99 protein-coding genes and 3 pseudogenes (1 of these 102 only partly in view) are annotated in these 115,343 nt (G+C 41.8%); 59 read left to right on the top strand and 43 right to left on the bottom strand.

What is annotated here, in order from left to right; genetic code table 11:
- The 4 genes from V7K62_RS27380 to V7K62_RS27365 all read left to right on the top strand — a co-directional run.
- Positions 1-236: the 3' portion of an AAA-like domain-containing protein gene (locus V7K62_RS27380; RefSeq protein WP_334869716.1), read on the top strand. 1,180 nt of this gene lie to the left of the window's left edge; the window shows 236 of its 1,416 coding nt (coding positions 1,181-1,416); its start codon lies beyond the left edge, outside the window; it ends in the stop codon at positions 234-236.
- 85 nt (positions 237-321) lie between these two features.
- Positions 322-453, top strand: a complete 132-nt coding sequence (locus V7K62_RS27375) for a hypothetical protein (protein ID WP_334869714.1) — start codon at positions 322-324, stop codon at positions 451-453.
- Positions 454-552: 99 nt separating this feature from the next.
- Entirely contained in the window at positions 553-1,638 is a 1,086-nt protein-coding gene (gene ada / locus V7K62_RS27370; RefSeq protein WP_334869712.1) for a bifunctional DNA-binding transcriptional regulator/O6-methylguanine-DNA methyltransferase Ada, read from the top strand.
- Complete coding sequence (locus V7K62_RS27365) at positions 1,622-2,305, top strand: DNA-3-methyladenine glycosylase family protein (protein ID WP_334869710.1); 684 nt, start codon at positions 1,622-1,624, stop codon at positions 2,303-2,305. The genes ada and V7K62_RS27365 overlap by 17 nt, the downstream gene beginning before the upstream one ends.
- On the opposite strand, the gene dapF is transcribed toward V7K62_RS27365, so the two are convergent.
- Positions 2,289-3,128, bottom strand: a complete 840-nt coding sequence (dapF, locus tag V7K62_RS27360) for a diaminopimelate epimerase (protein WP_334869708.1) — start codon at positions 3,126-3,128, stop codon at positions 2,289-2,291. The genes V7K62_RS27365 and dapF overlap by 17 nt on opposite strands.
- A gap of 69 nt (positions 3,129-3,197) precedes the next feature.
- Here dapF and V7K62_RS27355 point away from each other — a divergent pair, with 69 nt between their 5' ends.
- From V7K62_RS27355 to V7K62_RS27335, 5 genes are all read left to right on the top strand, one after another.
- A complete protein-coding gene (locus V7K62_RS27355; protein WP_334869706.1) occupies positions 3,198-3,416 on the top strand; it encodes an Hfq-related RNA-binding protein in 219 nt (72 codons plus the stop codon).
- 83 nt (positions 3,417-3,499) lie between these two features.
- Positions 3,500-3,751 carry a hypothetical protein gene (locus V7K62_RS27350; protein ID WP_334869704.1) on the top strand — a complete coding sequence of 84 codons (252 nt, stop codon included), beginning with the start codon at positions 3,500-3,502 and terminating at the stop codon, positions 3,749-3,751.
- Positions 3,752-4,097: 346 nt separating this feature from the next.
- Positions 4,098-5,078, top strand: a complete 981-nt coding sequence (locus V7K62_RS27345) for an ABC transporter substrate-binding protein (RefSeq protein ID WP_334869702.1) — start codon at positions 4,098-4,100, stop codon at positions 5,076-5,078.
- 9 nt (positions 5,079-5,087) lie between these two features.
- Positions 5,088-6,872, top strand: coding sequence for a diguanylate cyclase domain-containing protein (locus tag V7K62_RS27340; protein WP_334869700.1), 1,785 nt, complete (start codon positions 5,088-5,090; stop codon positions 6,870-6,872).
- A gap of 155 nt (positions 6,873-7,027) precedes the next feature.
- The gene (locus V7K62_RS27335) at positions 7,028-7,924 is read left to right on the top strand and encodes an RNA-guided endonuclease InsQ/TnpB family protein (protein WP_334869852.1); all 897 of its coding nucleotides are present in this window, start codon (positions 7,028-7,030) and stop codon (positions 7,922-7,924) included.
- Positions 7,925-7,989: 65 nt separating this feature from the next.
- On the opposite strand, the gene V7K62_RS27330 is transcribed toward V7K62_RS27335, so the two are convergent.
- On the bottom strand, positions 7,990-10,302 hold the full coding sequence (locus V7K62_RS27330) for a cation:proton antiporter domain-containing protein (protein WP_334869698.1): 2,313 nt from the start codon (positions 10,300-10,302) through the stop codon (positions 7,990-7,992).
- Between the two features lie 110 nt (positions 10,303-10,412).
- On the bottom strand, positions 10,413-11,390 hold the full coding sequence (locus V7K62_RS27325) for an SDR family NAD(P)-dependent oxidoreductase (protein WP_334869696.1): 978 nt from the start codon (positions 11,388-11,390) through the stop codon (positions 10,413-10,415).
- A 713-nt stretch (positions 11,391-12,103) separates the two neighbouring features.
- Here V7K62_RS27325 and V7K62_RS27320 point away from each other — a divergent pair.
- On the top strand, positions 12,104-14,689 hold the full coding sequence (locus V7K62_RS27320; RefSeq protein ID WP_334869694.1) for a GAF domain-containing protein: 2,586 nt from the start codon (positions 12,104-12,106) through the stop codon (positions 14,687-14,689).
- Positions 14,690-15,052: 363 nt separating this feature from the next.
- Here V7K62_RS27320 and V7K62_RS27315 read toward each other — a convergent pair whose 3' ends face one another.
- The 6 genes from V7K62_RS27315 to V7K62_RS27290 all read right to left on the bottom strand — a co-directional run bounded on the left by V7K62_RS27315 (position 15,053) and on the right by V7K62_RS27290 (position 21,686).
- Positions 15,053-16,381 carry an ATP-grasp domain-containing protein gene (locus tag V7K62_RS27315; RefSeq protein WP_334869692.1) on the bottom strand — a complete coding sequence of 443 codons (1,329 nt, stop codon included), beginning with the start codon at positions 16,379-16,381 and terminating at the stop codon, positions 15,053-15,055.
- Positions 16,382-16,539: 158 nt separating this feature from the next.
- A complete protein-coding gene (locus V7K62_RS27310; protein ID WP_334869690.1) occupies positions 16,540-17,919 on the bottom strand; it encodes an ATP-grasp enzyme in 1,380 nt (459 codons plus the stop codon).
- Positions 17,920-18,073: 154 nt separating this feature from the next.
- Positions 18,074-19,102, bottom strand: a complete 1,029-nt coding sequence (locus V7K62_RS27305) for a D-alanine--D-alanine ligase family protein (protein ID WP_334869688.1) — start codon at positions 19,100-19,102, stop codon at positions 18,074-18,076.
- A 120-nt stretch (positions 19,103-19,222) separates the two neighbouring features.
- Entirely contained in the window at positions 19,223-19,411 is a 189-nt protein-coding gene (locus V7K62_RS27300) for a hypothetical protein (RefSeq protein ID WP_334869686.1), read from the bottom strand.
- A gap of 207 nt (positions 19,412-19,618) precedes the next feature.
- Positions 19,619-20,452 carry an O-methyltransferase gene (locus V7K62_RS27295; protein ID WP_334869684.1) on the bottom strand — a complete coding sequence of 278 codons (834 nt, stop codon included), beginning with the start codon at positions 20,450-20,452 and terminating at the stop codon, positions 19,619-19,621.
- A 4-nt stretch (positions 20,453-20,456) separates the two neighbouring features.
- Complete coding sequence (locus tag V7K62_RS27290; protein ID WP_334869681.1) at positions 20,457-21,686, bottom strand: sedoheptulose 7-phosphate cyclase; 1,230 nt, start codon at positions 21,684-21,686, stop codon at positions 20,457-20,459.
- Positions 21,687-23,387: 1,701 nt separating this feature from the next.
- On the opposite strand from V7K62_RS27290, the gene V7K62_RS27285 reads away from it, so the two are divergent.
- From V7K62_RS27285 to V7K62_RS27260, 6 genes are all read left to right on the top strand, one after another.
- A complete protein-coding gene (locus V7K62_RS27285; protein WP_334869679.1) occupies positions 23,388-23,879 on the top strand; it encodes a hypothetical protein in 492 nt (163 codons plus the stop codon).
- A 764-nt stretch (positions 23,880-24,643) separates the two neighbouring features.
- On the top strand, positions 24,644-24,772 hold the full coding sequence (locus V7K62_RS27280; protein ID WP_334869677.1) for a hypothetical protein: 129 nt from the start codon (positions 24,644-24,646) through the stop codon (positions 24,770-24,772).
- Positions 24,773-25,447: 675 nt separating this feature from the next.
- Complete coding sequence (locus V7K62_RS27275; protein WP_334869675.1) at positions 25,448-26,572, top strand: response regulator; 1,125 nt, start codon at positions 25,448-25,450, stop codon at positions 26,570-26,572.
- A gap of 300 nt (positions 26,573-26,872) precedes the next feature.
- On the top strand, positions 26,873-27,031 hold the full coding sequence (locus V7K62_RS27270; protein WP_334869673.1) for a hypothetical protein: 159 nt from the start codon (positions 26,873-26,875) through the stop codon (positions 27,029-27,031).
- 12 nt (positions 27,032-27,043) lie between these two features.
- Positions 27,044-29,674, top strand: coding sequence for a PAS domain S-box protein (locus V7K62_RS27265; RefSeq protein WP_334869671.1), 2,631 nt, complete (start codon positions 27,044-27,046; stop codon positions 29,672-29,674).
- 88 nt (positions 29,675-29,762) lie between these two features.
- A complete protein-coding gene (locus V7K62_RS27260; RefSeq protein WP_334869850.1) occupies positions 29,763-31,565 on the top strand; it encodes a PAS domain-containing sensor histidine kinase in 1,803 nt (600 codons plus the stop codon).
- 155 nt (positions 31,566-31,720) lie between these two features.
- Here the strand turns inward: V7K62_RS27260 and V7K62_RS27255 are convergent, their stop codons facing one another.
- On the bottom strand, positions 31,721-33,586 hold the full coding sequence (locus V7K62_RS27255; protein WP_334869669.1) for an ABC transporter ATP-binding protein: 1,866 nt from the start codon (positions 33,584-33,586) through the stop codon (positions 31,721-31,723).
- A gap of 293 nt (positions 33,587-33,879) precedes the next feature.
- Here V7K62_RS27255 and V7K62_RS27250 point away from each other — a divergent pair, with 293 nt between their 5' ends.
- The 4 genes from V7K62_RS27250 (at position 33,880) to V7K62_RS27235 (ending at position 39,252) form a co-directional block, all read left to right on the top strand.
- Positions 33,880-38,052 carry a DUF3883 domain-containing protein gene (locus V7K62_RS27250; protein ID WP_334869667.1) on the top strand — a complete coding sequence of 1,391 codons (4,173 nt, stop codon included), beginning with the start codon at positions 33,880-33,882 and terminating at the stop codon, positions 38,050-38,052.
- A 269-nt stretch (positions 38,053-38,321) separates the two neighbouring features.
- The gene (locus tag V7K62_RS27245) at positions 38,322-38,606 is read left to right on the top strand and encodes a hypothetical protein (protein ID WP_334869665.1); all 285 of its coding nucleotides are present in this window, start codon (positions 38,322-38,324) and stop codon (positions 38,604-38,606) included.
- A gap of 153 nt (positions 38,607-38,759) precedes the next feature.
- A complete protein-coding gene (locus V7K62_RS27240; protein ID WP_334869663.1) occupies positions 38,760-38,990 on the top strand; it encodes a hypothetical protein in 231 nt (76 codons plus the stop codon).
- On the top strand, positions 38,971-39,252 hold the full coding sequence (locus tag V7K62_RS27235) for a type II toxin-antitoxin system RelE/ParE family toxin (protein ID WP_334869849.1): 282 nt from the start codon (positions 38,971-38,973) through the stop codon (positions 39,250-39,252). The genes V7K62_RS27240 and V7K62_RS27235 overlap by 20 nt, the downstream gene beginning before the upstream one ends.
- Positions 39,253-39,785: 533 nt before the next feature.
- On the opposite strand, the gene V7K62_RS27230 is transcribed toward V7K62_RS27235, so the two are convergent.
- The 3 genes from V7K62_RS27230 to V7K62_RS27220 form a co-directional block, all read right to left on the bottom strand.
- Positions 39,786-40,361, bottom strand: coding sequence for a single-stranded DNA-binding protein (locus V7K62_RS27230; RefSeq protein WP_334869661.1), 576 nt, complete (start codon positions 40,359-40,361; stop codon positions 39,786-39,788).
- A 127-nt stretch (positions 40,362-40,488) separates the two neighbouring features.
- On the bottom strand, positions 40,489-40,650 hold the full coding sequence (locus V7K62_RS27225; RefSeq protein WP_334869659.1) for a hypothetical protein: 162 nt from the start codon (positions 40,648-40,650) through the stop codon (positions 40,489-40,491).
- 3 nt (positions 40,651-40,653) lie between these two features.
- Complete coding sequence (locus tag V7K62_RS27220) at positions 40,654-41,910, bottom strand: FAD-dependent oxidoreductase (RefSeq protein ID WP_334869657.1); 1,257 nt, start codon at positions 41,908-41,910, stop codon at positions 40,654-40,656.
- A gap of 188 nt (positions 41,911-42,098) precedes the next feature.
- Here V7K62_RS27220 and V7K62_RS31670 point away from each other — a divergent pair.
- A pseudogene (locus tag V7K62_RS31670) lies at positions 42,099-42,776 on the top strand (ABC transporter ATP-binding protein); the annotation flags it as partial.
- A complete protein-coding gene (locus V7K62_RS31665) occupies positions 42,774-43,412 on the top strand; it encodes an ABC transporter ATP-binding protein (protein ID WP_442937343.1) in 639 nt (212 codons plus the stop codon). The pseudogene V7K62_RS31670 and the gene V7K62_RS31665, both read left to right, overlap by 3 nt.
- Positions 43,413-43,544: 132 nt before the next feature.
- On the opposite strand, the gene V7K62_RS27210 is transcribed toward V7K62_RS31665, so the two are convergent.
- From V7K62_RS27210 to V7K62_RS27195, 4 genes are all read right to left on the bottom strand, one after another.
- Positions 43,545-44,177, bottom strand: coding sequence for an MAE_28990/MAE_18760 family HEPN-like nuclease (locus tag V7K62_RS27210; protein WP_334869653.1), 633 nt, complete (start codon positions 44,175-44,177; stop codon positions 43,545-43,547).
- Positions 44,170-45,258, bottom strand: coding sequence for a DUF262 domain-containing protein (locus V7K62_RS27205; RefSeq protein ID WP_334869651.1), 1,089 nt, complete (start codon positions 45,256-45,258; stop codon positions 44,170-44,172). Before V7K62_RS27205 ends, V7K62_RS27210 begins: the two co-directional genes overlap by 8 nt.
- A 261-nt stretch (positions 45,259-45,519) precedes the next feature.
- The gene (locus tag V7K62_RS27200; protein ID WP_334869649.1) at positions 45,520-47,397 is read right to left on the bottom strand and encodes a tRNA-guanine transglycosylase; all 1,878 of its coding nucleotides are present in this window, start codon (positions 47,395-47,397) and stop codon (positions 45,520-45,522) included.
- A 111-nt stretch (positions 47,398-47,508) separates the two neighbouring features.
- On the bottom strand, positions 47,509-47,739 hold the full coding sequence (locus tag V7K62_RS27195; RefSeq protein WP_334869647.1) for a DUF433 domain-containing protein: 231 nt from the start codon (positions 47,737-47,739) through the stop codon (positions 47,509-47,511).
- A 141-nt stretch (positions 47,740-47,880) separates the two neighbouring features.
- Between V7K62_RS27195 and V7K62_RS27190 the strand changes: the two genes are divergently transcribed.
- The gene (locus tag V7K62_RS27190) at positions 47,881-48,141 is read left to right on the top strand and encodes a DUF4160 domain-containing protein (protein ID WP_334869645.1); all 261 of its coding nucleotides are present in this window, start codon (positions 47,881-47,883) and stop codon (positions 48,139-48,141) included.
- Positions 48,142-48,147: 6 nt separating this feature from the next.
- On the top strand, positions 48,148-48,426 hold the full coding sequence (locus V7K62_RS27185) for a DUF2442 domain-containing protein (RefSeq protein ID WP_334869643.1): 279 nt from the start codon (positions 48,148-48,150) through the stop codon (positions 48,424-48,426).
- 85 nt (positions 48,427-48,511) lie between these two features.
- Here V7K62_RS27185 and V7K62_RS27180 read toward each other — a convergent pair whose 3' ends face one another.
- The 6 genes from V7K62_RS27180 to V7K62_RS27155 form a co-directional block, all read right to left on the bottom strand.
- Complete coding sequence (locus tag V7K62_RS27180) at positions 48,512-49,264, bottom strand: alpha/beta fold hydrolase (RefSeq protein ID WP_334869641.1); 753 nt, start codon at positions 49,262-49,264, stop codon at positions 48,512-48,514.
- 67 nt (positions 49,265-49,331) lie between these two features.
- On the bottom strand, positions 49,332-49,844 hold the full coding sequence (gene fldA, locus V7K62_RS27175; protein ID WP_334869639.1) for a flavodoxin FldA: 513 nt from the start codon (positions 49,842-49,844) through the stop codon (positions 49,332-49,334).
- A gap of 120 nt (positions 49,845-49,964) precedes the next feature.
- A complete protein-coding gene (locus tag V7K62_RS27170; RefSeq protein WP_334869848.1) occupies positions 49,965-50,630 on the bottom strand; it encodes a photosystem I reaction center subunit XI in 666 nt (221 codons plus the stop codon).
- Between the two features lie 941 nt (positions 50,631-51,571).
- Positions 51,572-54,100 carry a mannose-1-phosphate guanyltransferase gene (locus V7K62_RS27165; RefSeq protein ID WP_334869637.1) on the bottom strand — a complete coding sequence of 843 codons (2,529 nt, stop codon included), beginning with the start codon at positions 54,098-54,100 and terminating at the stop codon, positions 51,572-51,574.
- Between the two features lie 385 nt (positions 54,101-54,485).
- Positions 54,486-56,354, bottom strand: a complete 1,869-nt coding sequence (locus V7K62_RS27160; protein ID WP_334869635.1) for a glycosyltransferase family 39 protein — start codon at positions 56,352-56,354, stop codon at positions 54,486-54,488.
- Between the two features lie 102 nt (positions 56,355-56,456).
- Positions 56,457-57,695 carry a glycosyltransferase gene (locus V7K62_RS27155; protein ID WP_334869633.1) on the bottom strand — a complete coding sequence of 413 codons (1,239 nt, stop codon included), beginning with the start codon at positions 57,693-57,695 and terminating at the stop codon, positions 56,457-56,459.
- A 1,249-nt stretch (positions 57,696-58,944) separates the two neighbouring features.
- Here V7K62_RS27155 and V7K62_RS27150 point away from each other — a divergent pair.
- The 9 genes from V7K62_RS27150 to V7K62_RS27110 all read left to right on the top strand — a co-directional run bounded on the left by V7K62_RS27150 (position 58,945) and on the right by V7K62_RS27110 (position 69,065).
- Complete coding sequence (locus tag V7K62_RS27150) at positions 58,945-59,868, top strand: energy-coupling factor ABC transporter permease (RefSeq protein WP_334869631.1); 924 nt, start codon at positions 58,945-58,947, stop codon at positions 59,866-59,868.
- Positions 59,861-60,514: an energy-coupling factor transporter transmembrane component T family protein gene (locus tag V7K62_RS27145; protein ID WP_334869629.1), complete on the top strand. Its 654-nt coding sequence runs from the start codon at positions 59,861-59,863 to the stop codon at positions 60,512-60,514. The genes V7K62_RS27150 and V7K62_RS27145 overlap by 8 nt, the downstream gene beginning before the upstream one ends.
- Before the next feature lie 52 nt (positions 60,515-60,566).
- Positions 60,567-61,331 (top strand): energy-coupling factor ABC transporter ATP-binding protein, encoded by a 765-nt coding sequence (locus V7K62_RS27140; protein WP_334869627.1) that lies wholly within the window; start codon positions 60,567-60,569, stop codon positions 61,329-61,331.
- Between the two features lie 154 nt (positions 61,332-61,485).
- Positions 61,486-61,965 (top strand): hypothetical protein, encoded by a 480-nt coding sequence (locus V7K62_RS27135; protein ID WP_334869625.1) that lies wholly within the window; start codon positions 61,486-61,488, stop codon positions 61,963-61,965.
- A 752-nt stretch (positions 61,966-62,717) separates the two neighbouring features.
- Positions 62,718-64,610, top strand: coding sequence for an iron uptake porin (locus V7K62_RS27130; protein WP_334869623.1), 1,893 nt, complete (start codon positions 62,718-62,720; stop codon positions 64,608-64,610).
- Positions 64,611-64,760: 150 nt separating this feature from the next.
- Complete coding sequence (locus V7K62_RS27125; protein ID WP_334869621.1) at positions 64,761-66,065, top strand: hypothetical protein; 1,305 nt, start codon at positions 64,761-64,763, stop codon at positions 66,063-66,065.
- Positions 66,066-66,556: 491 nt separating this feature from the next.
- A complete protein-coding gene (locus V7K62_RS27120) occupies positions 66,557-67,219 on the top strand; it encodes a DUF1361 domain-containing protein (protein ID WP_334869619.1) in 663 nt (220 codons plus the stop codon).
- Positions 67,220-67,521: 302 nt separating this feature from the next.
- The gene (locus V7K62_RS27115) at positions 67,522-68,379 is read left to right on the top strand and encodes an AAA family ATPase (RefSeq protein WP_334869616.1); all 858 of its coding nucleotides are present in this window, start codon (positions 67,522-67,524) and stop codon (positions 68,377-68,379) included.
- Positions 68,379-69,065: a DUF4276 family protein gene (locus tag V7K62_RS27110; RefSeq protein ID WP_334869614.1), complete on the top strand. Its 687-nt coding sequence runs from the start codon at positions 68,379-68,381 to the stop codon at positions 69,063-69,065. The genes V7K62_RS27115 and V7K62_RS27110 overlap by 1 nt, the downstream gene beginning before the upstream one ends.
- Here the strand turns inward: V7K62_RS27110 and V7K62_RS27105 are convergent, their stop codons facing one another.
- Entirely contained in the window at positions 69,066-71,414 is a 2,349-nt protein-coding gene (locus tag V7K62_RS27105) for a putative PEP-binding protein (protein WP_334869612.1), read from the bottom strand.
- A gap of 645 nt (positions 71,415-72,059) precedes the next feature.
- On the opposite strand from V7K62_RS27105, the gene V7K62_RS27100 reads away from it, so the two are divergent.
- The gene (locus V7K62_RS27100; protein ID WP_334869610.1) at positions 72,060-72,527 is read left to right on the top strand and encodes an MgtC/SapB family protein; all 468 of its coding nucleotides are present in this window, start codon (positions 72,060-72,062) and stop codon (positions 72,525-72,527) included.
- A gap of 103 nt (positions 72,528-72,630) precedes the next feature.
- Here V7K62_RS27100 and recF read toward each other — a convergent pair whose 3' ends face one another.
- From recF to V7K62_RS27085, 3 genes are all read right to left on the bottom strand, one after another.
- A complete protein-coding gene (gene recF, locus V7K62_RS27095) occupies positions 72,631-73,779 on the bottom strand; it encodes a DNA replication/repair protein RecF (protein ID WP_334869608.1) in 1,149 nt (382 codons plus the stop codon).
- A gap of 256 nt (positions 73,780-74,035) precedes the next feature.
- The gene (locus tag V7K62_RS27090; protein WP_334869606.1) at positions 74,036-76,918 is read right to left on the bottom strand and encodes a cation-translocating P-type ATPase; all 2,883 of its coding nucleotides are present in this window, start codon (positions 76,916-76,918) and stop codon (positions 74,036-74,038) included.
- 34 nt (positions 76,919-76,952) lie between these two features.
- Complete coding sequence (locus V7K62_RS27085; RefSeq protein ID WP_334869603.1) at positions 76,953-77,150, bottom strand: hypothetical protein; 198 nt, start codon at positions 77,148-77,150, stop codon at positions 76,953-76,955.
- Between the two features lie 355 nt (positions 77,151-77,505).
- Between V7K62_RS27085 and V7K62_RS27080 the strand changes: the two genes are divergently transcribed.
- Entirely contained in the window at positions 77,506-79,173 is a 1,668-nt protein-coding gene (locus tag V7K62_RS27080; RefSeq protein WP_334869602.1) for a transglutaminase domain-containing protein, read from the top strand.
- A 250-nt stretch (positions 79,174-79,423) separates the two neighbouring features.
- Here the strand turns inward: V7K62_RS27080 and V7K62_RS27075 are convergent, their stop codons facing one another.
- The 5 genes from V7K62_RS27075 to V7K62_RS27055 form a co-directional block, all read right to left on the bottom strand.
- Positions 79,424-80,122, bottom strand: a complete 699-nt coding sequence (locus V7K62_RS27075; protein ID WP_334869600.1) for a hypothetical protein — start codon at positions 80,120-80,122, stop codon at positions 79,424-79,426.
- 73 nt (positions 80,123-80,195) lie between these two features.
- A complete protein-coding gene (locus tag V7K62_RS27070; RefSeq protein WP_334869598.1) occupies positions 80,196-80,891 on the bottom strand; it encodes a hypothetical protein in 696 nt (231 codons plus the stop codon).
- A gap of 73 nt (positions 80,892-80,964) precedes the next feature.
- Positions 80,965-81,663: a hypothetical protein gene (locus V7K62_RS27065; RefSeq protein WP_334869596.1), complete on the bottom strand. Its 699-nt coding sequence runs from the start codon at positions 81,661-81,663 to the stop codon at positions 80,965-80,967.
- A 188-nt stretch (positions 81,664-81,851) separates the two neighbouring features.
- Positions 81,852-82,523, bottom strand: coding sequence for a hypothetical protein (locus V7K62_RS27060; RefSeq protein WP_334869594.1), 672 nt, complete (start codon positions 82,521-82,523; stop codon positions 81,852-81,854).
- Positions 82,524-82,669: 146 nt separating this feature from the next.
- Positions 82,670-83,524, bottom strand: a complete 855-nt coding sequence (locus tag V7K62_RS27055; protein ID WP_334869592.1) for a PD-(D/E)XK nuclease family protein — start codon at positions 83,522-83,524, stop codon at positions 82,670-82,672.
- A 146-nt stretch (positions 83,525-83,670) separates the two neighbouring features.
- Here V7K62_RS27055 and V7K62_RS27050 point away from each other — a divergent pair, with 146 nt between their 5' ends.
- From V7K62_RS27050 to V7K62_RS27030, 5 genes are all read left to right on the top strand, one after another.
- Positions 83,671-85,086 carry a phosphoglucomutase/phosphomannomutase family protein gene (locus tag V7K62_RS27050; protein WP_334869590.1) on the top strand — a complete coding sequence of 472 codons (1,416 nt, stop codon included), beginning with the start codon at positions 83,671-83,673 and terminating at the stop codon, positions 85,084-85,086.
- 155 nt (positions 85,087-85,241) lie between these two features.
- Positions 85,242-85,517: a LapA family protein gene (locus tag V7K62_RS27045; RefSeq protein ID WP_334869588.1), complete on the top strand. Its 276-nt coding sequence runs from the start codon at positions 85,242-85,244 to the stop codon at positions 85,515-85,517.
- Between the two features lie 83 nt (positions 85,518-85,600).
- Positions 85,601-85,867, top strand: a complete 267-nt coding sequence (locus V7K62_RS27040; RefSeq protein ID WP_334869586.1) for a BrnT family toxin — start codon at positions 85,601-85,603, stop codon at positions 85,865-85,867.
- A 3-nt stretch (positions 85,868-85,870) separates the two neighbouring features.
- Complete coding sequence (locus tag V7K62_RS27035) at positions 85,871-86,128, top strand: BrnA antitoxin family protein (RefSeq protein WP_334869584.1); 258 nt, start codon at positions 85,871-85,873, stop codon at positions 86,126-86,128.
- Positions 86,129-86,173: 45 nt separating this feature from the next.
- Positions 86,174-86,710, top strand: a complete 537-nt coding sequence (locus V7K62_RS27030) for a DUF29 domain-containing protein (RefSeq protein WP_334869582.1) — start codon at positions 86,174-86,176, stop codon at positions 86,708-86,710.
- A 16-nt stretch (positions 86,711-86,726) separates the two neighbouring features.
- Here V7K62_RS27030 and V7K62_RS27025 read toward each other — a convergent pair whose 3' ends face one another.
- The gene (locus V7K62_RS27025; protein WP_334869580.1) at positions 86,727-87,650 is read right to left on the bottom strand and encodes an AraC family transcriptional regulator; all 924 of its coding nucleotides are present in this window, start codon (positions 87,648-87,650) and stop codon (positions 86,727-86,729) included.
- Positions 87,651-87,891: 241 nt separating this feature from the next.
- Here V7K62_RS27025 and V7K62_RS27020 point away from each other — a divergent pair, with 241 nt between their 5' ends.
- The 6 genes from V7K62_RS27020 to V7K62_RS26995 all read left to right on the top strand — a co-directional run bounded on the left by V7K62_RS27020 (position 87,892) and on the right by V7K62_RS26995 (position 91,584).
- Positions 87,892-88,968 carry an alpha/beta hydrolase gene (locus V7K62_RS27020; RefSeq protein WP_334869578.1) on the top strand — a complete coding sequence of 359 codons (1,077 nt, stop codon included), beginning with the start codon at positions 87,892-87,894 and terminating at the stop codon, positions 88,966-88,968.
- A 488-nt stretch (positions 88,969-89,456) separates the two neighbouring features.
- Positions 89,457-90,512 (top strand): hypothetical protein, encoded by a 1,056-nt coding sequence (locus tag V7K62_RS27015; RefSeq protein WP_334869577.1) that lies wholly within the window; start codon positions 89,457-89,459, stop codon positions 90,510-90,512.
- Between the two features lie 30 nt (positions 90,513-90,542).
- Positions 90,543-90,725, top strand: a complete 183-nt coding sequence (locus V7K62_RS27010; RefSeq protein WP_334869575.1) for a hypothetical protein — start codon at positions 90,543-90,545, stop codon at positions 90,723-90,725.
- A gap of 26 nt (positions 90,726-90,751) precedes the next feature.
- Positions 90,752-90,985 (top strand): type II toxin-antitoxin system HicB family antitoxin, encoded by a 234-nt coding sequence (locus V7K62_RS27005; protein ID WP_334869573.1) that lies wholly within the window; start codon positions 90,752-90,754, stop codon positions 90,983-90,985.
- Between the two features lie 64 nt (positions 90,986-91,049).
- On the top strand, positions 91,050-91,337 hold the full coding sequence (locus V7K62_RS27000; protein WP_334869571.1) for a BrnT family toxin: 288 nt from the start codon (positions 91,050-91,052) through the stop codon (positions 91,335-91,337).
- A gap of 10 nt (positions 91,338-91,347) precedes the next feature.
- Complete coding sequence (locus V7K62_RS26995; protein WP_334869569.1) at positions 91,348-91,584, top strand: hypothetical protein; 237 nt, start codon at positions 91,348-91,350, stop codon at positions 91,582-91,584.
- A gap of 194 nt (positions 91,585-91,778) precedes the next feature.
- Here the strand turns inward: V7K62_RS26995 and V7K62_RS26990 are convergent, their stop codons facing one another.
- Together V7K62_RS26990 and V7K62_RS26985 are read right to left on the bottom strand one after the other, a co-directional pair.
- Positions 91,779-92,489, bottom strand: coding sequence for a hypothetical protein (locus V7K62_RS26990; protein ID WP_334869567.1), 711 nt, complete (start codon positions 92,487-92,489; stop codon positions 91,779-91,781).
- Positions 92,490-92,639: 150 nt separating this feature from the next.
- Positions 92,640-93,362 (bottom strand): Uma2 family endonuclease, encoded by a 723-nt coding sequence (locus tag V7K62_RS26985; RefSeq protein ID WP_334869565.1) that lies wholly within the window; start codon positions 93,360-93,362, stop codon positions 92,640-92,642.
- 216 nt (positions 93,363-93,578) lie between these two features.
- On the opposite strand from V7K62_RS26985, the pseudogene V7K62_RS31660 reads away from it, so the two are divergent.
- The 4 genes and pseudogenes from V7K62_RS31660 to V7K62_RS26970 all read left to right on the top strand — a co-directional run.
- A pseudogene (locus V7K62_RS31660) lies at positions 93,579-93,728 on the top strand (IS982 family transposase); the annotation flags it as partial.
- 39 nt (positions 93,729-93,767) lie between these two features.
- A complete protein-coding gene (locus V7K62_RS26980) occupies positions 93,768-94,766 on the top strand; it encodes a sensor histidine kinase (protein WP_442937341.1) in 999 nt (332 codons plus the stop codon).
- 84 nt (positions 94,767-94,850) lie between these two features.
- A pseudogene (locus V7K62_RS26975) lies at positions 94,851-95,861 on the top strand (DUF4351 domain-containing protein).
- A 404-nt stretch (positions 95,862-96,265) separates the two neighbouring features.
- On the top strand, positions 96,266-96,481 hold the full coding sequence (locus V7K62_RS26970) for a hypothetical protein (protein WP_334869563.1): 216 nt from the start codon (positions 96,266-96,268) through the stop codon (positions 96,479-96,481).
- A 478-nt stretch (positions 96,482-96,959) separates the two neighbouring features.
- Here the strand turns inward: V7K62_RS26970 and V7K62_RS26965 are convergent, their stop codons facing one another.
- Entirely contained in the window at positions 96,960-98,537 is a 1,578-nt protein-coding gene (locus V7K62_RS26965; RefSeq protein WP_334869561.1) for an NAD(P)H-quinone oxidoreductase subunit 4, read from the bottom strand.
- A 483-nt stretch (positions 98,538-99,020) separates the two neighbouring features.
- On the opposite strand from V7K62_RS26965, the gene V7K62_RS26960 reads away from it, so the two are divergent.
- Positions 99,021-99,251, top strand: coding sequence for a hypothetical protein (locus V7K62_RS26960; protein WP_194000940.1), 231 nt, complete (start codon positions 99,021-99,023; stop codon positions 99,249-99,251).
- The gene (locus V7K62_RS26955; protein WP_334869559.1) at positions 99,248-99,511 is read left to right on the top strand and encodes a ParE family toxin-like protein; all 264 of its coding nucleotides are present in this window, start codon (positions 99,248-99,250) and stop codon (positions 99,509-99,511) included. The genes V7K62_RS26960 and V7K62_RS26955 overlap by 4 nt, the downstream gene beginning before the upstream one ends.
- A 24-nt stretch (positions 99,512-99,535) precedes the next feature.
- Here V7K62_RS26955 and V7K62_RS26950 read toward each other — a convergent pair whose 3' ends face one another.
- Together V7K62_RS26950 and V7K62_RS26945 are read right to left on the bottom strand one after the other, a co-directional pair.
- A complete protein-coding gene (locus V7K62_RS26950; RefSeq protein WP_334869557.1) occupies positions 99,536-99,751 on the bottom strand; it encodes a hypothetical protein in 216 nt (71 codons plus the stop codon).
- The gene (locus V7K62_RS26945) at positions 99,741-99,968 is read right to left on the bottom strand and encodes a type II toxin-antitoxin system MqsA family antitoxin (protein WP_334869555.1); all 228 of its coding nucleotides are present in this window, start codon (positions 99,966-99,968) and stop codon (positions 99,741-99,743) included. The genes V7K62_RS26950 and V7K62_RS26945 overlap by 11 nt, the downstream gene beginning before the upstream one ends.
- A 292-nt stretch (positions 99,969-100,260) precedes the next feature.
- Between V7K62_RS26945 and V7K62_RS26940 the strand changes: the two genes are divergently transcribed.
- Positions 100,261-100,818: a hypothetical protein gene (locus tag V7K62_RS26940; RefSeq protein ID WP_334869553.1), complete on the top strand. Its 558-nt coding sequence runs from the start codon at positions 100,261-100,263 to the stop codon at positions 100,816-100,818.
- Between the two features lie 243 nt (positions 100,819-101,061).
- On the opposite strand, the gene V7K62_RS26935 is transcribed toward V7K62_RS26940, so the two are convergent.
- From V7K62_RS26935 to V7K62_RS26925, 3 genes are all read right to left on the bottom strand, one after another.
- On the bottom strand, positions 101,062-103,164 hold the full coding sequence (locus V7K62_RS26935; protein ID WP_334869551.1) for an NAD(P)H-quinone oxidoreductase subunit 5: 2,103 nt from the start codon (positions 103,162-103,164) through the stop codon (positions 101,062-101,064).
- A gap of 212 nt (positions 103,165-103,376) precedes the next feature.
- Positions 103,377-103,763 carry a thioredoxin family protein gene (locus V7K62_RS26930; protein ID WP_334869549.1) on the bottom strand — a complete coding sequence of 129 codons (387 nt, stop codon included), beginning with the start codon at positions 103,761-103,763 and terminating at the stop codon, positions 103,377-103,379.
- 866 nt (positions 103,764-104,629) lie between these two features.
- Entirely contained in the window at positions 104,630-105,346 is a 717-nt protein-coding gene (locus V7K62_RS26925; RefSeq protein ID WP_334869547.1) for an NnrU family protein, read from the bottom strand.
- Positions 105,347-105,558: 212 nt separating this feature from the next.
- Here V7K62_RS26925 and V7K62_RS26920 point away from each other — a divergent pair, with 212 nt between their 5' ends.
- From V7K62_RS26920 to V7K62_RS26900, 5 genes are all read left to right on the top strand, one after another.
- The gene (locus tag V7K62_RS26920) at positions 105,559-106,572 is read left to right on the top strand and encodes a LysR family transcriptional regulator (protein ID WP_334869545.1); all 1,014 of its coding nucleotides are present in this window, start codon (positions 105,559-105,561) and stop codon (positions 106,570-106,572) included.
- 311 nt (positions 106,573-106,883) lie between these two features.
- Positions 106,884-108,287 (top strand): serine/threonine-protein kinase, encoded by a 1,404-nt coding sequence (locus tag V7K62_RS26915; protein ID WP_334869543.1) that lies wholly within the window; start codon positions 106,884-106,886, stop codon positions 108,285-108,287.
- A 27-nt stretch (positions 108,288-108,314) separates the two neighbouring features.
- Complete coding sequence (locus tag V7K62_RS26910; RefSeq protein WP_334869541.1) at positions 108,315-109,361, top strand: substrate-binding domain-containing protein; 1,047 nt, start codon at positions 108,315-108,317, stop codon at positions 109,359-109,361.
- Positions 109,362-109,513: 152 nt separating this feature from the next.
- Positions 109,514-110,911 (top strand): ABC transporter substrate-binding protein, encoded by a 1,398-nt coding sequence (locus V7K62_RS26905; protein WP_334869538.1) that lies wholly within the window; start codon positions 109,514-109,516, stop codon positions 110,909-110,911.
- Between the two features lie 298 nt (positions 110,912-111,209).
- Positions 111,210-112,256 carry a PstS family phosphate ABC transporter substrate-binding protein gene (locus V7K62_RS26900; RefSeq protein ID WP_334869536.1) on the top strand — a complete coding sequence of 349 codons (1,047 nt, stop codon included), beginning with the start codon at positions 111,210-111,212 and terminating at the stop codon, positions 112,254-112,256.
- Positions 112,257-112,311: 55 nt separating this feature from the next.
- On the opposite strand, the gene V7K62_RS26895 is transcribed toward V7K62_RS26900, so the two are convergent.
- Positions 112,312-113,031 (bottom strand): Crp/Fnr family transcriptional regulator, encoded by a 720-nt coding sequence (locus V7K62_RS26895; RefSeq protein WP_012412419.1) that lies wholly within the window; start codon positions 113,029-113,031, stop codon positions 112,312-112,314.
- A gap of 492 nt (positions 113,032-113,523) precedes the next feature.
- Between V7K62_RS26895 and V7K62_RS26890 the strand changes: the two genes are divergently transcribed.
- Positions 113,524-114,246 (top strand): DALR anticodon-binding domain-containing protein, encoded by a 723-nt coding sequence (locus V7K62_RS26890; protein WP_334869534.1) that lies wholly within the window; start codon positions 113,524-113,526, stop codon positions 114,244-114,246.
- A 179-nt stretch (positions 114,247-114,425) separates the two neighbouring features.
- Here V7K62_RS26890 and V7K62_RS26885 read toward each other — a convergent pair whose 3' ends face one another.
- The gene (locus V7K62_RS26885) at positions 114,426-115,295 is read right to left on the bottom strand and encodes a Cof-type HAD-IIB family hydrolase (RefSeq protein WP_334869532.1); all 870 of its coding nucleotides are present in this window, start codon (positions 115,293-115,295) and stop codon (positions 114,426-114,428) included.
- Positions 115,296-115,343: the final 48 nt, after the last annotated feature.

Genomic DNA, 115,343 nt, shown 5'->3' with positions numbered 1-115,343 from the left:
GTATTTTCAATCCTGAATGGGTGTCAAGGCAGTTAGACAATTTGCGCCCTTACTCACAGCCATTCAATGCTTGGGTAGCATCGGGCTTTCAAGATCAGTCACGCCTGTTGCGGGGGAATGGGTTACAAGAGGTCTTAAACTGGACTCAGCATAAAAGTCTCAGCGATTTGGACTATCGATTTTTAGCAGCCAGCCAAGAATTGGAACGTCGGGAAGTCGAGCAAAAACTGGAGTAGAACGGCTCAAAGAAACTGAAGCACAGATTGGCAACTGAACAAAAGAGCGCGTGCTGTCAGCGACGACTCCTGATCCGGGGTAAGTGTGGCTCTAGTTACGGCGATCGTTTTGGGGATCACAACACTATATGCCACTCGACAGGCATCGCTGAGTCAGGTACGGGCGATCGCAGTTGCTTGCAATGGTAGTTTTAATTCCAATCAACGCCGACTTTGATCGCAACAATCAGATAGAAAGTAGCTTCTTGATACAGGTAATCTATTCTCATTTAGAACAGATGAATTCCTTAATAAAAATATATTGAAGGAGGCATGAATGCAATTACAACAAACACCAGTATTGGAAGAAACTCTTTGGCAAGCAGTTCTGAATCGAGACTCCGCTTTTGAAGGTAAGTTTTTCTATAGTGTTTGCTCTACGGGTATTTATTGCCGACCGATTTGCCCTAGTCGCAGACCAAATCGCAATCAAGTTTGTTTCTTCCAGTCGGCACAAGATGCTGAAATTGCAGGTTTTCGACCTTGTAAGCGCTGTCAGCCAGAATCTGAAACTGTTCCAAATCCCGCCAAAGCGAAAGTCTTAGCAGCATGTCGATACATTGAAGCACAAAGCGATCGCATTCCAACCCTCTCGGAATTATGTTCGGAAGTTGAAATGAGTCCCAGTTACCTACAAAGAATATTCAAGCAAATAGTTGGCGTATCGCCTTTTCAATATGCAGATGCGCTGCGTAGCCAACGATTGAAACAGCGTTTACACCAAGGAGAGGAAATTGCCCATGCAGTTTACGATACGGGGTATGGTTCAAGTAGTCAACTGTATGAGAAAGCACCTAAACAACTGGGAATGACACCAAAGACTTACCAACAAGCTGGAAAGACAATCAGCATTGTCTATGCGATCGCTCCATGTCCACTAGGATATTTGCTGGTGGCAACAACAGAAAAGGGTATCTGCGCCGTTAAACTAGGTGATGAAGCAGACAAGCTTGAACACATTTTGATCAAGGAATTTCACCAAGCGCACATCGTGCGTGATGATCACACACACAAAAAATGGATACAAGCAATCCTCGATTTTATTGCGGGAGGCGAGGCACATCTTGATTTACCACTTGATGTCCGTGGGACGGCATTTCAGAAACAGGTTTGGGAAGCATTACAAAAAATTCCTTATGGCGAAACGCGTACATACACTGATATCGCCTCTGATATTGCCAAACCCCAGGCAGTCCGCGCGGTGGGTAATGCTTGCGGTGCTAATCCGATCGCGCTGATTGTACCATGTCACCGTGTGCTGCAAAGTGATGGCAGTCTTGGTGGTTATCGCTGGGGAATTGAGCGCAAACAAAAACTGCTGATACAAGAATCGAAATTTATCAAAGATGACTCAAACACCTGAACTAGAATCGCTGACTGAAGAAAGTCTGACCCGTGGTTTGCTGGTGCTTGCCAATCTTGACAGCGATTTGGCTCGGATTTTAGAAACACTGGGATCTCCACCTATATGGTCAAGAGAACCGGGTTTTGCAACGCTTCTGTGCATAATTCTGGAACAACAAGTTTCCGTAGCAGCTGCAAGGGCTGTATTTAACCGTTTATGTGCGGTTGTTGTAACTTTAACGCCAGAAAACTTTCTGATATTAGATGATGCTCAATTAAGAGGGATTGGATTCAGTCGGCAAAAGATTTTATACTGTCGTGGATTGGCGAATGCGATGCCGAAGGCGGGCAAAGCCTACGCAACTGGTCAGCTTGACCTCAGCAAGCTGGAAACAATGGACGAAACTACGATCAGAACTGAGTTAAAGCGTCTCAAAGGTATCGGAGACTGGACAGTTGATATTTACTTGTTAATGGCGCTGCAACGTCCTGATGTCTTTCCTAAAGGTGATTTAGCGATCGCGATCGCTTTCCAAAAACTCAAAAACTTGGCGACGCGTCCAACACCAGCACAACTAGAAGCAATGACACAGCACTGGCGACCGTGGAGAGCCGTTGCTGCAAGGCTTCTATGGCACTACTACTTGAGTAATGCCAATGTTAAATCGGTTACAGTTTCCCAGTAAATACCCGCTCGGCCGGGCCTGTCATGTAAACCCGTTGGTCTACTTCTGACCATTCAATTTGCAAGGGGCCACCAGGTAATTCTATAGTGGCGGCGCGATCGCATTTCCCCGTTAACACACCAGCCACTAAGGAAGCACAAGCACCTGTACCACAAGCTAATGTAATCCCAGCACCCCGTTCCCACACCCGCATTTTCAAATAGTCACGGCGTACCACTTGTATAAATTCGGTATTTATGCGTTGGGGAAAAACTGGGTGATGCTCGAATTTGGGGCCGATGGTTTCTAGCTCAATTGCTGCGACATCTTCCACAAAGGTAATGCAGTGAGGATTTCCCATACTTACACAAGTGACATCCCAAGTTTGCCCTGCCACCTCCAACGGCTGAGAAATAACTTTTTCTTGGGCAGGTGCAAGGGTGGTGGGAATTTCGCTAGCGAGTAACCTGGGTAAACCCATATCCACCTTCACTTGACCATTAGGCAAGATTTGGGGAATCATCACACCAGCTAGGGTATGAATGCGATATAAGTCTTTATTCCGGGATTCCCCTTCTAAGTCTGCTAAAAAGCCAGCTAAACAGCGAATGCCATTACCACACATTTCTGGTTCTGAACCATCAGAATTAAAAATTCGCATAGTGTAATCAGTGCCATTTTCGCCGGGTAATGCAAAAATGACACCATCAGCACCGATACCAAAATGGCGATCGCACAACTTGATGGCTTGCTCTGGAGTCACTACAGGCAAAGATGACGAGCGATTGTCAATCAGAATAAAGTCGTTGCCTAGACCATGATACTTAGTAAATTCGATTGCCATTTCCTTAAGGATGAATTATCAAGGATTAGTTACTCTTTATTTTGCCTTGTAGGTTCATCTTTACTAAAAATGCTTACCGAATTTGACACCACTTTGCCTAGTATTAGACAAGTTCAAAACCTGATTAAACAAACAACGCCAGTAGAGTTAAAGCTGGTGACTCAGGATGTACTCACAGGGAGGGTTTTATGGCAAGATCCACAGTGTATCTGTATTGCTGATGAAAACAGTCAGCAAACCACTGTTTGGAAACATGCGATCGCATACATCAAGCCGAAAACCAGTTAGCAGTCTTTGGTATTAGTTGCCTTTTATAGCGGTTCCCACTCAGATGCGGTACAAAATTATATCGCAATGTGTAGGGGCAATTCATGAATTGCCCCTACGGGTGTACCTCACGTGAACGAGAACCGCTATATTGCTGGGTAGCGCTAATACCAACTCTCAGCAATCTACCTCCATCACCGGCTGATTTGGATGGATATGCGAATGCCTATTATGTAAGGTTACGAAGCTACAAAATACATCAACTCCACTACCAAGAGCAATGCTACGGCTGCGATCGCTTTAACAGCCAGTGTTTTAGAAGAAGAGAAAGCGATCGTTCTTTCAGCCGGGTGTGATGTTTTACGTAAACCTTTTGCATAAAATACTATTTTTGATACACTAGCGAAATATCTGGGTGTCAAATATATATTTGCTGAAAATAATTTTTCAAATTTTGAATATATAGAAGAAAATTCTTTAACATCTGATAATCTGATTCCTATGTGTGAAAAAAGGATTAATCAATTCTATGAGGCTGCTTTAGAAGCAAATAATAATCTTCTCATATAGTTAATTGCGTAAGTTACAAAAACCGTAAGTTTTAAATCCAATTTAAAAATTTTCTCGTCAATTTAAATTGTAAAAGATGGTTTATTTAGTTGAAAAGTTGTTAGTCAATGATTAAAAAATATCAAATATCCTGTGTTTAAACTGCTCAGATACATTAGTATTTTTCTCATTACTGCCTGTTTGCTATTTGCTTGTCATACTTGGATACCAACCGAATTCAAACGCTCTCCCTTGAAAGTGGCATTTGGATCTTTTGTTGGCGAGTATCCAGGCATCATTGCTCAAGAAAAAGGATTCTTCAAAACCCAAGGGGTAGATGTGGAACTAATTTCTAAACGATACACCCAATTGGAAAGAGCAAATTTCAGTGCGGGTAAGTATGATGGGATTACAGCGTCCTTGGGAAGTTTTATCATCTTGAGTGCCACAAATCCTGATATACAAGGCGTGCTTGTTATAGATGAATCAACAGGAGCAGATGTGGTAGTCGCCCAACCACAAATTAAAACCGTCGCTGACTTGAAAGGGAAAAAACTGGGCGCAAATCTAGGCGGTTTTAGCGAAGTTTTCGTGACTGAGATGTTGAAAACTGCCAACTTAACCAGCGATGATGTGAACTTGGTTAAATTAGAGGCTTTAGAAATTCCTCAACGCCTGAAAAATAATGTTATTCAAGCCGGACATACTTGGGAACCCCATCTTTCTGAAGCTATTAAATTAGGGGGACATATCCTATTTACCAGCAAACAAACCCCTGGCTTGATTTTAGATATAATAATCTTTCGCGGTGATACAATCCGCGATCGCCCCGAAGACATTCGTGCATTTGTGCGAGGATGGCTGCAAGCCTCGACCTACTGGAAAGCAAATGTTCAGGAAGGAAACGCTATCATCAGCAAAGCGTTAAAAATTCCTAGCAATACAATCTCTCTGAAGGGAGTAAACCTAACTGATTTAGGTGAAAATCAAAAATTCTTTCAATCTAGCAACCCTAACTCCATCTACAAAACTGCCAAGATATATGCAGACTTTTTTATTCGCTCTGGAAATATGACGCGCATTCCTGAATTCAAAAGTTTGTTTAATTCTTCCTTCTTGAACCCTGCCTCCTAGTTTAAAGCCATGCAGCACTCTCTTTTGGGCGGCATCCGTACAAAGTTGATCGCTTGGTTTCTGATTGTTGCTTTAATTCCGTTGCTGTTATTGGCATTTATCAACAAACACACAACTGAAAAAGCACTAACTGACAACACTCGACAAGCCCTATCTGCGGCGGCTAACGAAACCACTAACAGAATAGATGCTTTTATTGATGGAAATCTCAATTCCGTGCGCGTAGAGGCACTTTTACCAGGTTTGGCACGCTACCTCAGCCTAACTCCAAAACAGCGAGATCACAGCCCCGAAATGCAATTGGCGACAGAAACATTAATCCGTCTTAGTCGCAAAGATATGCTCAATATTCTCTCATACGCTTTGCTCGACTTAAACGGTAAAAATGTATTGGATACACATACACTAGACATTATCAAAGATGAATCAGTTGAAGATTATTTTAAAAACCCACTGCAAACTGGATTATCCTTCGTTTCTAGCATGAAGCGATCGCCGATAATTCCTGACCTTGTTACCCTCTTTTTTAGCAGTCCGGTTCGCAATGCCAAAGGAGATATATTGGGTGTATTGCGTGTTTCATACGATGCTACTGTTGTTCAGCAGTTAGTAACTCGACAAACTGAACGGGCTGGGGCAAAATCCTTTGCTATTCTTTTAGATGAAAATAATATTTATCTGGCACATAGCACTGCACCAAAACTACTTTTTAAATCAATTGTGCCTCTGCCTTTGGATGTTGTAACTCAACTACAACCAGAAGGGCGTTTGCCTAATTCTCCTGTCAAAGAATTGGCAACTAATGAGTTAAAACTTAAGCAAGCATTGGATAATAAACAGTGGTCTTTAATTGCATCTTTAGAAGGAACAGGTAATCAGGTTAATTTGATTGCGATCGCTCGTTTAAAATATAAACCTTGGTCTGTGTTGTTCGCACAGCCCCTTGCTGTTGCCCTAGCACCTGTAGAAAAGCAAATTCATGACGCAATGTTTCTATTTGCAATTATCGCTTCAGTAGTGACAATCATCGCTTTTGCCATTGGGCAACTGCTAACAATGCCAATAATTTACCTTACCAATATAGTTTTCCAGTTTACCGCAGGTAACTTAGATATCCGCGCTAAAATTAGCTCAAAAGATGAAATAGGTCAACTGGCGAAATCGTTTAACAACATGGCATTTCAGTTGAAAACATCTTTTGAAACTTTGGAAAAACGGGTACAAGAGAGAACAGCAGAGTTAGTAATTGCTAAAGAAAAAGCAGAAGATGCAAATCAGAAACTAGAACTACTGGTAAATCTAGATGGTTTGACTCAGGTGGCTAACCATCGCTGCTTCGATGGGCGATTGCAAGCAGAATGGAAACGCCTTGCAGGAGAACAACAACCCCTGTCACTGATTTTATTCGATGTTGATAAATTCAAATCTTACAACGACTACTATGGTCATGTTGAAGGCGATCATTGTCTAATTAGAATAGCGCAAACAGTGCAACAGATGGTTCGTTATCCTGCTGATTTAGTAGCGCGTTACGGAGGAGAAGAATTTTCGGTACTCCTTCCCAATACTGACTTAGTAGGAGCGATCAAAGTAGCACAAAGAATTCAGCAAGCAATTCACGATCAGGCCATTCCTCATACACAGTCTGATATTAGGGATATCGTCACAGTTAGTTTGGGTATTACTTCTATCATACCCACTTACGACATCAAGCCAGATACACTCATCATTTCAGCCGATAAAGCAATGTACAATGCCAAAAAGGAAGGGCGCGATCGCTATTGTACTTATTAGGGAACTCCAAGAAATAAATTATCCAATATTGTGGGGTGGGCAACATGAGCGCCCAGTTGATATGGCTCTCGTGTCGCCCACCCCACAAGAGTTAATTGGATATTTTTTTATTTGTCAGTCCCTTAGATATAGCAATCCCAAATCATTCGTGAAAAATTAGATCCCCGACTTCTTCTAGAAGTCGGGGATCTGGACATCGCGCATTTTCACTAACCCTTCGTGGTTTTTCAATTAAGACCTCGCCCTTAAGGGCGGGGTTTAACAATAAAGATAGTGTCTATTTAGCCAAAATAGGCAATGTGATCCCTATATGGTCAAGACGATTGCCATCACAACCTAGTTCAGTCACAATTATAAAAGACTGCGGTGAGCGTTACTTTTTAAGCTTTGTAGTTGATATCGAACCAGTGAATATTGATGCTAAAAACCAAAGCGTCGGTGTTGATTTGGGGATAAAGACCTTTGCTTTTATGAGTAATGGTACAAAGGCTGAGAGTCCGATCTATTCTAAGCTTGATCGGAAAATTCGGAAATTACAAAAGAAATTAGCACGTCAGCCTAAAGACTCAAAGCACAGGCATAGAACTCGGATTAAAATTGCAAAGCTGCATAATGAAATTGCAGATACTCGCTCATACTTCTTGCACAAATTATCAACCAAAGTCGTTAGTGAAAACGAAACTATCGTTCTGGAAGATTTAAATGTGTCCGGGATGGTGAAAAATCGCAAACTTGCCAGAGCAATCAGTCTTCAGGGATGGCATGAATTTCGGACATTATGCGAGACGAAATCTCAGAAGTTTGGACGTGAGTTTGTTGTTATTAGTCGTTGGGAGCCGACGAGCCAAATTTGTTCGGGATGCGGCTACAGATGGGGCAAGCTTGATTTAAAGATACGCGAGATTAAGTGTCTAAATTGCGGAATTGAACACGAGCGCGACTCTAACGCTGCGAAAAATATAGAAAAAGTCGGGATAGGGCATTGCCACGACTCTAAATGCACGTCGAGACGGAGTAAAACTACAACGGTTGTATCTGTCGATGAAGCGTGAAGAATCCCCGTGCGTTTACGCCGGGGAGTATGTCAAAAACTCTACATTTCTGAATTACGAATTAGTTAATCTTTAAGCGCTTCTACCTCAGTAGCTTGCACCACTGGTATAGAAAGGGGTACTTTATTAGCGATCGCAAATAACTGTTCTAATTGACTCAAACCTGTCAAACCACCACATAACAAAACTTGGTCGCTAATTCGCAAATCCATACCGCCATCAGGATAGCGGATAAACTTCCCATCTCGCCGGATCGCCTGTACTTGTACTCCATATTGCTTGGCGATATCTAAATCTGCAAGAGTTTTACCTAGCGTTGGCGCATCTGCATTAACTGTAACCCACTGACAAGCACTATTTTCTCCGGGAACAGCCGCCTGTCCCTTAGCGAATTCTGCCAAAGCCGCCAGTTCTTCATCTGCTCCCACCATCAGCAAGCGATCGCCTTGTGCCAATTTGGTTTGATTATTGGGATAATCGATTTCATCGCCGTTAGCGCGGCGAATTGCCATCAAACTCGCTCCTGTTAAATAGCGCATATCTGCTTCTTCTAAGGTCATGCCAATTAAGGGCGAATCAGCTGGTAAAGGATACCAACGCTGATTTAAATCGCGGGTTGCTTGGCGCAAATCGCGGGCGACTTCAGTGGCAGAACGCTCTGGCCGCAAATCTAAATAATGATCGTTGCGGATTTGCTGCATTTCTCGTTGGACGACAGCTGGCGACAATAAGCCTAAGCCAGTTAATAAATAGGTTGCCATTTCTAAGCTGGCTTCAAACTCTGGTTGCACAACTTCCCTAGCTCCCAATTGATACAGCACCTCAATATTTTTATCCTGGGTAGCACGGACAACTAAATCTAATTCTGGGCGCAATTCCAAAGCGCGTTTCAAGCAAAGACGAGTACTCATGGGGTCAGGGAGTGCGATCGCCATTCCTTTGGCATGATTCACCCCGGCAGTTTCCAGAACGTGTAAACTCACACAATTACCATAGACATAAGACACCCCAGCCTCACGTAACTGTTGAATTCTACTCTCCGATTGGTCGATTACTACCACAGGTAGGTCGTGTTGCAGCAACAACTTCACCAAATTCTTGCCGACTCGCCCATAGCCGCAGACTACCACATGGTCTTTGAAGGGCAAATCTTCCGACACATCCCGCGCTTCATCTTCTTCTAAGTACGGTTTTAACCAAGGCATTGATTCGGCAAAGTTAAATAAAAATGGCACTAACCGCAGTACAAAAGGAGTCAGCATGAGAGTGACTGCGGTGGTTCCCAAAATTAATAAGTATATTTGTCGGGACACCAGCCCCAAAGACTGCCCTTCACTAGCGAGAACAAAGGAAAATTCCCCAATTTGCGCCAGTCCCAAACCGGCGATGATGGCTGTTTTCAAAGGGTAGCGGAATAGTTTTACTAGGGGCGTGATAATCAAAAATTTACCGACGAAAACTATTGCCACCAATCCCAAAATCAATTCTAGGTTGTTCCACAAAAACACTGGGTCAATTAACATCCCAATGGCGGCAAAAAACAAACTGGCAAAGATATCTCGCAGTGGTTCGACATAAGTCAGGGTTTGATCGGCATACTCCACCTCAGAAATCATCAAACCCGCGACAAATGCCCCCATTTCAATCGACAGTCCCAAATGCTCTGTCAACAGGGCAATGCCCAAACATAGGGCTACAACTCCTAATAAAAATAGTTCTTTGCTTTCAGTACCCGCTAACAGTCGCAACAAAGGCGGTATCAGCCAAATCCCCGCAGCTACTGCCCCAGCCGCAAATAAAGCAATGGAAGCTAGCGCTGTTAGCACGGCGATGCCAATAGTTTCTGCTGGTTGGTTGAGGGCTGGTAAGACTGCTAACATCAGTCCTAGTGCTAAGTCTTGTACTACCAAAATACCCAGCATCACTTGCCCGTGAGGGGTTTCGGTTTCGTTGCGCTCCATCAAGCACTTGAGGACAACCGCTGTGGAAGACAAGGACAGAATACACCCCAAAAACATCCCCTTAGCAGGTAAGGCTCCCCAGGCTCCGCTTAACCCGCATAGCAATACTGTTACCAAAATCGTCAAAGCAATCTGGAGTCCACCTCCACCAAGAGCGATCGCTTTTACTTTCTTGAGTTCCGCAAAGGAAAATTCGACACCCAAGGCGAATAACAAAAAGGCGACTCCGAACTGTGCCAGAGTCTCTACTTGAATCACTTCTTTAATCAGTCCCAGTCCCGTTGGCCCAATGACTATCCCGCCAATCAGATACCCCAGCAGCACGGGTTGTTGCAAAAGTGCCGCTAATAGTCCGCCACAGGCTGCAACGCCTAGAACTAAAACTAAATCAACAATTAACCTAAAATCTTCTTGCACCAGTTTTCAAAGAACTATTAAGACCTATTAATTCAGCATACAAAGTTTTATGATCTCAAACAGCTTGTTTGGTGAAGGTGTGACAGAATTTGGATCTTGGGCATTGCCGATTAAATTTTAGGCGAACCGAGGGCACTCAATAATAGCAGTGACCACGGCATTTTAATATCGGGTATGAGCCATGAATACTTTCTCAGTATGGGCAATGCAGCCGGCAGCACAAAACGCAAAGAGCGTAGCGATGCGGGCTGATGGCCATTTTCATCTACAAGATTATATTTCTTAGCTAGTTCGGCAACAATCTGCACACGTCCTGTACGGCGTATTATATTTGGCTCACCAGCAAGTGCAGCGATCGCTCGTCCAGTTAATAAAGGAGTTTCCCAGTTGTAGCGATCGCTAATTAATGAGTTTTTCAGGTCAGTAGCATTGGTTTGATTCATCTCAGAAGCAAAACGGGAGAAAAGCTCAGTACCAACAATACCTGGCCAAATTGAAACAGAAGCAACATTATGAGGCTTTAACTCAACAGCCATATCAGATGCTAGGCGATCGCTTGCTGCTTTACCAACACCATAAGCTGTATTAAAGATATAAGACATACTACCCCACGAGGAAATGGTGCAAATTAGTCCAGAATTACGCTTAGTCATCATTCGGGCTGCAAAAACACTTGCTACATAGTGGCTACGAAGACCAACGTTGTTACTAGCATCCCAAAGACTTGGTTCACAATCCCAAAAGGGCTGCCCATAAGCGTCTTTTACTGCCTGAACTCCTGAGTAGGCATTATTTACCAGTAGGTCGAGTTGACCATTTTGCTCATCTTGAATGCGATCAAACAGCAAACGCACCTGTTCATCCTCACTGTGGTCTACTTGGACGGGAATGCATACACCACCGACTTCCTCAATGGCTGATTTCGTTTCACCAAGACTCCCTGAAACCCCATCACTAGAAGAGTTGTTGAGGCTGCGACCCGTGACGTATACAGTTGCACCTGCTTCACCAAGACCAATGGCAATTCCCCTACCAATTCCTCGCGTCGCACCTGTTACCAAAGCCACTTTACCTTCGAGGTGTTTCATGATCGCTCATTTGTGCCTAATCTTTTACCGTTAAATATTGATTATTACAATATTCTTTCGTGGCTGTGACAGAAACAACTTCTATTTCTATCGGTTTTTCTTTAGTTCCAAAGTCCTCTTGTCGGTAGCAAAACGTTCTAGAACCCTCTAAATCCCCGGATCAATTGGGGGACTTTGATCCGGTTCCTCCCTTTTGAAGGGGGGCTAGGGGGGATCAATAAATGCCTAAAATCACAGCCAACCACTTTTAAAACAACCTCTAAGCAGGGGACTAGTATTTTTTACCTTTTTCAAACTGGCATATCTGCGAAAGGAGGCGATCGCAGTTGAGCTAGAGCTAAGACCATCTCCGTAGAATTGCTTATAATTTACAGCTATTTTCAGGTAATGCCCCTACAGACACGGCAATGCTTATTGGTGTACCCCTGCAACATATTGGCAAGACTAAAAATCGATACCTGCGGAAAACATTGTCTTATCGTTTAATATGAGGGGTCTGACCCTCTACTTATCATCTGTATCCACCAGTGGGAAGGGTTTCTGGTCAAGCCATTTTTGCTGGTAATCCGTTTTTGCCTTGATATCACAGGATGACGCTGGCTAAACAAGCGATTAAACTATGGATAATGTCGAGTAATTGTTGCTTTTAACACCATCTACATAAACTTAATTGTTAAACCTAAAATCTCATCCTGCTATATAAAATACCACTTATGTCAGCGTATCAAGGAAGTTATGGGGAGACCACCAATTTGATTATTAGTGTTCACAACCAAGAAAACCTCGAATTACAAGCAAATTCTGCTCCTGTGGGCGCTCTTGCCAGAAGACAAGGAACTTTTTCTACGTTTCTTGCTCCCCTGACTCAGGATACTTTTAAACAGGTGGTTAGGGATGTCGAGCAAAAATTACAGATTGTCCATCAAACCCTATCAATGCTGGATTCTCAGGGATTTGAAACTCTTCTGCAAGAAATGTTGCATTCGATTACCTTGAAAACCGGGGAATTACTGGGGGCAGACCGGACGACGATATTTTTATTGGATGAAGAAAAACAAGAACTCTGGTCAATTTTAGCTGAGGCGGAGGGCGGTCGCTCTTTAGAAATTCGCATACCCGCAAATAAAGGCATTGCTGGGGAAGTCGCCACTTTCAAGGAAGTTATTAATATTCCCTTTGATTTTTATAGTGACCCGCGATCGCATTTTGCCCAAGAACAAGAAAAAAGAACTGGCTACCGCACCTACACCATGCTAGCTTTGCCACTCTTAAATGAACATGGGCAATTAGTTGCGGTAGTACAATTACTGAATAAATTAAAATCTGGGCATAATCACGATACTCCACTAGGAGAGCGTATTGATACCAAAGGTTTTACCTGTACTGACGAACAATTATTTCAAGAATTTGCCCCTTCGATTCGCCTAATTTTAGAGTCCTCGCGCTCTTTTTATATCGCCACCCAAAAACAAAGAGCAGTGGCGGCGCTGATGAAGGCGATTAAGTCTCTCTCTCAAAGCAGTCTCGACTTAGAAGACACCCTGAAGCGGGTGATGGATGAAGCCAAGGAACTGATGAATGCCGATCGCAGTACACTATGGTTAATAGACCGCGATCGCCATGAATTGTGGACGAAAATCACCCAGGATGATGGTTCAACTAAAGAGTTGCGAGTCCCCATAGGTATAGGTTTTGCTGGTCTAGTCGCGGCTTCTGGCAAGAAACTCAATATTGCCTTTGACTTGCACGACCATCCTGACTCGGAGACATCCCGAAAATTCGACGAGGAAAATGGCTATCGCACTTGTAGCTTGCTTTGTATGCCAGTATTTAACGGCGATGAACAACTAATTGGCGTTACCCAGCTTGTAAATAAAAAGAAATCTGGTGATTTTCCCCCTTATAATCCAGCTGATTGGCCGAAAGCTCCCGACTGCTTCCAAGCTAGCTTTGACCGCAACGATGAAGAGTTCATGGAAGCTTTTAATATTCAAGCCGGAGTAGCACTACATAATGCCCAATTGTTTGCCACAGTCAAGCAACAAGAACAAATGCAACGGGACATTTTGCGTAGTCTTTCCAATGGAGTGGTTTCCACTGATAAAACTGGATTAATTATCGCCGCCAATGAAAGCGCCAAGCGTTTGCTAGGACTTGAGCCAGAAGACCGTTTAGAAGGTAAACTAGTTACTGATGCGATCGCCCTCAAAGAAGGTGACTTTAGCAAGTGGTATCAGGATGCTTTACACGCAGTTGACTTAAAAGGCCGCCAGCAATATTACCCCGATCGCACACTCATAACCAATAGCATAAAACCGCACAGTATTAATTTATCAATTAACACAATTGCCGATGCTAGCGACCAAGAGCAAATCCGTGGGGCGCTGGTGGTAATGGAAGATATCAGTGATGAGAAGCGGCTCAAGAGTACAATGTACCGCTACATGACCCAGGAATTAGCCGAAGAATTGCTGAAATTGGATGACGCTAAACTAGGAGGCGCTCGTAAAGAAGTTTCGATTTTATTTTCCGATATTCGCGGCTACACCACTTTAACCGAAACCTTGGAAGCAGAAGAAGTGGTAAGTATGCTCAATGAATATTTTGAATCAATGGTGGAGGCAGTTTTTAAACATAAAGGCACCCTTGATAAATACATCGGCGACGCCATCATGGCTGTATTTGGTTCTCCCCTACCATTAGAAGAACATGCTTGGATGGCAGTGCAAACATCCTTAGAAATGCGCGTTCGTCTGCACGAATTTAATCAACGTCGCCACGCAGCTAATAAGCCCAAAATCAAGATCGGCATTGGCATCAATTCTGATACCGTGATTAGTGGGAATATTGGCTCTAGTAAACGAATGGAATTTACCGCCATTGGCGATGGCGTTAATCTTGGCTCCCGATTAGAAAGTGTCAGTAAACAGTATGGTTGCGATATTATTATTAGCCATAACACTTTTAAACCATGCCAAGATAATATTTGGGCTAGGGAACTAGATTACATTCGTGTCAAGGGCAGAAATGAGCCAGTAGCCATATATGAATTACTCGGTTTGCGTTCCAATCCGATTGAAAGCGAAAAATTGCAAGTGATTGAACATTATCAGAAAGGGCGTGAGTATTACCTCAAGCGGGAGTTTTATCTTGCAAGAGCTGAGTTTGCTAATGTTTTGGCAGCAGACAATCAGGACAAAGCTGCGATGTTGCATCTGTTGCGTTGTCAGCATTGGTTACAATCACCCCCAACAGAATCAGATTGGGATGAAGGAGTCTGGACATTTCTGGAAAAATAACTGCTCAACTGCCCGACCGACTTTTCGGTTGGGGCTTGTAACTAGGAAACATCTTTTGTAAGGGCACAGCATTACTCATTGGTGTCAACTTAAGCTGAAAGCAAGTCTACAACTAACTTTTAGATTGCCTCGTTCCCAGTCTCCGACTGGGAATGCATTCATTGAGTCTCTGACTCAATCTATAACTGGAGGCAGAGCCTCTAATCAGCCATTCCCAGTCGGAGACTGGGAACGAGAAAATGCTCTGCATGGGAACGAGAAAAGAATGGGAAATCGAACTTTTTTCGACTTGTGTGTGCACCGTAGCCCCAAAGCATCGGGGAGGGGTTGGGGGTGGGGTGTTAGGGACTTTTGCAAGAGGTATTACTCTATAAGCTCGCCCATATTAAAATCTATTCTTATCCAACCTTTGAGTCTTCGTAAATTGTCGAGAATGAGTAAGGGAATTTGCCAGTGATGTACCATCAGGAAGGGTAAGGGATCACTCACCTCAAAAATTGCTTCTTTCCCCCGCCTGATGTTTCTTACCCAACTTTGCAGTTGCTTAAACGATCTAATCTCATTCAGCCGCCAAACTTCGTGATACAGCCAATAGGTTGGCTTACTATCAGCAAGAGGCTGCAAAGATTCAGCCAGAGGGTCTTTACCAAGATAGGCATCCGCTACTCCTGGATGGTTGTAAAACATCGTAATGGCGGTGTGAGTACGGGGGTTACACTCAATCGCGTAAACAGTTCCGTCTTCTGCCTGGATGAAGTCAAACGAAAGTTGCCCGGTTTTTCCCAGTTCTTTGGTAAAATGACTCGCCCATTGCATAATTTCTCGCTGATCAACGTTTTCGTAGTTGACTTGAAAGGCGGATGACTCACAGCAGCAGTACATTCTTGACTCTCCATCTCGCGCGGTAGTGTGAGTGCAGTATTCCTTTCCAGGGATGAATTCCTGCATAATCCAGGGGTTCTCCTCACTGATCGGCAGACTCTTGACAAATGCTGCTGTTTGTGAATTTGTATCGCAAGGTAGCTTGGTGAGATTCAAGCGACGCACTTGATCGTAGGGGATGCTTTTAAGAATGTATTTGCACTTCTCCTGAGAAAAGTCGAAGTTGAGGACTTGTTCGGGATCGGTAATTTTGAAGGATTTGGGGACAGATAAACCGAACGATCGCGCTGTTTCGGCAAAGGCAAACTTATCATCCAGGATCTTCGTGATCTCAGCATCGAAGTGGAAGAACTCTACACAGTCTGGTAATGGTGGCTGGCCTCGATCGTAGTGAATGACGGAAAAAATCGCTACCGGGATAAAAAAGTCGATCTTTTCTGTTTTGGCGATCGCGTGTAGGGTTTCAATGTAGCCTTCTAAGTCTTTACTGGGATCGGGAACGGTATAAAAGCCTGCAACTGAGTTGGAATATTTATTACCACTTAACCAGTATTTCTCAATATCAATTATAATCACCCGATGCCCAGCCGCATGAAATGAACGCGCTAGCTGAAGGGTTTTAGTCATTCTGGCGCCAGCAATCAAGATATTTTTGGAATTGGGATTGACAACAATTGACTTACTGAATGGTTGCTTAAGAAAGTTCCCCAGTAGCGATGTTAAAACAACGATACAGTTTAAGGGAAATGCGATCGCCAGTAATACAAGAGTGCCCAAGTTTTGGAACACTACAAAAATATGCTTTCTCATAGTTAGTTAGAATTTTGAGATGATAGTGGAATCAGTGGCTGGTGCATAGGAAGAGGTTAAAGAGACAAGGAGATGCGATCCTGCCCCTGCTTCCTTTTTAAGGATTTAATTCATTAAGTCTCCAAAGTTCGTGAGCAAGCCAATAAATAGGCTGATTATCACTCAGGGGTTGCAGAGATAGAGGTTTTATATTTTACGTCTTCTCCAAACTGTATGAGTTTCCCAATGCAAAAATCAATCCTCACCCAAGTTCTTAAGGAGCGCAAACTATCGAGTAATAGTAAAGGAATGTACCAGTGATGTACCATTAAGAACGGTAGAGGGTCGTTTACTTCAAAGATTGCATCCTTTCCTTGCCAAATATTTTTAAACCACTTTTGCAACTGCTTTAACGATCTAATTTCATTAAGTCGCCAAAGTTCGTGATAAAGCCAATAAATAGGCTTACTATTACTCAGAGGTTGCAGAGGTTCAGCTGGAGGCTCTTTACTAAAATAGGCAGCCGCTAAACCTGGATGGTTATAATACATTGTAATCGCCGAGTGAGTACGGGCGTTGCACTCGATCGCATAAATCGTTCCATCTTCCGCCTGAATGAAGTCAAAAGAAATTTGTCCAGTCAGTTGTAGTTCTTTGACAAAATGACTCACCCACTCTTTAATTTCTGGGTGATCGACGTTTTCGTAATTGACTTGAAAAGCAGATGATTTGCAGCAGCAGTGTACCGTTAATTCACCATTTCTCACTGTGCTGTGAGTACAGTATTCTGTTCCAGGAATAAATTCTTGCAATACCCAAGGCTTATCTTTACTAATTGGCTTGCTTTGGACATGAAGCGCCATTTTTGCTTGAGAATCCATTGGTAGCTTAGTTAGATCCAAGCGTAAAACAGAGTCATAGACAATACTTTTGAGAATGTACTTGCGTTTTTCGTTGGTAAAGTCGAATTTAAGAACTTGTTCGGAATCTGTAATTAAGAAGGTTTTCGCGACAGATAGCGAGAGTGAGCGTGCAATTTCTGCAAAGGTAAACTTGTTATCCAGCATACTCATTGTATCAGCATCGAAGTGGAAATTCTCACAATAGCCTGATAACACTGGCTTGCGCTCCGAGTCAAAGTAGCTGGCAGCAAAAATGCCTACCGGGACAAAAAAGTCTATGTTTTCCTTTTTGGCGATCGCCCGCACGGCTTGAGTATAGCCTTCTAAGTCTTCTTGTGAGTCAGGAACTGTGTAAAAGCCAGCCACAGAGTTAGAAAATCGATAACCACTGAACCAGTATTTTTCGAGATCGAATAAAATGACTCGATGCCCTGCCGCGTGAAATGAACGCGCTAGCTGAAGGGTTTTGGTCATTTTACCACCACCGATCAAGATATTTTTCGGATTCTCGTTTAAAACCACAAGATTAGCATCCGATCGGCTGAAAAAATTCCACAGCAGCAATGTAAGTACGACAGTGCAGTTAAAGGGAAATGCGATCGCCAGTAATGCAAGAGTGCCCAAGTTTTGGAAGATTGCAAAAATCTGCTTTCTCATAGTTGTAATTGTGACATGATAGTGGAATCTCTGGCTGGTGGCGAGTCAGAGGTTAAGGCAACAAGGAAGATGCGCTCCTTCCCTTACTTGTCGCTAGCGAAGACCTTGTGCTATTCCAAGTCACAAGAAAGCTAAAAAGGTGATTTGCCGGACATCAGATTATGTCCAACGCTTCATTGATTGCCGTCATAAATAACTCATTTAAAGGAATTCCCGCTGCGTTCGCTGTACAGGCAATCACCGCGTTGTGGTCAAAAATACAAAACAACCCGGCTTCTAAGAACCAAGGTTGTCCCTGTGGGTCGATCCGGAAGTCAAATAAACTATAATGACGACAGCCCAAAGCCAAATGACACTTCTTAACTTCTTGCTGAACCTTTTGGGTGATCGGGTCATTAATATCTACAATCCAACCTGGAACATAATTTTTAGCAGTTGAAGCCAAGTCGCCCTCGATTGGTATTTTGAATTTGTCAGTATAGCTGCGGATGGGTCTTACTTGGGGGTCTATCTGATACTCTTCAAGGGGTAAACCGATTAGTTCCCCATCTTTGACAATAGCGCCGCATCTGACTTCTCGACCAGCTTCAATGAATGTTTCTACGATTACCTCCGAAGCAAATTCAAATGCTTTCTTCAAGGCAGCGTCATACTCACTCTTTTCTTTGACTAAGGACACCCCTAAAGAGTTGTCGGCATTTGCGGGTTTGATGACTACTGGAGGTGTAATTGTCGGCACGTCTCCTTCTCGAAGCAATTCTCCAGAAGGGACTTTCACCCCTGCTGCTGCGACAATTGCTTTAGTTCTGGCTTTGTGGGCCGTGAGTGCCATAACATCTGGAGTATTGCCTATATAAGGGATCTTTAGCAAGTCGAATAGTGCCCGGTAGTCAGTCATTCCAGGGAGACAAAACATTTGTGGCAACATAAGGTCAATGTTTTGCGCTGTTATAAACTGTATGGCATCTGATAGAGGCATCGGTTTAGCGATAGCAATATCTTCTAGACTGAGAGAGGAAGGAAATCGCCATTGGCCATCAAGTGTGATGTATGCAATCAGAAAGTCATAGAGCGATGGATTTGCCGTAGCTACCAGACAGCTTTGGGCGTAATTACGTGACAACTCACAATAAAAATGATTGTATGCAGATCCAACTAAATGAAGGATACGAAGTACTGGCATGATTCATCTTCCTAAGTACCGTTGTATTTTTATATAACAACTACGATTGCAAAAATTGCTTGAGAAGAGATGAGGAAGCAAGCGGAAATTATTCCTTCTTAGGGACTTACAAGAAATAAATTATCCAAAGAAACGTAGACGCATTGGCGAAGCCTCTCGCAGAGAAGCGGCTTGCCGCAGGCTACCACTCCAGATGCAGAGAACACAGAGAGAATTTTTGCGTCGGTTTTGGGATATTTTTTTATTTGTCAGTCCCTTATCTTCTTCATCGCTTTCAAGTCTGAGCCAAGGCTCAGACTTGAATGGCACTAAGTTAAGATACAGCCCTTGCCCTAACTGGTTCCCAGCCTAGAGGCTGGGAACCCATCCTGGGAGGGCTGCCGCCTCCTCTTTCTTGACGAGAGGCAGCAGCCCTCTCGGAATACATTCCCAGTCTTAAGACTGGGAACGAGGCGACACAAGCCTTTGGGCTTTTCTTAGTGCTATTCGGCTCAGACTTCTCGGCTCATCTCTCGATTACACAACGCGTCTAATCAGGGTTATACCATCTCGAATCGGTAAGAGAACTTGCTCTACACGAGGATCGGCAGCGACAACACGATTGAACTGAGCGATCGCTTCACCGTTGGCGGTGCGTTGTTCCGGTGGTAGGTAAACTTGTCCCTGCAACAAAGTGTTATCCACACAGATTAAACCGTCGGCAGTCAGTAAGTTACTATCCAAAATGGTCTGGAAGTACTCTACATACTCTTTTTTATCCGCATCAATGAAGATCAGATCAAATACTTCATTTCTGGCAGCCAGCTTATGTAGTGTCTCTAGAGCAGGTGCCACTTCCACAACGATTTTGTCACCGTCAGGAGACTCACTAAAGCAAGCTTGAGCAAATTGAGCAACATAAGGATCTACTTCGCAACCGATAAGTTGCCCATCACTTGGTAATGCTTCTGCCATCGCTAAGGCTGAATACCCTGTGAACATTCCTACTTCTAGAATGCGCTTTGCCTTGGTGATATGAACAAACATTTTCAATGTCTGTCCTTCCAGATGTCCTGAGAGCATCTCCTGCTCTAGTTGACGCACTGTTTCACCATCGCTGAAGCGCTTGCTCCAGTCTTCAATGCTTGTTTTTTGCGCCAATGCTGTCAAGTAGCTCGATTCCGAGGTGGTGTAATCATCCAAGTAGGGATCTAAACCCGCCGCTAATTGAACTCCCTGCCGCAAAGAATCTAATATCTCTACGGGAATGTTGTTCTCTTCGGCTAATTTGAGGGTTTGCTGTAGCTGGGCTACTAAGATGCTATGTGGGGTTATCGGTCTAGCTATTTCTCGTCCTACAACACTCGTCATATTTTCACACCCCTACTAGCTTGGCTTCTTGATTTTCAATGTATGCGTCAACACCTTTTCCGCCACGAGGATATTTAGCACAAAGACGTTTGTGTTCAGCTAGGGCAGCATCAAGTTCTTCACGAGTCAAATCGTTGGCAAAGAAGCACTCACCAATCGGACAAGGCATGGCTGCACGTAGCTTACCATCTCGTGTCAAGCTTATAGACTGAGTAGCATACCAGAGCAAATCTCCATCTAGTAGAGGATGATCGAGTGATAAACCGATACGACTCATCAAGTCTAGGATGCGATCGCGCTCTCCTGTGGGAATATAGCCCCGTTGTGCTGCAATGGTTGCAGATAAAGCCATATCTATATTGACCGCATGACCATGATATAGGGGTATCTGAGGTGCTAATTCTAGGGTAGGACTCCAAGTATGACCGTAAGCAATGACGCGATCGAGGTCTATTTCATGCAAGTTAGGAGTCTCTAACTCCAACATGGTTTTGATTGCTTCGTAGTTGACTTTATGGGCAATCTCTTTAATTTCCGGTGTCGCATTCACATGTCCAAAGTGAGTGGAAAGTAGTTCTTCGCCATATTCGTATAGCAGTTCAAAGACTTCCGAGTTAGAAACTACCGCAATTTTCACCAACTCTGCCATCCCATTACGAACTTGAGCTGTTGGCAAGGTTTTCAAAAATGAGAAATCCAGGATGACTTTCAAAGGTGCATGATATGCTCCCAAGCGATTTTTTTCCTTACGATGATTAACTGCTACCTTAATCGCTACACCTGCATCGATTAAACCAATCAATGTGGTAGGAATGCGGATATAGTTGCTCTTACGACGGTAAGAAGCACAAGCAAACCCAGCCACATCAGTAACTAGACCACCACCAACTACTAAGACTGGTTCTTTACGAACTAAGCCAAAATCGGAAAAAGCATCAACAATTTTTTCAAACGTTGCCAGGGTTTTAGCTGGCTCTGTAATGATGATCGGAAATACTGTCAGTTCAATGTCATAGTGTCTAAAATATGACCTGATCTGATCGCCATAAAGCTCATGAACATTGGCATCAATTACAGTCAAACAGCGACCAAATTTTGCGTAGCTATCTGCAATTTCTCTGTTTTCAATATCAAATGCACCATTCACATAGACAAGACTAAAATCGATTTTTTCGTAACCTTGCACGTGAAACGCAGCTTCTGTAGCTTCAAATGATGCTTGAACTTTATTCATCTGTGTTGACCTTATTCCAATTAAAAAATTGTGAGATTTCGGTAATAATTGCGATTTACCCGAATGTATGCCAGCAAGCAACTATGCTTTTTACCCTTTCAGATAAAAGACAATACAAAATAAGCTTTCAATAAAAAGCTAACGCTGATTACTGACTGGCAATGTTTTTAAACAACACCATTCATTTGAGTAAATTTTGTCGGTGGGTTAACCTTTAATTCGGCGTAACCTCAAACTAGTCAACTAGACCCACTTGCAATATATTGGCATAATACTTGCCTACTTCTTCTGTGGATTGTTGACTTTAAATTTGGGAAATTCATCTGAATTCAGATTTATTCCACTATATCTAAATATAGTGGCTTTCCAACTGTACGATTCCGCAAAAATTCTAGCCGAGACAACTGATTGTATAGTTGATCTCCAAGCTTCAATTTGAGATTAGAACCCTGATTAATCGTTAGTCCGCTGTTTTTTAGCATTAATATCAAACCTTACATTACTAAACTCGCTACATTCTATTTGCTTCAGAATAACAGTGAAATTTTAGGAAGCTTATCTGAATTTTTATTAACTCCACTATGTTTGTCTCTAGCAATTTTCCGACTGTTAGACTTTGCAAAACTCATATTTTAGTAAACTACTCATATTGTCTATATCCAGGCTGACATTTGATATTACAGGCATGATTAATCCTCATCTCGCTGTTTTTTGCATTAGTCTCAAAGCATAAAATGGCTAAAAACCAAGATGACTCACTGCATTATATTCCGAATGACCGTAGAATATCTCTTTCATTCAGTCAATTTACTGCTCAGTATTAAACATGCCTACCTCAGCAACTCCTGAAAATTCAGAATTTAAATATATCTGACTTACTTGTAACAAAAATTTAACTTTTTTAAGGAATGGTTGTGTGTGTTAAAAGTTTCTAAGTTTGCTTAAATTGCCTTCTTAGTCCTAATTTAAGCTAAAATAGCTTAAATTAGCAAATGATTTACTAGTTGGTAACTGAAAACCACAACATAAATCATAACATTAGAATAATACAAATCATAACATCTGTAAATATATTTAAGTCAATCCACCATACGAAGTGTACTGGATAAGCAGGTAGTTACAAAAAAATATGCCTAAAGATAGATATTTTATACGGCAAGATATCTTATGCCGCAGCTATATCTATAGAGACATCTGGTGAATTTAATTATGTGTTGCCCGAAATCCGTCGCTTTTGTCGGTTCTAGATGCACCCAGATGCAATGTTTCACTTTTGCGGGCATGGTTCACGGGTAGAAGATTGCAGTATATTAATTCCCATAGATAGCGAACTACTGCCAAGATATGCGATCGCAGGTGGTACAGTCTAAGACATTATGGAACACATGTTTATATGATGTCTGCGTTGAAAACAGACAACGTTAATGTTGTAGTGGATAGCTGTAATTCTGGCGGTGGTAAACGGGGGAATTTGCGAGTGCGATCGCTTAGGGACTTTCGATATAAAAATTGAGTATTTTTAACAGGCAAAATTTATTGAAATTACTTTTTAAATAATCTTAATATTTCTCAACCTAGGTTAAAAAATCTTGGGATTTAGTTCATAATTAATAGCGATCGCTTTGTAAAGGTTAGTTGATATTAGTTGTCAAACTGCTGGTGAAGTTACAAACTAAGAAATACAACACACGCAATTATTTTATGACTGCTATTTCTAACCTGGAATTCAAACGACCAATTTGGCAAACCGCGATCGTATTGACCTTGGGCTTTTGGCTCAGTGCTAGTTTAGTTTTAGACTGGGTAATTATGCCTAGCCTTTATCTTTCTGGAATGATGAGCCAAGCTGGTTTTACTACAGCAGGTTATACGATTTTTTGGAATTTCAATCGGATGGAATTATTATCAGCTGCTGTTGTATTGACTGGGGCATTAGCTTTGAGCAAAACCCAATATCACTGGCGTATTGGCAGTATTCTTTTATCAGCATTGCTGCTAACCATAGCTATGCTTGACACCTATTTCTTAACTCCGCAGATGTGCGCCATCGGAGTTCAACTCAACCTATTTGAAGCTGCTGCTGCTATTCCATCCACAATGAATTTATTACACGGTAGTTATTGGCTATTGGAAGTAGTTAAGCTACTGGCATGTGGCACACTTTTAAGCTGGTACTGGCGGGAGCAAGTTTAAGTAGATGGAGAAGTATAACGGTGAGAATGTCCACTTTTAAATCTCAGGCCAAAGACGCAAATAATCTATTTGCGTCTTTTTGCTACATATATCTTATGGGTTAATGAATGCGATATCTACAACGGGCTACGCCTATGAGGATGTTTTAAAAGTGGTCGGCTGTAATTTTAGGCACTTGTTGATCCCCCCAACCCCCCGATAAATTGGGGGGAAAGTCTCTAAAAGTCCCCCAATTTATCGGGGGATTTAGGGGGATCTAAAATGTTTTGCTACCGACTGGAGGACTTTTAAAACATCCTCTATGCATACAATTTGGGATTGATATTTGTGACTTTTAAAACTTGGGATTTTTCGGGTAAATTGCTATCAGAAAATGATTCATTTTCTACAAGTGTAATTTAATAAGCAGACATAATTATCTTTTACTGAACATTTTCAGCTTTCCCGGACATCCGAACAAATAAATATTTATGACAATTGTCTGGAAGATGATATCAATTAGTTTTCATGTTTACTTTACTGATTTATCATGAAGTTTATATATTTCTGCTAACTTTTTTTGAAAATTATAGTAACCTAAGTTTTAGTGAGTACGTTACTTGTTATCTACCATCTAGCTGAAAATAGCTATTTTGCAGGTATGTACTACTAATCAGGAATTTCGCTGTAAGTTCTTGAATTTGTCACTCCAAATTGTGCAGGGTGACTATTTAGTCCCACACAACATTAGAACCCGTTTCCAGTACTTATGAAGAGATTCCCTTGTGCTGATTTGGTCGCCTGTGCATCTCACCACACACCATCATGGCGACAATTATCAGCAAACTCATCCTTGGCCGGAGGTTTACCATTCTTGTTGTGCAAGTGATAATTTTGCCGAATCCCCACACTAAGGGTTACTCTACAATCACAAACTTAAGTAAGACATTGAACTTTTGAAATGCTTAGTTTTTAATAATACTTTTTCTTTTGTGAAGTTCCCCTCAAGAATAAACTTCTTGGAAAAGTACCCGACGACTTGCGTCACGGCTACAAAACATACGTTGTCAGCGCGGACTTAATGCCTAAAAGCCTTGATAGTGAGCTATTTTCGTCTACAGTACAGTAGATTGTTGCCGCTCCAGACTTTAGCATTAGGGGGAAAAAAACTTTTGCAAGAGAACGAAAGTATCTAGAATTTTAGGCTACCAAATACGGATAGCAATGATACTTTTGTGACTGATGGGCGAGAGCCAATGGTGTTTGTGTGGCACTTGAGTTACTGTTAGATTGGCTAGATTAGCTAAAGATACAGAAAACCAATCTAATTTTTGAAATACTATATCCTGACAACTAGTCGGGCAATTTTGCTATTGGTCAGTAGCATGAATTGGTTTAGTTGTAACTCGTGGATTATAGCTTAACAGAGATTGGTTAATTAAGAGTTGGGGGGTGTGGAATCTCTGTACTAACTCAATTGTGACCGCTATATTTATCTGACAGTGCTTCCAAGAAAGTCACGGTGAATTCCGACAAGGTAATTCACTAATTTTGCCTGCAAATGTTAATTTTATTCCAGAGCTATCCCAATGAAGACACTTCCGATTAGTAGATACAGATTTTTCCAAAAGCTCCAGCCCCTATCTTTGTTGAAAAAAATCACCGGGAAGTCGGTTACTGGTTGTTTGCAGGTGTTTAGCACATCAGGCTCTTGGTCAATATATGTGGACGAGGGTAAACTAATTTATGCCTGCTACTCAGAGAAAATGTTTGAGCCGCTTTATAGAAATTTGCAATGCCTGAGTCAGGAAATTTCTACTCTCCCTCACGGCATCAAAGACCAGTTGCGGGCGATATTTGAAACTGGTATTGAAAATCAAGCAATACCAAATCCAGATTATCTGGCTATTTGCTGGTTAGTCAATCAGAAATATATCAGTCCCTCTCAAGCAGCAATGTTGATAGAGCAATTGGCGCTAGAAGTTCTGGAGTCATTTCTGAACTTAGAAGAGGGGAGTTATGAATTTATTCCTGAGAGCTTTCTGGATGATATGCCAAAGTTTTGTTATCTAAATCTCCGTTTATTAGTTGAACAATGTCAAGCACCCCGAAGCGTTGGCCAAGGCTCTGTCTGTGACACGCTGCGCGAACGTAGACAAGCGGCTTATCGTCAAACATCGCCAAGTTATCAATCGCATCCTTCACAATTTTTCCAAATAAATGAGCTACAACCTAAAGCCAAAACTACGCCAAAGTTGCCTAAAATAAACGGCTATAAACCAGCTGCTTCCTCTATTAATACTAATGAACACAGGGGTCAGCAAATCATCCAACCACCTGCTGACAAACAAATCTACACAATTTTTTGCATTGATGATAGTCCTACGGTATTGAATGCTATTAAAAGTTATTTAGATGAGCAAACCTTTTCTGTTATCGGAGTCACTGATTCTTTAAAAGCTTTAATGCAGATTATCCGCATAAAACCCAACATAATTTTCTTGGATATTTCGATGCCTAATTTAGATGGATATGAACTCTGCTCTTTGCTGCGTAAACACTCATATTTTAAAAATACACCTGTGATTATGGTGTCAGAAAAAGTAGGATTTCTAGAGAGAGCTAAAGCTAAGATGGTCAGAGCATCGGGCTATTTAACTAAGCCTTTTACACAAGGAGATTTACTAAAAGTCATTTTTCAACATATTGTTTAATTTCCTAATATAAAAAATAACTCCACTTAGGCAACCTATTCTTTTGGAGTTTCAGGTTGAGTATTATCTGGATCGTTACTATTATAATTCTAGAATATTGTCTGATTGAATTGAAATTAATTAATTGTTATCCATAACCCTTGGAGAAATGTAGCACTGCGACATCTTTACATTCTCTTGGCATTGCTCTGCTCTGCCTTTAAAAAAGCTACGAATTTATGCAAAACTGTACTTAGTGTTCAAAAAAGGATTGAAACCTTTGCCTGAAAGTGAATCAGTACTCCTGAACTGATTCGCTTTTTGACAAATGGTTCACCCGATTGGGTGAATGCGATCGCAGCATCCAGAACTACTCTGAAAGTAGAGCCACTTTTTTTTGCTGGAGTGCGATGTCTACGACGGGCTATGACGCTCGATGACTCGCTACCGCTTCGCTATCGGCGTCGCCCCGACAGCTAAAAAACTTTTACAATGGCTATGATTACCTTGAATATTATGCCAATTGCTTATATATCAAAGGGTCTAAGAGTGGATGAAATTGTAAAATCACCGCATAAACCAGATTTTCCACCAGAGAAGATCCCTCTGTTGGAAACAGTTGCTGCCAATTTACCGGGGATGATTTTCCAAATTCTGCAACGGCAGGATGGTTCTGTATTTATCCCTTATATTAGTTCTGGTTGTAAATATTTGTATGAATTAGAACCAGAAGCTGTACAGGCAGACTTTCAGGTGTTATACAAACTGATTCATCCACAGGATATAAAAGCTTTTACAGAATCTATTGCTGTTTGTCGCAATACTCTTACACCTTGGCATTGGGAAGGTCGGATTGTTACGCCTAGTGGCAAACTTAAGTGGATTCAAGGTACTTCGCAACCCGAATTACAAGAAGATGGCGATTTTCTTTGGCATGGCTTGGTTATGGATATTACAGACCGAAAACAAGCCCAAGAAAAATTGCAAGAGAGTGAGGCACGGTATAAAGCAATTTTGGATGCTATCCCCGATTTGATGTTTCGCATCAGCTGCGATGGCGAGTATCTAGATTTGAAAAGTGAGGGAGCAAATATCACTCTTTCGAGAGAAGAAATAGTGGGAAGAAATTTGCAAGAGTTATTGCCGAGTGATGTTGCGGCCATTAGCCAAGTAGCGATCGCTAAAACTTTAGATTCGGGAATTTTGCAAACTTGTGAATATCAATTACCAACGCCTTTGGGAGTTAGAGATTATGAGGCACGGTTGGTAGTGAGTGGCGCAGATGAGGTACTAGCAATTGTCCGAGACATCACAGATCGTAAACAAGGAGAAGTCGCCTTACAAAATCTTGCCCAAAAATTTGCTAAAGCTTTTAGTTGCAGCCCCGATTCAATTACCATTAGCACGCTACAAGAAGGACGCTTTATCGAAGTTAACGACAGTTTTGTGAATCTTTCAGGTTATGGGCGAGATCAGGCAATTGGTAAAACTTCTTTTGAGTTAAATCTTTGGGTAGACGATCGCGATCGCCTAAACTTAGTGCAAGAGTTGCAAAGCACGGGAGTCGCTCGTAACTTAGAAATTGATTTTCGGCAAAAATCTGGTGAGATAATTACCACGCTGCTTTCAGCCGAAGTCATTGATTTGAATGGTATTCCTGCCATTTTAGCAGTGCATCACGACATTACAGAACGCAAACAGGTAGAAGCGCAATTACGCCTTTGTGCCCAACGCGATCGCTTGTTGGCAGAAACCCTAGTGCGAATTCGGTCTTCGCTTAATTTAGAGCAAATTCTTCAAACCACCGTGACGGAAGTTAGGCAATTTCTGCAAGCAGATCGGGTTTTCATTGGTTTAAATAATACCGTCAAAACTCTTGCTGAATCAGTAGATCCCAAGTATCCATCAATCTCAGGTTGGTCTACTAACGATGAAGCTTATCTCCAAGAATTAAGAAACTTACTCAAAGATAATGTTGTGGGTGTCATTGAAGATATAACCCAAGTAACATTCTCTCCCAAAGTAAAAGCGCACTTTCAAAAATTCCAAACGAGAGCGACTTTGGCTGTACCAATTATGCTAAATAATGAATTATTTGGTGCGTTAATTGCTAATCAATGTTCCGGGCCACGTGATTGGCAACCAATAGAAATTGATTTGTTACAGCAAATGTCAGAACAGGTAGCGATCGCGATTCAGCAAAGCCAGATATGCCAAAAGCTAGCAGAACTCAACACTAATTTAGAACAGCAAGTACAAGAACGGACAGCACAGTTGCAGCAGAAAATGCAAGAAGTTGAAAAATTGCATCGTGTCAAAGATGTTGTTTTGCACACAGTTGCCCACGATTTACGAACTTCGGTGATGGGTAACTTGATGGTGTTAAAGAATTTGTTAAATCAGGGGCTGGGGACTGGGGAAGCAGGGGAGCAGGGGGCAGGGGGCAAGGGGGAGAATAAAAAATTACCTCTTTCCCCTCTTTCCCCTCAGCTCCCTGCTCCCTATCCCTCTGCCTCTTCCCAATCCCCAATTTCAATATCTCGCTCAATCATCGAGCGGATGATTCAGGGCAACGATCGCCAATTGACGATGATTAACTCATTGCTAGAAATTAATTCCTGTGAAAAACAGGGTATTGAGATCAAACTCGAACCTGTACAATTTAGCACCCTACTGGCAGGAACATTTGCCCAGTTGGAACCCATACTGACACAAAATCAAGCGACTCTGAAGAACTCGCTTCCCGCAGACTTACCGTTAGTAATAGCAGATGGGATGCGATTGCAGAAAGTTTTGGCGAATTTAATCACACATCGCTTGCAAAATAATCCACCAGGATTAAATTTTACCCTGAGTGCCAGCGTTGAGGCGGGAATGATTCGCACTCAGATTCTAGATGACGGTGTGGTAATGAGTAAAGTAGAGTGCGATCGCCTCTTCGATCTCCATGTCCGCGATCCCCAAGACTGTTGTTCTACAAGCATTGGCTTAAAAATGTATCTTTGTCGGAAAGTTATTAAGGCGCATGGCGGCGAAATCGGTGTTATTAGTCACCGCAAGCGCGGGTTAACTTTCTGGTTTACATTACCTTTGGCAACTCCATCCGCAACAAATCGCCCATAAATCACCAAAAAATGAGAGGGTGTTATAGATAGCAATGTTGAGTAAAGGAAACACCCTCGACGGTATGGGCAAAGTTGCTCGGATGCTAATGACTACTCCATTTACAACAGTGCAAAGCTGGTGGAGAAAAACCTTTTCTACACCAACAACAAATGAAATCACTACTCTTTACAGAGCTTGGCGTAACCGTTTTTTGTGGCAGAGATTACGTTTATGGTTATGGCTGGCATTGATCTGTCTGTTGTCTTTTACTTTGCGAGACATTTATGGCCTGTTTTTTCCTTTTGCAGAGTTGCAGCAGCTGCCAGAAGTACTTAGAACTCAGCGCCTGGTAATTAATGTTTCAATGCTTGCAAGTATAATTATTTGCTTTGCCTTACATAAAACTAAATTAGGTCGTCATCGTCCAGATTTATTATTTTTGGGGTCTTCTTGGTCAATTAGTTTAGCGTCGCAGTTGTTTGCAACTATCAGAGGTTTCGCACTACCCGATACCGTCGGATGGTCGCTGCTGTTCTTGAGCCAAGCTGTGTTGATGCCCGTCTGTTGGATTCTTCACTTGCTGACTCAAGTGAGTGTGCTGATTTACTATTTTGGTGTAAATACGGCACTTGGGCTAAAAACACCAATCCCCGAACACCCAGAAATATATAATGTAACGTTCATTTTATACATTTTTTGGTTTTGTACTATATGTGATATCGGTGTTTATCTGTACGATCGCCTGCAATGTTCTGAATTTTACGCCCGTCAAGAACTGGAATCTGCCTACCAAAAACTCAAGGTTGCAGAAGCTAAATATCGCAGCATTTTTGAAAACGCCGTTGAAGGGATTTTTCAAAGCAGTCCCGATGGACGTTACATTACGGCAAATCCTGCTTTAGCCAGGATTTATGGCTACTCCTTAGCGCCGGAGATGACAGCAAATTTCACTGATATTCAACAATTGTACGTTGATCCGAACCGTCGGGCAGAATTTGTACGCCTGATGGAAAAGTATGGCAGCGTTTCCGAGTTCGAGTCGCAAATTTATCGCCAAGACGGGAGTATTGTCTGGATTTCAGAAAAAGCCTACGCAGTCCGTGACGAACATCTTAAACTGCTTTACTACGAAGGTTTGATTGAAGACATTACCCAGCGCAAGCAAACTGAAGAAGAACTACGAGTATTTTTCCATGCAGTTTCCCACGACTTACGCAACCCAGTGCTGGGTACTTTAATGGTGCTGAAGAATTTGCTCAATAGCGGGGGATCGGGGACTGGGAATCAAGGACAAGGGGGAATTATTGAAGAAGTCTCTTCCCAATCCCTAATCCCTGTTTCACGGTCAATTTTAGAGCGGATGATTCAAAGTAGCGATCGCCAACTGAACTTAATTAATTCGTTGATGGAAGCTCATCTCAGCGAATTACAAGGTGTTATTTTACAGCGTCAAGCCGTACAATTACTGACAGTTGTCGAAGCTGCGATCGCTGATTTAGAGCCATTGCTGACACAAAATCAAGCAACTTTGACAAATCTGGTATCCGCAGATTTGCCATTAGTGAATGCTGATCCAACGCAACTATGGCGAGTTTTTTCTAACTTAATCGTCAACGCTCTGAAACATAATCCCCCAGAATTGCTTTTGACAATCAATGCTACCCGTAAGGATGACATGATTTATTGTACTGTTAGTGATAATGGCGTGGGAATTAGTCAACAACAAAGCGATCGGCTTTTTGACCTTTACTTTCGGGGTACAAGTATCGGCAATTCTGTAGGTTTGGGATTAGGGTTGTATCTATGTAAGCAAATGATCCATGCTCATGGCGGCGAAATTGGTGTGAACAGTGCATTGGATGCAGGTGCAACATTTTGGTTTACATTGCCAGTTATAGCAAAGTGCTGAGTATAAGCCCAGTTATTTCAAGGCTTTGAGCAATCAACACTGTCCTAACATATCTGACTACAGCTATATGTAATGTCCGGGTAATTAGTTACGTTCCCACAGTCATTGCACCCCACACGCCAGTTGCTTGCCGGGTGTATGACGAATCACTCTTTTTATAAAGCCCTCAGATGACGACTTCGCACCCGTTCAGGACTACCAGTAGGAATCGCCGCAATTAATTTTTGCGTGTATTCCTGTTTGGGTTCTTGGTAAATACTTTCGGCTGTCCCTTCTTCAACAATTTGACCGCGATTCATCACTAAAATGCGATCGCTCATAAATTTCACTACACTTAAATCGTGAGAAATAAAAATATAAGTAAGCTGAAAGTCTGACTGTAATTCTTTGAGAAGATTTAATACCTGCGCCTGTACTGAAACATCCAGCGCTGAAACTGATTCATCACAGATAATAAATTTAGGGTTTAACGCCAAAGAACGGGCTATGCAAATCCGTTGGCGTTGACCACCAGAAAACTGATGCGGATAGCGGTTAACGGCATCTGCACTCAACCCCACCCGTTCTAAAAGTTCCACTACTCGCTGGCGTCGTTGTTGCTTGCTTTTGCCAACGGCGTGAATTACCAAAGGTTCCATCACCGCGTCCCCAACCTTCATCCGGGGGTCAAGGGAACTGAAAGGATTTTGGAAGACTATTTGCATTTCCCGCCGCAGTTTTTGCAACGCTTCTCCTTTGAGGCTAGTAATATCTTGTTTCTCAAAGATAATCTGACCACTCATCGGTTCAATTAATCGCAGCAAGGTTCTGCCAAGGGTGGTTTTGCCGCAACCAGATTCTCCCACCAAACCGAGTGTTTCCCCTGGTTTGACATCAAAAGAAACGCCATTAACTGCCATATTGTAGCGTTTTGTACCACCAAACACCCCCCGCACCGGAAAACCAACTTTCAGATTGCGGATTTGCAGCAGGGGTTCCAATTCATTAAAGTTTGCCAATCTTGCAGTAATCTCTTCAGTAGTGATTTCTGTAGGTTGTGCGGGTTCTTTCGCTTGAATTACTACTTGTCCCGTTGGTGTCTCTTCTGCACTCATGTAGTCGGAAACGGTGAGTAATTTTTGAGGACGGCGGTCAAGTGAGGGGCGGCAAGCGATCAAACCTTTAGTATATGGATGCTGGGGACTGCTGAAAATTTCCTCAGAAGCACCAGATTCGACAACTTTACCTCTATACATCACCGCTACTTCGTCAGCAATTTCCGAAATTAGCCCCAAGTCGTGGGTGATGAAAATCATTGCCATGTCACGGCTTTGTTGCAATTCTCGGATTAACTCCAAAATTGTTGCTTGCACCGTCACATCTAAGGCTGTGGTTGGTTCATCGGCAATTAAGATTAATGGGTTGCAAGAAATTGCCATTGCAATCATCACCCGTTGCAACTGACCCCCAGAAAGTTGATGAGGGTAGCGTTCCAGCATCGCTTCTTTGTTTTGTTTAACCAACTGTGGTAACTTTGATGGATCTAGTTTCGATGAGGTTTCGGTATACTGCTGTTGGATCTCCTCATCGCTAGGTAAAAGTTTAACTTCTTGCAGACCTGCGATCGCAATTTGTCGGGCTTGGGCTGCTGACACATTTTGATGCCGCATAATCGCTTCTATTAGCTGAAACCCGATGTTATAAACCGGATTGAGGGAACTCATCGGTTCTTGAAAAATCATGGCAATATCGCCACCCCGATGTAGCTGCATTTGCTCAGAAGGCAATTTTACCAAATCGATGGCGTTAGCATTCTCCTGCGGACGAAACCAGATTTCACCGCCAGTAACTATACCCGGAGTTTGCAACAAACCCATCACAGCAAGGGCTGTCACTGATTTACCACTTCCCGACTCTCCTACTATTCCTAGAGTCTCGCCTCGATGCAGCGCAAAGGAAATACCATCCAAAGCTCTGTTAATGTTGCCATCACCGGGAAATTCAACTTGGAGATTGCGAACCTCTAGGACAGTTTCTCTCATAGGAGTTGGGTAGGTATTATAACTTAAATTATTTGGATTTTAACAATAGTTTTGATGGTATGTGTTGGTAAATTTGGTTTTTACACTCTTTGGCAGTTTTTCACATACTTCCACAATATACACGCATTTGCGATGTATCACTGCTCGTGATTTAGGGAAATTGCGATCGGTTGATGGTATCCTCTCTTTTCAGAGTTACAGTTAGTATTTAAGTTGAGAGATTACACGAGTTTATCTCCACCCCAAGGTAAATTTTGAATTTTGTATCAGAAATTAGATAAAAGAGTCAATAAATGGTTAAGCCCAAACAGATTATTGAAGATATCCGTAAAAACACTTATGGCATTGGTTTACAAACTGACCAAGCCGCTCAAGGAGTTATTGACAACATCAGAAGAAGTCTGAACAGCGCACTTGAACGACTTTCAGTAGACCTTTATTCTAAAGAAACTCATTTTGTTTTAGAACTTATTCAAAATGCAGATGATAACCAGTATCAAAGTGGAGTAATTCCTACACTAAACTTGACAATAGAACCGCAAAAAATTATTGTTCAAAACAATGAGCTTGGATTTAGTGAGGATAATGTCAGAGCCATCTGTAATGTAGGACGTAGTACAAAAACTAAGGTAGAAGGATACATTGGTGAAAAAGGAATAGGATTTAAATCTGTATTCCGTATCAGTAATGAACCTCAAATCTTTTCCAATGGATTTCAGTTCCATTTTAAGCGCCAAGATAATGAGAATCAACTGGGATTTGTTACTCCTTACTGGATTGAAGCAATTCCTAAATATGTTGATTCAACTTTAACCAATATTATTTTACCACTTCGAGAATCAGCTAAAGATGAGTTAGGTAAGTTAGGTGAAGTTGAACATACATTAATTCTCTTTCTCCGCCAACTTAAAACTGTCACAATCGAGAATAGAGTTAATAATGAATCTCACCAAATCACACGCTTAGATAAGGATGGGAAGATAGAAATACAAGAAAATAAAGAATTTGGATTAGAAAAACATTGCTATAGATTGGTTAAAAAAGGTTTAATTGTACCCGAATATATTCAAGAATCTAAAAGAGAAAATGTCAAATCTACTGAGCTAATTGTTGCGTTTAAATTGAAAGAGGATGATTCAGCAGATGCAAGATTAGAACAAAAAATTTTTGCTTTTCTTCCCACTCGTAGCTACGGATTTAAGTTTCTGATTCAAGCTGATTTTTTAGTTCCAGCTAACCGGGAAGATATTCATAAAGATACACAATGGAATAAATGGATCAGAGATAACATTGCAACTACATTTTTACTAGCTGTAGAGGAATTTAAACAAGATAGTAATCTGCAAAAAACCTATTATAACTATATTCCACTAAATAGCGAAATTAAGGATGAGTTTTTTATTCCTGTAGTTAGCGAGATTCACAATAAACTAAAAGCTAGTAAATGTATTTTAACTGAATCAGAAAAATGGCAAATTCCTTCTCATGTTGTGCAGGTAGATGAGCCAATTAGAAAGTTAATTTCTAATGCTGATTTGCAACAACTACTCAACAAAGAGTATATCCACCCTGAAGTTAAGGCTAAAACCTCCATTCTGGAATCTCTTGGAGTTAAAAAATTTAGCTTTGATGATTTATTGCAGTGTTTACAAAACAATCAATGGTTACAAAAACAGAGTGATGATTGGTTGATAAATCTCTATATTTATTTAAAGAATTGTAATTTAAATGATTACTCTGAATTACCAAGAATTAAGAACTTGAAGATTATTCGCTTAGAAAATAACCAATTAGCTTCAATTGCTGAGACATCAATATTTTTTCCATTTAATAATGTTGGAGAATATAGTTTTGAACTGGAATTTATTAAAAGAACGCTTTTAGAGCCAAATTATAAGACTGCTGTAATAGAATTTCTCAAAAAATTGGGTGTTCAGAATGCTTCCTGTTATGAAATTATAGATAATCATATCTTACCCCTTTATAAAGGAGATAGTTGGAAAAGTAAAGTCAATCAGCTTTTAGGATATATTTGTTACATTAAAGACAATTTATCAGAATACGAAAAAGAGTTTAATAAAATAAAAAATCCTTATTCTTACTCGTATTCCAAAGAAGATCCTCTAAAAAGCTTGAAAGAATCGCTATTGATAAAAACAGATAAAAATGACTATTCTCGCCCAGTAAATGTTTACCTTCCTGCTAGTTATGGGAATCCAAATGAATTGGAAACATTATTATCAGGAATACAAGATGTTCGGTTTCTATCCCCAGAGTATATTCAAGATTTAATGCAAATTAAAAATCCTAGCGAAAAAGCAGAAAAAATTAGAGGGTGGAGAGAGTTTTTTATTAAGCTAGGAGTACATACTGTACCAAAAATAGATGTCAAAATACAAACTGCACGTGGACGGTCTAATCAAAAAAAATATTATTTAAAGGAATACCCTATTTATACTTCACTTCACATATTAAGAATCTTAGAAGCTAGAAATGTAGAAAAAAATCAGAAATTGGCTAAATTTTTGGATAGCAATTGGGACTATTATAAGCAATATAAATCTTGGCAACATTATGCTTATGCTAATGGTGGTTTTTATTCCGACAGTCCTAATGATGCAGACTGGTTTACCGCAATTAAAACAGCAGCTTGGCTTCCCACTACGAAAGGAAAATTAGCTAATGCTTCTGAAGTTTTTCTGGATAAAACAGAAACAGGCGCAATACTAGGAGATAGCGTTCCATACTTAGCCATTACTCTCAATAATCCAGATTTTATTAAGGACTTAGGAATAAAAGAAAAAATAACTGATTCCAAAGATTATGCTGATTTATTGCTGGCATTATCTCATAAAAAAGAGCTTGATGAAAAAGATGAGGAATTTGTTCTTAAAATTTATCAGGAATTGAATAAAGTTGGTATAAATTTAAAAGATTGGTGGAAACCCTTTATCATTGAGAGAATATTTTGGACAAATAAAAAAACATTCTGCACAGCTAGTAAAGTTTTGATAAATGATAATGATGAGGTTTATGAATTGTTTAAAGATAATCCTCAAATAGCTTTTCTCAAACTCCCTTCAAACTACTATCCTAAACTTCAACACTTCATCAAAGCGACTGGTATTCGCTATCTATCTCAGATTATTAAAATTGAGTTAGCAATTGGAGAAGTACCAAAAGTCGAGGAAGAAAGCCTAACTGAGCAGATTAAAGCTTTGATTCCTTACGTATTACGTTATCTTTACAAAATAGAATACCAAATTTACCAACAGCTTAAAACCAATCACACTCTAATACAACTCAAAAATTTAGTGTGTTATAGGGTGGAAAACCTGCAAATTAAATATCTTCTTGATCAGCAATCAGCTTATACTCAGAGAAGTGCTTTCTTGGATAATGGAAATCTCTACATTCAATCCAATAGCTTGTCAGATATGGATTATTTAGCCTTGGAAATTTCTCAATTATTTGGTAATCCAAAGGGGTTAGATGATTTCTTGATTTCGTTGTTTGAGAAAAGAAAATTAGGCAAAATTGACACCTTAATGAAAGTGAAAAATATTCCACCACTCCCTAATGAAGAAAAGCAGTGGTTTGAAAGCTCAAATATTTATCTAGGAGAAACTAACTTTATAGAAATAGCAGCAGAAAATGATAAACAAATTGAATTTACAGCTAACAAAGATCAAAAACTAGAACCAGATAACCGTTCCGTTAAATCAGACTTAATAACTATATATCCCAAAGATGAAGTATTTGATGATGCTCAATGGCAGCCTGAGTGTGAACCTAGAGAAATTATAGAACTTAAGACTATTCAATTGACAAATGCAAAAATTACATCTCAAGAATATCCTAGCACTGGAAAAGTTACTGAATCTATCATCACTCCATCTTTTGCTGAGTTAATCGAAGACGAAAGTATTTCAGATAAGACTACTTTTAGTAATAGCCAATCTGAATCAGCGCCACAAAAAATTATTCAATTAATTACAGAACTACGAATAATAGATAGAGATGAGCCAAATGAAAAGCCTAAAGCAAGCGGTATCTGGGGTGAGAAATTTGCTGTTGAATATTTAAGGCGAAAGTTCAGTGCTAAGTATCCCGAAGGAAAGTTAGAGGAAAATAAATACGGATTTTCTATCAAAATTAATAGTCAAGTACTAGTTGAAGTTCAGTGGCTAAATGAAGTTCAAGAAACAAAAGGATATGATATAAAATTAGTTGAAAATGGGCAGGAAGATTATATAGAGGTTAAGTCTAGTAAACCTGGTGCTAAGAAGTTGATAAAGCTATCAGGGAGTCAATGGAAATTGGCTTATGACTTGGGAGAAAACTTTCATATATATCGGGTTTATGATGCTGGAACTCAACAAGCTACACTTATTGATATTTCAAATCCCAACCAACTTTTCTCTGAAGGTAGTCTCCGTATAGATTCTGTTTCTCTTCGGATATAGAGCATATCTACCAGCAAGGATATGTCAAGGATAACTATATAAAAGGCAGATTTAAGCATGATTCAGACTATACTTCCAATCGTACTTACACAGCAAGAAAGAAAATTTGAAATAATCTGATGCAAGGTGATGAGTAAAAATTGCCCTGGCGATCGATCGCTAATCGTTTTGTAGAAATTGTCTAATCGTAATCCTTGTTGCTAAGTATATAATACTTCCAATTTGGACAGCGCGAGATAATCTAGAAATAGAGTCGTAAGATAAATATTATGCAAGCTTACAAACTTAAGGCAAAAATTGATTCAGCAGGTAACTTAGTGATTACCGAACCAGTGAATTTACCCCCCGGAGATGTGGAAGTGATTGTCTTGCAAGCTATTGATAAGCTTGACAATATTACAGTCCCAGCAAGTGAACCGCAGACAGAGACACCTAAAAGACGAACTAAAATCAATGCTTTGCAAAACTGGTTTGAGAAAACTCAGCCAGCACCTCCTGATTTTGATCCAGATCAAGCCAAATGGGAATATTTAAAGGATAAACATAACCTGTGAAAGTCTTGCTTGACACCAACATGATCGTGAGATATGCGCCTAATAATATATCATATTTTGGCGGAAATTGGCTAAATGTAAGATGCTGAGGCAATGGAAATAGAGATTAAAATAGAGTTAGTAAAGGTAGGATTTACTTGATTAGGAGGTTCTATGATGACTTTACAAGAAATTATTAATTCTATTGAAAATTTGCCCACAGAAGATCGAGAGTATTTATTTGAGTTTCTTCGCCAGCAACGAATTGAGAATCGGCGGGTTGAAATTTTGGCTAATGCTCAGGAAGTGATGCAGGCTTTTAAGGATGGGACAGCTCATAGGGGAAGCGTTGATGATTTGATCGCTGATTTACTAGGAGATGATGATGGAAGTTGTCTGGAGTAGTGGATTTAAGCGGTCTTTTAGGAAGATCACAAAGAAAAACCCGCAATTAAAGAATCAAATTGTTAAGGTATTAAGGCTTTTGGCAGATGATCCATTTACACCGTCTTTGAAGCCTCATAAGTTAACAGGAAATTTAGCGGGTTTGTGGTCTTGTTCTGTTGCTTATGATTGTAGAATTATTTTTAATTTATCTGAGGATGAGAAGTTGTTAGAAATGGTTATTTTATTGATTGATGTTGGCAGCCATGATGAAGTTTATTAAATTGTCAAATAGAGGCTGAAGCTTGGAATTTAGAGATTAAAATAGAGTTAGGAAATGTAGGATTTACTTGATTAGGAGGTTCTATGATGACTTTACAAGAAATTATTAATTCTATTGAAAGTTTGCCCACAGAAGAACGGGACTGAATTTGTCTAAGAGGATGTTTGAAAAGTATTTGGCTGTGATTTTAGGCACTTTGATCCCCCCTAACCCCCCTTAAAAAAGGGGGGCAACCTCTCTCAAAGTCCCCCTTCTTTAAGGGGAGCCACTGCGCCCTTGCGGTTTCCCGACTTGAAGCACGTGGCGTGGATTTAGGGGGATCTCAAAGTATTTGCTACCAAGAAGAGGACTTTTCAAACATCCTCTAAGGCGACATAAACTCGATCGCTAAACTAAGCGATGTCTCACGACAAGACGCAAAGCGTCAACGCAGACAAAAAAAATAGCACATCCTCAAGGATGGCTATTTGTAGAAATTATTAATTTGGCTTTTTGCTAAGTATGTAAGCAAATTAAATACACACTAAACAACTTTAGAAGGGAATATCATCTGGATCTGGTTCTTCCTGTTTCACTGCTGGATAAGTGGTGCGCTCATAATTTGTGGGTTGAGGTACGGGTTCGTAACTTGTCGCTTGGGTGGTAACGCCAACAGGATTTGTCGCCGGGGTAGGTGCTGGACGTGGTGACTCGTAACTGGGAACGTCTTTCTGTGGAGGACGAGATGCTGAAGGTGTTTGTGGTGGAGACGTTTCAGTAAATGATGGAGTTACGGTTGCTGAAGGCAATGGATCAGTATTAAAACTACCTCCAACAGATTGAATTTGTTGCACCGTCAATTCAGCGCGTTTTTCTTTAAAACCTTCTTGACGCTCAACAGTATTCATGGTTAAACGTCCTACCAAGATGACGCGATCGCCTTGGTGGTAGTTTTGCTGAATTTCTGTCGCTAAATTCCCCCAACCGACAACTTTCAGGGTGGCTGGCGGATCTTCTGGTTTCAGGGAATTGGGAAACTGCACCAGCATTTCCGTAACTCCCAGATTATCGGCTGTATAGCGCAGTTGCGGCTCGTTAATAATTTCCGCCATCAAAACGCAGCTGTTCATTAAAATTACTCCTGACTGCAAAAAGTGCTGATTGAAAAAGAGGGGGTTTTTCTATGTAGTGCCAATTAATATCTAGATATGTTTAATTGTTTGCATTTTTTAATAATGCCTGAGTTTTTAGTCCTTTCTAGCATAAAAGCCAAGCGTAGGCGTAGCCCGTCGTAGACATCGCTTTGAACAGCATTGAGTATGCCGATCGCCACCTTCGCTTGACTAAATGAGCATTTAATTCTGTATGGAGTAGTATGATTGTACCACCCATTCCTGAAATAGAAAAAATTATTGGCAAAAATTAAGTCTTGATGTGAGATCGAAAAACACCGAAGGCGATCAACCTTGCTGGAAGGTCGCGCAAGATGGGTAAGCGCAAAAATGCAGGTGGTACAAAGGTGCTATTTGAGGTGAGAACCGGGGCAAATACCCGCTTTTGGATAAAAGTTTGAAAGGCCTGAATGATGCGTGTGGGCAACTCCCGTTGACGTTGTACTTTTGCTAAGTCGCTAAGTTGTAGTTGTCGGTTCTTGAGCGGTTTGCTGAGTACATTCGCCGCGACTACAGCATCTTGAATCGCGTAGTTAATGCCAACTCCACCAACTGGAGACATTATATGAGCTGCATCACCGATGAGTAGCATTCCCGGATGATACCAGCGTTTTACAAGGCTGGACTCGACTGAGAGAAAAGCTATTTGTGACCAATCATCTAAATTTTGGATGCGTTGCTGGAATTCTGGCACCACTTCGACTACAGATTTTTTTAATTCCTCCAAACCCGCAGCCCGTAGTTGTTGATAGCCTCCTTTAGGAATGACATAGGCAACTTGCCACTCATCGCCACGGTCAAGCATGGCGATAATTTTACCTTGACCAAAGCGCCCCATTCCCCCCTCTGGGTCTTCTGGCTGACGCGGTAAGCGAAACCAGAGGATATCCATTGGCGGCGAGGTTTCGATGGATTCAAACTCACCCAGGTGGCGCAAACGTGAGTGGCGACCGTCTGCACCCACTGTCAGTATTGCCCGGATTTCATGCCAGCCACCGCCTCCCCGATAGCGGACACCTTGAATCACGCCATTTTCCGCAATTAATTCCTGTACATTCGCACCCATCACCAGTTGGAAACTAGGATATTTTTGGGCTTCTTGGGTGATGAACTCCAGGAATTTCACCTGGGGAAGCATCGTAATGTAGGGGTAGCGGGTTTTCAAATGACTAAAATCTGCCAAAGTGACAGTATCTTGAGGAGTTTGAAACCTAATTTGGCGCATTTTGGTATGGGGGAGTTCTAGCAAGCGATCGCTAAGTCCCAATTCCTCCATAATTTCCATCACCGATGGATGAATCGTATCGCCGCGAAAATCGCGATCAAAGTCTTTGTGTGCTTCCAGCAGCATCACAGAAATGCCTTGACGCGCTAACAACAGCGCCAAAACTGCTCCTGCCGGGCCTCCACCCACAATGCAACAATCTGTGGTTTGTCCGTCTACAATGTCATGGACAGGGTTAACGCTTGGGTCTTGGGAAAGATTTTTAGGTACATCGGTAGTCATAACAACACCTCCTGACAGCCCTAAGATTCAGAATAGTTTGCTTTTGATGATGCAAGCTGTTTTTTTAACTTTTCGTATTTACTTTGAACGTGTATTATGATGGGCGCTAAACTGTCATTAGTCATTGGTTATTAGTGATTTTCCCCCAATGCCCAATGCCCCATGCCCAATGACAATAATTAACAGTTGTGTCCCAAGTTGTTTTAGAAAACGTTTATAAAAGTTTTTCCTCGCGTAAAGGGGAAAGTGTTACCTCGCAAACCCAATCTCCCCTCACGCCTGGGGATAAAACTGATGCAGTGCAAGAGCGTGCGGGAAGTGTCAATGTTTTGCGGCGGATTAACCTAACGATCGCAGATGGCGAGTTTATGGTGCTGGTGGGGCCTTCTGGTTGTGGTAAAAGCACTCTGCTGCGGTTAATCGCTGGTTTGGAAGTGATGACTGGAGGTAATATCTGGGTAGGCGATCGCTTGATCAATGACCTACCACCCAAGGAACGCGACATCGCAATGGTGTTTCAAAATTACGCCCTTTATCCTCACATGACGGTGTATGATAACATCGCTTTTGGGTTACGCCGCCGTTTTGGGAGAGCAGGGGAAGCAGGGGGAGAAAATACTCCCTCATCTCCATATCTTCGGACGTGGGCAGAAAATCTTTTTGTGGGGGCGACCAGAAAGTTACCTAAAGGATTGCGCTACACTTCTGACAGAGAACGGGCGGTGGATGAACAGGTGCGTAGTGTTGCTCAACTGTTGCAAATCGAAACATTGCTGAATCGCTTACCCAAACAGCTTTCTGGGGGACAAAGACAACGGGTTGCATTGGGACGAGCGATCGCGCGTGACCCCCAAGTATTTTTAATGGATGAGCCGCTTTCTAACTTAGATGCCAAACTACGGGCAGAAACCCGCGCCCAAATTGTCAAATTGCAGCGCCAATTGGGAACAACGACAATTTACGTTACCCATGATCAAACTGAAGCGATGACAATGGGCGATCGCATTGCAATTATGTCTGAGGGTAAAATTCAACAAGTTGCTTCTCCTCTAGAACTTTACAACCGCCCTACCAATCTTTTTGTAGCAGAGTTCATTGGTTCACCACCGATGAATTTTATTCCTGTAGAATTTCATGCCCCACAGTTGATTACTCATTCCCACTTTCGTTTCACCCTCCCAGAAGTCTGGGGAAAAGCCTTACAAAAATATGATCAGAAAACTCTAATTTTAGGCATTCGTCCAGAACACTTGAACTTGAGTATGCCTGCCACCAAAAATCTACCAGTGCAAGTAGATTTGGTAGAAAATCTCGGCAACGATTCCTTTCTCGCTGTTAAGATTGCCGAACCGGGATCTCAACCTGCCACTACAGCCAATTACCTACAAGTACGAATACCACCAGACCGATTTGTACAACCTGGTGAGCAACTTTGGTTATCGCTAACTCCAGAAAAAATTCACTTCTTTGACCCGGAAACCGAGTTAGCGATATTTCCCTAAAATTAATCTTGGGAATTACCAAAGGATTGATGTGATCTTGGCAGGTAATTTTGCTAGCGATCACATCTCAAATAAGTCCTTATACTCCCTTCAAATCTTTTATTCTCATTTAGATTAATAGTTGAGTCTTACCTACGGACTTCGCAGGTATAGTTTATTATCTAAGCAGTCAACAATAGATATGGCTAACTCATGCATTACCTCTAAAGCTGCATCTTCATATTTTTGATACTCTTTTAGGTCTTTAATTATCATTTTTTGACCATGAGCAATATCATTTCTTCTACGGACTAATGTCCTAAGCTCGATTTGATATTGTTCAACAAGCGTACAATCAAGACAAACTTGCAATGAGTTTTCCCTAAATATATTAGGGTAAAGATTTGATTCAGTTTCTAATTTTATTTGAAAATCTATATTTTCTTCTAATAAGCTTTTCAAGCCTGTTTGAGTAAATTTCCAAAGATTTTCTAAAGATAAGTCTCCTTTTAGCTCCTTAAATTGCTTTTGCAGTGAAAGTCTAGCTATTTCATCTTTACACTCTTTTCTCTTTACACCTGAGTTTTTAAGTTCATCAAGGTATAAATCCCATGCGAACTTGCAGAAGCCTTCATAATGTGCATAAAGTAGTGCCCACATCGCACGTAAAAGTACTTGGTGCATAACAGAACCATTAGTTGCTTTAATTACCTGTGACTTCAATGACGCAAGTTCTGCCTGTCTCCAATCTAAATCATCTTCCAGTTGTTTATCCCAATTACTCATTTACCAATTCCAATAGAGCATTTTTAATAGTATTAATTCTACCTAAAAGAGAAGCTCTTTTATTAGCTCCTGAACCTGTATAGTTTCTAAATAATTCACTTTGAACTGTATCAATTACTTTCTGTTTTACTACATTAGTTGGCACATTACGGATTTGATCCAGTGCATTCAAAGTACCTACTGTAATAGCTTCATAATAGGCAGGAGCAAGACCTCCAATTGGGTTATTTCCCCTATATTTCACAAATGCCTCTTCTCCTAAAGAATTACTTAGAAATGTAAAGAGTCTATCAAATTGTTCCTCTTCATTTTCATAGTCAAAATCTATTTGTTTTAGTATTATGTTTTCCAAGTAATTATCAAGCCAATCCCGAACACTACCTTTAAACAAATTTTGAGCATTCTTAGTAGCAAGAAATCTCAAAATAAGTTCTTCATCACCTTTCTTCTCTTTCTCAACTGGTGCTAGGGTTTGTGTGCAGTTAATAAAAGCAGGATGAGAAGCTTTTTTTTGTATGAAAGTATAGAAGTTAATGCCGTCATCTCCTACCATTCTGGCAGAACAATTGCGTATCTCTTGAGGATCTAAAATTTCTCCACCCGTATTTAAACGTTTAAACATTGCATATCTCAAAAAAGACTTACTTTGCCTTTTGATAACAACTGTTCTAACTGATGAGCGTTTAATTGTCAGCCTAAGCCTAATGGGCAAGTCTTCAAACTTTTTTCCATCTAAATCTTTAACTAAATCACAGCCTTGGAGAACTAAAGATTCTAAGTTTAACACTGATGGATTAATAAATTGAATAACTGAACTGACTCGTTGCAAACCATCAATCAGCTCTAGTACACCATCAGTTCTCTCTATAACGAAAATTTGAGGTATGGGTAGCTCTAGGAGAATAGATTCAATTAGGCGTGATTTTTGTGCATCTGACCACCTGAAGAGACGTTGGTATTCTGGTTGAATTACAAGCTCTTTGTTAGAGTATAAATTCACAATTTCTCCGAAGCTTAAGTCTAAAGATTCAGTACGGACTTCACCAATTTTCTCATCTATAATATCTTCAAGGGTAGTCATAAATTTTCAACCTTTTACTAAATCACTAGCTGGTTAATCAAAAGCATAACTTTAAACTATTGGGACATCATATACTTGCCGAATAGCGTCAGCAAAGAGAGTATATACTGACTCAACATATTTAGTCATAACTTAATTTATAAAGCCCGTTACACAAAACAGTACAGCATTTGCAGCGTTCAGCCTAGCAAAGAGTCTTACAAGTAAGATCCGAAAAGCATAATAGGACATGGAGATGCTGCAACATAAAGCTAACATCTCCTATTTTGGAATCAGTTCAGGATTACTCAGGTATAAATTCACTTTTTCTACCAATTCTGCTACATTTTCCTTACGGAAAAACTCGGTCATTCTACGGCTTTTAGGTTTAACAGGAAGCACTTGAAAATTAGATACCTCCTGTGCTGCTTGCTCTAAAATGGTTCGATATGCTTTGCTAGTGGCATAACCAATACAAACATGATAATGGTCACTGTGACGCTTCAAATAACCTACTAGGCGCTCCGTGACTAAAGAAATTTGTGCTTTATCAAGCGGGTCTAAACGAAAGTCATATCCCATAACAGCTTCATAAGCCTCATATTTTTCTGGAACTGGGCCATATAATCCTGATAGTGTAACCTTATCTACTGATGTTGTTACATCACCCAAAGCTTTCTCTATTCGTTCCGTAATGAAGCGATGGGAGCGAGATTTAGAATAGGGCTTTTCTCCAGAACAAGGAATTATCAGCAGTATATGCTTACCAGAGAGCGGTGCATAGCCATTGTTCAAAACATTAAAGTCATCAGGTTTATATTTCAGAGAAATAACCTGTTCATTCTTTTTGAACTCTTGTTTTTTAGAAACTGATATTAGTGTACGTGACAGCCTAATTTTTAACTCAATATCCTCAGAAGCGATCGCATCTATTGCAGGTTGAAGATGCTTCAGCTTTTTTATGTGTTCAATAAGATATTCCTGTAAATAATCTGCTTCTATAGCCTCTCTAGTTTGATCAACAATACGAAAATCCATTTCTAGGTTATGTAAAGCAATGTCGGCATAATATTTGCTTTTATAATGACCATTATGAACTGGTTTACCACTAACTTCGGATATCAATGCATCTTGGATATGTTCTAAATTTGCTTGTTGACAAACACGGCAATTACAAGTCAATTCTTCCATTTCCAATACTGGCTGTGGTCTCATTGTTTCACGATTAATGTAGCTCAAGCTCCTCGTTTCCTGAACATAACTGCTAGAGTCAAAGCTATCCACTCCTAAATAAGCTAATATCGGAATTAAACTACCAGTTATACCAAATACATGAATAGGTGTTATATTTTTTTTATGAGCAGGAATGCTATCTTGTAAGCCCTTAATCAAATCAACAATTATCGTAGTTTTATGAGCGCCTCGTAGTGGCACTAATGAGCCAACTGCTAATCCAAAATTATAATACTTTAACTCCTCTTTTTCAGCCTCATCGAATACCTGTCTGACATAATTGCTCATGCTATCTCTATCTTGACCATGAGCAGCAACATAAAGAAAAGGTTTCCAGTGAGATGGTTTTTGTAGTAATCGAGCAGCAGCAATAGCATTGTCTAAGCTTTTTTGCATACGTTCTTTTGCTTCAGACGCTGCTAGTTTTGGAGGTAAAGGATAGTCTAATGTAGCGATGATGTCTCCACCAAAGTTCTCTTGTAACTTCAATATAGACTGGAAACCTTGTCCATCTTCCATAGACAGACCATAGGCAGATAAATCTATACTATTATTCCAAAGAAGTTTGAAACCACCAGAATCAAGAAATATTGGAGCAGTATATTCCACAGGAAGACAGACATCCTCAAGATAACGCCGTTTAATGCCCAGATTTCGCCAAGTTGCCAACGCGTTTTGCTTCTTCGGGATGAAATCTAAGAAGTGAAGTACCTGAGACATCACTGGCAAATTGCGACGCAAAAGACCATTAGAATGATCTGCTTGTAAAATGTACTTCCACAAACCTCCACCATTTGCTGTTGTCCCAGTGATTAAAGATACTACTGGAAACAAAAGAGGAGTACGAAAATTTTGTCCGTTGTAACTGAGTCTGCCTACACGACCATTTTGCGAGACTTTTTCAACTACATATTCTAAATATGTCATGAAGTTGCTTCTTCTTCGAGAAAGCAAAAATATAGAACAGATTATGATTCTGTCCTATGGTAAGTGAGCAAAAACATTTATTTGACCATAGTTAATATAGCAGCAAAATTTTCATGCACTTCTAAGAGGGACTTCAATCTCTTCAGCCCGCCATACAGCATAGGCAAGTGCCTCATAGATGTCGGCTTCTTCGAGGTAGGGATATGCTTTGAGAATGTCGCTATTACTGTGTCCAGATGCCATTAACCCGACGACAGTACCAACGGTGACACGCATTCCCCGAATGCAGGGTTTGCCACCCATCACTTCAGGATTACGAGTAATTCTGGTGAGATTTTGCATAGCTGTTGCAGAGTGGGGGTGAGGTTAGTGGATTGATAAACCAAAAATAACTGCGTCAATCTTTTTTATTATCGAACCTTTACCACCTTTCAGGCTAACTGATTGCTAATCTTAAAATAGATTCCGAAGGGAGAATAAAGTATGCCAGAAATTAGTCGTTTTTTCGGGATGATCATCACTATGTATTACAATGACCATCCGCCCCCACATTTTCACGTAAGATACAATCAACAAAAAGCCATTATTAGCATTGAAACCTTAGAAATTTTAGAAGGTAAACTTAGCTCTAGAGCTTTTAAACTGATATCAGAATGGGCGACTTTACATCAAAGCGAATTGATGGAAAACTGGGAACGAGCTAGAAACAATCAAATCCTCAATAACGTCTTACCATTGGAGTAGTAAAATATGTTAAAAGATATTATTGCAGTAGAAGCAAGAGAAAATTATCAACTATATATCCGTTTTGAAGACGAGATGGAAGGAATAGTTGATATTAGTAAGCTGATCAAATTTACAGGTGTTTTTAAACCTTTGCAAGATAAAAAATACTTTGCTCAGGTTGAACTAAACCACGAAGTAGGAACAATCCAATGGCAATCAGGAGCCGACCTCGATCCAGATGTTCTCTATGCAGTGATTAGCAATCAGCCTATTCCTAACTATAAGTTAAGTCGTAGTACATGACAGCAAAAATCTTTAATTAGCGATCGCTCCACCACTGCCAAATGCGATCGCACTCTTGTATCTCACTGAATGCTTAATCATTTTACTAATTTGTAGAAGTGGTCAATGATAGTGCAGATGCTTCCAGTAAATGCGGATGGTGGTGTTGCCAAAAATTCAAAATCTCTTCGCCAACCTCTTGAGGATAGAAGTAGTGAAAAAAATGATACCCTTGTGGACATTCCCAGAGCTTATCTTCTGGCTTCAACCAATTCAACCAGTCATGCAATGCAGGTGGGTTGACTACCGGATCGCTCTTACTACCACATACCATCATTGGCATAGAAACTCCACCCTTGGGTAAATAAACCAACTTAAATAAAGAGTGTGACGAGGGAGATTGTTCTAAATCTTTATCTAAGGCAGCTACTAACTTCTTAGTAGTGTGAGGCGGTTGATTTCCAAAAAGACTACGAACGCTGCTTGCTAAAACTAGTTCGCGGCTGATGCTAAAAAGTTGTCGTTGAAAGTAATAGTGAGCGTGCCAATTGTTTGCAGGTTGAGCTGCTACAGCCAGCAGAGTGAGCGATCGCACTCTTTGGGGAAATCGCCGGGCAAAGGTTAAGGCGATCGCACCACCCATCCCATGACCTGCTAGATGCACGGGGCGATCGCGCCATTCTAAAAAGTCATATAGCAACTCCACAGCTTGATCTATGGAACTGACTTCATCTTTGGTTTGCTGGTATTCCCACTGGGCGACGCTTATATACCCAGATAAATATTCAAGTAATGGTTTATCAAAACGCTGCAAAACAGGACTGGCACTTAACCACAAAACATCAAATGAATCAGACATAAATACCTATAACTTCTAAATTATCAATTCTAGTAGGGGCGTACAGCTAGCTGTGCGCCCCTAATCTCTACAAACCAAATTCTGTCTTCAACTGAGCTACCCAAGTTTTAATTCGCTGATCTGTGAGATCGGATTGACTACCTTCATCAAGTGCCAGTCCCACAAACTTGCCATTTTTCAAAGCTCTAGATTGATCAAAGTCATATCCTTCAGTTGGCCAATAGCCAACAGTTTTACCGCCTCTCTGGGAAATTTTTTCTTCCAGAATTCCCATTGCATCCTGAAAGTTATCGCTATAGCCATATTGGTCTCCATCACCAAAATAGGCAACCAGCTTACCACTAAAATTTATGTCATCCAGATCGGAAAAAAAGCTTTCCCAATCGCTCTGAAGTTTACCAATATCCCAAGTGGGAGAACCAATAATCAGCAATTCATACTCATCAAAAGTGGTAGTATCCGCCTCGTAAATGAGATGTAATGTTACAAGATCACCACCAAACTCATCCCGAATTTTTTCAGCATCAGATTCAGTGTTGCCAGTTTGAGTACCGTAAAACAGACCAATTTTTTTCGACATATTCTCACCTGATATATGGATTTGCGATTCTTCTTCCCTGCGGGACGCTGCGCGATCGCAATAATTTACGCAAGGATATTTATTTGCTTTGTACGTAAGCTTTAGACAAGTTCATGCAACTCAAAAAAACAAACTGCTATTGGTTAACACCAAGAAGGCAAACAAAGCTCCTCCACAGCTACCTACCGTCCACCCAGCATTGAATTCACTCCAAGACTTAGCTGTTTTCATGTTTTCTGGTAGCTCCCCTTGGGGAGGTTTGCCCCCTTGGAACGATACGCTGCCGTACAGCCACAGACAAATCGATAAAATCAACAGCAGACCGATTGTCGCCAGTAAACCGGCTCCCAGACCCAGCAATACTAGATGAATACCCAGAATAGTAGTCATTTTATTAGCATCTTCCCAGCGATAGCCAAAGAAGGAAAATCGCTCTTCTAAGATGGCGGGGCCACGTAGGGCATGAAAGATGCCACCAAGTCCCAGGAAGGCGGAGCTAATTAGGTGCAATACTCCAATGACGAAGTAGGGATAGGTATCTAGTATTTGTCCACCACTTCCTACACCCCAGCCGAGGGTTGCTAAATGGGGCAATAGAATCAACCCCTGTTCGTACATTGGTTGCGCTCGGTTAAAGTGGGCAAGTTCAAAAAGGGTTGTTGCACCAGCCCAGAGAACAATTAACCCTGCATGAGCAACGTGAGCGCCCAAAAGTCGCCCTGAGAGGTTGGTTAATCGGGCGTTCCCTGCCCACCAGGGAATGAACTCCGGTGTTTGAACAGCCATCCTTGTCATGACATTACCTCCTGAGAAGTTTGCAAATAGCTGAGATATATTATGGCTTAATGAATATCTATATCAATAAGCTTGAAGATATACTATCAGACTTATTGCGAATCTTTATTCTTTAACATGAGTAAACTTTTGTAAAGTATTTCAGGAAACAAACTGAAAACTAGATGAGACACCAAGAATTAAGCTGTTACGTATACAACTTGCATTATGAGGGCGGGCAAGATGCCCACCCCACAATCATATTGAAAAAATATTAGTGCAAATTAAAGGCGCAACAGCTTATCCGAGATTAATCGGGCAGAAGCCCCCACCGACTCGAACAGAAGCGGTGAGATGAATGCCCGAACAAAAAGGATTTCTAATTTACCCTCCATCTACTCAAACTAAGTGCCTTACGATATCCTCACAAAATGTTACTGATAATTACTGGTTACAAAAAATACTTCGGTCAAGCAAGGTTGAGAGAGTAAGTTTTGTGTGTATTTATGAAATTAATCCAAATACTAAAAATAGCTGTAATTCCTGTTTTGACTGTACTGAGCTTGTTGTCTGCATCAAACAAAGTACTAGCTGACTATTTAACTAGTCAGGGGTCAGGAGGTTATTACCGTTATGAATTATGGTCTACCGATGATAATAGTCATTACTACTTGAAAATTTGGCAAAATGAAGCAAGTCCAACAAGTAAGTCATACTCTACCACTAGTAGTTTTACCTCTACTAGGGAAGCTTTAATTTATTTTGATTGCAATTACGCTGAGAGAAATTTACCAGAATGTCCTAGATAATAATTTGTAATCCCTCTCAGGATAATTCGTTATTGGTAATGGCGCTCTCTACAAGACACTGCGCGTAGCTGACTTCTAGGAGTACGCAGACTCGCTAACGTAATTCGTAATTGAATTCTTTAATTACGAATTACGAATTACGAATTACGCTTCGGCGGGTTGATATTCTTGTTGTCTTTCCACAAACGCCTGAACACGGGTGCGGTAGTTTCTCACAGTCTCATCTACCCATTCGCGATCGTTGCTATTTGCATACAAATGCACCAGTGGTTCGCTGGCATCTGGTAAAACTAACAGCCAACTGTCATCATAGGGTTGACAAATTTTCACTCCATCGATGAGTTCTAAGTTTTGGGCTGGGTGAGTTTCCACCAAGTAACGCATCAAAGCACCCTTGGCTGTCCACGGGCAGCGGATTGTATAAGTTTTGTGAATTACACGGGGCAATTCCGCTCGCGCAGAAGCAAGCGATCGCTCCTGTATAGTCAACATCTCAATTATCTTCGCAATGCAGAACATGGAATCAAATCCTGGATGCAATTGCGGGAAAATAAAACCAGTCTCTCCACTACCTCCTAATACCACATTCGGGGTTTTTTGACAAGCCTCCATTAAAGCTGTAGGGTTGGCTTTAGTGCGAATCACTCTGCCATCATGGCGACGGGCGACTTGTTCAATAGCACTGGAAGCATGAACTGGTACTACTACAGTTCCTCTGGGGTTAGCCGTCAGAATCATGTCTACCATCAGTGCTGTTAAAGTTTCCCCACGAATTGGGTAGCCTGATTCATCAACTAAAATTAGCTGTTCTCCATTAGCTGATACTTGCACGCCAAAGTTAGCTTTCAATGCCTCCACTACATGACCTAACTGAGTCAGCAATCCTTCGCGGTCAGTGATTGACATCGCCGTTTTATTGACACTGGCATTCAGCACCACTGCATCAGCGCCAAATTTATCCAACATTTGGGGTAAAACTGCCCCCGACACCGCATAAACATAGTCAATCACCACTTTTGCCCGACTGTTGCGGAGTGTATCGACATGCAAAAGTTTCTCAAAAGCAGTGCAGTAACGGTCGATGACTTGGCTGGGGTAAGACACATCGCCAATTTCATGAATTAGCGCCCGCCGCATATCCTCCTTAAAGTAAGCCCCTTCAATTTTCTTTTCCAGGGCTTTGGAGATATTAATCCCCTTAGCATCCATGAATTCAATCAGAATGTAGTCAGGGCGATCGGGGTGTACCCGGACGTGGATACCACCGACTACCGACATTGTGGGTATAACTGTGCGGGCGATGGGGATAGCTGTGGCATCGAGGTTTTGAATATCAACACCTACTGACATTAAACCAGCAATCAGCGATCGCGTCACCATCCGAGAGACATTACGCTGGTCACGGGAAACCGTTACTTTAGAACCAGGTTTCAAGGTAGAACCGTAAGCAGATCCCAATTTCACAGCGAATTCTGGGGTGATGTCGATATTAGCTAATCCTTGGACACCACGTTGCCCAAATAAATTTCGTTGGGCAGTGTTCCCCCAAATCAAGTTAATGTTTAAAATTGCCCCTGACTCAATCTTTTTACTGGGCCAAACGCGCACACCAGGGCTAATTTGCGCTTCTTCTCCCACCGTAGAAAGCGAACCTACAACCGCAGCTTCTAATACTTGAGCGCGGCGATCTACACGAGTGCCACGGGAAATCACGCAGGCAGAAAGAGCTACTTCCTCGCCAATGAATGCCCCATTCCACACTATCGGACGTTTGAGATTAGCATCAGCGCCAATAGTGACATTATCCCCAATTACAGTTCCTGCCTCAATTTGTACTCTTGCCCCAATGCGGCAATTGTCACCAATCACTACTGGGGCTTCAATCACAGCCGTCTGGTCAATGTAAGTATTTTGGCCTACCCATAACTCATGGGAAACTTCTTTGTAGGCAAAATCTAGTTGCACTTTCCGATCTAACGCGTCATACTGAGCCTCGCGATAAGCATCTAAGTGACCAACATCACACCAGTAACCTTGAGCAATGTAACCATACATTGGCTCATCTTTTGCTAGTAGTAAGGGGAATAAGTCTTTGGAAAAGTCACATTCAACGTTTGCTGGCAGATATTCTAAAACTTCTGGTTCGAGAATGTAAGTACCAGTGTTGACGGTATCAGAAAAAATTTCACTACTAGAGGGTTTTTCTAAAAATCGCCGAATCCGGGCTTCCTCATCGGTAATCACCACTCCAAATTCAATCGGGTTGGGAACCCTGGTTAAAATCAAAGTAGCTTTTGACTTATTTTTTTTGTGAAATGCGATCGCTGCCGTCAGGTCAAAATCTGTTATGCTATCACCGCTAATCACTAAAAAAGTTTCATCAAGAAGTTCGGCAATGTTTTTCACACAGCCAGCTGTACCCAAAGGCTGATCTTCTTCGACGGCATAAGTCATCTGGACACCAAAATCGCTGCCATCTTGAAAATAGTCTCGCAAGACATCAGGTAAATAATGCAATGTCGCAATAACTTCTGTAATTTGATGTCGTTTGAGGAGATTGATAATATGTTCGGCAATTGGTCGATTTAGAATCGGCACCATCGGTTTGGGCAAATCGCAAGTTAACGGGCGAAGCCGCGTTCCCGAACCGCCTGCCATCAGTACTGCACGCATAAATAAATCCTCCTTAAATAGTTACAGCCTTCGCTGCTTCAAGATCCATGAGATATATTTTGTTCTTCTTTCTCTAGTCTGCTATGGATATTGATATTTGAGGAACTTCCACAAGATGCATATACATTGGGGCATGGGGGATTAGCAGGTTTGAGTTTCTAAGAGGATGTTTTAAAAGTGGTAAAAGTGGTCGGCTGTAATTTTAGGCACTTGTTGATCCCCCCAACCCCCCGATAAATTGGGGGGAAAGTCTCTAAAAGTCCCCCAATTTATCGGGGGATTTAGGGGGATCTAAAATGTTTTGCTACCGACTGGAGGACTTTTAAAACATCCTCTAAGGTGGATGCTTCAAGTTCTAACTTCCCCTGAGTCCCCAGTCCCCAACTTATTGACAATGATAAAGTTGATATTCGTAGCCGTCTACGCTTGGCAAAGATTGAGTATCAGATATAACGCATGTTTTGACGGCTTCGGCGACGGGTGCGTGAAAGTTTACCAGCCACAAGTCAAAAGGTCGTGGTAATTTATTTAAAGTATTTTCCAGAGCTATGGTGGAAGTATTCGGGTCTTGGACTTGATGAGCAAGGAGAAATAGAGGATTTTGGGGTGAATTGGCAAGTTTCATCTCTCTCGCTACCCCCATCATTTCCCCAGTGTGGATATAAGTTTTGTGGGTAGTGGCAATCAGTACTTGTACTGGAGATATTTGTTGGATTAGTTGCACAAACAGGTCAGGGCGATAATATTTTTGATAGCCGAGATTGCATATGACTGTAACTGCACTGGCAAATCCCATTAACCAAATTAAGATCACGGCTTTTTTCCCGTTTATTCCCCATCTGCCTATGCTTTGTGCGCCATTTGTTCCTGGTTCTCTTGCCATCAATTCCTTGGGAGGATGCCAACAAACTGCGAGACTTGCCCCTAGTAAAACAACGATCGCGGGAAAGTAAACAAAATTATATCTAGCACCTCTGGTCAGATCGATTCCCAAAAAGTAGGTAAAGATAAAGAATAAAGCGATCGCGCTGATGGCGACTCCGATAAACACCTGGATCATAATCCGGTTTTCTGGGTGCTGTAGTTGAATCTTGATCCCACGCAACAAAATTGGTACTGCCCAAATAAAGAAAGTCAGCATTACCACTCCAGAAGGAATCACAACCAAAGCTTGAGAAGATTCAACTGGTAACAGGCAAATCATTGCAATCAATGTTCCTAAAGCCTGAAAAATTGGGCTTAACCAATCTAGTCCAACGCGCGAACCTCGAATCCACTCGGTCAAAACACCACGATTTTTATTCTCTAATAAGATTGGTATCCAAATTAAACCCGCTACACAAGTACCGATAGCAACGGCATAGATCCGCCGCCAGAGAGGAGAGAAGAGGAGAGAAAATTTGCTGCTAGTTTGCAATTGAAGCCAAGCAAGAAAAATCAAAACTACGGCTTCTGTGCAGAGGGTGAGGATGAAGAAATAATGAGTCGCAATACCTAAAGCATTAATTTCTACCCAGAGAAGTGCTATCCAGATGGGTAAAGGTGTGCGGTTTTGAATATGACGTGTGGCAATTACTAAGCAGGTGAGGGAACCAATTACCCATAAGATTGCCAAAGTGTAATGACGCGCTTCTTGTGCTAAAAATACGCCGTAGGGTGATATTGCCATCATGGCAGCAGTCAAGTGTCCCACTAATGGCGAACGAAATGCTACTCTACCTAATACGTAAACACACGGGATGGAGGCGGCACCGATGATAGCTGGTAGCAATCGCGCCCCAAACAGCGAGACTAATCCTCCTTCGCTGGGGAATAATTTCATCCACAGGTAAGCCAGCACAAAATATAGTGGTGGATGACTATCTTGTGTAGCTAAGTTATGAACCACATCACCAATACTAGCCACTGGGTTTAGTTGCAGTGGTTGTAATAGGATATCAGGTGCGATCGCTTGATCTAGGGGTACTGATAAAAAAGTATTCCCCAAGCTAAACACCAAGGTGGAAAATTCGTCAGTCCAAGGAGGCTTTGCAGTCAAGTTGGCTAGGCGCAAGCTGATGCCGACGATCAACCAGATTAAGATCAGCAAAGAGTGAACCCAGAAAGGAGGGAGGCGAGTCTGCCAATTATGCCAATACTTGTGTTGTAAGCCAGAGGTTGTATCTGCTAGAGACAGGAAATGGGTAGCATAGACGGGTAGCAACGAGATAATTTTTTTGTAAAAATAAAATGCACCTTGGAAAAGAACTCTCATTGCGAGGCCTCACACAAATGGATTTGTAGATTTGACGTTTGGGATTTAAGTTCGTTCTAAAATCTAAAAACAAAAATCAAAATCTCAAATCCGTTGTTGTGATTATTTCACGTCTGTGACGCGCCAGCTAAGTTTCAAATTAATCCAGAAATTCCAGATGGTAGCAACTGCGATCGCTATCAACTTAGCTAAATACTGATTTATTTCCAAGACATTATAGAGAAAGTTAATTATTAGAGCTTGTAATATAACTCCTGCCAAACAGACTGCACTGAACTTCAAGAATCGCTTGAAACGTTGATGCAAAGCACGTTGCCTCTGAGAAATATCACTAAAAGTCCATAAATCATTCCAGAGGAAATTATTTATGATTGCCACTCCCGCCGAAAGAATTGTACTGCGAGTTAAACCTAAATGAATTACAGTACGCAGCAAGTGAAACACCGTTAAATCTACAAACACACCACTAAAGCCAACAAACCCAAAACGGACAAATCTACCGATGGGGAAATTGACTTTTCTACTCAATCGTCCTACTCGCCCGGTGGAAAGCCGCAATCGCACTAAGTGGTGGATGTAATCTATATATTGCTTCCATGTCACCTTACTCTCACCCTGTTTGCGTTCGCAAAACACATACCCAACCTCGGCAACTTGGTCTACTTTTCCCCGGCCAATTACTTCTAGGAGAATTTTGTATCCGACTGGATTGAGTGTTGCACCTGCGATCGCACTCCGGCGTACCATAAAATAACCACTCATGGGGTCGGAAACTCTGCCCAGCACCCCCGGTAAGATCACCAAGCCTAACAACTGAGCGCCACGAGACAAGAAACGCCTAACAACACTCCAGCTACTAACACCGCCTCCTTCTACATGACGGCTAGCTACTGCCAAATCTGCTCCCTGCTCAATACTACTCAACAATTGTATTAGTACCTCTGGTGGATGCTGCAAATCTCCATCAATCACCCCCAACACACTCCCCCTAGCTGCTTGCCACCCACGAATCACCGCTGAGGATAGCCCCCGTTCCTGTTGGCGTCGCATCACCCGCAACTGGGGGTATTCTGTCGTCAAGGATTGCGCTATCTCCCAAGTTCGGTCTGGGCTATCATCATCTACCACTATTAGTTCATATTTTCCTGCAATAGCTTCATCCAATAACTGACTCAATATGCTGACTACATTCTTGATGTTGTCACGTTCTTTATAAGTAGGAATTACTAGAGAAAGATGAATAGATTCATCACCTGTACCCACGGAGTTGGGGGGCAACTCTGAAATCTTTAGTGGGCCAGTTGATACTGTTAATAGCGAGTTGGATGAGTTTGTTTTCATATTCCAAATTGCAGAATGAGGGTGTGTAAAGTCCGTGGAAAATAGAGCCAAACATCTGCTGACTTTATTGATTGAACCTAGTTAATCAAAAATTGAGGAATACTTTTGTTACACTTAAGTAAGTATATGGGAAAATTTACAAGTATTTCATTGCCAGTGAAACGGAGTGTAACTAAGCAATCACAAGGACTTTGACGGTTTTACATTTTGTTACATAGTTAGATTAATTCGTGCCTACCTACTTAGTTGCTTTGAAAGTTTAGTAATTCCCGCACTTCCATTCACAATATTTTCCCAAATTTCATCTAAATTTCACATTTCAGCACTTTTTTTATGATAATTTCTGATAAATTACGTATTTTGTCGAAAAATATTATACTACTAAGCAAACTAAGTCAGCAAACATACAGTGCATGGAGCAGATTTTTATAATTTTTTAATACTACTACGGAGAATATTAATTTAATCTGGAGTATTATAAATTTGGGTGATCGGATTATGCATTCTATCAGTTATAACAGTGATCAACAAATAATTAGTCAGGAGATAATTATTTTGTTAATAGCTGTTATAAATAGATAGGAATAAAGTGCAAATGCTGATTACATAAGCTTGTTATACCCGGAAAAATTTACTTGTTGATTTAATAAGTCTGGAATTAATAAATTATCACCAGATAAATAAAAATAAAAATAATTTTTTGAGAAATAGTTATAGCTATTTCTCAACTGTCAGAGCAGCGATAGATTCCTGCTTTATTTTTGAAAAAACGACCGACTCCATAAGTTAATATCATCTCCACTTGATTACTTAGTTAAACATAAAGAACCCCAAAGAGCCAAAGCTATGCCTCGTCTCCCCTATAGGAGTAATTTCATCAACCAAACGGGACTAGTACCGCAAGGCGGAATTAAAAATTAAAAATTAAAAATGAATACAGGGTAAGGGTTTCATTGATTTGGAATGGGTGGTTTATTGACGCCGTGTTGTACCAAAACATATACAGTCCGCTTTGGCAAGATTTTTCCAGGTTTAGGGATATAAAAAATCAAGTTAACAAAAATTAACAGCTTCCGAAATAAGTATACTATTTAGTAGACCCTGGATCGTAAATATGTCAAAAGTAACATGACAAAATCCCCCAATAGGGCATTGCAAAAAAGAGAAAAACTTTCTTTGTTATTAAATTGATGGCGTTGTTTTATTGCTTGTTTTGAGTAAATGAACCTCTAAGAATACAGGGTAGGTTATGCATATTCCTGATGGATTTGTTTCTATTCCGGTGGCAGGGGCTACTGGTTTAGCGAGTGCGGCAGCGCTGTTTGTTGCCTTCGGGCGATCGCAAGAAGCTTTTGGTATTCGTCGTGCGCCGATATTGGGACTAACCACTGCCTTCATTTTTGCCGCCCAGATGATCAATTTTCCGGTAGCAGGAGGTACTAGTGGTCACTTGTTGGGGGGAACCTTAGCTGCGATCGTTTTGGGCAGTCCTTGGGCAGGAACATTGTGTCTCGCCACAGTTTTAATTATTCAAGCCGTGCTATTTGCTGATGGTGGCATTACAGCCTTGGGAGCAAACATTTTCAACATGGCAGTAGTTGGGGTTTGGGTTGGCTGGGTTTTAACCGAAACCTTGCAAAGGCTGTTGGGGGGGTCTAAAGGGCGCTTACCCTTGGCTGCTGGTATAGCAGCTGGTGTGAGTGTGGTGGTAGCTGCGATCGTTTGTGCCATTGAATTAGCCCTCTCAGGAACTGCACCCGTAGCGATAGTTTTACCAGCCATGACTGGTGTGCATATTTTGATTGGCATCGGCGAAGGGCTGATTACTGGGAGTGTGCTGACTTATCTGGCCACAGCCAGACCAGATTTGTTGCCAGGGGAACAGCACAAGTTTCGCGGCTGGTCAGTGCCCATTGTCACCATTTTTTTGATTGCGGGAGTGCTGTCACTCTTTGCCTCAGCCTGGCCCGATGGTTTGGAGAAAGTTGCCCAAAACACGGGCTTCATCAACTTAGGCGAGAAAGTACGGATAATTGTGCCGACTCCCTTAGCTAACTATGGAATTGAGGGTTTGGGGCCAATTGGCACTAGTATCGCTGGACTGGTGGGAGCTGCGGTTTGCTTTGCTGTTGCCTTTGGAATTGCCAAGGTAGTGAAACCGAAGAATGCTTAAACTTTCCTTACCGCTACGCTTGCAACTGTCTCTAGTGATTGTGGTGGGAGCCGCTTTATTAAAGCATCATGCTTGGTATGGACTAAGTGTATATGGCGCGATCGCACTTTTATGGGCTTGCTTCTTGCGCGTACCAATTCGCCAATTGGGAGGATTACTCGGTACAGAATTGATTTTTTTGTCATTGCTAGCATTGCCCTTGGGATGGGAACGAGCCAGTTTTTTGCTAGTTCGTTCGCTAGTTTGTCTGGTTACTATGAATAGTTTTTTGTTAACCTTACCGCCCCACAGTTTCGGCATTGCCCTCAAAAGCTTACCTGTGCCAGCACCTTTAAAGGAAAACTTGTTATTAGCTGGGCAATATATGGAAATTTTGCTCTCAGAAGTGACGCGGATGCAGCGCAGCGCTCAATTACGCGGTTTGACTGGAACTACGGGATGGTTGCGCTATGCTAGTGCTGCCATGATTGGAGCTTTGTATCTCCGTAGTCTAGATAGGGCAGAGCGAGTCTACGCGGCAATGGTAGCTCGTGGTTACAACGGACAATTGCCTATAGATTCTACCCTCAGACCAAAAGAACGTTTTGCCCTATTAGTAGCTTGGGCGATCGCTGCTGTTGTTACCCTAACTTCTTACAAAATTTAACCCACTCCCTGACGCAGTTGATCACGGCTACTTAAATATTGAGTTGTAAATTTTGAAATCATTAACTTCTAATCCCCAAACATCAACCCATAACCCCCATACAGCTGTCGTCGAGGTTGAGAACCTGGTGTATGCATATTCCCGCCAGGAGCCAGTATTACAGGAAATATCTTTTACCTTGAACAAAGGCGATCGCGTGGCATTGATGGGAGCAACAGGTTCTGGAAAAAGCACCTTGCTGGAGAACCTGATCGGCTTAAAACAACCGCAAACAGGGAAAATTACAATTAATGGCATCCCCGTAGAACCGCAAACTTTACCGCAAGTGCGTCGTCAAATTGGCTTTAGCTTCCAAGATGCCAACGACCAACTATTTATGCCCACCATCTTGGAAGATGTTACCTTTGGGCCACGTAACTATGGAATCAAAGCAGCAGAGGCTAGCGATCGCGCCCGACAGTTATTAGCTGATTTTGGTCTAGAAGCCTACGCCAATCGTTCCGCCCACGAACTCTCTGGTGGACAAAGACGCCTAGCCGCCCTAGCCTCGATTTTAGCCCTAGAACCGACAATTCTAATTTTGGATGAGCCGACTAACGGTCTTGATCCAGCATGGCGGCGTCATTTGGCGCAAGTGTTGTTAAAGTTACCCGTGCAGGTGATACTAATTGCCTCTCATGACCTACATTGGCTAGGCAGAGTTACTCAACGTGCTTTGGTACTGTCTGCCGGTCGCATTCAAATAGACAGCGATATTCAACCACTTTTGCAAGATGGTGCTACTTTAGACCAGTTGGGTTTGCCGATAGATTGGTGATTTCGGATCAGGGGGAGTGAAGAAGGGAATAGGGTACAGATTATTCCCTATCACCCGTTACCTGTGATCCTTCCCCTAATCCCAATGCCCAAATACCTCTTTTACTCGTAATATTGGATACTATATTGTGAGTTTTATTGCTGTTGGGGTGTTAATGTCTGTTTTACATAAATATACTGTTCTTGCTCCTGTTAGCCTAAGTATTGCTTTGTTGGTTACTAGTTGCAGCGAAAATAAAGTTTCCCAGTGCCAGCGACTGATTAAAGTTGTGAATGCTGGAACTTCTCTAATTGATACAAATAAAGGAACACAAGTGATAACCAGCATACAGTTATCTAAAGATTTAGAATTTGTGACTAAATCGATTAGAGAACTGAATTTAACAGATCCGAAGCTGAAAGAATTTCAAAGCGGTTTTGTGAAGATTTTTCAAAATCTCAGTCAAGCGATCGCTAAGGCAGGTAGGGCGCTTGGTGTAACCAAGACAGCAGAAGCGTCCGTATCTGGTAGAGAAAAAATCCAAAAGGCTAGAACCGAAATTGACTCAACACTGACAACAGCAGCTATAACTGTTGGCAAACAGTCAGATACCTTAGTCAATCAGATGAATAAGTATTGTAGCCAGCCAGAATAATCTATCTGGGGCATTGCGATTAGGCCAGAGGTGACAGGTGATAGGGAATAATCTGTAATTTGTAGGACTTACGCACTGTACAAATTAATCATGGTATGTATTCACGAAAATAGGTCGTTTCAGGTCTTTATTAATTGTTCTTTGACGATCGGTAAACCCGCGCTGTACTGGGCACAGCAATGCTCATTGGTGTCAACTTAAGGTGAAAGCCTGCCTATAACCAGCTTTTAGAGATTGTCTCGTTCCCTCGTTAAGAGTCTCTGACTGGGAATGCTGTCCTAGAGGCTCCGCCTCCCTTGCTGGCGGCAGAGCCGCAGCATTTCCAGCCCAGAGGCTGGAAACGAGGTTTTAAAAGGGTTTTGGCTTAAGTTGACACCAATGAGCTTTTTCTGTGCCCCTACGACAGATGTGGTTTTTCAAGCCCTTCATGCTTTGTATTTTGCGTCAATGCGTAAGTCCTACCCCAATACGGTTCGGTTAAGGTGCATAGGTTTTAAAGATCCCCCTTAGTCCCCCTTAAAAAGGGGGAAATAGAGCGATTTTTAGTCCCCCCTTTTTAAGGGGGGTTGGGGGGGATCGTGTCTTATCCGAACCGTATTGAGTCCTACCCTGTAAGCTATTCCCTTCTTCATTGACACCGTGATGCCTCTCAGATAAAAAGTAACTTTTATCACTTCTTTATTCAAAAGTTTCCTGATATACACCAACTTTATCTGTCAAAAGAAGTGTTGGTGCAAGTCAAATGAAATACCATGAGTGATATTAGTCTACTGATGGCGAGTCTGCTAGCAACAGCGCCAATATCTGTGTTAAATTTACCAAAGCAGTCCGTAATTCTCTCAGAAAAGCCGGTGCAGCAGTCAACACAGGAAAATTTATCTCAAGTTTTCTCACCTGCTGAAATTACACCACCTGAATTTGTGCAACCAGATATCACCACCTCATCAGCTATAAAAAATAAGTACGAAAATATACTTAGAAAAAGTAGAGGAAAAATTAAATTCATCAGTTCCTCTAAATTAGCTGAATTAAAAGATACTCAACCTGTAACAGAAGTTGCCCAGAACCAGGAAAACAAAGAAGAATTCTCTCTATCTCCCCATCCCCCAGACTCAGACAACCAAATGTCTCAAGTCACCTCAGTATCGCAACTCCAGGATGTGCAACCCGCAGACTGGGCTTTTAGTGCAATGCAGTCTTTAGTAGAACGCTATGGCTGCATTGCTGGATACGCTGATGGGACTTATCTGGGGAATCGTAGCATTAGCCGTTATGAATTTGCAGTTGGTTTAAATGCTTGTTTGGAGAAGATTAACGATGCGATGCCTGCTCTGGGCTACGCCGACGCTAACAATAAAATTAATACTGTTAATAATGAAGATTTAATCTTGCTGCAAAGGTTACAAGGCGAATTCAAAGCAGAGTTGCAGCAATTACAGCAGCATGTAGAGGCTGTGGAAAACCGCACTAGTGAATTACAAGCTAATCAGTTTTCCACAACTACCAGATTATTTGGTCAAGCCATTTTTAGCGTCCAGGGAACCAACAGCCCCGATGTCGATTTGTTTCCTAGAGATGGAATACCTGAACGCCAGGGAAAAACCAATCTGACTTTTACAAGTAGCGCCCAACTAACCTTAGCAACTTCATTTACAGGGCGAGATTTGCTGTTAACTGGACTGTCTGCGGGTAATTTGGGTTCTAATGCATCGTTGTTATCTACCAATATGGGACGGTTGGGTTTCGAGTCAAATACAGACAACAATCTAGTTATTAGTGACTTATCTTATCGATTTCTTCTCTCAGATAACTTGGGAATTGTCGTCGGGACGGCGGGAGTCAACCCAATCAACACCTTTCGCGGTATTAGCCCTTTAGAAGGTTCTAGCGACGGTGCAATATCTCTATTTGGTCAGCGTAACCCGATTTTAAGTATTGGTAACGGCACTGGTGGTATAGGCTTTGACTGGCAGATTAGCGATCGCATCAGTTTGCAAGGCGTTTATAGTGCGGAAATACCCAGTTTTTCTGGCAATATCAACCAGGGCGGACTATTTGGCGGTAGATATACTGCTGGCGGTCAGTTAAGTTTAGCACCCACCAATAACATCGATGTCGGCGTACATTATCTCTATTCCCACTCTCCAGATGGCTTACTGGGAAGTGGTATTGGCGATTCTCAACTGATTTCACCTTTTGCAGGTGCGACAGCTTTCAATACCCAAGCAATTGGCGCTACCGTTGCTTGGCGAGTTAACCCTAACTTGCAATTGGGGGGTTGGGGTGGCTTTACTTCTTCCAAACCATTCAACCTTTCTGGAAGTGTAGAAACCACCAATTGGATGGTATTCGCGGCTTTTCCTAATTTGCTGCGTTCTGGGAATTTAGGGGGCGTTCTCGTCGGACAACCGCCCAAAATTACTTCGAGTACTTTACCCGAAGGCTTCAATTTTCCCAACTTTTCTGATGGCGGGACAGCAGGGGGACGTAGTGACACATCAATTCACGTAGAAGTTTTTTACCGCGCCCAACTGAGTGACAATATTGCCTTGACTCCAGGCTTGTTTGTCATTTTCAATCCCGATCACAATGCTGCTAACGATGCATTAATAGTTGGGACATTAAGAGCAACTTTCCGGTTTTAATTTTGTACTGATGTAGATGTAATAAAATACGCTATTTTCATACTGATTTATTCAGTATTAGATGCTTTCATTATCCAGTGAGAGCAAGGCAAACTCATGCAGAAACATAGACGTATTTTTTTTACAGGTGATTAAAGGAGCAAATTTTTCATGAAATTAGATTCATCAACTCATAGCACTTGCAAAAATGTTGGCAACAGATGGATTTACACAACCCAGATGCAAAAGGCAATTCCCAATCCAAAATCTAAGTTGTGCTGGAAGCGCACCAAAGATGCGACCCAAAATCTAAAATTGTATAAGTTGGGTTGTGCAGTTCTTAGCAGCAGCAGTTTAGCCGCATTCTTCATCGGTTTAGGTGGAACAAGTGCTTTCGCTCAAATCACAATTCAAAGCACTGGTACATTATCAGGGACTATCCAACTTCCTAGCATTAATCCCAATTTCAATCAAAGCACTACTCGTGTTGATACAGACGATGCGGGGACTTACTCTCGGAACTTAGGTACTAAAAACAATCCTAACTACGTTCCTGTATACAAGTCAGGCTATGTGAAGGTGGAAACACGTAAGGATGGTAGTCTGCATTATTTTGTTGACTTTAAAGGCATTCCGATTGTCTCCTTTAATGGTGTTCTGACTTCGCCGATTCTCTCTGATGGTGAGTTGACACCTTATAAATACCAGGGAAAATTGGCAGGAACGATATTTCAAGGAGTAGTTCAGGATGAATTTAATCTCACAAAAGCTTTATACACTGGTACTGTCACCGATCCAAACACGGGAAACCAGTATCAGGGTACTTTTGAAGTGAGTGGATATGGAGTCCGATATAGCGATCGCAATGGTGGTGCAACCCCCACAGTCTTTGATTTCAAATCCGATCTTCCAGGTTCGCCAAAGGTGACATCTTTGGAAATGACTAACTCTCCCCTGGCGAGAATAACAATCAAAGTACCTGCAACTGCAACTCTCATAACTCCCACACCAGTTGGTGGTGGTAGCACAGCCACTCCGACACCTGTAGTTAGTGGTGGTAGCACAGCCACTCCGACACCTGTAGTTAGTGGTGGTAGCACACCCACTCCGACACCTGTAATTAGTGGTGGTAATACACCCAATCCCCCGCCAGTAATTAGTGGTGGTAATACACCCAATCCCCCGCCAGTAATTGACGGTGGTAGCACAGCCACTCCTACACCTGTAGTTAGTGGTGGTAGTGCGATCGCTTCCTCGACACCGACAACGTACACATCTGGATCTAATTCTCCATCACTTTCTACTACACCTAATATGGAATTGAGTAACGGTAATTCCCTAGAGGTAAATCAAGTAGTTGTCAACCCTGCAACCCTTGCTCAAGCTGCTTGTTCACAGGATTCTGCTAAAAGTTGTACAATACCCACCTCACCGAAACAAGCGATCGGGCCCCGTAGTCGGGTGCTACTGCGTTAGTTAGGGACTTTCAAATAAAAATATCCAACTACTTTTTGTCGGGTGGGCGTCTCGCCCACCCGACAAAAAGGCTGACTTGACAAAAATTTTGGGTGCTTCTGGAACTCTAGCAGGGCAAGATGAAATCAATATAATAGTCACTACATGGGCAACATAGCGATAAAAAAAGTCCACCATAAGTTATTCGCGGCGTTTTGTTGCTCAGATTACCTTTCGGTGGTAGATTTTACCCTGATGATTTTCTGGCTATACTAGTGGCTTAAGCCGATTGATTGATAAATTTCAGCTTCCAGCATGAAACACACAAAAACTCTAAATTTTGGATATATATCAGTATGTATTTACTTTTAAATGACACAAAAATATTGTTTGATGTTGGAGGAAATTAATTTTCTTGGGGACTACAAAAACTCGATCAATCAATCACTGAGCTTAACACTAACACTACAGAGTGAACCTACATCAATCAAACATCTTCCGAGTAAGCACCTATGAAAGAAGAATTGATAGCCAGAGTCATGCAGGTCTTGCGAATTAATATGAGTTGGATGACTTGGAATTTGTTTCTGGCTTTTATACCTTTGGCTTTGAGTGTGTGGCTATTTCGCATGAAACGCGGTGGCACTTGGCTTTGGTGGCTGGGATTCTTAATTTTCTATGCTTTCTTACCAAATGCACCGTATTTGTTGACCGATGTAATTCACTTGATAGATGATATCCGCACGATTCAATCGGTGTGGATAATTACTTTAGTACTTATTCCTGTGTATTTGCTAGTAATTCTCGGTGGATTTGAAGCTTATGTAATATCGTTAATTAATTGGGGTCACTATTTACATCGCATCGGCAAAAGCCAATGGATTTGGCGCTTTGAGTTGATTACACATTTTCTCTGTGCTATTGGTGTCTATTGGGGGCGATTTTTGCGTTTCAACAGTTGGGATTTTATTACTCAACCCGATGCCGTAATTACCAAAGGTGTTGAAGAAATTCTCGGTAAACAGCCATTGGTGATTATTGCGATCAGTTTTGTGATCCTTGTCGGGCTGTACTGGATTATGAAACGAGTGACTTTGGGTTTAGTCAGGCAACCAAAAAATGCATATCCTATCAAGACACAATCAACCGATCCTGACACTCCCAACGCTGGATGAGTTTGTGGGTGTTAGCCAAGAGGAGCAAATACACATTTACGGATTCAGGAGACTGACTTTTGAACAGGCTGCAACGATTAACCTTTAACGGATTCAAGTCTATTAAGGCGATGGATCTTGAGTTGCGTCCCTTAAATATCTTGATTGGAGCAAACGGAGCAGGCAAAAGTAATCTTATCTCGTTCTTCAAGATGCTTAATGAGATGATGGCTGGACGCTTCCAACAATATATCGGTATGTCGGGGCGTGCTCAGTCCCTCTTGCACTTTGGACCCAAGATAACTCCTCAGATCGAAGCAAAATTGGAGTTTGAAGTCGAAAACGGGGTGGATACCTATCATCTGCGATTATTCCATGCAGCCGGTGATACGCTGATCTTCGCCGATGAGACATTGAGCTTTCTGCAAAAGGGTTGGACATCCCCAAGGATTGACCAGTTGGGTGCAGGGCATCAGGAAACAAAAATTAGTCAAGCAGCAGAGGAAGGTAAACAAACAGCCAGGACGCTCAAATACTTGCTTGATCGTTGCCGTGTATATCACTTTCACGATACATCTTCTACGGCGGGAGTGCGGCAATCCTGTTACGTTGGCGATAACCGATGGCTCATGCCTGATGCCGGAAATTTAGCTGCATTACTTCTGAAATTCCGCGAAGAAAATATTTCAACTTATCAACGTATCATCGGAACAATCCGTTTAATTGCACCATTTTTCGATGACTTTGTTCTTGAGCGAGATGCATCTAGTCGTGTCATTCTGAACTGGCAAGAAAAGGATTCAGATAGCGTATTTGGACCCCATCAATTTTCAGATGGCACTTTACGCGCTATATGTCTTGTAACACTGCTCTTACAGCCAGAGGATGAACTACCAGAACTCATCGTTGTTGATGAGCCAGAACTAGGTCTTCACCCCTATGCTCTAAATGTTGTGGCTGCCTTGTTTAGCAAGGCTTCGCTCCATACGCAAATCCTCATCAGCACCCAATCTAGTTCTTTTTTGGATAATTTTGATCCTGAAGATGTGATTGCGGTAAACCGAGAGGGTAAGGAGTCGCAATTTAAGCGGCTAAATCCCTCAGAATTGGAACCTTGGCTCGACGAGTACAGTTTGGGAGAAGTTTGGGAGAAAAATATCGCCGGGGGAGGACCACATTGATGATACGCCTCTACCTATTTGCTGAAGGACAGACCGAGCAGACATTCGCCGATAACATCCTAAAACTATATCTTGCTCAATATAGTGTTTTTATGGACAAGATTATGCTGATTGCCCATGCCAGAAAAAAAGGTTATGTGCATCGCGGTGGCGGTCGAAAGTACGAGCCTATGAAGGATGACATTCTGCGCCTTCTCAAGCAGGAGAAAGGCTCTAAGGTGTTTTTTACTACTATGATTGATTTGTATGCTATTGCTCCTGATTTTCCGGGATTGGCTGAGTCCGAGAGTTTGCGCCAAAATCCTCTACAACGGGTCGAATTTCTAGAGCAACGCTTTGCAGAAGATATCAGTGATTACCGATTCATCCCGTACATTCAGTTACATGAATACGAGGCATATCTTTTTGCTGATCCAACCTGCTTTGAATACTTTTATGCTCATCGCACAAAGGAGATTGAGGCTCTTAAGGCGATCGCTAATCAATATGAAACACCTGAGTTGATCAACGACGGACAGCAGACAGCTCCCAGTAAACGCATCATCGCTCAGTTTCCTGATTATGGAGGAGCAAAGCGTGCTTTTGGAGCACAGTTGGCTGAACGGATTGGACTGCAAGTAATTCGGAGCAGGTGTCCCCACTTCAACACATGGCTATCACGCCTAGAATCATTGAATCACTCCTAACTAATCAAGTTTTCGGCGTGCTGCTGCTAAAATTATGCGTTGTTCAGCACGAGCGATCGCTTGATATGTTCGCTCGACTGCTTCCGGTTCCACGGAAATAGAAGTAATACCCCATTCCACTAACTTATCGATGATTTCTGGATAAAGGGCTGGTGCTTGACCGCAGATTGAACAAGGTATACCGGCACTTTCAGCCATCTGGATGAGTTGAGCGATCGCACTCATAACTGCTGGATGACGTTCATTAAATACTTTTGCTAGCTGTCCTTGTTCTCGATCTACTCCTAGCAATAATTGGGTCAGGTCATTTGTACCAATAGAAATTCCGGCGACACCTGCTTTAACATATTCTGGCAATAAAAACAGGACACTTGGCACTTCTGCCATCATCCACAATTGAAACTGAGTCACCTCGGTTAAAAAAGCTTGCTCAACTTTGCGACGGCAAAAGACAAATTCTTCTACAGTCCGTACAAAGGGCAATAGTAGATTGACATTGCTGTAGCCAGCTTGCTGTACACTCGCCAAAGCTTTCAATTCCAATTCAAATACTGCGGGATTTCGTAAATAGCTAAAGGTGCCGCGTTCACCTAACATCGATTGTGGCGAAGATTGTAAACTATTACTCAATGATGGTAAATCCTGCGATCGCCAATCTAAAGAACGATAAAAAACTGGTCTTGGTGCAAAGGCACGAGCAAACTGCATAATATGCTCAGACCATAGCTCTAACAATTCTGCCTGACGCCCGCTTAAAATCCAACTATTGGGATGTTGCCCGTTCAATATATTTAATGCCATCAATTCTGAGCGCAACAATCCTACCCCATCCACAGGCAGGCTTTGCACTTGTTCTATTAAAGTGAACTGACTTAAGTTAACCAGCAATTGGGTAGCAATCATAGGTAGATGAGACGTAACAGAAGGCTGGGGCGCTTTCGGGTTGGGGTGATGGGAAGAAAGAAGATTTTCTTCTCTCCCTCTGTTCATCTCCTCTTTTAAGTCTCCTTTGATGCGATAAACTTCTCCTCTGTCGCCATCAAGCAGCAGTCGTTCGCCATTTTGGATTAAAGTTGTGGCAGATGTTGCATTGACTACTGCTGCAACACCTAATTCTCTAGCTAGAATTGCGGCGTGACTGGTTAATCCCCCTTGTTCTGTGATAATACCAGCAACTTGTTGCAGTAATGGCAACCAATCAGGTGTAATCGTTGGTATTACTAAAATCACTCCCTTGGGTAGTTGTTCGGGTTGATGTTGGGGATTAATAATTACCAGGGCAGTCGCCACAACCCGTCCCCCTGCTGCCCCTAGTCCTCGAATGAAGTGTAGGTGGGGAATTACAGATTGCGAAGGACTAACTTGTGTGATGTAGACCTTGCCTGATGTCGTTTGCCCGGCGATAGTCCATTTAATCGTAAAGGTTTTACCTAGTTCACTTACCAGTTGAGTTCCCAGAGCAATTATTTTTTGTAAATATTCTTCTTGTAAAGAGTACTGTTTTTGTTGGGCTTGTGGAAGTTGATAGGTAATCAGACAAGTGTGATCTGGTGTTAGCACTGAGTTCGGCACGGGTTGCGAAAAAACTCCAGACGCTGCATCATCAACACCATAAGCCAGCATTTTATTGCCCAGTTGTTGCTCAAGCACAACCCCAGTTTCCGGTTGAATGTAGTAGACATCTGGCTGTACTTCGCCAAGAGCTATCGCTATTCCTAATCCCCAAGTAGCTTCAATTTCCCACCCAGAGGGGTTGGCTGTGAGCAAGCCGCTGGCGATCGCATTCTCAACAGGTTGCACCAAAACTGCGAGATTAATTTGTTGCAGATTTATTCCTGAGTTCTGCCAATATAATAAACTTCGGGCCCGAAATATTTGACTCCAGGTACGCTTTAATGCCAATGCGATCGCTTCGGGTTCGCACTGGCAATATACCGACTCCAGCAAACCCGATATATTCTTCATACCTGGAGTTGCAGTCGATACTGCCAAAGTTGGCCGAAGAATCAAACAGCTAGTTTGCCATTCTCTAGTTGCTTGGAAAATTGTACTCACCCACTCCTGGGTTACAGTTGCAGCCAGAATTTCTTGGCGCAAGCGACTAGCCACCTGCTGAAGTTGACGCCAATTCGTGACATCCAGGTGTAGCGAAGAATCGGGTAAGTCAGCCACTAATGATTCTGAACTATTGAGATTTTCGAGAAATTTTGCGAAAATTTCTGCTGAAACTACAAAACCAGGCATCACCGGATAGCCACGCTGGATAATTTTGCTCAAGTAAAACGCTTTGTCACCTACTTTGGCGCGATCTTGTAGTTTAATTTGGTCTAGCCAGTAGAGTTTATCCACTCAATTTGTTATTTGTCTATTTGTAGCCATAGCCATTTCTTCGTGGTATGTTATCAGGTTAATCCACTGACTCCTGAATCAGTGCTAAGTCCCTCTGCTTAGAGTGAATTAAAAAGTACTCAGGACTTATGTACTTGGTAAGAGTAACGCCCTTTGTGGTAACAGAGCCTGTCGAAGTGTGGGCGAAATCCTTTTCTCAGGAGAAGGCTGACGTTGTGAACATCAGCCGATTTGCTCGAGTTGTACATGGCGGTATCATATTTAATTATTGAGTGTATGGGTTAAATCTAGCAATTTAAGGTAGAATTTTATGGTTCAGTTATTTTAAATAGCCAAAAAACTATTTAATAAACTTAAAATTCATGTAGCTTGCCCAAATTACCATCGTTGCCATAATTTAACAATGCAAATCTCCATTTATTGAGCAGAATAATATCTTATTGAAAAAAATCCTAACAATCTAAAATATTAATTCGCAGTTTCAAACCATTCCTAAATTGATATAATCCAAATATGAGATAGGCTATTGCACTACACCCATTGGATTAAACTCCATTAATAAAACATTAGAATAGTTTTGTAATATTTTTATAAAAATATTACGATTCAACTTAGTATATAGAATTATCCATATCAGATTAAAGATTGCCAAACACTTACTACCTTGCACCTAATGATTGGCTGAATATCAGCTTCCGGCTATGTATTGCATTGCTTATTGGAGCCACCATTGGCTTAGAACGCCAAATTAGGCGTAAACCAGCCGGTTTAAGAACTCATATACTGGTGAGTTTAGGTTCAGCCTTATTTACCTTGATAATCATCCAAACAGGAGGACTGCAAGCTAGTCCTGATGCACTTAGCCGCGTAATTCAGGGGATTGCAGCTGGTGTAGGATTTCTCGGTGCTGGAGAAATTGTGCGCCAATCTTCCCAAGAATCACAGCAACTTGAAATTCACGGACTCACCTCAGCAGCGGCTATTTGGGTTTCGTCTGCATTGGGAATTGCTGCTGGCTGTGGTTTGTGGCAATTAGGATTCATTGGTGCTTTACTAACTTTTTTGATTCTCAACGTTTTTAAAAGGTTAGAAAAACATCAAAATAATTCATAATTACAGACAAAGCAACTTGATTTATCAAGAGATAAATAAAAATGTCTGGGGCATCGATTCTCAGCTAGATGTAAATTTAAATTTCTCACAAATAAAAACAAAGTTACTGTCGGATTATTTCGCCTGCTTTCACAAAAAGAATTTGGGAGGACTTCAACCACTGGGAATCAAAAGAACCCAAGTGAGTGGTAGTAATCAGGGTTTGAAAGCGGTCTTGAATGGCATCAAGCAATTGATTTTGGCGAGATAAATCTAGTTCGGCCAGAACATCATCAAGTAATAGTAATGGTGGCTCTTTGACGACTTCTTCAATTAATTGTAATTCGGCTAATTTTAAAGCTAGAACCAGTGTTCTTTGTTGACCTTGAGAACCGTATTGACGAGCGGGTGTCTGGTTAATAGTCAATTCTATTTCGTCGCGATGGGGGCCGACAAGGCTAGTGCCTTGGTGCATTTGGGCAACGGCTCGCTGCTGAATTTTTGCTAAAAAAGCTTGCTGTACTTCTTCTGGCTGGTTATCCTCTACAGGAATATTAGGTACGTACTTAATTTGCAGAACTTCTGTACTGCCGCTAATACTGGCGTGCCAAGCACTAGCAATCGGAGCTAATCTTTGGATGGCGCGATCGCGTCGTCTAATTACCCTGGTTCCTGTGGTCGCTAACTGTGCATCCCAAACCGCCAGTTCTGTTAGCCCGTGCTGAGTGTCTAGTGCTGTTAGCGGATAGGTAGGGTTTAGCCCGTCTTGAGTTTTTTTTAAAAAAGCATTGCGCTGGCGTAACACATGATTATACTGCTGCAAAATGTGAGCATAAACTGGTTCAAGTTGAATTAATAGTGTATCTAACCAGTTGCGGCGACCTTCGGGGCCGCCGCGTACTAGTTCTAAATCCAGGCTGGAAAATTGGACTGCATTGAGAACGCCGAGAAAATCCATTTGACGGCGGATCGACTCGCCATTGAGAGCAACGCTACGGCGACCATTGCGGCGCAGGGTTAAGGTAAGTTCACTAAGTCCTGTTTGTCGCTCAAGGGTGGCATTAATTTGGGCTATGGCTTCCCCTTCTTGAACCAAATCGCGATCGCGGGTCATTCGGTGCGATCGCAATGTCGCCAGCAACTCCACTGCCTCCAACAAATTTGACTTCCCCTGAGCGTTATTACCGACCAAAATTGTTTTGGCAGCAGTAAATTCAACCTTTTGGTCTTGATAATTGCGAAATTGTCGGAGGTTTAGAGTTTTCAGGTACATAAGTCAATTTTGGATTTTAAATTTTAGATTTTGGATTGAAGATAATAGAACTAACCTTTTCAAGGTGGGTAAAAATTTTCGTTAAGAAATTGCTCTTTAATCTCTTTACTCTGTGTTCTCTGCGCCTCTGTGGTTAAATAAATTACTGTTAAACCGCAGAGAGCGCTGAGAGAAAAAAGGGATTTTACGAGTCAACTTGAAAGGGCTAGTTCTAGATAAATCTAAAATCTAAAATCTAAAATCTAAAATTTCCTTTTCACACAGCGCTCTTGCCCATAATCCGCAAAAATATCTTCTCCGCTTCAATCCACACGAACATTAAGGCACTGAAGCCAATACAAACCCCCAATTCCTCTAGAGTCAGGTAGTGAGTACCAAAGAAATCTCGCAGGGGTGGGACGTAAACTAGCATCAACTGCAAAATCGTGGTGACGACAACAGCTGCTAATACAAAGATATTGGAGAAGGGATTCATCTCGATGGTCAGTCGATTGTTGGAGCGAATGGCGATCGCATGACCCATTTGGGCAATACACAAGGTAGTAAATACCATTGTTTTCCAAGTATCGCGATCGCCCTTATACCCAGCAGCATGGGTATGTTGAAAAGCCCACCACATCAAGGCAATGGTGATAATGGCAAATATTATCCCAATGCGAATCATGTAAGAACCTAATCCCCTAGCAAAAATACTTTCGCGGGGACTAAAAGGCGGACGTTGCATCACATCCGGTTCTGGAGGTTCCACAGCTAATGCCAAGGCTGGTAAACCGTCTGTCACCAAATTCATCCAGAGAATTTGTAAGGGGGTAAGGGGAACGCCTCCCAAACCAATTAAAGGTGCGGCGGCAATTGTGAGAACTTCACCAATGTTACTGCCGAGGATGTATTTAATAAAGCGGCGGATATTGGTGTAAACAACTCTCCCCTCCTTGGTGGCGCTGACAATGGTGGCGAAGTTGTCATCAAGTAACACCATGTCACTGGCTTCTTTACTGACATCAGTACCAGTAATGCCCATTGCAATCCCGATATCAGCTTGTTTGAGGGCTGGAGCATCGTTGACACCATCGCCTGTCATCGCGACAAATCTGCCCCGGCGTTGCAGTGCTTGGACAATTCGCAGTTTATGTTCTGGGGAAACTCTGGCATAGATACTCACCAGGTCAACGTTTTCCTCTAATTCCTGGTCACTCATTCGCTGCAATTCTTGACCTGTAAGGACGCGTACACCGGAGGGGTTGCCGAAGGCATCGCCTTCTTGGGCAATTCCCAAATCAGTCGCGATCGCTCGTGCTGTCAATTGATGGTCGCCAGTAATCATCACTGGGCGAATGCCTGCATCCCGACACTCTTGGACTGCGGCTCTGACTTCTGGGCGTGGCGCATCTAGCATTCCCACCAATCCCAGCCATACCAAGTCTTGCTCAGATGTTTCATCTGAACCTTCCGGTGGGATTTCCGTAAGGGGTTTGTAGGCAAAACCTAGTACCCGTAAACCTTTACTCGCCATTAGGTCATTTTCTGCCAAAATTTTCTGGCGTTGTTCTTCGGTTAAAGTAACCGTGTCATTACCCAAATGAATCTGAGTGGAACGTGCCAAGGTTAACTCTGGAGAACCTTTGGTAAACATTAAGTAAGGTTCAGATTGGAGAAAACCGGCGATCGCTGGGTCAATACCCCTCGAAGACGTTTCACCTGTGGCGACTTGTTGCACCTGAGCAATCACGCTCATCCGCTTACGTTCCGAGGAGAAGGGAAACTCCGCAACGCGAGGTAACTTACTGTTCCACTGGTCTTTTTCGATTCCGGCTTTTCCCGCCAGGGTGATTAATGCCCCTTCTGTCGGATCTCCCAAAATTGCCCATTCACCTTGTTCTTTTTGCAACACCGAATCATTACAAACAGCACAGGCGACTGATAACGCTGAGATTTCTGGAGATTCCTCTAGGGAAATTTTTTGACCATTTAACTGAAAGTCCCCTGTGGGAGCATAACCTTCCCCGGTGACGCGAAAAGTTTTGTGATTGGTGGAAATCGATTGCACCACCATTTTATTTTGAGTCAGGGTGCCGGTTTTATCAGAACAGATGGTAGTTACAGAACCCAATGTTTCCACTGCTGGCAGTTTGCGAATCAAGGCGTTTTGGCGCACCATTCGCTGGGTTCCTAGTGCCAAGGTGACGGTAATTACAGCGGGTAAACCTTCTGGCACTACAGCAACCGCCATACTCAAGGAAACTTCCAAGAGTTCTTGAATGTTTTTAAAACCTCCGTCCTTGATCACACCGCCGATCACGACGATCGCCACAAGAATCAAAGAACCCGTAACCAGGACATTACCCAGTTGAGTCATCCGCCGCTGTAAAGGGGTAGGTTCACTTTCTACCGCCTGCAACATCGCAGCAATTTTACCCAGTTCTGTAGTCATTCCGGTGTTAGTCACCAGAACCTTGCCGCGTCCTTGAACTACTTCAGTTCCTTGAAAGACGACATTTAAGCGATCGCCTAATGATGTTTCCTCTGGCAATTTTAGTGATGACTGTTTATTCACCGCTTCGGCTTCACCAGTCAATGCCGACTCACGCACTTGTAAATTCGACTGTTCGATCAAGCGTCCATCTGCGGCTATCTGCATCCCAGCTTCCAGCAGCATTACATCCCCTGGGACTAATTCCTTGGCTGCTATCTCCACCTGTCTAGCGTCGCGGATCACCCGCACTAAGGGAGAAGTCATTTTTTTCAAGGCTGCCAGGGCTTTTTCGGCACGGCTTTCTTGCACGTAGCCGAGTATGCCATTGAGAATGACGATTGCTAAGATCGCGATCGTATCTTTAAATGGCACTTCACCGGGCTTCAAGGTGCCCGTTCGCCAACCCCAGAGGTCTATCAACCCAGAAATCAAAGCTACGCCAATCAGCATCAACAACATAATGTTCTTGAACTGATCCAGCAGAATTTCCCAAGTACTACGGCCAGCAGTTTCTTCAAGTTCGTTGGGGCCGTATTTTTGTAATCTCTGTTGAATTTCTTGGGGTGTTAAGCCGCTGTTTGCGTTACTATCGAGCAGGTCTAGCGCTTTATCAACTTCTAAACTATGCCAAACGGCGGCACCTTCAGGCAGAGAATTAGCAGACATCGTGTAGGTCACAGCAAATGGTTACAAAATTCGATCATAATTTAGTGATGGCAGGAAAACCATCTTCTAAAGTTACATTAAGGCGATCGCTCAGTAGACCTCTTGCAAAAGTCCATAACACCCCACCCCCAACCCCTGGAGCGTTTGCTTTACTCAAATGCGGGGTGGGGTTCTTTATTTTTGATTTATGCAAGAGGTCTAGTTGGATGAATGTATATGTAATTCTTAACATTTGGAAATTCCTCCTTTTTTAACATAGTATTATTTCTCACGAAAGAGTTTATCGGAACGCATTGTACCGATAATTGTGAGTAATAGAGCTTTGAAGCTTTGTTACAGAGCAGCTGCCACAATTAATTTTAGGCTGGCATTGCTTTCATTTTCATCTAGTCAATAGCCAGGATGCATGGCACGATTGCATTTCTCCATTTTTAATTTTGTGGAAAGTTGAGCCAGTCGCTTGTGTATTTCCCCGCTCAAGCGAACTGGCGTGCCAGTAGGGTTTCCTGACCTAGCAAACTTTTCAAGACGAATTTTGAATTTTGAATTGCTTAGGCGTGCTAAACCATTGAATAAATATGCTTAATATGAGTTTTGCACCCCCCACAACCGCAAGCCAGATGTTTGGGCAAAAAACAATTCGACCGCTGACTGCTGCTACCCTGTGTGGCATTACTTTCATTAAAGATAGACTGATTGCCATTGACAGTATTAAAGGGCATCTACTGGAGATTGATCCCACTTCTGACAACAGCAAAATTCTCAATCCCCATCAAGTTCAAGAATTTACCGATGTCACTGGTCTAGCAGCGTGGGACGATACCCTGTGGGTAAGCCGAGAAAATAGTGTTTACTTATGCAAGCTCAATGCCTTGGGTCTGGAACATTTTGTAACATTGCCTTATCCGGCTGACGGCGTTGCTGTTTGGCAAACAACAGTTTATGTCAGTTGCCAAAGGCTGGGCTACATTTTGGTTTTTGACAGCGAAACGCGAAAAGAGATTACCAGATTTTATGCCCCTGGAGTTGGGGTGGAAAATTTGGCTGTCAACCAAGAAATGCTGTGGATTTGCGATCGCATCGAACAATCAGTTTACGCGATGGACAGAGCCACGGGAGAACTGCAATTCAGTGTCCTGACACCCTTTGAATCTCCTACAGGCATCGCAATCCATAAAAATGCCGAAACAGGTAAAGAGAGTATTTACGTCGCTTATGCCTCAGAGGAGCCTTATATCCGGGATAACCCCAATGCCGATCCCAGTCATGAGCTAACATTCCGCGATCGCACTTTTATTCACCCACTGTATTATCATTACCAGCCAGATAAACGTTACGCCCTCTCTAACGGCTATCTGATTGAAATGTCTTATGCTGAGGAAATTGCACCCTTAGACGAGGTTTATTTACCTGATGTGGAATGGCGCATCGCCCTACCATCGGAAACTGAGCGTCAAAAGGTGAAACACGTTGAACCCATTGGCATACCTTTTACCGAAGAAGTGGTACAGGGGCAACGTGTAGCAGTCTTTAAATTTGATTCTCTTGCTCCAGGAGAACGGCATATATTTGGCTGGAAAGCACTTTTGGAAGTTCGAGGCATTAAGTATCGCATCACACCCAGAGATGTAGAAGATATACCAGAACTGTCCCCAGAATTGCAAACACGCTACCTAGTGGACGACGACGATTTAGCAATGGATACTACCATTGTTCGCCGTGCCGCCAGAGAAGCGATTGGTTCTGAAACCAATGTGCTGCGGAAAATGCACAGCATCCGCAATTATGTCTACGATCAGTTATCCTACGGTATTAAACCTTACATTGACACGCCAGATACAGTTTTAGAGCGGGGCGTTGGTTCCTGTGGCGAATATGTCGGTGTTTTACTTGCCCTATCCCGTTTAAATGACATCCCCTGTCGCACCGTAGGCAGGTACAAATGTCCTCCCCATAGTGACTTACTAGGAGTGCCGCTACAACCCGACTTTAATCATGTTTGGCTGGAGTTCTACGTCCCTAATTTTGGCTGGTTGCCAATGGAATCAAATCCTGACGATGTTGCTGAAGGTGGCCCTTATCCAACGCGCTTTTTTATGGGCTTATGCTGGTATCACATTGAAATTGGCAAAGGTATCACCTTTGAAACCGTCACAAGCAAAGGTTCGCGGCTAACCAAAGAAGATATTCCCATCGGTGATTTGGCGATAAATCATATCCGGTTCACAATTCTTAAAGAATTGCCAGACTTTTGAATTAGGGCATTGAGCATCCTGGAAAGGCGCTGAGAAAGCGAGTAGTGGCGTGGCAAGGCTAAAATGTTGCAAAAAAAATGTAGGTTGGGTGGAGGCTTTGCGTAACCCAACATCCTGATATATGTTGGGTTACGCTCCGCTCCACCCAACCTACGTCTACTACGTCTACGTTTAATGCACTATTTTAAGCTTGCCACGGCAGTAGGGTGTGTTATGCCGTAGGCTACTAACGCACCTTAATACTCTCTGATTAACCACAATTTTCGTCTACATCTACACTCTTATTCCTATTCAAGTATTCTTCAAACAATTCAAAAAATTTCTGTAGTGCCTCATGCTCGTCTACAGAATAGAAAAGAATTATTTTAGACCATGACTGACCTGAGTTAATTCCATATTTGCCTTCAATCCATGATTGAAACCCCTCAAATTCCCTTTCTGGCTCAGTTGGGAGTATGCCAACTTCTCTTCGAGCCAGACTATATCCTCGCAAAAGCATATCTAGTTCAGTGATTGGACTAGTTCTTAAGTATATACCCGGTCTTTTCTTTATGCCCTTTAGAATCTCGTTGTAAATATCAAATTGACGAAACTTAGAATCATCTTTAGTAGGGCCAGCTTTTTCTTCACTTTCTTGAATCTTGGAATCATCTTTGTGTTTTAGAAACTTCTCATATTCTTCAAAAAATCTGTAGAAGGCATTTCTCTCAGTCCGATAAAGAAACAGAATTATCTCAGACCATGGTTGTGAAACTGTAGTTTTTACTCTTTCTTGCATCCACTCGTCAAATCCTTCCATTGGGTAGCCTTGTGGATTTAATCCGAAGTGATTTATTCGACTTAAATACCACCCCCTTACAAAGGAATCAAGGTGAGTAATTGATGGCTTATCTATATACATGACTGGATTTTCTTTAATCTCTTGGAGAAGTCTACATAGATTCATCATATTGATTACTTCAATTCAATTTAGTAAGTATGGTGTGTTATGCCGTAGGCTAACGCACCTTAATACTCTCTGATTAACCACAATTTTCGTCTACATCTACACTCTTATTCCTATTCAAGTATTCTTCAAACAATTCAAAAAATTTCTGTAGTGCCTCATGCTCGTCTACAGAATAGAAAAGAATTATTTTAGACCATGACTGACCTGAGTTAATTCCATATTTGCCTTCAATCCATGATTGAAAACCTTCAAATTCCCTTTCTGGCTCAGCTGGGAGTACGCCCACTTCTTTTCGAGCCAGACTGTATCCCCGCAAAACCATATCAAGTCTAGTAATTGAACTTCTGCCTAAATACATTCCTGGTCTTTTCTTTATATTACTTAGAATCTCGTTGTAAATATCAAACCGAGGAAAACTCATATCCTCACTAAGCCTTGAAATGTTTTCATTTTCTTGACTTTTTGAAATATTTTTCTGCTTTAAGAACTGCTCAAATTCTTCAAAGAACCTATTAAAAGCAGCTTGTTCACTTCCAGAGCCAAAGAGAATTATCCCAGCCCAAGATTGAGTCAAATTAGTTTTTGCTCTTTCTTGTATCCACTCTTGAAACCCTTCCATTCCACAAGAGTCTATTGTAGTAAATCCTAGTGTGATTAGACCATCTATATACCCAGTTAAGAATGAATCAAGACAAGTAATTGATGGCTTGTCTATGTATATAACTGGATTCTCTTTAATCTTTTGGAGAAGTATAGTGAGATTATTCATGCTGATTACTCTAATTTAATTTAGCTAGTAGGGTGCATTCTTTATGAGGGTACGGCATCTTAATACTCTCTGTTTAACCACAATTTTCGTCTATTTCTAAATTCTTGTTCCTATTCAAGTATTCTTCAAACAATTCAAAAAATTTCTGTAGTGCCTCATGCTCATCTACAGAATAGAAAAGAATTATTTTAGACCATGACTGACCTGAGTTAATTCCATATTTTTCTTCAACCCATAACTGAAAACCTTCAAATTCTCTTTCTGGCTCAGTTGGAGGTACGCTAACTTCTTTTCGAGCCAGACTATATCCTCGCAAAAGCATATCTAGTATAGTAATTGGTGAATTAGCTCCTAAATACATTGCTGGTCTTTTCTTTATATTACTTAGAATCTCGTTGTAAATATCAAACTGAGGAAAACTCATATCCTCACTAAGCCTTGAAATATCTTCATTTTTTTGAATTTTTGAATTATTTTTCTGCTTTAAGAACTGCTCAAATTCTTCAAAAAACCTATTAAAAGCAATTTTTTCACTTCCAGAACCAAAGAGAATTATCTCAGCCCAAGATTGACTCACATTAGTTTTTGCTCTTTCTTGTATCCACTCTTGAAACCCTTCCATTCCACAAGAGTCTATTGTAGTAAATCCTAGTGTGATTAGACCATCTATATACCCAGTTAAGAATGAATCAAGACAAGTAATTGATGGCTTGTCTATGTACATAACGGGATTTTCTTTAATCTTTTGGAGAAGCGTATAAAAATCATTCATGCCAGCAACCTCTACTTTGGTGAAGATTTAGTAATTAGACTTCTTGCATAAATCAAAAAAAGAACCCCACCCCGCCTTTAACTTACGTCAAATTCTCCCCTCCCCGCCTGCGGGTAGGGGCTGGGGGTGGGGTGTTAGGGACTTTTGTAAGAGGTCTATTGAACAACCACATTGTGCTTTTATTAAGGTCAATCTTTCCTATCACGAGGAGATGAATTATCTGGCAGTGTATCAGCACGAACCACATCGCTAATCCATTCTCCCTCAATATTATTGTTAGAACAATTTGCATAATCATCCCATGTCATAGTGTCGCCAGTTGAGTATTCATAAACGACTCCACGAGTTTGATTATTACCATCTCCATCATTTAAACGAATCCACGTTACATAATCACCAGATGGAGGATAACCACCACCAAATTCACGACCTGGAGATTTATTAGCTAAACTTCTAATTGCCCCTGGCGCAGGTCGCCAACTCCGAAAGTGATGAGTTACAAATTTGTCAGGATAACCAGACCTCCTGTAATGTACTGTTTGGTGAAATTTGTAATTATAAAGAACTGAAGATTGACCTTGTGGCCCACAAACTAAATTAAGTGGATAAAAAGAACAATATCTCTCCTGAGCTTTATTTGGAACCTGCTCATTTTGAGCTTTAGTTGTGCTAATTGCAGCCTTTGCAATAGAACCTAATTCCAAGCCAGCAGCGGCACATTCAGGTTGAACAGCACAAGCGTCTGGAGACAACAGCAATGCATAAACAGGTTGGGGTAAAATCCCCTTAAATATTAGAAGTAAAAGAAACGTCCAAATTCCTACTAATCTAAATAAAGATTTATTTGTGGTTAATCGCACTAGTCTTAACTCCTTACAACCAAAGATAAAAATCGGTGTATCTTAACAACTAGGTTGTCTGATAGGAGAAGAGAATCAGGTCAGTAAAAATACGAGTATTTATTAGATTATTTTGAAAATTGAATCAATAAAAATAGGTAAACCAATTAGCTATTAACTCTTAAACTGGGCAATGGATATGATTGATGCTGCTTAAAATCGGCAAACTCACAGATGGAGTTGAATGGGCAAAAGCGGCAGTGAGAGCCAGGATTAGGAGGGAAGATTTTACTGAAATTAGTAGTTTTTTCCTGATATTTTTGCAAATCGTGCTGGTGCTTGTGGGCAATATTCGCTAACTCAAATTTCAAAGATTCTAATTCGCTGTTGTTAATACTAATTAACTCTGACTTCTTACATATTTCTAAATTATAAAATGATGCAACAGCTTCTCGTCCAGGGTAAAGATAACGAGCAGCTAACAAGTAAACTAATGCCTGTCGTCGGTCGAAAGCCGATTTACCAGTTTTGAAATCCAAAATATGTAAAGTGCTATCAGAGTCAATAAAAACGCAGTCCATAGCCGCGTATAAGCGAAAGCAATAATCTTCTTGTTCAACTACTATCGGTTTGGGAAAGCCTTCATCACCCGGAGTTAATTGGATAATATCTTTATCCAAAAGTAACGGCGCATCATGATATTTTTGCAAAATTTGCAGCACGCGTTGCTGGACTTGAACGCTTGAGTTGCCTAATTTAAGTAGCTGTGCAACTCTTTCTACACCATCTGCTTGCTTCAACAGATACCTGTGATGATGAAACTCATAAACGCCTTTTTGAGCTAGTATGCCAATCCGTTGGGGTGCGGTGGCTTGCCCTAAAAGCGCTTTGACTTGTGGTTCGTGTTGCCGCGCTTTGATAAACCCCCGTCTCATCTGGCAATGCCAGCGTTCTTGCCCGGTCGCTGGGGCAACTAGAGACCAAAGGTGATAACTGGCAAAAGGTCGATCGGGGGTTGACATTGCTCAGAAACAGTGAGAGAAAATACGGTGGGGAGAAGTTTAAGCTAAGACTTGCTTAGAAAAGAACTTCGGAGGATACTTGCTGCTACACACGCTTTGCGGGAAGCTTTTATAGTACTGATAATGTACGGGAGCAAGTGGCAAAAATGTCTAGCAAGATAAAATTTGGTACCGATGGATGGCGAGGGATTATTGCCGATGACTTTACTTTTCCCAACGTGCGGAAAGTAACAAGGGCAATCGCCACTTACTTAGAAACAGCCTACACAAAAGATAGACCAGTACTTATTGCCTACGATACTCGCTTTTTAGCTGACCAGTTTGCCCAAACTGCGGCCCAAGTACTAGCAGACTTGGGTTGGACTGTGAAAATTACTGACCGGGATTGTCCCACACCAGTAATTGCCTACAACGCCCGTCACCTAAATTCCGCAGGGGCGTTAATGTTTACTGCTAGTCATAATCCAGCACCTTACTGTGGAATTAAATATATACCCGATTATGCTGGGCCTGCCACTCCAGAGATTACTGATACTATTGTGGCAAATATAGAAGGTGCATCGGATGAGTTGCCTGGGAGCAACCCATCAGGTTCAATTTCAATTTTCGATCCGAAACCAGATTACCTGCAATTTATCTACACTCTACTTGATGTAGAAAAGATCAGAAGCGCTAATTTAAAGGTAAAGTACGATGCTTTGTATTCTACCTCTCGTGGCTATTTAGATGAAGTTTTGCAACATAGTGGCGTTCAATTAGAAAGTTTCCACGATTGGAGGGATGTGTTATTTGGGGGCGGGATGCCAGAACCCAAAGGAGAACAATTAGTTGAGTTAGTGGAAGCAGTAATCCGCGATCAAGCTGATTTGGGCTTGGCGACAGATGGAGATAGCGATCGCTTTGGTATCGTTGATGAACAAGGAACCGTCCTTACTCCTAATACTGTGCTGCTAGTTCTAGCACGTCATTTAATCAAAAACAAAGGTAAAACCGGCGCTATAGTCCGCACTGTAGCTACAACCCACCTGCTGGATAATTTTGCTGCTAAAAATGGGCTGCAAATTTACGAAACACCAGTTGGTTTTAAATACATCGGCGAAAAAATGCGCGAAACTGCCGTGTTAATCGGTGGAGAAGAATCAGGCGGTTTAAGTATTATCGGGCATATTCCCGAAAAAGACGGGGTTTTAGCCGATATGCTAGTGGCAGAAGCGATCGCCTATGAAGGGAAACCGCTGAGTCAACTTGTCAAAGAAGCGATCGCAGAAGCCGATGGTCCACTTTACAACAACCGTCTAGATTTGCACCTCACAGAGGCGCACAAAACCGCTGTCATCGACTCCTTTACCAAAAATCCACCTACAGAGGTAGCAGGAATTAAAGTCAAGGAAGTGGGGCGTAAAGATGGTATTAAGCTGTATTTAGAAGAAGGTAGCTGGGTTTTACTGCGTCCTTCTGGTACAGAACCACTGGTGCGCGTCTATCTAGAAACCAACACTCCCGAAAAACTTACCCAAATCGCGCAAGAGTTAGAGAGTGTCATTGCTAAATTAGAGGCATAAGAAGTAGGAGTTAGGAGTTAAGAGTTAAGAGTTATAAATTAATAATTCTTAACTTCTCACTCCTATTAACAGTTATAAGTTATGAGTTCTAAATTAATAACTCCTAACTTCTAACTTCTCACTTCTAACTTCTAACTCCTAACTTCGCTCAAAGTATGAAAATCGCTCCTTTTTTGACATCTCTAGTTGTAGCGGTTTGGGTAATAGCGATCGCAATTATTTCAGTCCAAAATGCCACACCTGTATCGTTAAAATTCTTAACATTTCAATCGATTCAGATACCAATGGGTTTAGTGCTGGCTTTTAGTGCTGGTGTAGGGTTAATTGGTATGGCACTGCTGCAACCTCTGTGGGGACTTGCTGGTATTGGGCAGCGTAATTCTCGATTGGAAGACGATGCCGAATTTTTTGTTGACGATGAAGATTTTTGAGGGTTGAAAAAAACATACAGAAATACACCAGTTAAGTACTCTTCATCTGCTAGTATGCACAAATGTGCATATAATAGATTTGGATGGCGTATCAGTGGGATAGGGATAAGGCAGCAGCTAATTTTCGCAAGCATGGCGTTGACTTTGCTGATGCTGTAACCGTATTTTCTAACGATTTAGCAATTACCATCAGAGATGAACCTTTTGATGAAGACAGGTTTATCACTATTGGAATAGATGCTTTTAGTCGAGTTTTAGTAGTTGTGTATACATGGCGCGATGATGAGATTCGATTGATTTCAGCCCGGAAAGCTACGCGCTATGAACTAAAGCAGTATGAGGAGGGATAAGTGATGGAAGCTGAGTATGATTTTAGCCAAGGTAAGCGGGGAGCGATTGAATCAACACCAACAGGCAAAACTCGAATTACAATTCGCCTAGATGATGAAGTACTAGCATGGTTTCGTGACCAAGTTCACGCAGCAGGTGGGGGAAATTACCAAACTTTGATTAACGATGCCTTGCATGAATACATTCAGCAGCGTCGTGAACCCTTAGAAGAGATATTACGGCGAGTATTGCGAGAGGAACTTGAGCGAATCGGAAAATGAGGATATTTTGGCTTGCCTAAGCTATGCGGCTGATAAAAAACGGCTATGAGTGGAAATTATACAGCAGATTTTAATTTGTGGATTGAACAGACAGCCCAACTATTGCGATCGCATCGCTGGCAAGAAGTTGATGTAGAATATCTGATTGAAGAGGTTGAATGCTTGGGCAAAAGCGAACGCCGGGGTATTGCCAGTCAACTAATTCGCTTGCTGTTGCATCTGCTCAAGTGGCAATATCAATCCCAGCGTCGCTCAGATAGTTGGCTGGATTCCATTACTGATTCTCGTACCCAAATTGACTTAGCCATACTCGATAGTCTTAGTCTCAAGAGTTATCCTACAGAGCAACTTGAGGAAAGCTATCAAAGGGCACGTCGCCAAGCAGCCAAGCAAACGGGCATACTTGTATCCGTGTTTGCAGAAAAGTGCCCATATTCTTTAGAATTAGTGTTAGATGAAGACTGGCTACCGTTGGTAAATTGTGGCTATTTGGACTTCTCTAAGGCCAAGAAAAATAACCCTTCATTATACCAGAAAATATTTATGCAAGAGTTCTTTTGTATTAGTCCTTTGCACCAATAAAGCTGTCCAATTCTTATTACCCTAAATTGCTTCGCAGCTTGGCGATGTCACGATGCGGGGGAATACCAAATAGTTTTTTATATTCCCGGCTGAAATAAGACGCGTCATCGTAACCGACGCGAAAGCTGGCGCTCGCCACGTCCATCTTTTCGCCGAGCATCAGACGGCGTGCTTCCTGAAGCCGTATTTGTTTCTGGAACTGCAAGGGACTCATTGCCGTAACAGACTTGAAATGAGAGTGAAAGCCTGACACGCTCATGCCGAGTTCGCGGGCTGTATCTTCGATTTTCAACGGCCGATCAATGTTCTCGCGGATTTGCTTGACTACCCTGGAGATGCGCTGCGCGTCGCCTTCCGTAGTGATAAGCTGACCCAGGCGTGCGCTCTGTTTTCCCTTTAAAAGCCGGTAGATGATCTCGCGGATGATGAGCGGCGCAAGAAACTTCATTTCGTCCGGCGTGTCAAATAGTTTCACCAATTTGACGACTGCATCGAGTAAATCGGCATCAACCGGGCTGACATCCATCGCCTTGACTCCGGTATCGCTTTTTTTTGTTTCGATGCCGGATTCAATCATCACCGCAGCAACAAGTGCCGGATCGAGGTCTATCCGAAGATTCAAATAAGGTTTTTCCTCGGAGGCTTCAACGACATTACTCATAATCGGCAAATCAAGCGTCGAGATCAAGTAATGACCGGAATCATAGTGAAATAATTCATCGTTCAAAAGCACATCCTTGCTGCCCTGCGCGATGACGCAGAAGGCGGGCTTTAATACGGATATCTGGCTCTCGGTCGGTTTCGACGATTGATATATGAAAATGCCCGGAAACACTTCCAAAAGGCTGTTTTCGAGAGCGAGACGAATCATTCTTTCGATCAGATATTCCCGATTGATCTGCATCTTTCGCTTTTCAAATTCTGCTTCTTTTTGGTTCATAAATTCATTTTAAATGCTTTGTTTCTCTTCAGCAGATGACGCGGCAGATTTTTGGAGAATTGTCCGGTTTTTTTCGATAAACGTCCTTACGCTATCCGTTTTCACGCCCGTATAATTGAACTCATACAGCAAATGGTAGAAACGTTGCTGATAAAAAGCAGATTAATATTTGGAGAAATTTAAGATTAATAGAGCAACAATTTAAATCGGTAAATCTAATAATGAAAAGGAGAAAAATTATATGAAACATATATTAATTTTAGGGATGATGACTCTTATGATCAGCGGGCAGCCTTACACACAAGCAGAACAAAAAGAACAATCAAAAACAACAAAAGAAATGGAACAAATAACACCAAAGGGATATACAACTTTTAAGGTAAGCGACAACGTTAAGATGTATAAGGTTACTTTTAAAAACCAATACAAAATGAATGTTGCGGGACATCTATTTATTCCCAATAATTTAGATCAAAGTAAAAAACATTCGGCGATCGTTGTTGGGCATCCTATGGGAGCTGTAAAAGAACAAAGTGCCAACGTGTATGCTGCAAATATGGCTGAACGAGGGTTTGTGACTTTATCTCTTGACTTGTCTTTCTGGGGTGAGAGTCAGGGCGAACCACGCAACGCTGTTGCGCCTGATATTTATTCTGAAGATTTCAGTGCAGCAGTTGACTTTCTTGGCACCGGTCCATTTGTTGACAGAAACCGAATCGGAATAATTGGAATTTGTGGTAGCGGAAGCTTTGTTATCAGTGCCGCTAAGATTGATCCGCGAATGAAAGCGATCGCAACTGTCAGCATGTACGATATGGGAGCAGCCAACCGAAATGCACTTAACCATTCGCTGACCCTTGAGCAGAGAAAGAAAATCCAGGAGGAGGCTGCAAAGCAACGTTATGTAGAGTTTACCGATGGTGAAACCAAATACACGGGTGGCACTGTACATAGGTTAGATGAAAACACACACCCTATCCAGCGTGAGTTTTATGATTTCTACCGTACACCGAGAGGTGAATACACGCCTAAAGGAGGATCGCCGGAACTCACAACGCACCCGACGCTAAGTAGTAACGTTAAGTTTATGAATTTTTATCCGTTTAATGATATAGAAACGATTTCCCCTCGTCCTATGCTTTTCATTACGGGTGATAAGGCTCACTCAAGAGAGTTTAGTGAGGATGCCTACAAACGTGCAGCCGAACCCAAAGAATTGTATATCATTCCGAAAGCAGGACACGTTGATTTATATGACAGAGTTGAGTTAATTCCCTTTGATAAACTCACGTCATTTTTTACCGAACATTTAAAGTAACGTGAGTTTGGGATAAGAACCGAAGACTTATTGAAGAAACCGTCGTTGTATCTCAAACGACGGTTTATTTTCAAGTAATTTCAACAATAATTGAAATATTTGGTTCTCCCGAATCAGCGTTGTACCGTGACCTAAATTAATATCAAAAATATCAAAAGCGATCGCGATTCATTCCGGCTGCGATCGCTATCTATCTGAAACGTAATGTTTCCTTTGCTCATCGTGCCATCAAATCAAGCTGTTTGTATAGTGTGTCATTGCAATACAATGCAAGGCTGCACAACGTAAACTAAATATTGAATATTAAATGAGTTCTTTGTTAAAGTCTATTACGAATTATTACAACAATAATGTTAACGTTTGTGAATTTTTAATCGATTTATCCTGCGGTTAGCTGTAAGGCGATACTTTGAGAATATTGGTGGGTATCCTGAAATTGAGTCGTGATTCTCTTCAATCACTTTATACACATCAGTGGAGTACCCAAAATGTCCAATACAAATATCTTTCCTGTCAATATTCTACAAGTAACAGGCAGAACAGTTGTTACATGCAATGAAGTAAACGAGCGAACGATGAAAGAGGTTGGGCTTACTGAAGCTGACTTAGAGGAATTTGTTCGCACAAATGTAGAGATTTTATTTCCTGAAGGGGAAGAAACCTTGCTCATTATCGGTCAGCAAGTACGTAACAGGCTATCAGGTCGCGCTGACTTAGTTGCACTTGATAAGAAAGGAAATATCGTTCTAATTGAGTTAAAACGCGATAGAGATGATATCACACAACGTAAAGAGCCTTTTGAGTTTCAAGCAATTCGATACGCGGCTAATTATGCTTTAATCAAGACACAGCAAGATATTGTTCGACAATTGTTTGCACCATACATTGAGCGCCATCGAGATGAGGCTAAGTTTCAGCAAGCATTATCAAGTGGTCTAACAGCTTCTGAACTTGCAACTCGCATCCTAGCTAAATTTTTACAAGATAATCAGGCTCAAGGGACACTCAACCGAGATCAGCGAATTCTTCTAATTGCAGCTTCATTTGACGGACAAACTTTATCAGCCTGTGCTTGGTTGGCTAAAAATAATATTGATGTTCGATGCATAATAATTTCCCCAATGCAGTATGACCAACAGTACTTCTTCAAGGTTGAGCAGATAATACCACCTCCAGCACTAGAGAAATATTACGTTGAAATTGCAGAACCGGCAATAAGTAGTATTTCAACTATATCTATTACAGAAATACAACCGAGGCAAGTATTACCTCGCATGAATGAACTTCTTAATTGGGGGCTTGTTTCTGTAGGTGATCGTCTCTATATTCGATATTATGATTCAGACAGTGCAGAAATTATCGACCATGCCTATGTCAAATATCAAGACCAAAAAATGAAATACAATGATTGGGGTCAGAAGCTTACTGGATGGTCTTCTATTAATATCTATGAGTGGACAATTCATGAAGCCACGAATAAAACATTAGATACATTAAGGCGGGAGAAGTTAGAGGAGTTGTCACAAGATGTCTCTGTAGCTTAATCCCTCATTGTTAAATCAGCATCTTTTTCCTTGCAGTATGGTCGCTCATTACCTGAACTTCAGTTGAAGTTAGGATACTCAGAAATATATGTATATTTAGCAACTACTTACTTATGCGATCGCGCCTGTGGGAGGCTAAAATTTCAATGCAATGGACAAGCGATGTCTACGACGGGCTATGCCTACGCACTCGGCTTGACGCTAGAATATTAGTCGCAATCTTGTGGAGATGATTAGCGATGAAAATTAAAGCAGTTATCTGGCAAGAAGACGGTGTGTGGTGTGGTTCTGTACCTGCGCTATCAGGATGTCACACTTGGGGAGACAGCTACGAACATTTGTTAGAAATGCTGCAAGATGCGATTCAAGGTTGGTTGGAAGTTGCTAGCCAACGCGAAGATAAGCTTGATTTAGCATCATTCTCGTTACAGTACGCAGCTTCAATTTTCCCTGAAAGTGAAGAGACAGTTTAGTGACATTTTATCCCGGTGATATAGTCACAGTTGATTTTCCCGGTGTCACTGGTATATTGAGTCCATGAAGTTTGAGTGGGATGAGCGTAAAAACCAAAGCAACATCACAAAGCATGGTTTAGACTTTGCTGATGCTTTCCGCGTGTTTAATCTACCCATGCTTGTCTACCTAGATGAACGAGAAGACTATGGAGAGGAGCGGTATCTCTGTATTGGAGTACTTGATGGTCGAATTGTAGTAGTTATTTACACTGAGCCAGGTGAAGAACTGGTTCGGATCATCTCATTAAGAAAGGCACTGTCTCACGAACGAAAACGCTATGAACAATACCTCAAGAACGGATTGGGCTAGAGTCGATGCAATGAGTGACGAAGACATCGACACCTCAGATATTCCACCCTTGTCAGAAGAATTTTTTGCTAAAGCACAATTGCGAATGCCTAAGTCATCTGTAACAATAACAGTTAAGGTAGATCCTGAAACTTTTGCTTGGTTCAAAGAGCAGGGAGAGACTGCCGAACAGCAGATGGCTGTAGCATTAAAGATTTACGCAGAAGCACACAAAGCTTATCCAGGATCTGAGGCGAAGTCAACCTAAATTTAACAATAACCTCAGTGCAACTGACAAGCGATGTCTACAACGGACTACTCGGCGTCGCAATTATCTAAAATTAATATAGCAATCCTAAATCATTCGTGAAAAGTTAGATCCCCGACTTCTCAAAGAATTCGGGGATCTGGACACCGATAATTTTCACAAATTAGATAGGATTACTTACTATACAACAGCAGCTAAGTTGGGCTGCTTTGGGCTAGTTGTAGCTTCAGGTAATCAATGAAATCCAGAATTTCTGTATCAGTGAGTTGTAGGCGCGATCGCTTGCCATATTTCTGCTGCAAATACTTCGTTCCCTGCTCTGGAGTCCAATGTAATTGAGCTAAATATGTATCACTTTGAGCTATTAAAACTGCATGAATTTCTGATGCTGTTGTATTAGCAGATATTTGGATTTCATCTTGATGTAAATTTTGAATACAATTAATTTTTAAACTTACTTTTTGTCCTAAAGCTTGCCAGTCAATTTCCCTGTGTCCATTCCAACTAACACCTATAGAACGATAAGTGACTGGATTATAAATTGCACAAAATACAATTGTTCTCTCTCCAGGACTGACTGCGATCGTAAGTGGATGATGCAATTGTTCAGAAGTCAAGGCATCAAGTGAAAGCAACAAACTTTTAGAAAAGTAAGATTCACTTCCTGAGCGGATAACATAAGGTTTCTCTGCCAAAATATGCAAATCAATTTTTTCTGTTTCTCCATGTGAAGTTTCCACTTTTTTATTAACTTCTATCCCTGTTATCACCCCAGTCAAGGCTCTCTCATAAATTGGGATTTGTCTTGTATCGTCGGATAGCATATACCAGCAGTGATCGGCTTCTTTGCTGACAAAAACATATTGAGGTTTTGGGACTGCTCCAAATCCTAATTTAACTTCCATATTTTTGATGCAGGTTTTGGTAAATATATTTATTGAGCAACCAGCCTTGATGATTTCTACCGTCAAGCGATGAGTTACTTTATAGATATAATTCCCTAGCCAGGAAGCTAATTAACATTAAAGCAGCGAAAATTACAAAAGTTGGTGAATCTATGACAAAGTTTCTGGATCAACACCAAGCCCCTTCAACCTTTCCACTAACATTTTCACTTGTTGTTCTACTTCCACACGTCGCTGTTCTTCAAAAGTTGTGCGTTCTTCCGCTTCCCTGATGCGTTCTTCTGGTGTCAGCAATTTTTGCCCTTCTTCGTCATACCAGTACAGCCACTCCCGCACTATACCTTGATAAATTCCCCGTTCTCGCCCAATTCCTAAACCAATCTCTGGTAGCCAAGCGGGATTTCCTGACATTAAAATATATTCCCCATCAACTAAGCGATATACTTCCAAAGGTGACTTTTTACGCCGAAGGGGACTATACACAACGTAGTACAAAACTCCTAATTCTTTGGCATAAAATTCTTTCTTGGTGCTATATTCTTCCCGATATATTTGGGAGACAACTTCTAGCGCTAAAATTGGCTGCTTCTTTTCTTCCCACAGCACATAACTTAAGCGCAAGTCCTCATCAATGACGCGTTTAACTCCTAAGCTGAGAAACCCATCAGGGACAATGGCTGGTTTGTCTGGGTGATAATAAATACCCATATCAACACCAAAGAACCAATCCCAGCGATCGCACCAAACCAAAGCTAGTGTCGTTTTCAGCAAGCCGGGAATTAAATTTTGGAGTTCATTATCCACAGCGGTATCATCTGAGTCGGGTAGTTCTTCGGAAGATGGCAAACAATGCAGCGGATTGTAGTTTAACATGAGCGGTTTTGCCAAATCTGATTTTAGATAGATTGTAAGTAATCTATTGATGTGCGATCGCATTGCAAGAATGAATGAAAAGCCACTTTTAGCGACCGCCTTCTGTCTCTCTTGTCAGTAATTAAATATTTACAAGTGTAAAATCTTTACATTAAATTCGTGGATTTTCGGTACTGACTACTAGAGTGTCTAACTGACAATAGCAAAAAAGGGCAGAACATTGTTCAAATAGAACATTCCAGAAGTCGCAGAGTATTCAATTTCATGGTGAATTTGGTAGCTGGGCTGATTACCTATACCTACCAGGAGAAAAAGTCTTCTCTCAACCTTGACTCAGAAAATGTGGCGCAGCTGGAACTTAGCTAATTTTCAGCCTTATTTGTGAGTTGTACCTAAGTATCATATATGTCACCACAGATCCATTCACGAGTTTTAATCAAAAACTTCCTAACGGTTTTTTTGCCGTTGTCAGCCTTCCAGTTAGCGATCGCCATTGACCAGGCCCAATTGTATAATCAAAGCCGCGCTGCTACTGTTGCTGCTACGACTCAGGCAGAACAACTCAACCAAGTTTTGCACAATCTCAAACAGACTCAAGCTCAACTGATTCAGACCGAAAAAATGTCGAGTTTAGGTCAATTAGTGGCTGGTGTAGCTCATGAAATCAATAACCCAGTTAACTTTATCTACGGCAATCTGACCCATGTAAGTGAATATACGCTGGGCTTATTGAAACTGGTAAAACTTTATCAGAAGTCTAATACTCATTCAACACCTAAAGTACAAGATCATATAGAAGCGCTCGACCTTGACTTTATGGCTGAGGATCTACCTAAAATATTAGTTTCAATGAAAATGGGAGCTAATCGCATTCGTGAAATAGTTCTATCCTTGCGGAATTTTTCTCGACTTGACGAAGCAGACATGAAGCCTGTCAACATTCATGAAGGTATTGATAGCACACTACTGATTTTACAAAATCGCTTCAAAAAAACGTCGGAAATTGCCGGAATTGAAATAGTAAAAGAATATGGTGATATTCCCTTAGTGGAGTGCTATGCCGGACAACTCAATCAGGTGTTTATGAATCTCATCAGTAATGCTCTTGACGCCCTGGATAGTTATAACAGTCAGCGAATTCCTGAGAATATAAAAGCTAACCCCAGCCAGATTGTAATTCGTACTGAGTTACGCAACTCCGATCGCATAACTATACAAATTGCAGATAATGGCCCAGGCATGACCGAAGTAGTTAAGCAACGATTATTTGACCCTTTCTTTACTACAAAAGCCGCAGGTAAAGGCACAGGATTAGGACTGGCAATTAGCGCTCAGATTGTCATAGAAAAACACAACGGAGCTATTTGGTGTATTTCGGAACCACGACAAGGAGCAGAATTTTAGGTCGAGATTCCGATTAAGCAAAGTTCTAAACTAGTCACTGCAAGTACTGCTACTCTATCCAGAATTTGATGCTACTATGGGCAAATGACAAATGACATAATCAATGTTAGCGATGTCTACGACGGGCTACGCCTACGCGCTGATTTTGATAGCCCTTGGAAAGAAATTATAGAAGCTTATTTTCCCCAAGCAATGCATTTCTTTTTTCTAGAAACTTCTGCATTAATTGATTGGGAACGTCCATACCAATTTCTAGATAAAGAATTTCAATCAACTTGCTCGTGAAGCCGAACAGGGTAAGCGATATGCCGATCAATTAGTCAAGGTTTGGCAAACCCAAGGGGAAGAACTTTGGTTATTAGTCCATGTTGAAATTCTTTTCACAAAGAAGATAACTTTCCCAAGCGGATGTTTACCTACAACTTTCGCATATTTGACCGCTTTGATCGACCAGCAATTAGCCTTGCAATTCTCTGCGATCCAAACCGCGAATGGCGACCAAGCAATTACAGTTACAATTATCCCAATACTCGCTTAACTTTTGAATTTGGCAGTATTAAACTTTTAGATTACGAAAATCGCTTTCACGAGTTAGAAAATAGCGATAATCCATTTGCAACTGTCGTCATGGCGCATTTGAAAACGCAGCAGACACGCTCATCACCCGAACAACGCAAAATATGGAAATTTAGTTTAATTCGTAGGCTATATGATTTGGGTTTAGAAGAGCAGGATATTCGTAATCTGTATCGATTTATCGATTGGGTTATGATATTACCAAAGGCATTGGAAAATCAGTTTTGGGAAGAGTTTAAACAATTTGAGCAGGAGCGGACTATGAGATATGTAACTACAGGTGAGCGCATCGGCTACGAGCGCGGAAAACAAGAAGGTAAACAAGAAGGTGAACAAGAAGGTGAACAACGACTTATTTTAAAATTACTACAAAGACGAGTGGGAGAATTATCACCAGAATTGCAAAAACGCATCCAATCTCTTTCTTTAAATCAATTAGAAACCCTTGGTGAAGCTTTGTTATATTTTACTGCTATGGAAGATTTACTTAACTGGTTGCAAACAAATCAATCAGCTTAAAATATATTTTTATGAAAATTGTAAAAAATACATCTACTCGCTTACCACATAGAGGATTTTTTGGACTCAGTTCGATGAGTTTTTTTACTTTATAGCAGTTCTCAGTTTAGTGAGGTACAAGAACCCCACCCCCAACCCCCTCCCCGCTCTTCGAGAGGGGGCTATGATGTAACTCATGTCATTAGGAAACGCTATACCGAATCAGCATTGACTTGGACAAAGAGTTTTAACCTTAACCCCGAAGAGAAAAAAGAGAAAAGTTTAATGAATTATTTAGGATTGCTATATATTTTGATTAGCCAAGTTCATTTTGCAAATCCCTCCAAAAAAGCTTAAAAAGTAGGGCTGTTTAATTTGATAGAAAATTCTTACCCAAGTTGGCTTTATCAAGAGCTTATTAATAATTGCTTACCTTGGCAGTCAGGCAAAAATATGAGCTTGGAGATTTTAATGAACAATATACATTACATGATTCTTATTGGATAGCTATTTTCTATAACATTGGATATGAACAAGCCATAACTTTAGCTATTGACTGGGATTCTGTTTGGTTGCCTGATGAAATAAAAAAAAGTATTACCCTTGGTGAACCCTATATTTTCATCCGATTAAGTAGGTAGGCACAAATAAACCTAACTATCTAACGAAAAGTAAAAGCGGTGAAAACCTTGCGATTGCTTGTCTACGACACGCTACGCGAACACTCCACTTCGTTACGTACCCTGCGGGAACGCCAAGGGCGAACGCAATGACATAGTTATAAATTTTCTCACCTACCTAGTTAACGGGTGTTGAACAGATAAGTACGGCTAATTATATTGACATTGGAAATATTTCTAGAATCATCGGGAATTGCGAATTTGAAGAGATAAATGGCAAGAAGTTTTTGGCTATTGATGATGTGTTTGGAGGACAAATTAATATTGTCTACAGAGGTGAGGAAACCTTCTTGGCATTAGAGAAAAATAGAAGTATTTTGAAGATTTAAACTAGAAAATTGATTAAGCGATCGCCTCCAAGCAATGTACATCAAAAAAGGGCAGGTACACAACCCGCCCTCAAACTAAAAAATATTTAAACTAAACTAGCGATCCCAACTTAATTAGCGATTTGGGGCGCACTCAAAGAAACCTTTAGTGTTTCGTCTTTTTGCTGTGCTAATGTCGGCACGGAATCACGCAATCTTGCCGTCAATTGTACAGTTGTAGCGTCATACATCTGAGTCAGCAATTTTGGATAGAAACCAATACCAATAATTGGAATTAACAAACAGGCAATGATAAATACTTCACGGGGTTCGGCATCTATCAAAGCTTGGTGAGAAACTAATTCTTCGTTCTCTTTACCGTAGAAAATTTCTCGCAACATCGACAGCAGATAAATCGGAGTTAAAATCACTCCCACTGCCATCAAGAACACCACGATCACTTTGAAGGTAGAGCTATAAGCATCGCTAGTAGCAAAGCCCACAAATACCATCAATTCTGCCACGAAACCGCTCATCCCTGGCAATGCTAAAGAAGCCATTGAACAGGTGGTGAACATGGCGAAAATCTTTGGCATTCTCTTAGCGATACCGCCCATTTCATCCAACATCAGGGTGTGTGTGCGATCGTAAGTTGCGCCAACCAGGAAGAACAAACTTGCCCCAATTAACCCGTGAGAAACCATTTGCAATACTGCCCCACTCAATCCCAAATCGGTGAAGGAGGCGATACCAATCATCACAAAGCCCATGTGAGAAATTGAGGAGTAGGCAATTTTTCGCTTCAGGTTGCGTTGGGCAAAGGATGTCAAGGCAGCGTAGATGATATTAACTACCCCCAAAACTACCAATACTGGCGCAAAATAAGCGTGGGCATCAGGGAGCATTTGGGCATTCATCCGAATTAAGGCGTAACCGCCCATTTTCAGGAGAATACCTGCCAATAACATGTGTACAGGGGCTGTAGCTTCACCGTGGGCATCAGGTAGCCAAGTGTGCAAGGGAATAATCGGCAACTTGACGCCGTAAGCAATCAGGAAGCCAGCATAGAGGGCAAGTTGGAAATTCAGGGCGAAATCCTTGAGGGCGAGCGATCGCATGTCGAATGTCACCGTATCGCCGTAAAATCCCATTGTCAGGGCAGACAGTAAAATAAACAGCGAACCGCCAGCGGTGTATAAAATAAATTTGGTCGCTGCATATTGCCGCCTTTTGCCTCCCCAAATCGACAGCAGAAAGTATATCGGTACTAGTTCCAGTTCCCACACCAGGAAAAACAACAGCATATCCTGGACAGCGAACACGGCAATCTGACCGCCATACATTGCCAAAATCAAGAAGTAAAATAGCTTGGGCTTGAAGGTAATAGGCCAAGCTGCTAAAATCGCCAGCGTGGTAATGAATCCAGTCAAAATGATTAGGGGCATGGACAAGCCATCTGCCCCTACTGACCAATTCAAACCCAGTTGTGGTACCCAGGGGTAACTCTCCACCAACTGCAAATCTGGATTGGAAAAATCATACCCAGTATAAAAAGCGTAAACAATTAGTGCAAAATCTATCAGCCCTACGATGAGGGAGTACCAGCGCACTGTTTTGCCTTCTTTGTCAGGGATGATGGGAAGAAGTAGAGACGCGGCTATCGGTAACAGAATAATCGTCGTCAGCCACGGAAAATTAGCTGTATTCATCACAATTTGTCTGCTATCAAAATCATGTTTGGCAAAAAGTCACTAGTTATTAACTAACAGCTTTTTGGGGATTTAGTCTTCCTCGTTAGGTTGATTTAATTAAATTGGCAATCCCCGATTTTTTCTCTTGGGAGTCTCTTTTGACACTTGGCGGTGCGGAATGTGGGTTGGGATACTCCCAGTCAAGTCAAAAGTTTACCCTAAAAAAGCCGCTAAAATTATAGTTTAGTGGTGCGATGTCTACGACAAGCCGCTCCGCGTCTACGCGTAGCCTCGCGCATCGCTAAAAATACACGATGCTGTTTGGTGGTTGTTGAAAAAAACGATTTGGTGCAAAAAAGGATGACAGGATAACTAACCATAATGATAATCGCACAAATTGAAAGCCATTTTCCCCGCTTTAGAGCTTTGGGACTACAGTGGGCGATTTGATTGAGTTTTTTAGTAAAATAGACAGGGAAAGTTGATAAGGGAAATTCTATTATGTCATCTCCAGCGATCGCTACTGTAATTAAGATGATGGAATCTTTATCTGAAGATGTCCAAGAAAGAGTTGCAGAACATCTCCGAGAGTACCTGGAAGATTTGCAAGATGAATTGAAATGGAATAAATCATTTAAGAAAACTCAACAACAACTGATTGCATCTGCCCAATCTGCTAAAAGAGAGATTGCAGAAGGACTTGCAAAACCAATGAACTATGAAAATTTATGAAGTCTGCAACCCTTCCTTGTTTTTGGGATAAATATCAGTCCCTTGACAAGCAAGTTAGACAGAGTGCAAGAAAAGCTTATCACTTATGGAGAGAAAATCCTTTTCATCCGTCTTTGCATTTCAAATGTATAAATAACGATGAGAATATTTGGTCTGTCAGAATAACTCGCAATTATCGAGCAATTGGGGTTTTGGAGGGTGACACAGTTACATGGTTCTGGATAGGTAGTCATGACGATTATGAGAGCTTTTTTTCATAACGCGATCGCTCTTTTATTTAACACTTATAATAAAATTTCTAGGTAATTTAGACCTTCACCTCTGACAAAGGTGCAAAAACCTGTGAGGTTAACGGCACTATCAACAAAGCGGAAGTCAATTTCCATAACTTGTCTTAGCTTTTTAATAGAGAAAGCGCGATCACAAAGCTTAACCTTAAGCGATCGCGTAGTCAAACTTATTGCTAAAGCAAAAACGCCAATAAGAACATTAAGCGGCATATCTAATGATCTCTAATTCTGCTCCATTATTAATTGCTGACTCTGCTTTTTTTAAAACCTGTTCGGTAACTGCATCACTTAAATAATATTCACCGCAGTTATCACAAATTTCTGCTGGAACTTTTTTTAAAACAATAATACATTGATCTCTTTCTAATGTCACAGTTACTAAACCCGCTTTAGTAACTCCATGCTGACAAATTACGCATTTCATCATCTTTGTCTCCTAATTGTAAAACCATCTAACCAAATTTCTACTCATTTATGCAAAGTCGGATCGGGCAGATGTGAGCTAGGGTTTAATTTTGTACCATTTTAGATATTCAAAATTCATGCAAACATACTTGGCTATGGGATATTTTCTCTCTAACGCAAAAGGCAAATAAACCGAACCATAGCCTTTTTTTAAATCTTGTTGATGTAAAATTTTTACAATTTGTAAATGAATCTTTAGCTTTTCTGCGATACTTTCAGGTATCATGGATTTGGAGTGAGCTTAAGCAATTGCTATGACGAAGAAGTGGATTCTGTATAGTAAAGAAGATAGGCAAGTTAAATGGCCTACTTGCATTAATAATTTGTCTCCTGTTAAAAATAAACATCCACTAGAGGGAGAATCGTTCGCCGAACTAAGAGAGGCACTCACTTGGATGGATACATTCGATGAAATGATCCTTTCAATTCGGTCAGTTTCAATTCTAGGAAAATGTAGTACGGCAAAATACTTAGAATGTCCAAACATACCTGATCATCATAGAGAAAATGTTAGGCTTTATGGAGGGCATCGATCAAAGTATTTCGATGATATTGGACAGTATTACTGGGTAGATTTTGATATTATTACTTCAGATAAATTGACAATGCAATTACGAATGGTTGTCAATGAAGGTGACGCTGATTGTAATGATGGTCAGTGGGGAGAAGTTTGGCAGCGCAATACGGGAAAGCCTGTTGCACAAATATTGAGTACTGGTGACATGGATACGACAGTGCAAACCAGTTCAAGTGAATTGGACAAGCTTGTGGATTTTATAATCGAAATCGTAGTGTTTTACTCTTGGCGTTGATATCGATATAATCAAAGTCTCCGGTCTAACATAACCTCTGATACAGATGAGAATTTGCTACTATCAAGGCAAGTTATTTTCTCATACAGTACTTCTTATCTTACTGGAAGTAAACATCATAAAACTTCTTGTTAATTCTAAACAATCTCAGACATTGAATTACTGAACTATCAGCAAAAAAAAAGAGTCTAAATTAGACTCTTAAAAAACTTAGGGGCGGACAGTCGCCCACCCCGATGAAAATCAGGTAACACCAAAGACAATCACTAAGCCCAAAACCGCCCCAAATACGATCAAGGCGTAGAATTGAGCGCGACCGTTTTCTAGGTACTTCAGACCTTCACCACTAACAAGGGTGAAAAAGCCTGTGAGGTTAACAGCACCATCAACAACGCGGAAATCAACTTCCATAACTTGTCTAGCTAGGCGACGCAAGCCGACAACAAAAACCCGATGGTAAATGTCATCAAAGTACCACTTGTTGAGGGATAACTCGTAAAGTGGTTGGATTTTAGCAGCGATCGCAGCCGGGTCAATCTTATGGCGCAAATACATCAGCGAAGCCAGGGTAATCGCAATCAAAGAAATTCCGACTGAGGCACCCGCCATAATGTAGAATTCCGTCGGATTGAACTCGGAAGCCTTTTCTAGAACTTCGGTGAGAGTTTCGCTAGGAGGAAAGATAAACTCTTCAAAATAATTGGCGTAGGGAGTTCCCACCAAACCAATGAAAATCGAAGGCACAGCCAAAAATACTAATGGCAGAGTCATTGTCCACGGCGATTCGTGGGGCGAGTCGCTGTGATGCCCGTGAGAGTCATGGGAGTCATGATGCTCACTAGTTGCCGCCAATTCTCCTTTCTTCATTGCCCCAGGTCCAAAATTCGGGGCTAGTTCTTCTGACTCTAATTCCAGGACAATTGTCGCCGCAGCACTCTTGAGTTTTTGTTTGATTTTCTCGTCAGTACCCCGGAATTTGCCTTCAAATGTCATGAAATACATTCTAAACATATAGAAAGCAGTAATCCCGGCAGTTAGCCAGCCGATGAACCAGAGAAGTGGATTAGCCTCAAAAGCCTTCCCTAGAATTTCATCTTTTGACCAGAAGCCAGCAAAGGGCGGGATACCAGAAATTGCCAAGCAACCAATCAAAAAGGTAGTTGCTGTGACGGGCATATACTTCCGCAGTCCGCCCATCAAGCGCATATCTTGAGCTAAGGCGGGGTCGTGTCCAACCACACCTTCCATACCATGAATTACTGAACCTGAACCCAAGAACAGCATCGCCTTGAAATAGGCGTGGGTCATCAGGTGGAATAGTCCAGCACTGTAGGAACCTATTCCCATTGCCATCACCATATAACCGAGTTGGGAAATGGTGGAGTAAGCCAAGCCCTTTTTGATGTCGTTTTGGGTAATGGCAATGGTTGCCCCCAAAAACGCCGTAAACGCCCCAGTAAAGGCAATGACATTCATTGCGACTGGAACGTCTTCAAATACTGGGTACATCCGGGCAATTAGGAAAACACCCGCTGCCACCATCGTTGCCGCGTGAATCAAGGCAGAAATGGGGGTGGGGCCTTCCATCGCATCTGGTAGCCAGACATGGAGAGGGAATTGGGCTGATTTAGCAACTGGCCCTAAGAAAACTAAAATCGCAAACAGGACAGCGAGAAAATTGCTGATAGAACCTGATTCTACGAGTTGGGCGAGGCGATCGCCCATGATATTAAAATCAAAGCTTCCCGTTGCCCAGTACAGCCCCAAAATGCCGAGTAATAGACCAAAGTCGCCCACGCGGTTGGTGACAAATGCTTTTTGCGCGGCATCGGCTGCTGATTTGCGATCGTACCAAAAGCCGACCAGCAAGTAGGAACACATCCCGACCAGTTCCCAGAATATATAAATCTGTACTAGGTTGGGGCTGACCACCAGACCTAACATTGAGGAGCCAAACAAACTGAGATAGGCGTAAAACCTCACGTAACCGGGATCGTGAGCCATATAGCCATCGGTGTAAACCATGACTAAGCAGGCTACCGTTGTGACAATCACCAGCATTAGGGCTGTCAGGTGGTCAATAGTGTAGCCCATGCTCAGGTGAAAATTACCCGCTGCCGCCCACTCAAAGGTGCGGATATAAGGCGCGTGTCCTTGAATTTGACTCCATAACAAGGCAAACGACAGCCCCATAGCTGCTGCCATCATGGAGATAATCACCACAGCGTTAAGCTGCCGTAGGCGGTTTGTCACCTGATTCAACGAGATTAACCCTAGACCGACCAGCATCGCCCCAAAAAGAGGGAACACCGGAATCAGCCAGGCATACTGATAGATTACTTCCATCACTGACGCCTACTTTTAGAATTCTTGATTAGCGTGTCGAAACTGTTAATAATTGTGACACACACCCTTTAGGATAAAATAACCCACCCAAGGCTGATTGGGTGGGGTATTAAGCATGGTTTTAGATTTGGTCACTTGTCATTGGTCATTAGTCATTAGTCATTTGTCATTAGCCCCATGCCCAATGCCCAATGCCCCATGCCCAATATCCATCAAGCTGACCGATACTCTAAGTCCACTGTTTTTGAACTTTTGTAGATTTTGGGGTAATTGCTGTAACTGGCTTTAATCTCTTCTAAAGCTAGACGTAAATCTTCTCTGCTGCGAAAGCATTCCAAGCGATGGCGAATAGTGCCATTTTCAATCAATAGTAAAGTGGGTAGTGATTTTAGCCTATAAGTAGTAGACAATTTAAAATTTTGATCGGCGTTAACCCCAACTAATTTAATTTCATCCCCGCACAGGGCTTGAAATTGTAACAGCAGTGGGTGGATAACTCGACACAAGCCACACCAAGGTGCTTCAAAATTAACTAAAACAGGAATAGGAGATTCTAAAACTTCTTGAGTAAATGTCCGCTCAGTAACCGACAACACCATGACGCCTCTTGGATTATAAGGTTTTTATATCAAACTAGCTATCAGTACGAATTGAGTAGTGCTGAGTTCCGAGTTCTGGATGCTGAGTAGAAGTCCATAACTGAAGTTAGGGGATTGAATGAGGAACTCGTTTATTTTTCTTTTAGAGTAAAGCGGGGATTGGGACTAATTGCCAAGCAATGAATACTAAGTTGCTTGCTTTTACTCAGGACTCAGGACTCAGGAACTCAGGACTACTTGGGTGGAGGATTGGCAAGTCAGTAACTGCCGATAGATGCTTTCAGAACAGAAATTTCAGCACACAGATTCAGGAGGCAGGAGTAACCCACGTTTAAAAGTGTGAGATTGAAGCAAGAATGCTTTGTATCTCGTGCTACACGTCTTGATACAATTCTTTTTTTTAAACTGGGTTTTATAACCAGAACTAAAGTTTTCATTCATAATTCTTTCCTTCTGCCTCCTGCCTGACGCTCTCTACGAGACGCTCTTGCTAGCTTGCAACTCTTACAGAGTACGCGGACTCGCTAACGCTGCGCTATCTGCCTTCTGCCTTCTCTTAATAATTAGGCAAAAATTGAGCGAGTTAATGTGTCTCTGACAAAAAAGCCACCGTAGAAGTCGCGTTGGATTTTTTTGGATGTTAAACTCCTGATTGCCGTGGCCGCTTGGGGATTTGACTGAATCTGCCACTTTCTCCCAAGGAAAGGCAACTGACCAACGACTACCAACCATATAAAATCTCAAGCTGACTAAACGCACCCTCACTGATAGATGTTTGAATTTATCCTACATTGATTTGGGGCAATTGATAAGCTGAAATTCTCATCTATTTCAGATTTCCTGATGACACTGGGGATCATCTAAATTTACCATGATATCCTACTAGTTGCTTCCAGTAACAGAGGGTGTGACCACCAAAGCAAAGCTATAAAAATGATAACTCCCAAATAGGCAGGGCGGAAAAATTCCTGCCATAAGAGAGATTGACGCCCGTCAATAATTGCTTTAAAGGGAATAATTGAAGTTCGCTGTTTGGCAATTTCAAAGGCTTCTCCATAACGATGCGCGAGACGGCGATCCCCATGCCAAACACCAAACAAGTGATGCAACACCAATCCAATGGAAGTCACAAGGGTAAAGGTAGTGCCCAGCCAGAGAGTATGGGCAATACACCAAATTATTTGTCCCACCATCTGGGGATGACGCGTAATCCGAATAATTCCTGTTTCATAGAGATGAACTTGGGGCTTTTGAATGGCAGCAATTTCTAGTAGATTGAAGGTAGCAGGATATAAAAACAAAAACGAGATTGCTGACAGCAGCCAAACAAATTCTCGCACTCCTAGCACCCCTTGTACCTGCCAAAGTTGCAAACCATCATAGCGATGCCCAAAAAAGTAAATAATTAATATCACAGCCAACGGGAGACTGACTAATGCAAAGAGAATGCGATAAAGCCTTGGGCCAATGTATTTTTCGGCCCTTGGACGCAAAGCAGCGCCTCCACTGTGAGCGATCGCAAAAACTATTTGTAACCCTAGTATGACAAAATGACTGGGTGTCAACCAAGAAATCAGCAGCATAGATACGGGTGAAGTAATTTAAAGAAAACTGAATTCAGTACAACCAATACCACAAAGTATTCAAAAGGGGACTTTAGTCAAGATGTTGTGCTACTGTCTTTTTCGAGTCAAGCCTTTAAGTTTAATATGCAACAAATCATGTCCGGTTGATTGCTGCCAAACCGGATTTATTACGTGCATCCGCTCCTTTAAAAGTTTGTGGGTTGAGCCTTATGTCTGACCTTCCTTTCACTTTAGATCAGTTACGTATCCTGAAAGCGATCGCTCAAGAAGGAAGCTTCAAGCGTGCCGCTGATAGTCTTTACGTCTCCCAGCCCGCCGTCAGTTTGCAAGTCCAAAATCTCGAACGGCAGCTCGATGTCCCCTTATTCGATCGTGGAGGACGACGCGCCCAATTAACCGAAGCCGGGCATCTACTCTTAAACTACGGTGAAAAAATCCTCAGTCTCTGTCAGGAAACCTGCCGCGCGATCGAGGATTTACAAAATCTCCAAGGTGGTACTTTAATTGTCGGCGCTTCTCAAACCACCGGCACTTATCTTTTGCCCAGAATGATCGGTATGTTCCGACAAAAATATCCAGATGTGGCAGTGCAATTACACGTCCACTCTACCCGGCGGACTGCTTGGAGTGTGGCTAACGGACAAGTTGATCTGGCAATTATCGGCGGTGAAATTCCTGGTGAACTGTCAGAATCTTTAGAAGTTATTCCTTACGCTGAGGACGAGCTAGCGCTGATTATACCTGTCTTTCATCCTTTTGCTAAACTTGAAAAAATCCAGAAAGAAGACCTATATAAATTACAATTCATTGCTCTAGATTCCCAATCGACTATCCGCAAAGTAATTGACCAAGTGCTAGGACGCTGTGAAATTGATACCAGACGTTTTAAAGTTGAAATGGAATTGAATTCCATTGAAGCGATTAAAAATGCTGTGCAATCTGGTTTAGGGGCTGCTTTTGTTTCAACTAGTGCGATCGCTAAAGAGTTACAAATGGGTGTTCTGCACCGTACTCCCATTGAAGGCGTCGTCGTCAAACGGACGCTGTGGCTGATTTGTAATCCCAATCGCTATAGATCGAAGGCCGCAGAAGCCTTTAGTCATGAAATTTTGCCCCAGTTTGCTAACCCAGGATGGAATCAAGATGTGTTAAAATTATCACAAAAAAACATAGTGTTAACTACATTGGAGGTAGCGACACCCGCCTCATCTGGCGAAGACTGAAATCAGGTTATTAGTCCTTTATCATTTGGACTTTGTTTTTTTTGTAAATGACCAATGACTAAATAATTCGTAATGACGCTCCTCTGTCGCTAACGTAATTCGTAATTATTAACCCATCGCTGTTCGTGCCGGGTGCTGTAGGCAAGCTAGGGGTTTAACTTCAGGCAAAAAGTTTCCTGTTCTTGATTAATTTAGTTTCTATGTAACCTGAACTAATTACGAATTACGTAGTTTACTTCTCGCCATTCGCGTAGCGTCTTGTAGAGAAGACCAGTATTATCAATTACGAATTATTTTGACTAATCACGAAAATGGAAGTTTACTGCACTCGTCCACGTTGTCCACGCCCAAAAAACTATTTTGCCGATTTAGATGATATTACGACACTGAAAACAATCCAGCAAAAGTATTGCACTACCTGTGGTATGCCACTGATGCTAGATGGTCGATACGTGACAACGAAGCTGCTGGGAAGAGGCGGGTTTGGAGCAGCATTTTTGGCACGCGATCGCCGAATACCGGGAATGCGTCAATGCGTGGTTAAGCAGTTTCAACCAGCGGGAAATTTAACCTTAACTCAACTGCAACAAGCGCAGTTAATGTTTGAGAGAGAAGCAGAAGTTTTAGCACAGCTTGGTAACGATCACGAGCAAATTCCTGACTTGTTTGCCTTCTTTCCAGTGATAGTTAATAGCTTGCAACCAGGAGATCAAGACCAATTTTTTTACTTGGTGCAAGAATACATTGATGGGCAAAACCTAGAGGAAGAATTAGTTCAACAGGGCAAATTTTCCCAAGAGCAAGTGTTGGAGGTATTGCAAGAAATCCTGAGAGTACTAGAGTTTGTCCATGACAGAGGCATTATTCACAGAGATATCAAACCTTCAAACATCATGCGTCGTCGTGATGGTAAACTTTTCTTACTAGATTTTGGCGCAGTCAAGCAAGTAACAAATGTTGCTTCTGGTTCTGCGGCTTCTTCCACAGGAATTTATTCTATGGGATTTGCACCGCCTGAACAAATGGCTGGGGGGCAAGTATTTCCATCTACAGATTTATACGCTTTAGCTGTAACTCTTATTACCTTGTTAACAAATCAGGAAGCAATTCAACTATTTGATGCCTATACTAACCAGTGGAAATGGCGAACTCAAGTCAGTGTCAACCCTCGGCTTGCTGACATTTTAGACAAGATGTTGCTACCTGCGGCTAATCAGCGCTTCCAGTCAGCTCAGGAGGTTCTACGCGCACTTAACTCACAGGCGGCTCAAGCCCCTACACAACTTAATCCGCCCTCCATAACACTTCTGCCACAACCAACCAAAGGTTCTAGTCCCGTTGTCCCCCGTCGTCCACCAACTCAACCAGCGTTTTCTACATTGGAATTATTGGGTGGGGCGGCATTTAGTGGATTTGAGGGTGCATTGATCGCGATCGCCCTCTTCAGTCTAGTAAAATCACCAATACCTACTTTCACTGTTGCATGTGTGATTTTGGGGATACTGATATTTGCCCAAACCAGGCGGTGGATTGAAAAGTTCGATTTATTAATTATTCCGACAATTACTTTTGCAATTATTTTTTTTCTCCCCTTTTTACGAGGGGTTCTTGGCATTCAAGAAGTGGTTATTTTAGCAGTTGCAGCAGGCTTAGTAGCCATTTCACTAACAGCCGTATTTCGACTTATTTATAAATTATTATCTCTGTTACTTTAAAAAACTTCTGGTGCTAACAGCCACATTATGTCTCAGAAAAACGAAACACTAAGTCTTTTCTTAGCCGTCGTCATCACCATTGGTTTAATCTTTGGTGGTTTATGGTTCCTTATGGAACGGTGGGCGCAATTAAGTGGAACTGTTCCTAAAACTTCCGGGAGTGGCAACGCAGGTAATCCCATAAACCAGTTTGTTAACAACAGATGTAACGTCCCAAATCTCCCAGAAGGGACATTCAACTATGGTGGTAGTACAACCTGGGCACCCATCCGTAAAGACGTAGACTCCGTACTAGAAAGCCTGTGTCCTCAATTTACTTTACGCTACACTCAACCTGCTTCAGGCCAAGCAGGATCTGGAACTGGTATTCGGATGTTGATAGATAATCAACTAGTTTTTTCTCAATCTTCTCGCTCAGTTAAAGCTGAAGAAAATACCGAAGCTAAACAAAAAGAATTTAGTTTGAAAGAAATTCCAGTGGCGATTGATGGTATTGCGATCGCAGTTAATCACAATCTCAATATCCCTGGTTTAACTGTCGCCCAACTCAAAGACATCTACACGGGCAAGATTACTAATTGGCAACAGTTGGGTGGGCAGAATTTACCAATTACAGTCTACTCTCGCAGCAAAGAAGCCGGGGGAACAGTGGAGTTTTTTGTCGAAAATGTTTTAAATAAAGAGAATTTTGCTAGCAACGTTAATTATGTTGGCACAACCACAGAAGCAGTACGAAAAGTAGCAGCAAATACTGGCGGAATTTACTATGCTTCTGCCCCAGAAGTTGTACCCCAGTGTACGATTAAGTCCCTACCACTAGGGCGGATAAGCGGTCAATTTGTGCCGCCTTATCAACAACCTGTTGTATCTCCATCTGAATGTCCAGATAAACGTAACAAGTTGAATAGTCAAGCATTTCGTAGTGGAGACTACGCAATTACCCGCAATTTATTTGTAATTGTTAAACAGAATGGTCAAACAGATCAGCAAGCTGGCGAAGCTTATGCAAATTGGCTGCTGACACCTCAAGGTCAAGAACTGATCGAAAAAGCTGGATTTGTCAGAATTAAATGATCAGAATGGTTAGATTTAGCCAAATAATTAAATTAGGACTTACGCAAAAACTCTTATTGACTCAGTGTTCTCTGCTTCTGGATTAGTTCATTTTTTCTCTCAAGACGTAAGTTTTAAAAATAAAAAACATTCTACTTTATTCAAACTTGTTCATGTCACAAAAAAATGAAACCACAATTTTAGCTTTGGCCCTGCTGCTGACAGTTGGAATAGTTGGCGGTGGTTTTTGGTGGTTTACTAACAATGGGGTCAAAATTGGTAATAACATCATTCAAAATCAGGAACCAAGCAGCAATCCATCCTTACAAGACCGCATTAGTTTTGGGGAAAAATCTTTTACTCCGGGTGACATTTATCCAGTGAAAAAAGAAGGAGTACAGGCGATCGCTACTAAAAGTTATGATAGAGCGATCGCCAATTTCACAGCTGCTCTCAAACTCAACCGTAACGATCCAGAAGCATTAATTTTTCTTAACAATGCCCGCATCGGTTCTTCCAAGAGCTACACCATTGTGGCTTCTGTACCATTCGGCACTGACTCCAATGCTTCTTTAGAAATTTTACGTGGCATCGCCCAAGCCCAAAATCAAGTCAATAGCTCTGGAGGAGTCAAGGGAGTACCTTTGAGGGTAGGGATAGCTAACGACGACGACAATCCAGAAATAGCCAAGCAAATCGCTTCTACTCTAGTCAGTAATTCCGAAGTATTAGGCGTGGTTGGGCCGAATACTAGCGATTCCACCTTAGCCGCAGGTACTATCTATAATTCTGGGCAACTTGTAGCAATTTCTCCTACCAGCACATCTGTCAAAATTTCTAACTTTAGCCGCTACGTTTTTCGCACGGTTCCTAGTGATTTTATGGCTGCGAGAAGTTTAGCCAACTACATGGTGAAAACTTTACACAAAAAAAATGCAGTGGTTTTCTTTAATTCTCAGAGTAACTATAGCCAGTCTTTAAAGTCGGAGTTTGTTTCATCTGTTTCCCTAGAGGGTGGACAGGTAGTCAGCGAATTTGACTTATCCAAGGCGGATTTTAGTGCGGCTAAAAGTTTAGAACAAGCAACTAAGCAAGGTGCAGAAGTGTTGATGTTAGCTGCTAACACTGAAACTCTGGATAAAGCGCTGCAAGTAGTTCAGATTAACCAGAAACGGTTAACTCTACTGGGAGGAGATGATGTTTACACCTCTAAAACTTTAGAAATTGGCACAGAGCAAGCTGCGGGGATGGTATTGGCAGTTCCCTGGCATATTGATGGCGCTCCTAAGTCAGATTTTCCCCAGAAATCGCGGCAGTTATGGGGCGCTGATGTGAGTTGGCGAAGCGCCCTCAGCTATGATGCCACTGTCGCTCTAATTGCAGCATTAGAACGCAATCCTACGAGAGCGGGAGTCCAACAAGCAGTAGCCTCCTCTGACTTTTCTGCTACTGGCGCTTCTGGGACAATTCGGTTTTTAGCATCAGGCGATCGCAATGCGCCAGTTCAACTTGTAAAAATTGTTCCTGGTTCTCGCTCTCGCACTGGTTATGACTTTGAACCAGTGCGTTAATCAGGAATAAAAAATTAAAAATTAACCAATACTTAACCTGGAAAAACCCTCAAGATGGGAAATTGAACTTCATGGGGAAAAATATTAGTGTCAACTCGCAACTTATTCTCACAAGCACTCAAACCTTGAGAGAAGAGACGAATAATTCAGGTGAAATTTATTATACCTTGGCATCTATTGTAGTCAGAAGTTAGGATTTGTCAGAATTTGCTAACAAAATACCCGTCCTCCAAATACAATCTCAAGTAGCAAGCACCTATCAAGCACTTGTATTGAATGGACGCGGGGGTAATTTACTATGTCACAAAAAAATGAAATACCTATTCTTGTATTATCAATTCTAATCACCGTCGGGCTAATAGCTGGCGGTTTTTGGTGGTTCAGCAGAAAGTCTGGTCTGGAGCTAAATACAATTAATTCTGACAGCACCAAAACGCCCCAAGCTACATCAGGAAAACCTAGCAGCGGGACTTTCTCTTTAGTAAAGGATGTTCCTACAGGATTATTCAATTATGGAGGCAGTACATCTTGGGCACCAATTCGACTAGTAGTTGATCCAGCAATTCAAGCAGCGCGACCAGAGTTACGGCTGCGCTATGTAGAACCCAGCAATGCATCTCCTGGTTCTGGTACTGGGATTCAGTCTTTAATAAATGGTCAACTAGCCTTTGCCCAGTCCTCCCGACCAGTTCTAGACCCGGAATTAAGCCGTGCCCAACAGCGTGGGTTCAGCTTAAAACAAATTCCTGTGGCAATTGATGGTTTAGGGGTCGCCGTTAATCCCAACCTCAATATCCCAGGACTAACGGTAGAACAGTTAAAGTCAATTTACACAGGCAAAATCAATAATTGGAGCCAGGTGGGTGGCCCCAATATCCCGATTAAGCCCTATTCTCGCCGTATTGCTGATGGCGGTACAGTCGAACTTTTTGTCCAAGACATCTTGGGTGGTCAAGCTTTCAGCCCCAATGTGGAATTTATCTCCACAACCACCCAAGCCTTGCAAAAATTGGCTGGTAGTCCTGCTGGTATCTACTACGCTTCTGCCCCAGAGGTGATTCCTCAATGCTCAATCAAAGCCTTGCCGTTGGGGCGCACGCAAGGGCAATACATTGCTCCATACCAAGAACCTTCTGTCCTCCCGTCTGAATGCCCTGGTAAACGGAACAAGTTGAACATTGAGGCTTTCCAATCAGGAAAATACCCGATTACCCGCAATCTGTTTGTGGTGGTCAAACAGAATGGTCAGATTGAGCAGCAAGCAGGTGTCGCTTACGCCAACTTACTGCTGACTGAGCAGGGACAGGAACTGATTACCCAAGCGGGATTTGTCAAAATTCGCTGACACCTGCGATTGCACTCAAGACAGAGTGGCGGAAATCGCCGCTCTGAACTGTACCTTAACCAGCTCTATTAATCGATTCTGCTGGCAAGCAAATGAGATTATCCCCTTGAGTCAGGATTAAACCACGTTGACGCAGCTTACCCATCAAGCGGGTGACGGTGACACGAGTGGAACCAATCGCGCTACCAATTTGGGCATGGGTGAGGGGGAAGGGCAGACAATAACCGCGAATCACATCAGGATCAGTGTCGCTCATTGCTGGTTCTCCATATTCCTCAATTAACAATGTGAGAAATCCTAAGAGTCGGTCAATTGTGCGGCGTTGTCCCAAGGCACTCAGCCACAGCAGCTTACGCTGGTGCTGATACCTAAAGGCATCCATAACTTCGCGACGGAAGTGAGGCCAATTGTCTAAATCGTGCCAGTACATCCACAGCACCGCAGTTTGGTCAACATGGGCGTAAGCCTGGAGTGTGAATGGTGATTGAGCAACAATTTCAAATGGCTGTCCCGCTCCCACAAAACCCAAGAACGCTTCTTCTGGGGTTCTGTTGATTCGTCGAGACGTTAGCTGACTGGCAGTCGCACTAACTTGGGCGGTTCCTACCATGCGGATCGCACCCCTTTGCACCAAATACAGCAATCCAGGCCGGGCTGGAATGCGCTCATCTTTGCTAAAGGTGCGGCAGCGATAGTGTTCTTGAGCCCAGTCAAGAATGCGTTGCCAAGTCAAAAAAGGCCGTGATGCCTCAGAAAAGGAGGATGGAGATTGCATAGGTAACAAAGAGCGTTCGGCTGAAGACAAAGACGTAAATAAAAGGGTGCAAGGAGTGTCTTTGTGTTGACGAGGCAGGCTTAACGCCTAACAGCGCCAGCCAATCCAAAGAATAGAAAGCAAATTACTCTCTACTCTTTTGTTATACTTCCTACTGTACAATGATGGTAGTAAAGTTTACTTACTATTCATCGATTATTCATCAAATTTTATCCTCTTCTCATTTTTCTTCATCTAAATTAAATTTATACCGCAAGATAGATGACAGAAAAGTAACAAATATATCTTACATGACTATTTAAATAATATTACGTGCATTATAGATTACCAGTTAGCAAGTATACGTCAATAAAACAGCTAGTGTACAGTTATTTAATAAAATCACTAAGCATTAATACTTACAAAGTAGATAATATATGCATAAAAGATGAGAAAATTCCTCTATATAAAGGTAGAGATGCTCATAGAGTTTTATACACCTCAAATGTATCCTTGCGACTATCAAAATCTCAGAATCAAAAAGCGATGGAGCTTGCTAGTGCGATCGCCTCTGATTTATCAGGGATCTGTGGCGACGTTTTTAGCATCCAAATAGTTCCCCCTGGTTGGATACATTTTGAATTAACTGACTCAACTTTAGCGACTTGGCTACAAAGTCTCGCAGTCGGGAGTTCAGTGGGAGAGGGGGAGATGGCGGGCAGGGAGCAGGGAGCAGGGGAGCAGAAGAGCAGGGAAGCAGAGAGGACAATTGATGCCCAAAATTCATTGTTTACTGTTCAATATGCTCATGCACGCTGCTGTTCGCTAGTGCTTCTGGCTCATAGAGAGGGATTGATTAAACTTAGAGAACCAGTTCCAAATACTAGTCCAACTTTTTGGGATGTTATCTCTCCTAACCCTCTACCTTGGCTTAATTGTGACGGAATATTGCGGCTAAATCACTTAGATGAGGGTCGTCTAATTAGTGAGTTAATACAAGTGATAGACAATATAGAGTGCCCTGATGTTGGCGGTTCTGTGAAATGGGAAAAAGTAGCGCTGAATTTGAGCCAAGCTTTTGAAAAGTTTTGGTCTAATTGCCGGATTTGGGGTGAAGTGAAAATTACCTCACCAGAGCTAGCCCAAGCCAGACTCGGATTGCTCATGGCTACTCAGTCAGTATTAAGATATGTGCTAGAGGAAAACTTGGGGGTTTTTGCGCCCTTGGAGTTATAAGTCGGTAATCTCGCTTAGGCAAAAATAAAAACTTTAATATAGCTATTGACTCAATGCACCACCTCGGCTACATTAGCAGGTGTGTGAGGAGCGAACCAGCAGGGGCACCGAGACGAAACACGGCCAGTCGTCGGTGTCCTTTCTGATTTATATAGGTTGGGTTTGAAAAAGTCCTCTCACTACAGCAAAAACTTTTCAATTGCTACTGCTGCTCCATTTTCTTCTACGTCAGGAGCTACCCACTGAGCGATCGCTTGCACTGCTGGTGGTGCGTTGCCCATAGCTACACCAAGGCCAACGTACTCCAGCATTTCCACATCATTGAAGTTATCGCCAATCGCCATAACATTGGCTAACTGTAATCCCAACAATTCTTCAGCTAGGTAACGGACAGCAGTCCCCTTATTCACAGAGGCGTTAGTTGCTTCAAAAAAGGTAGCAACAGATGTTGTCAGATAAAGTTCAGCAGGGGTGTATTGGCGGCGCAAATTTCCCAATAGCTTGTCGATTACGTCAGTGTCATCAGACAAAGCAAGAATTTTTGTCGGTTCATTCGTTAAGGCTTGACGCAAATCACCCACGGGAATCGGGATAATACCAGAACGTTCTGCATAAATTTGGGTTTCTCTGGTTAACTCACGGACGTATAGCTGATCATTGATATAAAAGTGGACAGATAAGAGCGCTAGCAACTCAGGCTGTTCAAAATAGTCTATTAGCTGGTAGGCGATTTCCCTAGAAACAGCCCAATGGCGATGAATTTTTTCGGTGATCGGGTCTTGAATCCAGGCTCCTTGATAGGCCATTAATGGTAGGGTAGAGCCAATGTCTTGGTGAAAGCGCAAAGCTGAACGATACATTCGACCTGTAGCGATCGCCACTTGAATTCCTCGTGCTTGCGCCGCAAAGATTGCTTGCTTTACAGGTTCGCTGATGGTATTAGAGTGTCCGGCGATCGTGCCATCTATATCCAAAACTAGTAGTTTAATGTCTTTTGCAGCAGCCTGATTGTCAGTAGATGCCAAATGTGTAGCAGATGCTTTCTGCATAATCTCCTAGATTTTAAGTTCCAGTTAGAGGTTAACAGGCTCTAGAGA

This window comes from Nostoc sp. (assembly GCF_036917935.1).
Classification (GTDB): Bacteria; Cyanobacteriota; Cyanobacteriia; order Cyanobacteriales; family Nostocaceae; genus Nostoc.
This window is presented reverse-complemented; position numbering and strand designations above follow the sequence as displayed.

What these genes read in the sequence shown, in the direction of transcription:
- V7K62_RS27030 (WP_334869582.1), top strand. Translation starts at nt 86,174, where the DNA reads ATGAGTGGAAATTATACAGCAGATTTTAATTTGTGGATTGAACAGACA.
- V7K62_RS27000 (WP_334869571.1), top strand. Translation starts at nt 91,050, where the DNA reads ATGAAGTTTGAGTGGGATGAGCGTAAAAACCAAAGCAACATCACAAAG.
- V7K62_RS26995 (WP_334869569.1), top strand. Translation starts at nt 91,348, where the DNA reads ATGAGTGACGAAGACATCGACACCTCAGATATTCCACCCTTGTCAGAA.
- V7K62_RS27355 (WP_334869706.1), top strand. Translation starts at nt 3,198, where the DNA reads ATGCTTACCGAATTTGACACCACTTTGCCTAGTATTAGACAAGTTCAA.
- V7K62_RS26960 (WP_194000940.1), top strand. Translation starts at nt 99,021, where the DNA reads ATGTCATCTCCAGCGATCGCTACTGTAATTAAGATGATGGAATCTTTA.
- V7K62_RS27240 (WP_334869663.1), top strand. Translation starts at nt 38,760, where the DNA reads ATGATGACTTTACAAGAAATTATTAATTCTATTGAAAATTTGCCCACA.
- V7K62_RS27035 (WP_334869584.1), top strand. Translation starts at nt 85,871, where the DNA reads ATGGAAGCTGAGTATGATTTTAGCCAAGGTAAGCGGGGAGCGATTGAA.
- V7K62_RS27190 (WP_334869645.1), top strand. Translation starts at nt 47,881, where the DNA reads ATGCCAGAAATTAGTCGTTTTTTCGGGATGATCATCACTATGTATTAC.
- V7K62_RS26935 (WP_334869551.1), bottom strand. Translation starts at nt 103,164, where the DNA reads ATGGAAGTAATCTATCAGTATGCCTGGCTGATTCCGGTGTTCCCTCTT.
- V7K62_RS27120 (WP_334869619.1), top strand. Translation starts at nt 66,557, where the DNA reads ATGAAAGAAGAATTGATAGCCAGAGTCATGCAGGTCTTGCGAATTAAT.
- V7K62_RS27315 (WP_334869692.1), bottom strand. Translation starts at nt 16,381, where the DNA reads ATGAGAAAGCATATTTTTGTAGTGTTCCAAAACTTGGGCACTCTTGTA.
- V7K62_RS27070 (WP_334869598.1), bottom strand. Translation starts at nt 80,891, where the DNA reads ATGAATAATCTCACTATACTTCTCCAAAAGATTAAAGAGAATCCAGTT.
- V7K62_RS27195 (WP_334869647.1), bottom strand. Translation starts at nt 47,739, where the DNA reads ATGCAAAATCTCACCAGAATTACTCGTAATCCTGAAGTGATGGGTGGC.
- V7K62_RS27200 (WP_334869649.1), bottom strand. Translation starts at nt 47,397, where the DNA reads ATGACATATTTAGAATATGTAGTTGAAAAAGTCTCGCAAAATGGTCGT.
- V7K62_RS26910 (WP_334869541.1), top strand. Translation starts at nt 108,315, where the DNA reads ATGTCTCAGAAAAACGAAACACTAAGTCTTTTCTTAGCCGTCGTCATC.
- V7K62_RS31665 (WP_442937343.1), top strand. Translation starts at nt 42,774, where the DNA reads ATGGATGAGCCGCTTTCTAACTTAGATGCCAAACTACGGGCAGAAACC.
- V7K62_RS27295 (WP_334869684.1), bottom strand. Translation starts at nt 20,452, where the DNA reads ATGACGAGTGTTGTAGGACGAGAAATAGCTAGACCGATAACCCCACAT.
- V7K62_RS27290 (WP_334869681.1), bottom strand. Translation starts at nt 21,686, where the DNA reads ATGAATAAAGTTCAAGCATCATTTGAAGCTACAGAAGCTGCGTTTCAC.
- V7K62_RS27320 (WP_334869694.1), top strand. Translation starts at nt 12,104, where the DNA reads ATGTCAGCGTATCAAGGAAGTTATGGGGAGACCACCAATTTGATTATT.
- V7K62_RS27245 (WP_334869665.1), top strand. Translation starts at nt 38,322, where the DNA reads ATGCAAGCTTACAAACTTAAGGCAAAAATTGATTCAGCAGGTAACTTA.
- V7K62_RS26925 (WP_334869547.1), bottom strand. Translation starts at nt 105,346, where the DNA reads ATGCTGCTGATTTCTTGGTTGACACCCAGTCATTTTGTCATACTAGGG.
- V7K62_RS27350 (WP_334869704.1), top strand. Translation starts at nt 3,500, where the DNA reads ATGAATTGCCCCTACGGGTGTACCTCACGTGAACGAGAACCGCTATAT.
- V7K62_RS26980 (WP_442937341.1), top strand. Translation starts at nt 93,768, where the DNA reads ATGTCACCACAGATCCATTCACGAGTTTTAATCAAAAACTTCCTAACG.
- V7K62_RS27150 (WP_334869631.1), top strand. Translation starts at nt 58,945, where the DNA reads ATGCATATTCCTGATGGATTTGTTTCTATTCCGGTGGCAGGGGCTACT.
- V7K62_RS26930 (WP_334869549.1), bottom strand. Translation starts at nt 103,763, where the DNA reads ATGGTGTTGTCGGTTACTGAGCGGACATTTACTCAAGAAGTTTTAGAA.
- V7K62_RS26955 (WP_334869559.1), top strand. Translation starts at nt 99,248, where the DNA reads ATGAAGTCTGCAACCCTTCCTTGTTTTTGGGATAAATATCAGTCCCTT.
- V7K62_RS26950 (WP_334869557.1), bottom strand. Translation starts at nt 99,751, where the DNA reads ATGCCGCTTAATGTTCTTATTGGCGTTTTTGCTTTAGCAATAAGTTTG.
- V7K62_RS27110 (WP_334869614.1), top strand. Translation starts at nt 68,379, where the DNA reads ATGATACGCCTCTACCTATTTGCTGAAGGACAGACCGAGCAGACATTC.
- V7K62_RS27085 (WP_334869603.1), bottom strand. Translation starts at nt 77,150, where the DNA reads ATGTTAAGAATTACATATACATTCATCCAACTAGACCTCTTGCATAAA.
- V7K62_RS27170 (WP_334869848.1), bottom strand. Translation starts at nt 50,630, where the DNA reads ATGGCTGTTCAAACACCGGAGTTCATTCCCTGGTGGGCAGGGAACGCC.
- V7K62_RS27025 (WP_334869580.1), bottom strand. Translation starts at nt 87,650, where the DNA reads ATGAACCAAAAAGAAGCAGAATTTGAAAAGCGAAAGATGCAGATCAAT.
- V7K62_RS27020 (WP_334869578.1), top strand. Translation starts at nt 87,892, where the DNA reads ATGAAACATATATTAATTTTAGGGATGATGACTCTTATGATCAGCGGG.
- V7K62_RS27250 (WP_334869667.1), top strand. Translation starts at nt 33,880, where the DNA reads ATGGTTAAGCCCAAACAGATTATTGAAGATATCCGTAAAAACACTTAT.
- V7K62_RS27055 (WP_334869592.1), bottom strand. Translation starts at nt 83,524, where the DNA reads ATGTCAACCCCCGATCGACCTTTTGCCAGTTATCACCTTTGGTCTCTA.
- V7K62_RS27005 (WP_334869573.1), top strand. Translation starts at nt 90,752, where the DNA reads ATGAAAATTAAAGCAGTTATCTGGCAAGAAGACGGTGTGTGGTGTGGT.
- V7K62_RS27325 (WP_334869696.1), bottom strand. Translation starts at nt 11,390, where the DNA reads ATGAAACACCTCGAAGGTAAAGTGGCTTTGGTAACAGGTGCGACGCGA.
- V7K62_RS27365 (WP_334869710.1), top strand. Translation starts at nt 1,622, where the DNA reads ATGACTCAAACACCTGAACTAGAATCGCTGACTGAAGAAAGTCTGACC.
- V7K62_RS27015 (WP_334869577.1), top strand. Translation starts at nt 89,457, where the DNA reads ATGTCCAATACAAATATCTTTCCTGTCAATATTCTACAAGTAACAGGC.
- V7K62_RS27065 (WP_334869596.1), bottom strand. Translation starts at nt 81,663, where the DNA reads ATGAATGATTTTTATACGCTTCTCCAAAAGATTAAAGAAAATCCCGTT.
- V7K62_RS27275 (WP_334869675.1), top strand. Translation starts at nt 25,448, where the DNA reads ATGAAGACACTTCCGATTAGTAGATACAGATTTTTCCAAAAGCTCCAG.
- V7K62_RS27340 (WP_334869700.1), top strand. Translation starts at nt 5,088, where the DNA reads ATGCAGCACTCTCTTTTGGGCGGCATCCGTACAAAGTTGATCGCTTGG.
- V7K62_RS27230 (WP_334869661.1), bottom strand. Translation starts at nt 40,361, where the DNA reads ATGAACAGCTGCGTTTTGATGGCGGAAATTATTAACGAGCCGCAACTG.
- V7K62_RS26920 (WP_334869545.1), top strand. Translation starts at nt 105,559, where the DNA reads ATGTCTGACCTTCCTTTCACTTTAGATCAGTTACGTATCCTGAAAGCG.
- V7K62_RS27075 (WP_334869600.1), bottom strand. Translation starts at nt 80,122, where the DNA reads ATGATGAATCTATGTAGACTTCTCCAAGAGATTAAAGAAAATCCAGTC.
- V7K62_RS27040 (WP_334869586.1), top strand. Translation starts at nt 85,601, where the DNA reads ATGGCGTATCAGTGGGATAGGGATAAGGCAGCAGCTAATTTTCGCAAG.
- V7K62_RS27180 (WP_334869641.1), bottom strand. Translation starts at nt 49,264, where the DNA reads ATGTCTGATTCATTTGATGTTTTGTGGTTAAGTGCCAGTCCTGTTTTG.
- dapF (WP_334869708.1), bottom strand. Translation starts at nt 3,128, where the DNA reads ATGGCAATCGAATTTACTAAGTATCATGGTCTAGGCAACGACTTTATT.
- V7K62_RS27080 (WP_334869602.1), top strand. Translation starts at nt 77,506, where the DNA reads ATGAGTTTTGCACCCCCCACAACCGCAAGCCAGATGTTTGGGCAAAAA.
- V7K62_RS26945 (WP_334869555.1), bottom strand. Translation starts at nt 99,968, where the DNA reads ATGATGAAATGCGTAATTTGTCAGCATGGAGTTACTAAAGCGGGTTTA.
- V7K62_RS27255 (WP_334869669.1), bottom strand. Translation starts at nt 33,586, where the DNA reads ATGAGAGAAACTGTCCTAGAGGTTCGCAATCTCCAAGTTGAATTTCCC.
- V7K62_RS27050 (WP_334869590.1), top strand. Translation starts at nt 83,671, where the DNA reads ATGTCTAGCAAGATAAAATTTGGTACCGATGGATGGCGAGGGATTATT.
- V7K62_RS26915 (WP_334869543.1), top strand. Translation starts at nt 106,884, where the DNA reads ATGGAAGTTTACTGCACTCGTCCACGTTGTCCACGCCCAAAAAACTAT.
- V7K62_RS27165 (WP_334869637.1), bottom strand. Translation starts at nt 54,100, where the DNA reads ATGCGTGCAGTACTGATGGCAGGCGGTTCGGGAACGCGGCTTCGCCCG.
- recF (WP_334869608.1), bottom strand. Translation starts at nt 73,779, where the DNA reads ATGTACCTGAAAACTCTAAACCTCCGACAATTTCGCAATTATCAAGAC.
- V7K62_RS26905 (WP_334869538.1), top strand. Translation starts at nt 109,514, where the DNA reads ATGTCACAAAAAAATGAAACCACAATTTTAGCTTTGGCCCTGCTGCTG.
- V7K62_RS26885 (WP_334869532.1), bottom strand. Translation starts at nt 115,295, where the DNA reads ATGCAGAAAGCATCTGCTACACATTTGGCATCTACTGACAATCAGGCT.
- V7K62_RS26900 (WP_334869536.1), top strand. Translation starts at nt 111,210, where the DNA reads ATGTCACAAAAAAATGAAATACCTATTCTTGTATTATCAATTCTAATC.
- V7K62_RS27135 (WP_334869625.1), top strand. Translation starts at nt 61,486, where the DNA reads ATGTCTGTTTTACATAAATATACTGTTCTTGCTCCTGTTAGCCTAAGT.
- V7K62_RS27220 (WP_334869657.1), bottom strand. Translation starts at nt 41,910, where the DNA reads ATGACTACCGATGTACCTAAAAATCTTTCCCAAGACCCAAGCGTTAAC.
- V7K62_RS27205 (WP_334869651.1), bottom strand. Translation starts at nt 45,258, where the DNA reads ATGACTACCCTTGAAGATATTATAGATGAGAAAATTGGTGAAGTCCGT.
- V7K62_RS26985 (WP_334869565.1), bottom strand. Translation starts at nt 93,362, where the DNA reads ATGTTAAACTACAATCCGCTGCATTGTTTGCCATCTTCCGAAGAACTA.
- fldA (WP_334869639.1), bottom strand. Translation starts at nt 49,844, where the DNA reads ATGTCGAAAAAAATTGGTCTGTTTTACGGTACTCAAACTGGCAACACT.
- V7K62_RS27160 (WP_334869635.1), bottom strand. Translation starts at nt 56,354, where the DNA reads ATGAGAGTTCTTTTCCAAGGTGCATTTTATTTTTACAAAAAAATTATC.
- V7K62_RS27185 (WP_334869643.1), top strand. Translation starts at nt 48,148, where the DNA reads ATGTTAAAAGATATTATTGCAGTAGAAGCAAGAGAAAATTATCAACTA.
- V7K62_RS27235 (WP_334869849.1), top strand. Translation starts at nt 38,971, where the DNA reads ATGGAAGTTGTCTGGAGTAGTGGATTTAAGCGGTCTTTTAGGAAGATC.
- V7K62_RS26895 (WP_012412419.1), bottom strand. Translation starts at nt 113,031, where the DNA reads ATGCAATCTCCATCCTCCTTTTCTGAGGCATCACGGCCTTTTTTGACT.
- V7K62_RS27125 (WP_334869621.1), top strand. Translation starts at nt 64,761, where the DNA reads ATGAAATTAGATTCATCAACTCATAGCACTTGCAAAAATGTTGGCAAC.
- V7K62_RS27265 (WP_334869671.1), top strand. Translation starts at nt 27,044, where the DNA reads ATGGCTATGATTACCTTGAATATTATGCCAATTGCTTATATATCAAAG.
- V7K62_RS26965 (WP_334869561.1), bottom strand. Translation starts at nt 98,537, where the DNA reads ATGAATACAGCTAATTTTCCGTGGCTGACGACGATTATTCTGTTACCG.
- V7K62_RS26990 (WP_334869567.1), bottom strand. Translation starts at nt 92,489, where the DNA reads ATGGAAGTTAAATTAGGATTTGGAGCAGTCCCAAAACCTCAATATGTT.
- V7K62_RS27145 (WP_334869629.1), top strand. Translation starts at nt 59,861, where the DNA reads ATGCTTAAACTTTCCTTACCGCTACGCTTGCAACTGTCTCTAGTGATT.
- V7K62_RS27090 (WP_334869606.1), bottom strand. Translation starts at nt 76,918, where the DNA reads ATGTCTGCTAATTCTCTGCCTGAAGGTGCCGCCGTTTGGCATAGTTTA.
- V7K62_RS27310 (WP_334869690.1), bottom strand. Translation starts at nt 17,919, where the DNA reads ATGAGAAAGCAGATTTTTGCAATCTTCCAAAACTTGGGCACTCTTGCA.
- V7K62_RS27210 (WP_334869653.1), bottom strand. Translation starts at nt 44,177, where the DNA reads ATGAGTAATTGGGATAAACAACTGGAAGATGATTTAGATTGGAGACAG.
- V7K62_RS27130 (WP_334869623.1), top strand. Translation starts at nt 62,718, where the DNA reads ATGAGTGATATTAGTCTACTGATGGCGAGTCTGCTAGCAACAGCGCCA.
- V7K62_RS27155 (WP_334869633.1), bottom strand. Translation starts at nt 57,695, where the DNA reads ATGAAAACAAACTCATCCAACTCGCTATTAACAGTATCAACTGGCCCA.
- ada (WP_334869712.1), top strand. Translation starts at nt 553, where the DNA reads ATGCAATTACAACAAACACCAGTATTGGAAGAAACTCTTTGGCAAGCA.
- V7K62_RS27285 (WP_334869679.1), top strand. Translation starts at nt 23,388, where the DNA reads ATGACTGCTATTTCTAACCTGGAATTCAAACGACCAATTTGGCAAACC.
- V7K62_RS27045 (WP_334869588.1), top strand. Translation starts at nt 85,242, where the DNA reads ATGAAAATCGCTCCTTTTTTGACATCTCTAGTTGTAGCGGTTTGGGTA.
- V7K62_RS27260 (WP_334869850.1), top strand. Translation starts at nt 29,763, where the DNA reads ATGACTACTCCATTTACAACAGTGCAAAGCTGGTGGAGAAAAACCTTT.
- V7K62_RS27305 (WP_334869688.1), bottom strand. Translation starts at nt 19,102, where the DNA reads ATGCCAGTACTTCGTATCCTTCATTTAGTTGGATCTGCATACAATCAT.
- V7K62_RS26940 (WP_334869553.1), top strand. Translation starts at nt 100,261, where the DNA reads ATGACGAAGAAGTGGATTCTGTATAGTAAAGAAGATAGGCAAGTTAAA.